General features: G+C 73.2%; 98 protein-coding genes and 1 tRNA gene (1 of these 99 running past the window's edge). 70 read left to right on the top strand and 29 right to left on the bottom strand.

Going from position 1 to position 115,343, the window contains the following annotated elements; translation table 11 throughout:
• The 5 genes in view from ABZ719_RS17555 to ABZ719_RS17535 are tightly spaced (at most 7 nt apart) and all read left to right on the top strand, a layout consistent with a single transcriptional unit that may run on beyond the window.
• Positions 1–1,577: the 3' portion of an ABC transporter substrate-binding protein gene (locus ABZ719_RS17555; protein ID WP_366726058.1), read on the top strand. 46 nt of this gene lie to the left of the window's left edge; the window shows 1,577 of its 1,623 coding nt (coding positions 47–1,623); its start codon lies beyond the left edge, outside the window; its stop codon occupies positions 1,575–1,577.
• A gap of 6 nt (positions 1,578–1,583) precedes the next feature.
• Entirely contained in the window at positions 1,584–2,507 is a 924-nt protein-coding gene (locus ABZ719_RS17550; RefSeq protein WP_366726057.1) for an ABC transporter permease, read from the top strand.
• Complete coding sequence (locus tag ABZ719_RS17545) at positions 2,500–3,498, top strand: ABC transporter permease (protein WP_366726056.1); 999 nt, start codon at positions 2,500–2,502, stop codon at positions 3,496–3,498. The genes ABZ719_RS17550 and ABZ719_RS17545 overlap by 8 nt, the downstream gene beginning before the upstream one ends.
• 7 nt (positions 3,499–3,505) lie before the next feature.
• A complete protein-coding gene (locus tag ABZ719_RS17540; protein ID WP_366726055.1) occupies positions 3,506–4,480 on the top strand; it encodes an ABC transporter ATP-binding protein in 975 nt (324 codons plus the stop codon).
• Positions 4,473–5,495 (top strand): dipeptide ABC transporter ATP-binding protein, encoded by a 1,023-nt coding sequence (locus tag ABZ719_RS17535; protein WP_366726054.1) that lies wholly within the window; start codon positions 4,473–4,475, stop codon positions 5,493–5,495. The genes ABZ719_RS17540 and ABZ719_RS17535 overlap by 8 nt, the downstream gene beginning before the upstream one ends.
• A 154-nt stretch (positions 5,496–5,649) precedes the next feature.
• Here ABZ719_RS17535 and ABZ719_RS17530 read toward each other — a convergent pair whose 3' ends face one another.
• Positions 5,650–7,785, bottom strand: a complete 2,136-nt coding sequence (locus ABZ719_RS17530; RefSeq protein WP_366726053.1) for a prolyl oligopeptidase family serine peptidase — start codon at positions 7,783–7,785, stop codon at positions 5,650–5,652.
• Between the two features lie 186 nt (positions 7,786–7,971).
• Here ABZ719_RS17530 and ABZ719_RS17525 point away from each other — a divergent pair, with 186 nt between their 5' ends.
• The 13 genes from ABZ719_RS17525 to ABZ719_RS17465 all read left to right on the top strand — a co-directional run bounded on the left by ABZ719_RS17525 (position 7,972) and on the right by ABZ719_RS17465 (position 21,690).
• Positions 7,972–8,166, top strand: a complete 195-nt coding sequence (locus ABZ719_RS17525; RefSeq protein ID WP_037852162.1) for a membrane protein — start codon at positions 7,972–7,974, stop codon at positions 8,164–8,166.
• 352 nt (positions 8,167–8,518) lie between these two features.
• Positions 8,519–8,932: a DUF6507 family protein gene (locus tag ABZ719_RS17520; protein WP_366726052.1), complete on the top strand. Its 414-nt coding sequence runs from the start codon at positions 8,519–8,521 to the stop codon at positions 8,930–8,932.
• On the top strand, positions 8,929–11,427 hold the full coding sequence (locus tag ABZ719_RS17515; RefSeq protein WP_366726051.1) for a hypothetical protein: 2,499 nt from the start codon (positions 8,929–8,931) through the stop codon (positions 11,425–11,427). The genes ABZ719_RS17520 and ABZ719_RS17515 overlap by 4 nt, the downstream gene beginning before the upstream one ends.
• Positions 11,424–12,287, top strand: a complete 864-nt coding sequence (locus tag ABZ719_RS17510; RefSeq protein ID WP_366726050.1) for an immunity 49 family protein — start codon at positions 11,424–11,426, stop codon at positions 12,285–12,287. The genes ABZ719_RS17515 and ABZ719_RS17510 overlap by 4 nt, the downstream gene beginning before the upstream one ends.
• A gap of 284 nt (positions 12,288–12,571) precedes the next feature.
• Positions 12,572–12,763, top strand: a complete 192-nt coding sequence (locus tag ABZ719_RS17505) for a hypothetical protein (RefSeq protein WP_366726049.1) — start codon at positions 12,572–12,574, stop codon at positions 12,761–12,763.
• Between the two features lie 69 nt (positions 12,764–12,832).
• Positions 12,833–13,834, top strand: a complete 1,002-nt coding sequence (locus ABZ719_RS17500; protein WP_366726048.1) for a hypothetical protein — start codon at positions 12,833–12,835, stop codon at positions 13,832–13,834.
• A 74-nt stretch (positions 13,835–13,908) separates the two neighbouring features.
• Positions 13,909–14,805 carry an N-acetyl-1-D-myo-inositol-2-amino-2-deoxy-alpha-D-glucopyranoside deacetylase gene (gene mshB, locus ABZ719_RS17495; RefSeq protein ID WP_366726047.1) on the top strand — a complete coding sequence of 299 codons (897 nt, stop codon included), beginning with the start codon at positions 13,909–13,911 and terminating at the stop codon, positions 14,803–14,805.
• The gene (locus ABZ719_RS17490; protein ID WP_366726046.1) at positions 14,802–15,242 is read left to right on the top strand and encodes a DUF6113 family protein; all 441 of its coding nucleotides are present in this window, start codon (positions 14,802–14,804) and stop codon (positions 15,240–15,242) included. The genes mshB and ABZ719_RS17490 overlap by 4 nt, the downstream gene beginning before the upstream one ends.
• A gap of 197 nt (positions 15,243–15,439) precedes the next feature.
• Entirely contained in the window at positions 15,440–17,902 is a 2,463-nt protein-coding gene (locus tag ABZ719_RS17485) for a hypothetical protein (RefSeq protein WP_366726045.1), read from the top strand.
• Between the two features lie 314 nt (positions 17,903–18,216).
• Positions 18,217–19,146, top strand: coding sequence for an ABC transporter ATP-binding protein (locus tag ABZ719_RS17480; RefSeq protein ID WP_366726044.1), 930 nt, complete (start codon positions 18,217–18,219; stop codon positions 19,144–19,146).
• Positions 19,143–19,883: an ABC transporter permease gene (locus ABZ719_RS17475; protein ID WP_037852146.1), complete on the top strand. Its 741-nt coding sequence runs from the start codon at positions 19,143–19,145 to the stop codon at positions 19,881–19,883. Before ABZ719_RS17480 ends, ABZ719_RS17475 begins: the two co-directional genes overlap by 4 nt.
• Before the next feature lie 5 nt (positions 19,884–19,888).
• Positions 19,889–21,079, top strand: a complete 1,191-nt coding sequence (locus ABZ719_RS17470) for a histidine kinase (protein ID WP_366726083.1) — start codon at positions 19,889–19,891, stop codon at positions 21,077–21,079.
• On the top strand, positions 21,076–21,690 hold the full coding sequence (locus ABZ719_RS17465; protein WP_366726043.1) for a response regulator transcription factor: 615 nt from the start codon (positions 21,076–21,078) through the stop codon (positions 21,688–21,690). Before ABZ719_RS17470 ends, ABZ719_RS17465 begins: the two co-directional genes overlap by 4 nt.
• A 198-nt stretch (positions 21,691–21,888) precedes the next feature.
• Here the strand turns inward: ABZ719_RS17465 and ABZ719_RS17460 are convergent, their stop codons facing one another.
• Both ABZ719_RS17460 and ABZ719_RS17455 read right to left on the bottom strand, forming a co-directional pair.
• Positions 21,889–22,740 (bottom strand): transglutaminase-like domain-containing protein, encoded by an 852-nt coding sequence (locus tag ABZ719_RS17460; protein ID WP_366726042.1) that lies wholly within the window; start codon positions 22,738–22,740, stop codon positions 21,889–21,891.
• 17 nt (positions 22,741–22,757) lie between these two features.
• Positions 22,758–23,810 carry a GNAT family N-acetyltransferase gene (locus tag ABZ719_RS17455; protein WP_366726041.1) on the bottom strand — a complete coding sequence of 351 codons (1,053 nt, stop codon included), beginning with the start codon at positions 23,808–23,810 and terminating at the stop codon, positions 22,758–22,760.
• A gap of 140 nt (positions 23,811–23,950) precedes the next feature.
• Here ABZ719_RS17455 and fdxA point away from each other — a divergent pair, with 140 nt between their 5' ends.
• Together fdxA and ABZ719_RS17445 are read left to right on the top strand one after the other, a co-directional pair.
• On the top strand, positions 23,951–24,271 hold the full coding sequence (gene fdxA / locus ABZ719_RS17450; RefSeq protein ID WP_037852134.1) for a ferredoxin: 321 nt from the start codon (positions 23,951–23,953) through the stop codon (positions 24,269–24,271).
• Positions 24,272–24,378: 107 nt separating this feature from the next.
• Positions 24,379–25,470, top strand: a complete 1,092-nt coding sequence (locus tag ABZ719_RS17445) for a bifunctional succinyldiaminopimelate transaminase/glutamate-prephenate aminotransferase (RefSeq protein WP_366726040.1) — start codon at positions 24,379–24,381, stop codon at positions 25,468–25,470.
• 63 nt (positions 25,471–25,533) lie between these two features.
• Here the strand turns inward: ABZ719_RS17445 and ABZ719_RS17440 are convergent, their stop codons facing one another.
• Together ABZ719_RS17440 and ABZ719_RS17435 are read right to left on the bottom strand one after the other, a co-directional pair.
• Positions 25,534–25,953, bottom strand: coding sequence for a hypothetical protein (locus ABZ719_RS17440; RefSeq protein WP_037852128.1), 420 nt, complete (start codon positions 25,951–25,953; stop codon positions 25,534–25,536).
• 332 nt (positions 25,954–26,285) lie between these two features.
• Positions 26,286–27,266: a heavy metal transporter gene (locus ABZ719_RS17435; protein WP_366726039.1), complete on the bottom strand. Its 981-nt coding sequence runs from the start codon at positions 27,264–27,266 to the stop codon at positions 26,286–26,288.
• A 201-nt stretch (positions 27,267–27,467) separates the two neighbouring features.
• Here ABZ719_RS17435 and dapE point away from each other — a divergent pair, with 201 nt between their 5' ends.
• Both dapE and ABZ719_RS17425 read left to right on the top strand, forming a co-directional pair.
• Positions 27,468–28,547, top strand: coding sequence for a succinyl-diaminopimelate desuccinylase (gene dapE / locus ABZ719_RS17430; protein WP_366726038.1), 1,080 nt, complete (start codon positions 27,468–27,470; stop codon positions 28,545–28,547).
• A 95-nt stretch (positions 28,548–28,642) separates the two neighbouring features.
• The gene (locus tag ABZ719_RS17425) at positions 28,643–29,401 is read left to right on the top strand and encodes a TIGR00730 family Rossman fold protein (protein ID WP_366726037.1); all 759 of its coding nucleotides are present in this window, start codon (positions 28,643–28,645) and stop codon (positions 29,399–29,401) included.
• Between the two features lie 221 nt (positions 29,402–29,622).
• Here the strand turns inward: ABZ719_RS17425 and folP are convergent, their stop codons facing one another.
• Complete coding sequence (folP, locus tag ABZ719_RS17420; protein WP_366726036.1) at positions 29,623–30,483, bottom strand: dihydropteroate synthase; 861 nt, start codon at positions 30,481–30,483, stop codon at positions 29,623–29,625.
• Between the two features lie 140 nt (positions 30,484–30,623).
• Between folP and ABZ719_RS17415 the strand changes: the two genes are divergently transcribed.
• Positions 30,624–30,983 (top strand): DivIVA domain-containing protein, encoded by a 360-nt coding sequence (locus ABZ719_RS17415; protein ID WP_366726035.1) that lies wholly within the window; start codon positions 30,624–30,626, stop codon positions 30,981–30,983.
• 41 nt (positions 30,984–31,024) lie between these two features.
• A complete protein-coding gene (locus ABZ719_RS17410; RefSeq protein ID WP_366726082.1) occupies positions 31,025–31,621 on the top strand; it encodes a DNA-3-methyladenine glycosylase I in 597 nt (198 codons plus the stop codon).
• A gap of 37 nt (positions 31,622–31,658) precedes the next feature.
• Here the strand turns inward: ABZ719_RS17410 and ABZ719_RS17405 are convergent, their stop codons facing one another.
• Positions 31,659–32,462, bottom strand: a complete 804-nt coding sequence (locus ABZ719_RS17405; protein ID WP_366726034.1) for an enoyl-CoA hydratase-related protein — start codon at positions 32,460–32,462, stop codon at positions 31,659–31,661.
• Between the two features lie 391 nt (positions 32,463–32,853).
• On the opposite strand from ABZ719_RS17405, the gene ABZ719_RS17400 reads away from it, so the two are divergent.
• Positions 32,854–33,021, top strand: a complete 168-nt coding sequence (locus tag ABZ719_RS17400) for a DUF3117 domain-containing protein (RefSeq protein WP_003966491.1) — start codon at positions 32,854–32,856, stop codon at positions 33,019–33,021.
• 226 nt (positions 33,022–33,247) lie between these two features.
• Here ABZ719_RS17400 and ABZ719_RS17395 read toward each other — a convergent pair whose 3' ends face one another.
• On the bottom strand, positions 33,248–33,943 hold the full coding sequence (locus ABZ719_RS17395; RefSeq protein WP_366726081.1) for an O-methyltransferase: 696 nt from the start codon (positions 33,941–33,943) through the stop codon (positions 33,248–33,250).
• Positions 33,944–34,191: 248 nt separating this feature from the next.
• Between ABZ719_RS17395 and sigE the strand changes: the two genes are divergently transcribed.
• The 5 genes from sigE (at position 34,192) to ABZ719_RS17370 (ending at position 40,324) form a co-directional block, all read left to right on the top strand.
• Positions 34,192–34,896 carry an RNA polymerase sigma factor SigE gene (sigE, locus tag ABZ719_RS17390; protein ID WP_078883779.1) on the top strand — a complete coding sequence of 235 codons (705 nt, stop codon included), beginning with the start codon at positions 34,192–34,194 and terminating at the stop codon, positions 34,894–34,896.
• Positions 34,893–35,906, top strand: a complete 1,014-nt coding sequence (locus tag ABZ719_RS17385) for a zf-HC2 domain-containing protein (RefSeq protein ID WP_366726033.1) — start codon at positions 34,893–34,895, stop codon at positions 35,904–35,906. The genes sigE and ABZ719_RS17385 overlap by 4 nt, the downstream gene beginning before the upstream one ends.
• 139 nt (positions 35,907–36,045) lie before the next feature.
• Positions 36,046–38,721 (top strand): trypsin-like peptidase domain-containing protein, encoded by a 2,676-nt coding sequence (locus ABZ719_RS17380; RefSeq protein WP_366726032.1) that lies wholly within the window; start codon positions 36,046–36,048, stop codon positions 38,719–38,721.
• 282 nt (positions 38,722–39,003) lie between these two features.
• A complete protein-coding gene (locus tag ABZ719_RS17375) occupies positions 39,004–39,486 on the top strand; it encodes a sec-independent translocase (RefSeq protein WP_366726031.1) in 483 nt (160 codons plus the stop codon).
• Positions 39,487–39,652: 166 nt separating this feature from the next.
• Entirely contained in the window at positions 39,653–40,324 is a 672-nt protein-coding gene (locus tag ABZ719_RS17370; RefSeq protein WP_366726030.1) for a hypothetical protein, read from the top strand.
• A 100-nt stretch (positions 40,325–40,424) separates the two neighbouring features.
• On the opposite strand, the gene ABZ719_RS17365 is transcribed toward ABZ719_RS17370, so the two are convergent.
• From ABZ719_RS17365 to ABZ719_RS17355, 3 genes are read right to left on the bottom strand one after another with little or no spacing between them, the layout of a single operon-like run.
• A complete protein-coding gene (locus tag ABZ719_RS17365; protein WP_366726029.1) occupies positions 40,425–41,558 on the bottom strand; it encodes an Mrp/NBP35 family ATP-binding protein in 1,134 nt (377 codons plus the stop codon).
• A 43-nt stretch (positions 41,559–41,601) separates the two neighbouring features.
• Positions 41,602–42,195, bottom strand: coding sequence for a DUF1003 domain-containing protein (locus tag ABZ719_RS17360; RefSeq protein WP_366726028.1), 594 nt, complete (start codon positions 42,193–42,195; stop codon positions 41,602–41,604).
• Positions 42,182–43,510, bottom strand: coding sequence for a CBS domain-containing protein (locus ABZ719_RS17355; RefSeq protein ID WP_366726027.1), 1,329 nt, complete (start codon positions 43,508–43,510; stop codon positions 42,182–42,184). Before ABZ719_RS17355 ends, ABZ719_RS17360 begins: the two co-directional genes overlap by 14 nt.
• A 323-nt stretch (positions 43,511–43,833) precedes the next feature.
• On the opposite strand from ABZ719_RS17355, the gene ABZ719_RS17350 reads away from it, so the two are divergent.
• A complete protein-coding gene (locus ABZ719_RS17350) occupies positions 43,834–44,595 on the top strand; it encodes a hypothetical protein (RefSeq protein ID WP_366726026.1) in 762 nt (253 codons plus the stop codon).
• Positions 44,596–44,659: 64 nt separating this feature from the next.
• On the opposite strand, the gene ABZ719_RS17345 is transcribed toward ABZ719_RS17350, so the two are convergent.
• Together ABZ719_RS17345 and ABZ719_RS17340 are read right to left on the bottom strand one after the other, a co-directional pair.
• A complete protein-coding gene (locus ABZ719_RS17345; RefSeq protein WP_366726025.1) occupies positions 44,660–45,172 on the bottom strand; it encodes a hypothetical protein in 513 nt (170 codons plus the stop codon).
• A gap of 41 nt (positions 45,173–45,213) precedes the next feature.
• On the bottom strand, positions 45,214–46,329 hold the full coding sequence (locus ABZ719_RS17340; protein ID WP_366726024.1) for a magnesium and cobalt transport protein CorA: 1,116 nt from the start codon (positions 46,327–46,329) through the stop codon (positions 45,214–45,216).
• A gap of 469 nt (positions 46,330–46,798) precedes the next feature.
• On the opposite strand from ABZ719_RS17340, the gene ABZ719_RS17335 reads away from it, so the two are divergent.
• Entirely contained in the window at positions 46,799–47,383 is a 585-nt protein-coding gene (locus ABZ719_RS17335; RefSeq protein ID WP_366726023.1) for a suppressor of fused domain protein, read from the top strand.
• 31 nt (positions 47,384–47,414) lie between these two features.
• Here ABZ719_RS17335 and ABZ719_RS17330 read toward each other — a convergent pair whose 3' ends face one another.
• Positions 47,415–48,644 (bottom strand): MFS transporter, encoded by a 1,230-nt coding sequence (locus ABZ719_RS17330; protein ID WP_366726022.1) that lies wholly within the window; start codon positions 48,642–48,644, stop codon positions 47,415–47,417.
• A gap of 199 nt (positions 48,645–48,843) precedes the next feature.
• Here ABZ719_RS17330 and ABZ719_RS17325 point away from each other — a divergent pair, with 199 nt between their 5' ends.
• From ABZ719_RS17325 to ABZ719_RS17315, 3 genes are all read left to right on the top strand, one after another.
• Complete coding sequence (locus tag ABZ719_RS17325; RefSeq protein WP_366726021.1) at positions 48,844–49,485, top strand: DUF6758 family protein; 642 nt, start codon at positions 48,844–48,846, stop codon at positions 49,483–49,485.
• Positions 49,486–49,807: 322 nt separating this feature from the next.
• On the top strand, positions 49,808–50,692 hold the full coding sequence (locus tag ABZ719_RS17320) for a PHP domain-containing protein (protein WP_366726020.1): 885 nt from the start codon (positions 49,808–49,810) through the stop codon (positions 50,690–50,692).
• Positions 50,693–50,799: 107 nt separating this feature from the next.
• Positions 50,800–51,405 (top strand): MarC family protein, encoded by a 606-nt coding sequence (locus ABZ719_RS17315; protein ID WP_366726019.1) that lies wholly within the window; start codon positions 50,800–50,802, stop codon positions 51,403–51,405.
• A gap of 113 nt (positions 51,406–51,518) precedes the next feature.
• On the opposite strand, the gene ABZ719_RS17310 is transcribed toward ABZ719_RS17315, so the two are convergent.
• Positions 51,519–51,695 carry a hypothetical protein gene (locus ABZ719_RS17310; RefSeq protein ID WP_366726085.1) on the bottom strand — a complete coding sequence of 59 codons (177 nt, stop codon included), beginning with the start codon at positions 51,693–51,695 and terminating at the stop codon, positions 51,519–51,521.
• Positions 51,696–51,900: 205 nt separating this feature from the next.
• Between ABZ719_RS17310 and ABZ719_RS17305 the strand changes: the two genes are divergently transcribed.
• Positions 51,901–52,809 carry an NYN domain-containing protein gene (locus ABZ719_RS17305; protein WP_366726080.1) on the top strand — a complete coding sequence of 303 codons (909 nt, stop codon included), beginning with the start codon at positions 51,901–51,903 and terminating at the stop codon, positions 52,807–52,809.
• A 194-nt stretch (positions 52,810–53,003) separates the two neighbouring features.
• On the opposite strand, the gene ABZ719_RS17300 is transcribed toward ABZ719_RS17305, so the two are convergent.
• Entirely contained in the window at positions 53,004–53,933 is a 930-nt protein-coding gene (locus ABZ719_RS17300; RefSeq protein WP_366726018.1) for an alpha/beta hydrolase, read from the bottom strand.
• A gap of 170 nt (positions 53,934–54,103) precedes the next feature.
• Complete coding sequence (locus ABZ719_RS17295) at positions 54,104–56,674, bottom strand: DEAD/DEAH box helicase (protein WP_366726017.1); 2,571 nt, start codon at positions 56,672–56,674, stop codon at positions 54,104–54,106.
• Positions 56,675–57,202: 528 nt separating this feature from the next.
• On the opposite strand from ABZ719_RS17295, the gene ABZ719_RS17290 reads away from it, so the two are divergent.
• Positions 57,203–57,949: a ferritin-like fold-containing protein gene (locus tag ABZ719_RS17290; protein ID WP_037852246.1), complete on the top strand. Its 747-nt coding sequence runs from the start codon at positions 57,203–57,205 to the stop codon at positions 57,947–57,949.
• 338 nt (positions 57,950–58,287) lie between these two features.
• Here the strand turns inward: ABZ719_RS17290 and ABZ719_RS17285 are convergent, their stop codons facing one another.
• The 4 genes from ABZ719_RS17285 to ABZ719_RS17270 form a co-directional block, all read right to left on the bottom strand.
• Entirely contained in the window at positions 58,288–58,557 is a 270-nt protein-coding gene (locus tag ABZ719_RS17285) for a hypothetical protein (protein WP_037852075.1), read from the bottom strand.
• A 391-nt stretch (positions 58,558–58,948) separates the two neighbouring features.
• Positions 58,949–59,176: a DUF3107 domain-containing protein gene (locus ABZ719_RS17280; RefSeq protein ID WP_037852073.1), complete on the bottom strand. Its 228-nt coding sequence runs from the start codon at positions 59,174–59,176 to the stop codon at positions 58,949–58,951.
• A 206-nt stretch (positions 59,177–59,382) separates the two neighbouring features.
• Complete coding sequence (locus ABZ719_RS17275) at positions 59,383–60,027, bottom strand: TetR/AcrR family transcriptional regulator (protein ID WP_366726016.1); 645 nt, start codon at positions 60,025–60,027, stop codon at positions 59,383–59,385.
• Between the two features lie 191 nt (positions 60,028–60,218).
• Positions 60,219–60,443 (bottom strand): hypothetical protein, encoded by a 225-nt coding sequence (locus tag ABZ719_RS17270; protein WP_366726015.1) that lies wholly within the window; start codon positions 60,441–60,443, stop codon positions 60,219–60,221.
• 256 nt (positions 60,444–60,699) lie between these two features.
• On the opposite strand from ABZ719_RS17270, the gene ABZ719_RS17265 reads away from it, so the two are divergent.
• From ABZ719_RS17265 to moeZ, 12 genes are all read left to right on the top strand, one after another.
• Positions 60,700–61,776: an alpha/beta hydrolase gene (locus tag ABZ719_RS17265; RefSeq protein ID WP_366726014.1), complete on the top strand. Its 1,077-nt coding sequence runs from the start codon at positions 60,700–60,702 to the stop codon at positions 61,774–61,776.
• An 8-nt stretch (positions 61,777–61,784) separates the two neighbouring features.
• The gene (locus ABZ719_RS17260) at positions 61,785–63,395 is read left to right on the top strand and encodes a DUF3152 domain-containing protein (protein WP_366726013.1); all 1,611 of its coding nucleotides are present in this window, start codon (positions 61,785–61,787) and stop codon (positions 63,393–63,395) included.
• Positions 63,396–63,464: 69 nt separating this feature from the next.
• Entirely contained in the window at positions 63,465–63,557 is a 93-nt protein-coding gene (locus ABZ719_RS17255; protein WP_324609556.1) for an Ms4533A family Cys-rich leader peptide, read from the top strand.
• A 251-nt stretch (positions 63,558–63,808) separates the two neighbouring features.
• Positions 63,809–65,527 carry an ABC transporter substrate-binding protein gene (locus tag ABZ719_RS17250; RefSeq protein WP_366726012.1) on the top strand — a complete coding sequence of 573 codons (1,719 nt, stop codon included), beginning with the start codon at positions 63,809–63,811 and terminating at the stop codon, positions 65,525–65,527.
• A gap of 4 nt (positions 65,528–65,531) precedes the next feature.
• Positions 65,532–66,593, top strand: a complete 1,062-nt coding sequence (locus ABZ719_RS17245; protein ID WP_366726011.1) for an ABC transporter permease — start codon at positions 65,532–65,534, stop codon at positions 66,591–66,593.
• Complete coding sequence (locus ABZ719_RS17240; RefSeq protein WP_366726010.1) at positions 66,590–67,597, top strand: ABC transporter permease; 1,008 nt, start codon at positions 66,590–66,592, stop codon at positions 67,595–67,597. Before ABZ719_RS17245 ends, ABZ719_RS17240 begins: the two co-directional genes overlap by 4 nt.
• Positions 67,598–67,602: 5 nt before the next feature.
• Entirely contained in the window at positions 67,603–69,501 is a 1,899-nt protein-coding gene (locus ABZ719_RS17235; RefSeq protein ID WP_366726079.1) for an ABC transporter ATP-binding protein, read from the top strand.
• A gap of 203 nt (positions 69,502–69,704) precedes the next feature.
• The gene (locus ABZ719_RS17230; protein WP_366726009.1) at positions 69,705–71,495 is read left to right on the top strand and encodes a DUF3492 domain-containing protein; all 1,791 of its coding nucleotides are present in this window, start codon (positions 69,705–69,707) and stop codon (positions 71,493–71,495) included.
• A gap of 467 nt (positions 71,496–71,962) precedes the next feature.
• Positions 71,963–73,189, top strand: a complete 1,227-nt coding sequence (locus ABZ719_RS17225) for a hypothetical protein (protein ID WP_366726008.1) — start codon at positions 71,963–71,965, stop codon at positions 73,187–73,189.
• A gap of 282 nt (positions 73,190–73,471) precedes the next feature.
• Positions 73,472–74,434: an NAD-dependent epimerase/dehydratase family protein gene (locus ABZ719_RS17220; RefSeq protein WP_366726007.1), complete on the top strand. Its 963-nt coding sequence runs from the start codon at positions 73,472–73,474 to the stop codon at positions 74,432–74,434.
• On the top strand, positions 74,422–75,171 hold the full coding sequence (locus ABZ719_RS17215) for a spherulation-specific family 4 protein (RefSeq protein ID WP_366726006.1): 750 nt from the start codon (positions 74,422–74,424) through the stop codon (positions 75,169–75,171). Before ABZ719_RS17220 ends, ABZ719_RS17215 begins: the two co-directional genes overlap by 13 nt.
• 63 nt (positions 75,172–75,234) lie before the next feature.
• Complete coding sequence (moeZ, locus tag ABZ719_RS17210; protein ID WP_366726005.1) at positions 75,235–76,413, top strand: adenylyltransferase/sulfurtransferase MoeZ; 1,179 nt, start codon at positions 75,235–75,237, stop codon at positions 76,411–76,413.
• Between the two features lie 95 nt (positions 76,414–76,508).
• Here moeZ and ABZ719_RS17205 read toward each other — a convergent pair whose 3' ends face one another.
• Entirely contained in the window at positions 76,509–78,059 is a 1,551-nt protein-coding gene (locus ABZ719_RS17205; protein ID WP_366726004.1) for an alpha/beta hydrolase, read from the bottom strand.
• Positions 78,060–78,168: 109 nt separating this feature from the next.
• On the bottom strand, positions 78,169–81,201 hold the full coding sequence (locus ABZ719_RS17200) for a lysylphosphatidylglycerol synthase domain-containing protein (RefSeq protein WP_366726003.1): 3,033 nt from the start codon (positions 81,199–81,201) through the stop codon (positions 78,169–78,171).
• A gap of 185 nt (positions 81,202–81,386) precedes the next feature.
• Between ABZ719_RS17200 and ABZ719_RS17195 the strand changes: the two genes are divergently transcribed.
• From ABZ719_RS17195 to nudC, 5 genes are all read left to right on the top strand, one after another.
• The gene (locus ABZ719_RS17195; RefSeq protein ID WP_366726002.1) at positions 81,387–81,779 is read left to right on the top strand and encodes an MGMT family protein; all 393 of its coding nucleotides are present in this window, start codon (positions 81,387–81,389) and stop codon (positions 81,777–81,779) included.
• Positions 81,780–82,111: 332 nt separating this feature from the next.
• A complete protein-coding gene (locus tag ABZ719_RS17190; RefSeq protein WP_366726001.1) occupies positions 82,112–85,555 on the top strand; it encodes an ATP-dependent DNA helicase in 3,444 nt (1,147 codons plus the stop codon).
• A 139-nt stretch (positions 85,556–85,694) separates the two neighbouring features.
• Positions 85,695–89,348 carry a UvrD-helicase domain-containing protein gene (locus tag ABZ719_RS17185; protein WP_366726000.1) on the top strand — a complete coding sequence of 1,218 codons (3,654 nt, stop codon included), beginning with the start codon at positions 85,695–85,697 and terminating at the stop codon, positions 89,346–89,348.
• Between the two features lie 10 nt (positions 89,349–89,358).
• A complete protein-coding gene (locus tag ABZ719_RS17180) occupies positions 89,359–90,762 on the top strand; it encodes a dipeptidase (protein WP_366725999.1) in 1,404 nt (467 codons plus the stop codon).
• Positions 90,763–90,913: 151 nt separating this feature from the next.
• The gene (nudC, locus tag ABZ719_RS17175) at positions 90,914–91,858 is read left to right on the top strand and encodes an NAD(+) diphosphatase (protein WP_366725998.1); all 945 of its coding nucleotides are present in this window, start codon (positions 90,914–90,916) and stop codon (positions 91,856–91,858) included.
• Between the two features lie 241 nt (positions 91,859–92,099).
• On the opposite strand, the gene ABZ719_RS17170 is transcribed toward nudC, so the two are convergent.
• Positions 92,100–92,342, bottom strand: a complete 243-nt coding sequence (locus tag ABZ719_RS17170) for a mycoredoxin (RefSeq protein ID WP_037852025.1) — start codon at positions 92,340–92,342, stop codon at positions 92,100–92,102.
• 87 nt (positions 92,343–92,429) lie between these two features.
• Here ABZ719_RS17170 and ABZ719_RS17165 point away from each other — a divergent pair, with 87 nt between their 5' ends.
• The 5 genes from ABZ719_RS17165 to ABZ719_RS17145 all read left to right on the top strand — a co-directional run bounded on the left by ABZ719_RS17165 (position 92,430) and on the right by ABZ719_RS17145 (position 96,466).
• A complete protein-coding gene (locus ABZ719_RS17165; RefSeq protein WP_366725997.1) occupies positions 92,430–94,754 on the top strand; it encodes an ATP-dependent DNA helicase UvrD2 in 2,325 nt (774 codons plus the stop codon).
• Positions 94,755–94,919: 165 nt separating this feature from the next.
• On the top strand, positions 94,920–95,240 hold the full coding sequence (locus tag ABZ719_RS17160) for a hypothetical protein (protein WP_366725996.1): 321 nt from the start codon (positions 94,920–94,922) through the stop codon (positions 95,238–95,240).
• 175 nt (positions 95,241–95,415) lie between these two features.
• The gene (locus ABZ719_RS17155; RefSeq protein ID WP_037852019.1) at positions 95,416–95,784 is read left to right on the top strand and encodes a WhiB family transcriptional regulator; all 369 of its coding nucleotides are present in this window, start codon (positions 95,416–95,418) and stop codon (positions 95,782–95,784) included.
• Complete coding sequence (locus tag ABZ719_RS17150; RefSeq protein ID WP_366725995.1) at positions 95,781–96,107, top strand: hypothetical protein; 327 nt, start codon at positions 95,781–95,783, stop codon at positions 96,105–96,107. The genes ABZ719_RS17155 and ABZ719_RS17150 overlap by 4 nt, the downstream gene beginning before the upstream one ends.
• A 131-nt stretch (positions 96,108–96,238) precedes the next feature.
• Positions 96,239–96,466 carry a hypothetical protein gene (locus ABZ719_RS17145; RefSeq protein ID WP_366726084.1) on the top strand — a complete coding sequence of 76 codons (228 nt, stop codon included), beginning with the start codon at positions 96,239–96,241 and terminating at the stop codon, positions 96,464–96,466.
• A 13-nt stretch (positions 96,467–96,479) separates the two neighbouring features.
• On the opposite strand, the gene ABZ719_RS17140 is transcribed toward ABZ719_RS17145, so the two are convergent.
• Together ABZ719_RS17140 and ABZ719_RS17135 are read right to left on the bottom strand one after the other, a co-directional pair.
• Positions 96,480–97,847: an AarF/ABC1/UbiB kinase family protein gene (locus ABZ719_RS17140; RefSeq protein ID WP_366725994.1), complete on the bottom strand. Its 1,368-nt coding sequence runs from the start codon at positions 97,845–97,847 to the stop codon at positions 96,480–96,482.
• The gene (locus tag ABZ719_RS17135; RefSeq protein WP_366725993.1) at positions 97,840–99,054 is read right to left on the bottom strand and encodes a TOMM precursor leader peptide-binding protein; all 1,215 of its coding nucleotides are present in this window, start codon (positions 99,052–99,054) and stop codon (positions 97,840–97,842) included. Before ABZ719_RS17135 ends, ABZ719_RS17140 begins: the two co-directional genes overlap by 8 nt.
• Positions 99,055–99,354: 300 nt before the next feature.
• On the opposite strand from ABZ719_RS17135, the gene ABZ719_RS17130 reads away from it, so the two are divergent.
• The 4 genes from ABZ719_RS17130 to ABZ719_RS17115 all read left to right on the top strand — a co-directional run bounded on the left by ABZ719_RS17130 (position 99,355) and on the right by ABZ719_RS17115 (position 103,294).
• A complete protein-coding gene (locus ABZ719_RS17130) occupies positions 99,355–99,951 on the top strand; it encodes a M48 family metallopeptidase (RefSeq protein WP_366725992.1) in 597 nt (198 codons plus the stop codon).
• Positions 99,952–100,111: 160 nt separating this feature from the next.
• Positions 100,112–101,827, top strand: a complete 1,716-nt coding sequence (locus tag ABZ719_RS17125; protein WP_366725991.1) for a TerD family protein — start codon at positions 100,112–100,114, stop codon at positions 101,825–101,827.
• Positions 101,828–101,838: 11 nt separating this feature from the next.
• A complete protein-coding gene (locus tag ABZ719_RS17120) occupies positions 101,839–102,519 on the top strand; it encodes an AIM24 family protein (RefSeq protein WP_366725990.1) in 681 nt (226 codons plus the stop codon).
• 19 nt (positions 102,520–102,538) lie between these two features.
• Positions 102,539–103,294, top strand: a complete 756-nt coding sequence (locus ABZ719_RS17115; RefSeq protein WP_366725989.1) for an AIM24 family protein — start codon at positions 102,539–102,541, stop codon at positions 103,292–103,294.
• A 139-nt stretch (positions 103,295–103,433) separates the two neighbouring features.
• Here ABZ719_RS17115 and ABZ719_RS17110 read toward each other — a convergent pair whose 3' ends face one another.
• Positions 103,434–103,949 (bottom strand): NUDIX hydrolase, encoded by a 516-nt coding sequence (locus ABZ719_RS17110; protein WP_366725988.1) that lies wholly within the window; start codon positions 103,947–103,949, stop codon positions 103,434–103,436.
• Positions 103,946–105,433: a zinc-dependent metalloprotease gene (locus ABZ719_RS17105; RefSeq protein WP_366725987.1), complete on the bottom strand. Its 1,488-nt coding sequence runs from the start codon at positions 105,431–105,433 to the stop codon at positions 103,946–103,948. Before ABZ719_RS17105 ends, ABZ719_RS17110 begins: the two co-directional genes overlap by 4 nt.
• Positions 105,434–105,625: 192 nt before the next feature.
• On the opposite strand from ABZ719_RS17105, the gene ABZ719_RS17100 reads away from it, so the two are divergent.
• The 4 genes from ABZ719_RS17100 (at position 105,626) to ABZ719_RS17085 (ending at position 108,871) form a co-directional block, all read left to right on the top strand.
• Positions 105,626–106,738, top strand: a complete 1,113-nt coding sequence (locus tag ABZ719_RS17100; RefSeq protein ID WP_366725986.1) for an SDR family oxidoreductase — start codon at positions 105,626–105,628, stop codon at positions 106,736–106,738.
• Between the two features lie 173 nt (positions 106,739–106,911).
• Positions 106,912–107,373, top strand: a complete 462-nt coding sequence (locus ABZ719_RS17095; RefSeq protein ID WP_366725985.1) for a molybdenum cofactor biosynthesis protein MoaE — start codon at positions 106,912–106,914, stop codon at positions 107,371–107,373.
• A gap of 172 nt (positions 107,374–107,545) precedes the next feature.
• Positions 107,546–107,710 carry a hypothetical protein gene (locus ABZ719_RS17090; RefSeq protein WP_199811499.1) on the top strand — a complete coding sequence of 55 codons (165 nt, stop codon included), beginning with the start codon at positions 107,546–107,548 and terminating at the stop codon, positions 107,708–107,710.
• 63 nt (positions 107,711–107,773) lie between these two features.
• Positions 107,774–108,871, top strand: a complete 1,098-nt coding sequence (locus ABZ719_RS17085) for a PDZ domain-containing protein (protein WP_366725984.1) — start codon at positions 107,774–107,776, stop codon at positions 108,869–108,871.
• Positions 108,872–109,103: 232 nt separating this feature from the next.
• On the opposite strand, the gene ABZ719_RS17080 is transcribed toward ABZ719_RS17085, so the two are convergent.
• On the bottom strand, positions 109,104–109,646 hold the full coding sequence (locus ABZ719_RS17080) for a PPA1309 family protein (RefSeq protein WP_366725983.1): 543 nt from the start codon (positions 109,644–109,646) through the stop codon (positions 109,104–109,106).
• A gap of 175 nt (positions 109,647–109,821) precedes the next feature.
• Between ABZ719_RS17080 and ABZ719_RS17075 the strand changes: the two genes are divergently transcribed.
• From ABZ719_RS17075 to ABZ719_RS17065, 3 genes are all read left to right on the top strand, one after another.
• Positions 109,822–112,812, top strand: a complete 2,991-nt coding sequence (locus tag ABZ719_RS17075; RefSeq protein WP_366726078.1) for a UPF0182 family protein — start codon at positions 109,822–109,824, stop codon at positions 112,810–112,812.
• A gap of 380 nt (positions 112,813–113,192) precedes the next feature.
• Complete coding sequence (locus ABZ719_RS17070) at positions 113,193–114,965, top strand: tetratricopeptide repeat protein (protein ID WP_366726077.1); 1,773 nt, start codon at positions 113,193–113,195, stop codon at positions 114,963–114,965.
• A 129-nt stretch (positions 114,966–115,094) separates the two neighbouring features.
• Positions 115,095–115,168: transfer RNA gene (locus tag ABZ719_RS17065), tRNA-Met, on the top strand.
• The last annotated feature ends 175 nt before the right edge of the window (positions 115,169–115,343 follow it).

The raw sequence follows: 115,343 nt of genomic DNA, 5'->3' as shown, positions 1-115,343 counted from the left end.
CGGCCGCGCTGCCGCTGGCCGCGGGGTGCGGCGGCGCGACGGGTGCCGGGGCCGGCGTCCTCAGCTCCTCCTGGGGCGACCCGCAGAACCCGCTGGAGCCCGCCAACACCAACGAGGTGCAGGGCGGCAAGGTCCTCGACATGGTCTTCCGCGGACTGAAGCGGTACAACCCGCGCACCGGCAAGGCCGAGAACATGCTCGCCGAGCGGATCGAGACGGCCGACTCGCAGAACTACACGATCACCGTCAGGCCCGGCTGGACGTTCAGCAACGGAGAGCCCGTCACCGCGCGGTCCTTCGTCGACGCCTGGAACTACGGCGCGAGCCTGAAGAACAACCAGAAGAACGCGTACTTCTTCGGCTACATCGACGGCTACGACAAGGTGCATCCGCAGAGCGGCACGCAGAGCGCCGACACGCTGAGCGGACTGAAGGTCACCGGCCCGCGGACCTTCACCGTCCGGCTGGGCCAGAAGTTCTCCACTTTCCCCGACACCCTCGGCTACGCCGCCTTCGCCCCGCTGCCGAGGACCTTCTTCACCGACCACAGGGCATGGCTGTCCAAGCCCGTCGGCAACGGACCGTACACCATCGCGTCCTACACCAAGGGCGCCCAGATGTACCTGAAGAAGTGGGACCGCTATCCGGGCCCGGACAAGGCGCTCAACGAGGGCGTGACCCTGCTCGTCTACACCGACAACAACACCGCCTACACCGACGTCCTGGCCGGCAACCTCGACCTGGTCGACGACATCCCCGCCAGCCAGCTCAAGAACGTCACCAAGGACCTGGACGGCCGCTACATCAACACCCCGGCCGGCATCATCCAGACCCTCGCCTTCCCGTTCTACGACAAGGCGTGGAACAGCGACGGCGCCCGCAAGGTCCGCACCGGTCTGTCCATGGCCATCAACCGGGCGCAGATCACCAAGACCCTCTTCCGCGGCACCCGCACCCCCGCCACCGACTGGACCTCACCGGTGCTCGGCAGGGACGGCGGCTTCCAGGCCGGACTGTGCGGCAAGGCCTGCGAGTACCACCCCGCCGAGGCGAAGCGGCTGGTCCAGGAGGGCGGGGGGCTGCCCGGCGGCCAGGTGCGGATCACGTACAACGCGGACACCGGCTCGCACAAGGAGTGGGTGGACGCGGTGTGCAACTCCATCAACAACACGCTCGGCAACGACCGCGCGTGCGTCGGCAACCCGGTCGGCACCTTCGCCGACTTCCGCAACCAGATCTCCCAGCACCGCATGCCGGGCCCCTTCCGGGCCGGCTGGCAGATGGACTACCCGCTCATCCAGAACTTCCTCCAGCCGCTGTACTACACCGACGCCTCCTCCAACGACGGCAAGTGGTCGAACGAGCGGTTCGACCGCCTCGTCGACCGGGCCAACGCCGAGACCGGCAAGGCGCAGGCCGTCCGGCTCTTCCAGCAGGCCGAGGGCGTCGTCCGCGACAACATGGCCGCCATCCCGCTCTGGTACCAGAACGGCAGCGCCGGCTACTCGGAGCGGCTGCACCACGTGGCCCTCAACCCGTTCAGCGTGCCCGTCTACAACGAGATCAAGGTCGGCTGACCCGCCATGGGACGCTACGTCGTCAGACGCCTGCTCCAGATGATCCCCGTCTTCATCGGGGCCACCCTGCTCATCTTCGTCATGGTCAACGTGATGGGCGACCCCGTCGCCGGACTGTGCGGCGAACGCGCCTGCGACACCGCCACCGCCGCCCAGCTCAAGCGCGAGTTCGGCCTCGACAAGCCGCTGTGGCGGCAGTACGCGACCTACATGGCCAACGTCTTCACCGGCGACTTCGGCACCGCCTTCAACGGCCAGCCCGTCACCGAACTGATGGGCGCCGCCTTCCCGGTGACCATCCGGCTCACCATCGTCGCGATCGTCCTGGAGATCGTCATCGGCGTCACCCTGGGCGTGGTGACCGGCCTGCGGCGCGGCCGGCCCGTGGACACCGGCGTCCTGCTGCTCACCCTCGTCGTCATCTCCGTGCCCACCTTCGTCACCGGTCTGCTGCTGCAACTGCTGCTGGGCGTCACCTGGGGCTGGATTCGGCCGTCCGTCCCGCCGGAGGCCTCCTTCGACGAACTGATCGTGCCCGGCCTGGTCCTCGCCTCCGTCTCCCTCGCCTACGTCACCCGGCTGACCCGCACCTCCATCGCCGAGAACCGGCGCGCCGACTACGTCCGCACCGCCGTCGCCAAGGGCCTGCCCCGCCGCCGCGTCGTCGTACGGCACCTGCTGCGCAACTCCCTCATCCCCGTGGTCACCTTCATCGGCACCGACATCGGCGCGCTGATGGGCGGCGCCATCGTCACCGAGCGCATCTTCAACATCCACGGCGTGGGCTACCAGCTCTACCAGGGCATCCTGCGGCAGAACACGCAGACCGTCGTCGGCTTCGTCACCGTCCTCGTGCTGGTCTTCCTCGTCGCCAACCTGCTCGTGGACCTGCTGTACGCCGTACTCGACCCGAGGATCCGCTATGCCTGAGCAGCCGCCGCCGCAGCCGCAGCCCTACGAGCCCGAGGGCGCCGTCGCGGGGACCGGGATGGGCGGCGGGATGGACCTCGCGGCGAGCGAGGCGACCACCCTGGCACCGGGGCCGGACGGCGGGGACGGCGCGGGCCCGCAGGAGCGGCCCCGCTCGCTGTGGTCCGACGCCTGGCGCGACCTGCGCCGCAACCCCGTCTTCCTGCTCTCCGCGCTGGTGATCTGCTTCCTGGTCGTCATCGCGATCCGGCCCTCCCTGATCGCCCCCGGCAACCCGCTGTCCTGCGACCTGGCCCGCGCGCAGGACGGCTCCTCGCCCGGCCACCCCTTCGGCTTCGACGGCCAGGGCTGCGACGTCTACACCCGCACCGTGCACGGCGCCCGCGCCTCCGTCACCGTCGGTGTCTGCGCCACCCTCGGCGTCGCCGTCCTCGGCTCCGTCCTCGGCGCCCTCGGCGGCTACTTCGGCGGGGCCTGGGACGCGGTCCTCTCCCGCGTCACCGACATCTTCTTCGCCATCCCCGTCGTCCTCGGCGGCCTGGTCCTGCTGTCCGTGGTCACCAGCAACACCGTCTGGCCCGTCGTCGGGTTCATCGTGCTGCTGGGCTGGCCGCAGATCTACCGCATCGCCCGCGGCTCCGTCATCACCGCCCGACAGCACGACTACGTGCAGGCCGCCCGCGCCCTCGGTGCCCCCGACAGCCGGATCCTGCTGCGCCACATCGCGCCCAACGCCGTCGCCCCCGTGATCGTGGTCGCCACCATCGCGCTCGGCACGTACATCGCCCTGGAGGCCACCCTGTCCTACCTGGGCGTCGGGCTGAAACCGCCGAGCGTCTCCTGGGGCATCCAGATCTCCGCCGCCTCGCCCTACGTCCGCAACGCCCCGCACGCGCTGCTGTGGCCCGCCGGCGCGCTGGCCGTCACCGTGCTGGCCTTCATCATGCTCGGCGACGCGGTCCGCGACGCCCTCGACCCGAAGCTGAGGTGACGGCGCGATGCTGCTCGAAGTCCGCGGCCTGCACGTGGAGTTCCGCACCCGCGACGGCGTCGCCCACGCCGTCAACGGCGTCACCTACGAGGTGGACGCGGGCCAGACCCTCGCCGTGCTCGGCGAGTCCGGCTCCGGCAAGTCCGTGACCGCGCAGGCGGTCATGGGCATCCTCGACATGCCGCCCGGCCGCATCACCGGCGGCGAGATCCTCTTCCGCGGCCGGGACCTGCTGAAGCTGCCGGAGGACGAGCGGCGGCGGATCCGGGGCGCCGGGATCGCGATGATCTTCCAGGACGCGCTGTCCGCCCTCAACCCGGTGCTCACCGTGGGCGACCAGCTCGGCGAGATGTTCACCGTGCACCGGGGCATGTCCCGCAAGGCCGCGCGGGCCAGGGCGGTCGAGCTGATGGACCGGGTGCGCATCCCGGCCGCCGCCCAGCGCGTGCGCGACTACCCGCACCAGTTCTCCGGCGGCATGCGCCAGCGCATCATGATCGCCATGGCGCTGGCCCTGGAGCCGGACCTGATCATCGCCGACGAGCCGACCACGGCCCTCGACGTGACGGTCCAGGCCCAGGTGATGGACCTGCTGGCCGAGTTGCGGCGCGAGTACGACATGGGGCTCGTCCTGATCACCCACGACCTGGGCGTGGTGGCCGACGTCGCGGACAGGATCGCGGTGATGTACGCGGGCCGCATCGTGGAGACCGCCCCCGTCCACGACCTCTACAAGGCACCCGCGCACCCGTACACGAAGGGCCTGCTGGACTCCATCCCGCGCCTGGACCACAAGGGCCGCGAGCTGTACGCCATCAAGGGCCTGCCGCCCAGCCTCACCCGCATCCCCTCCGGCTGTGCCTTCCACCCGCGCTGCCCGATGGCCCGCGACGTGTGCCGCACCGACGTACCGCCGCTGTACGACGTCGGCGAACAGCGCGGGTCCGCCTGCCACTTCTGGAGGGAGTGCCTGGATGGCTGAGCCGCTCCTGGAGGTCACCGGTCTCGTCAAGCACTACCCGCTCACCCGGGGCATCCTCTTCAGGAAGCAGATCGGCGCGGTCAGGGCGGTCGACGGCGTCGACTTCACCCTCGGCCGCGGCGAGACCCTGGGCATCGTGGGCGAGTCCGGCTGCGGCAAGTCCACGGTGGCCAAGCTGCTGTGCCATCTGGAACGGCCCACGGCCGGGCAGATCCGCTACCGAGGCCAGGACATCACCAAGCTGTCCGGGCGCGCGCTGAAGGCGGTCCGCCGCAACATCCAGATGGTGTTCCAGGACCCGTACACCTCGCTCAACCCGCGCATGACGGTGGGCGACATCATCGGCGAACCGTACGAGATCCACCCCGAGGTGGCCCCGAAGGGCGACCGGCGCCGCAAGGTGCAGGAGCTGCTGGACGTCGTCGGTCTCAACCCCGAGTACATCAACCGCTACCCGCACCAGTTCTCCGGCGGTCAGCGCCAGCGCATCGGCATCGCCCGCGGCCTCGCCCTGCGCCCGGAGGTCATCGTCGCCGACGAGCCGGTCTCCGCCCTCGACGTCTCCGTGCAGGCCCAGGTGATCAACCTGATGGAGCGGCTCCAGGCGGAGTTCGACCTCTCCTACGTCTTCATCGCGCACGACCTGTCGATCGTGCGGCACATCTCCGACCGGGTCGCCGTCATGTATCTGGGCCGGATCGTGGAGACGGGCACGGACGAGCAGATCTACGACCACGCGACGCACCCGTACACGCAGGCGCTGCTGTCGGCGGTTCCGGTGCCGGACCCGGAGGCCCGCGAGCGCCGCGAGCGGATCATCCTCACCGGTGACGTGCCGTCCCCGGCGGACATCCCCTCCGGCTGCCGTTTCCGCACCCGCTGCTTCAAGGCCCGCGAGCGCTGTGCGCGGGAGGTGCCGCTGCTGGCCGTCCCCGAGGAGTTCCGCCGCGCGGGCGGCCCGGCGGCCCACGACTCGGCGTGCCACTTCGCGGCGGAGCGGCAGACCGTGCGTTGACACGCGGGAAACCTCGGGGAAACGGTGCCGAGACGCACCGGCGGCAGGCTGGGACCGTACGGCCGTGCGGGTGCCGTTGACGGGCCGGGCGCGCTCTCCGCCCTTGCGGGGCGGGCGTGTCCGGCCCGTCGCCGTGTCCGGCCGTCGGGTCCGGTCAGCCGCCGAGGCCGAGCGACCGCTTGAGGAAGTCCACCTGGAGCAGCAGCAGGTTCTCCGCGACCTGTTCCTGCGGGGTCATGTGGGTGACTCCCGACAGCGGCAGCACCTCGTGCGGCCGGCCGGCGGCGAGCAGCGCGGAGGAGAGCCGCAGGGCGTGGGCGACCACCACGTTGTCGTCGGCCAGGCCGTGCACGATCATCAGCGGGCGGTGCGGCGCGGCGGGCGCGGACAGGGCGCCGTCCTCGGTGACGAGGGAGGACCGCTCGTACGGCCCCGGGTCCGCGGCCGGGTCGCCCAGGTACCGCTCGGTGTAGTGGGTGTCGTACAGGCGCCAGTCGGTGACCGGGGCGCCGGCGATGCCCGCGTGGAAGACGTCCGGGCGGCGCAGCACGGCGAGGGCGGAGAGGTAGCCGCCGTAGGACCAGCCGCGGATCGCCACCCGGCCGAGGTCGAGCGGATGGGTCTTGGCGAGGTCCTGGAGCGCCTCGATCTGGTCGTCCAGGGTGACGGTGAAGTCGTGGTGGACCGCCTTCTCCCAGGCGGGGGAGCGGCCCGGGGTGCCGCGGCCGTCGGCGACGACCACCGCGAAGCCCTGGTCGGCGAACCACTGGGAGGTGAGGTACGCGTTGTGCGCGGCCATCACCCGGGGACCGTGCGGGCCGCCGTAGGGGTCCAGGAGGACGGGCAGGGGGGCGGCCGTGGCTGTGTCACGGGGGTAGTCCGTAGGCATAAGCACGGCGCACGGAATTCGGCGTGCGCCCCCCTCGGTGAGGGTCACGCGCGGGGTGACGGCGGGCACCTCGGCGTGCGAGGCGATGAACGCCACCTCCTCGCCGGCCCGCAGCACCCGCACCCGGGAACCCGGCCGGTCCAGGGTCGCCGACACCAGCACGGTCACGTCGCCCGCGCGCACGGCCGTGTGCACGCCGGGCTCCTGGCTGACGCGCTCCACGCCCAGCTCGTTGACCCGGTACACGTGCGTCTCGCCGGTCTCCGCCGCGGTGGCCTCCTCGCCCGCGGAGGCGGAGACGAGGACATCGCCCTCGGCGACGTCGAGTACCGCCCGGACGTGCAACTGCGCGCCGGTCAGCGGGCGTTCGCCGACCGCCAGGACCCGCGCTCCCCCCTCGTCCGCCAGGCGCACGAGCTGCCCGGAGGGGCTCCAGCACGGCACACCGGGGAAAAGATCAAGCCAATCTAGATCTTCGTCCGCGTGCACCATGCGGGTCGCGCCCGAGTCCGCGTCCACGGCCAGGTACAGCTGGCTGCGCTGGTCCCGCGCCTGCACCAGGAGCAGCGGCGCACCCGCCGCTGACCAGTGCACACTCGCCAGGTACGGGTAGCGGGCCCGGTCCCAGGAGACCTCCGTGCGCGCCCCGTCCAGGCCGATCACGAACAACCGTACGTCGGCGTTGGGCGTTCCCGCGGCCGGGTACCGGACCTGGCGGGGTTCCCGCTCGGGCCGCGCCGGATCGGAGATCCACCACTGGTGCACCGGTGCCTCGTCCGCACGCGCCACGAGCAGCCGGTCCGACTGCGGCGCCCACCAAAAGCCCCGGTAGCGGTGCATCTCCTCGGCCGCGATGAACTCCGCGAGGCCGTAGGTGACGGTGCCGGACTCGGGCTCGGCGAGCGCCCGGTCGCCCTCGCCCTCGGCGCCGACCACCCGCAGCGCGCCGGCGGCGACGTAGGCGATGTGCCGCCCGTCCGGGGACGGGCGCGGGTCGATCACCGGCCCGGATACGGGCAGTTCACGTGCCGTGCCCGCCCGCAGCTCGGCCGTGAACAGCCGGCCCGACAAGGCGAAGGACGCCAACTCCACGGCGTTGTCGGTGGCATAGCCCACGATGCCCGCACCGCCCTCACGGGTGCGCTCGCGGCGCGCGCGTTCCTCGGGCGAGAGGTTCTCCAGGGCGCCACCGAGGAGGGTGCGCGGGTCCGCGGCCACGCGCTCCCGGCGTTCGGCCAGGTCCAGGACCCGCAGTGAACTGGCCCGGTCCGTACCGGAGTCGGAACGCAGGAACACGACGCGGGAGGCGTCGGGAGCGACGGTGAAGGCGCGCGGTGCGCCGAGCGTGAACCGCTGGGTGCGTGCGTGCTGCCGGGGGAAGGAGACAGGCTCGGTCGTCATACCAAGACCATATTGGCCATGCGCCCCCTTGTGCGGCCGTGCGCCGAGCGATGCGCGCGTGCGGATAGTTATGATCGTTAGCGCATAGTGGGTATGAACCTGCTGACCGTTGCGTGGATTTATCTGCCCCCATAGTCCGACCCCCCGACACCCCCCGCGTCCTGGGATCTTTGGAGGTGAGCCGCCGTGGCACTCTCGATTTCGGCGGTGGTGCTGCTGGCGATCATCGTCTTCTTGCTGATCAAGAAGTCGGGGCTGAAGGGAGGTCACGCGGTCGTGTGCGTCCTCCTCGGCTTCTACCTGGCCTCTTCGACGGTCGCTCCGACGATCAGCGAACTGACCAAGAACGTGGCGGGGATGATCGGCAGCCTGAAGTTCTGAGGCGCCCGAGCGGCTCCGGGCGGACTGAGCGGGCTCCGCCTGACCCCGGCGTCCCGCCGTCGTCTTCTCCCGGAACGGCGTCCCATAGCCGTCTTCTCCCGGAGCGGCGTCCCGCAGTCGTCTTCTCCCGGCGCGGCGAGGGGGCGGCGAGGCCGCAGGCTTCCCGCCCGGTCCCTGGCCATCCGGCGCGACGCGGACGGTCCGGCCTGATTCGGGTTGAGGCCGTCCGGGATCCCCTTGATACAAATGATCGATCGTTCCTTCCTTTCGCGCCCGGCGGCTCTGGCGCCGTACTGCGAGGCGGAGGAGCCGGCGAAACGTATCTGCGTGGGGCGTCGAGCGGGGGCTCAGGATGACGGGGTGGGACATCAGTCCCGTGGGCGTGCAGGCAGCGCTCACGATGACCGGTGAAGCGGGCGGCGACCTGGACAAGGCCGCCACCGCGGTGATGAACGACTTGATGCGCGCGGCGAGTTCGGCGGGCACCGCGGTGCCGGGCGGGCAGTTCAACGGGCCGCTGGTCGGCCCGGTCGCGCCGGGACAGTCACGGGTGCCCACCGGCCCGGTGGGGGCGGCGCTGGCGCAGTACCTCTCCGAACGGCAGAAGAAGCTGGCCTTCATGGCCCGCCGCACCGCCGAGTCCGTCCGGGGGGCCGCCGAGGCGACCCGCGCCTACGTCCACGGCGACTTGGAGATGGCCGCCGAGGCCCAGCGCAGCGCCCTGAAGGCACCGAAGCCCGACATGCCGAAGGGCGGCGGAGCGTGAGCGGACAGGCCCTGGACCCCGACGAGATACCCGAGTTCACCGGCAACCTGGATCAGCTGGACAAGGACGTGTCGGCCATCGGCACGGACGCGGCGGCCCTGTGGGACGCGGGCGCGCGCATCGACAGCACCTTCAACTCCCTGTCGGCGTACTACAAGGCCCCCGAGGCGGAGAAGCTGTTCGCCACGACGAAGCCGGTGGCCGCGGCGGGTGACGAACTCTGCGACGAGCTGGGGACCGTCGCGAGCGCCCTGGCCGCGTACGCGGACGAGGTACGGCCGCTGGTGGCCACACTGGACCGGCTGCGCCAGGAGGCCCGCGCCTTCCGTGCGTCGGTCGCGCACGACGACGACTGGCAGGAGGACGGCGACAAGGTCGAGGAGAACAACGACCGCCGCTCGCAGGTCGACGCCACCTGGGCCGCCTTCCAGGCCGCCGAACGCGACTGCCACGCCAAGATCGTCAAACTCGTCGGCGGCGATCCGCTGACGGTGGACGACGGTTCGCACAAGAAGGGCATGTACGGCTACCGGGCCGAGGACCTCGACCAGGCGCAGGGCCTGCCGTGGGGCGACCCGGTCGACGAGGAGACCCCCTGGTACCGGATCGACCAGCACGCCTGGAACTTCGTCAAGGGCTTCTTCGTCGACGGCGTCTGGGGCACCATCCGCGGCCTGGGCACCCTTGTGGGTGTGGACGGCTGGGACGCGGCCGGCCAGGCATGGAAGGGCCTGGGACAGCTGCTGACGGGCATCGCCCTGACGGTGGTCGCCCCGGCCGCGTACTGGACGGCCGACGACGACCAGCTCCCGACGTGGCTGCGTGAGTCCCGGCGTGCGGTCAAGGAGACGGGCAAGGCCCTGCTCGCCTGGGACGAGTGGGGCAAGAACCCGGCCCGCGCGGCCGGTGCGGTCACCTTCAACGTCGTGACGACGGTCCTCACGGGCGGGGCCGGCACGGCCGCGAAGACGGGGAGCATCGCGAAGGCCATCTCCCTCGCCGGCAAGGCGGGCCGTGTCGTCGACCCGATGACGTACGTGGCGAAGGCGGCGGGCCTCGGCCTGACCAAGGTCGGTGACGTGATGGCGAGCCTGCGGGGCGTCACGAAGGGCACCTACGTCGAACTGGCCGGCCGGACGTACGAGATCGTCGACCAGCCGCTGGCCAGGGAGGAGCTGCCCGCCGGACTCTCCCCCGAGAACTCCGTCCGCATGGAGCACGCCGGCCGGGTCGTCTACCTCGACACGCGGACGATGGTGCTCCGCAACGCGGACGGCACGGTCCGGCAGTCGCTGGACGACATGGCGCGGGAGGGCTCGGCGCGGGAACGGGCGGCCGAGGCGCACGACGGCTCGGCCGGTGTGCCGGAGCACCAGCCGGTCGGTGTGCACGGGGGAGAGGGCGGGCGTCCGCCGCACACCGGGACGGACGGCGCCGGTGGCAGCGGCCGGGACGTGCAGGGCGGACACGGCACCGGCGGCGCGTTGCCCGACCACGGTGGACCGTCGGGTCCGGACCAGATGCAGAACGTGCCCGGTCACGGCGACCGCAGCGGTGCCGCCGGCCCGCCGTCCGGGGGCCGGCGCCCGGACTTCATGCGCGAGGGAGCCCATCCCTACGGCCCCCGCGGAACGCTTACCCGGGAGCAGATCGAGGACATCCAGGTCTACCGGGCCAACCACGAGCCCGGCTATTTCGAGCACTACTACCGCAAGGACGGCACCCGCAAGAGCCTGTCCCTGTACGACGAGAGCGGGTACACGCCGCCTCAGCTCACGCGGTGGGGAGACGGTGCCCCGCTGATCCGGGCGAAGGACGTTCCCGAGCCGCCCGCCCCGCACTTTCTCGACGACGGCTACATCCGGGTCGGAGCGGACACGGTCACCGACCGTTCGAGACTCGACCTTCTGAGAAAGGCGGCACTGGATCGGCATCTGGCCATCCAGTGGGACAACCTGATTTCGGAATGGAAGGCCGAGACGGGCCGGGCCCATGAAATGCACGGCACGATCGATACGGCCGCCCAATGGGGCGAGGCCAAGGGAGCGTACAGGGAATCCCATACCGTGATGGGTGATGCGACCGAGGTGTTCGGGGAGCAGACGGCCGAATACCATTACATCGCCGAACGCTATCCGGATTTCGAGAAACAGCCGCTGCTCGGGCCGAAGAACGGCAACGACCAGTTCGACCAGGTGTGGACGCACGAGGACGGGCGCGTGGTCGTGGTGGAGGCGAAGAGCAGCACGGGGACGGAACTCGGGCGGCGGACGCTGGCGACGGGTAGGCAGGTTTCTCAGGGGAGCCGGGAGTATTTCGACGACATCATTCGTGTCATGAGGAAGCGTGGGGAGTTCGAGCTGGTGGCCGACATCAGGAGGGCGATGAAGGAAGGTAAGCTGGAGTATGTAGTGGTGAAGGGTGAGAAGAACGCTGGAATTTACAGCGGCTATCAATACCGACGGTTCGACATCAGCAAGGGGACTCTCTCGTGACCGTACATATTTCCCGGCACGGCCTGTCGGACGGGCCGGAGGCGGAGCGGTACTCGGAGCGTCTGAGCGGGCACTTGGCGGAGGAGGTCGAAGATCTTGAAAACTCCTCCGAGCTGATCGACTCGACGTTCAGCGCGAGTCTGCTGCTGCTGTCCGCCCGCTGTGTGACCGACCCGTCGGCGGCGGCGGTGGAGACGTGGGAAGCGGCGGTCACCGCCATGCAGCTGGGTTCCGCGCTGTTCGCGGTGACCGGGGCGAGCGAGGGGACGGTCGAGTGCCGGATCGACAGGAAGGTGCGGAGCCTTCCCGCCGTCGGTCCGCTGTCCACCGCGGACGCGGGCAACTGGCTCACCGCCTTCTGGCTGGCCGTCATCTGCCGTGAGCGGCAGCGGATGACGGAGTTGTGTGAGATCCCGTTGGAGCGGCTGCGGTCGCCCGAGGGGCAGTACGACGAGTACGTCTACCACTGGGTGGACACGTTGCAGACGTACTGGCTGCGGCGCCCCGGTCTGGTGGAGAAGCTGACCGCCACCTTCGAGGCGTCGGACCCGGCGGTGGCCACGATCGCTCCCCGCGACCTGCTCCAGGGCGTCCTGTATCCGCCGATCAACCTCTTCTACCACTTCGTCCGCAGGGACGAGGAGGGCTTCACGCCCGCTCTGGTGGACGCCCTCAAGCTGCACCAGATGTACTGGACGCTGAACGAGGACCGGGCCCGCGACATCGACGGCAGCATCGCTCTCGGTCCGCTGGCCATCGCCTCCCTGGCCTACGACGGCAAGATGCCCATCGGCGTCGAGTCCGAGTACCTGCCCAGGCACCTGCTCCAGCACGACTGGCTGGGGGAGTTCCCGACCTGACAGGCCGGCGCGTGCGGCTCGCCGGGTCCGCCGGGCGAGCCCCTCGCCGTCAGTGCACCTCGCAGCAAGTTCGGTTTGCCACTTCCGCATCCTGCTGTCCTCCACGTCGCCATGCGCCCGCCTCGCCCGACTGCTCGCGGCCGATCAGCTCCGTGAGCGGGGCATCGCCGGTACTCCTTGTGAGGCGGCGGCACGTCGCGGCGGAGCCGGCGGCGAACGCGGTCACACAGGGCCGCCTGCCCGGCCGCAGCTTCCGCCTCATCAGGCTCTGCTTCGTCGGGCGCATGCCGCGTGTCGAGGTGACCGACACGCGCGGTGACCGGCAGCCGGTGCTGCCCGATCCCGCGTCCGACCGGCATTCCGTGGCGGAGTCCGCCCGCGGCCTGCTGCTCGTCGCCCCCCTCGCCGACCGCTGGGGCGTCGCCGAGGAGCGCTTCCGGCGCAAGACGGTCTGGGCGGAACCGAGCGTGGCGTAACCAGAACGCCTGTTCTCACGTTACCGAGGTGACAAGAATCCCGTAGGGAAAGAACGAACAAGGAACCGCATGGTCAACTCGTCCCACGAGGCGATGCACCGCATCTTCCAGGAGTACCCCGGCTTGTTCGTGGGAGTTTCCAAGGTCCTGGGCCTTCCGTTCGTCCAGCCCACATCCATGGCGGTTCTGCCGAGCGATCTCACCGAGATCCAGCCCGTCGAACGCCGGGTCGACACCCTTTTGCGTTTCGACTCGGACGAAGACGAGTCGCTCCTGGTGGCCGTGGAGGCACAGCGTGGGAAGGATCCGGACAAGCCCGCCAGCTGGGCGTACTACCTGTCCTACCTCTACACGAAGTACAAGGTCCCGCCCTTGCTGCTCGTCGTCTGCCAGGACCGGGCCACAGCCGAGTGGGCCTCCCGGCCGGTGGCCATCGGGCCCCGGCAGTGGCCCGCCCTCACGCTGCACCCCCTGGTGGCCGGGCCCCACAACATGCCTGTGATCACCGACCCGGCCGAAGCCCGTGAGGACCTGGCACTGGCCACGCTGTCCGTCATCACCCACGCGAAGGAACCGGCCGTCGATGGGATACTGAAGGCCCTGTCCGCCGCTCTGCGGGGCGTGCCCGAAACGTTCGCCGGCCCGATCATCGAATTCACCGCACAAGGCCTGGGCAGCAGTCGCCGGGCCGCAGAGATCTGGAGGAACCTGGTGGCCGTGGACCTCTCCTTCTACAAGTCGTACCTCGCTGAGGAAGTCCGTGCGGAAGTCCGAGCGCAAGTCCAGGACGAAGTCCGCGCGCAGGTTCAGGACGAAGTCCGCGCGCAGGTTCAGGACGAAGTCCGCGCGCAGGTTCAGGACGAAGTCCGCGCGCAGGTTCAGGACGAAGTCCGCGCGGAAAGCCTTGTCCAGAAGGGCGCCGAGGACATCCTCCTCGTCCTGGAGACCCGCGGACTCGACGTGTCCGGTGCGGTCCGTGAGCGGGTCACCGCCTGTGACGATCCCGAGCTGCTGCGGCGCTGGCTCACTCGTGCCGTGACCGTGCCGGTCGCCGAACAGATCTTCGAGTAGTGGAGTCTCCGGGGGACCGGGACGCGGGGCGGGCCTGGGCCGGTGCCGCGTCCCGTGCCTCGTAGGGTGGAGGCATGACGGAACTGCCCGATCGGCGTCTGCTGCTGGTGCACGCGCACCCCGACGACGAGTCGATCAACAACGGCGCGACCATGGCACGCTACGCGGCCGAGGGCGCGCTGGTGACGCTGGTGACCTGCACGCTCGGGGAGCGGGGTGAGGTCATCCCGGACGGCCTGCGGCACCTGGGCGGGGCCGCGCTCGGCGCGCACCGGCGACAGGAGCTGGCCGCCGCCATGGGAGAACTCGGGGTCACGGACTTCCGGCTGCTCGGCGGCGCCGGACGGTACCAGGACTCCGGGATGATGGGCCTGGCCGACAACGAGGACCCGGACTGCTTCTGGCAGGCCGGTGTCGACGCGGCCGCCGAGCACCTCGTCGCCGTGATCCGCGAGGTCCGTCCGCAGGTCCTCGTCACCTACGACGACAACGGCGGCTACGGCCACCCCGACCACATCCAGGCCCACCGCGTCGCCATGCGCGCCCTCGACCTGGCCGCCGACCCCGCCGTCCGGCCCGACCTCGGCGCGCCCTGGCGGATCGCGAAGGCGTACTGGAACCGGGTGCCGCGTTCCGTCGCCGAGGCCGCCTTCGCGCGGCTCGGCCAGGAGCTGCCCGGCCTGCCCTTCGCCAAGGCCGCCACCCTCGACGACGTCCCCGGTGTCGTCGACGACGAGCGCATCACCGCGCGGATCGAGGGCGGCCCCGCCCATGCCGCCGCCAAGGCCGCCGCCATGCGCGCCCACGCCACCCAGATCGAGGTGGCCGAGCCGTACTTCGCGCTCTCCAACCAGCTCGCGCAGCCCCTGTTCACCACCGAGTACTACGAGCTGGTGCGCGGCGAGGCGGGCACCGGCGGTGTCGAGAGCGATCTGTTCGCGGGGACCGAGGAAGGGGCGGCAGCCCGATGAGCACGTCCGGACGCCGGCCCGCCCAGAGTGGCGGCGGCGGTTCCATGCTGGCGCAGCCCCTCAAGCCGCCCTCCGCCGGGCGGGCCGCCGCCTACCTGGGGCTCTTCGTCCTCGGCGCGGTGACCGGCATCGCCGGGGCGCTGGTCCAGGCCGCCTGGTTCCCCGGCGGGCTGCTCCTCGCCCTCGCCGGGTCCGCGGGCCTCTTCCTCGGCGGCGCGCGGGCCATGCGCGGCCGTGGCGGGGCCGTGGCGGGCGCGGCCGGCTGGCTGGTCGCCGTCATGCTGCTCACCGCCAGCCGCCCGGAAGGCGACTTCTTCTTCGCCGCGGGCGGCGGCTCCTACCTCTTCCTGCTCGGCGGCATGGCCGTGGCTGTGATCTGCGCCACCTGGGGCGGCGGGAGGCAACCGGAAGGCCGCGAAGCCCGACTTGGCGAGTGACGTACCACTTCTTTCCCAAGTCCCCGTGCGGGTCCGGTGTGGGTTTCCCCGGCGGTCCCGGGATGAGGGCCTGAAGTGGCCAGTATGGTGGTGCGCGCCGCCGAGCTTCCCCCAAACGCTCGACTGCGCTCGTGCAGGGGGGACCCCCACGCGAGTGAGGTCGTGACGGGCGGCGGAGCCAACCGGGAGAACCTGCCTTGAGTCGTGAAACTGACACTCCGTCCTCCGGGCCCAGCGGGCGCGGGGGAGCCGCCTACCCTTCGGGGACCCCGCCGTACGGTGTGCCGGCGCCCTCCGACGACGGTGCGGCCGCGGGCCGTTCGGCCACGCAGCCGGAGGAACGCAAGACCGAGACCACGCTGACGACCCGGATCCGGATCAACATCCCCGGATCCCGGCCGATTCCGCCGGTGGTCGTCCGCAAGACCGTCGCCGAGGGCGGCGAGGCCGAGCAGTCCGGCAGCGGGACCGGGACGGCCGAGAGGTCCGCGGGGACCGGTGACCGGCCGGCCGTCCACGGGGGCCGGCCGGGCGACGGCGGCGACGTGACCGGCCTGGCCGGGAGCGCCCGCGACGGCGGCCCCCGCCGTGACGACGCCCGCGGTGACGTACGGCCCGCGGGCGGCGCCCCGGCGCCCTCCGGCGGCGGCAGCGCACCGTCCGGCGCCGAATCCGCCGCCCCCGCCGAGGAGAAGGCGACCAGCGACTGGTTCGCGCCCCGCAAGTCCTCCGCCGGCAAGGGCGGTCAGGGCGGCGGCGCCACCAACGGGGCGGGCATCCCGGGCGGTTCGGAGGCGGGCGGCGCCTCCGTGAACGGTGCGGGCTCCTCCCGCGGCTCCGGTACCGGACCCTCCGCCTCCGGACCCTCCGGTGCGGCGTCCTCCGGCGTGAACGGTTCCGGCGGCACGAGGCCGGGTGCCGCCTCCCGCCCCGGCGGTGTCGTCGGCTCCATGCGGGCGCCCGGCGGAGCCTCCCGCCCCGGCGGCAAGGGCTCCGCCCTGCCCGGCGCCACCGGCGGCCCGGTCGCACCGGGGCACGGCGGCGGCACCGGTTCCTTCGACGTCACCGAGGCGCTGGCCGCGGGTCCGTTGTCCGGTGGCTCTCGTCCCGGCGGCGAACCGCGCCGCGACGACCTGCCCTTCTTCACCGGCAACGGCCAGAACGGCCAGGGCGGTCAGGGCGGACCCGAGGGCCCCGCCGGCCCCGGCGGGGCCGACGGCGCGGGCGTCCCCGGCGGGCCCGGCGGCCTGGGCGGTTCGCCCGGCCCGGCCGGACCGACCGGCGGCCCGGTGACCGGCGACGGCCCCCTGCTGCCCGACGGCGGCACCCCCGCGGGAGTCCCCCGCACGCCCGCGGCACCCGGCGCGCACACCGCGCACCCGGGCCCCGCGCACCCGGGCTCCGCCCTGCCCGGCGGCGGTCTGAGCGACGACACCGCGATCCTCACCCCGCAGAAGCCCGCTCCCGAGCCGGGCGCGGGCGGCCACGCCCACCGGCCGGACAACGTCTCCGGACACACCGTCACCAGCGGCATGCCCGTCGTGTCCCCCGGCAGCGGCAGCGGCAGCGGCGCGGGCGGCCAGGCCGACTCACCGTTCCGGCCGGTCGCGGGCGGCCCCCGTACGGGATCGTCCACGCCCCCCGCCTCGTCCGAGCCGGGCCGGCAGAGCACCGGTTCGCCGGGGAAGTCCGCCAAGGCGGCCAAGGCGCCCAAGAAGAAGGGCCGCAGCAAGGTCGCGCTGCTCGGCGGCCTGGTGGTCGTCGCCGCGGGCGTCGCCTACGGCGCCGGACTGCTGATGAACCACTCCGACGTGCCCAAGGGCACCACCGTGCTCGGCGTGGACATCGGCGGCGGCAGCCGCGACGACGCCGTCAAGAAGCTCGACGACGCCTTCGGCAAGTACGAGAAGCAGCCGCTGAAGCTGTCCGTCGACGGCAGGACCGTCAGTCTCCGGCCCGACCAGGCGGGCCTCCAGCTCGACACCCAGGCGACGGCGAGCGCGGCGGCGCGCAGCGACTACAACCCCGTCTCCGTGATCGGCTCCCTGTTCGGCAACCACCGGGTGGTCGAGCCGCAGATGCCGGTCGACGAGGAGAAGCTCCAGGCGGCCCTGCAGAGCGCCGCGGGCGGCGCCGGCTCGGCCACCGACGGCACCATCCGCTTCGAGCCGGGCAAGGCCGTCGCCGTGTACGGCAAGGCGGGCAAGGGCATCGACGCCGCCCGTTCCGTGCAGGCGGTCGAGCAGGCGTACCGCACCCAGGTGGAGACGGGCAGGGCCGCACCGGTCCAGGTCCCGACCACCACCCGGAAGCCGACGGTCTCCGACGCGGAGGTCGACCGGATGATGAAGCAGTTCGCCGAGCCGGCGATGTCGGCCAAGGTGACGGTGCGGGCCGACGCGGCGCACGGCCTGCCGATGAGCCCGCAGAAGTCGCTGTGGAAGTTCCTCGGGGTCAAGGCGGTCGACGGCAAGCTCGTCGAGTACTACGACCAGGAGAAGCTCAAGCAGCTCTACGGCGGCGTCTTCGACGGGGTGCTGATCACCCGGGGCAACGGGCAGAAGACGCCCGTCACGGTCCAGGACGTGATCGCCGCCCTGCGGCCCGCCCTGGTCAGCAAGACCAACCGGGTCGGCATCATCGACACCAATCCCGACTGACCGGCACCGGTCCCGGCAGTCGGACCGCCCGCCGACGGCGAAGGGACCTTCGGAGCGCATCCACGCACCGAAGGTCCCTCCGCCGTGGTGCCCCTTCGCCGTGGGGGCCTCCGCCGTGCGGGCGCTCCGCGGTGGGGGCCCCTCCGCTCTGCGGCCCCTTCGCCGCACCGCCCCTACGGGCCCCGTCTCCCCAAGCCCCCGCGCCCCACGGCCCCCGGCCCCGCCGTCACCCGTCCCGCACATGACATCTGTCATCCCGTCGTCAGGACCCCCGACACTGCCGCCCGCCCCGGCCGCCCGGCGACCATGGGGACATGACGACGACAGCGCAGACCGCCACCGCGACCGCGGTGGTGGCGTTCGACCAGGTGACCAAGAGCTACGGGAACGTACGGGCCGTGGACGGGCTGAGCCTCGCCCTGTACCCGGGGGAGACCGTGGCGCTGCTCGGCCCGAACGGCGCGGGCAAGTCGACCACCCTCGACCTGCTCCTCGGCCTCAAGAACCCCGACAGCGGATCCGTCGCCGTCTTCGGGACCGGCCCGCGCGAGGCCATCGTCGCCGGCCACGTGGGTGCCATGCTGCAGAGCGGCGGACTGATGGACGAGGTCACCGTCGCCGAGCTGGTGAAGCTCGCCTGCGCCCTGCACCCCAAGCCGTACAAGGCGGACGACGTGCTGGCCCGCGCGGGGATCACGCAGATCGCCGACCGCAAGGTCAACAAGCTCTCCGGCGGCCAGGCCCAGCGCGTCCGCTTCGCCCTCGCCACCGCCGGTGACAGCGACCTGATCGTGCTGGACGAGCCGACCACCGGCATGGACGTCTCCGCCCGCCAGGCCTTCTGGGCCACCATGCGCGAGCAGGCCGACCAGGGCCGTACGGTCCTGTTCGCCACCCACTACCTGGAAGAGGCCGACGCCATCGCCGACCGGGTGCTGGTGCTGCACCGGGGCAGGCTGCTGGCCGACGGCACCGCCGCCGAGATCAAGGCGAAGGCGGGCGCCCGGCGGATCGCCTTCGACCTGGAGGGTGCCATCGACGAGTCCGTCCTGCGCGGCCTGCCCTTCCTGACCTCCCTCGACGTCAGCGGCCAGACCGTCCGCATCCAGTCCTCCGACGCCGACGCGACCGTCCACGCCCTGTACGGGCTCGGTGTCTACCCCCGCAATCTCGAAGTCGCCGGGCTCGGTCTGGAGCAGGCGTTCGTCGCCATCACCGAGGCCGAGGAGGCCAAGCAGTCGTGAACAGCCTGATCAAACTGGAGATCGCCCGCTCCCTGCGCAACCGCAAGTTCCTGTTCTTCTCCGTGCTCTACCCCTCGATCCTGTTCCTGATCATCGCCGGCCAGGCCGACGGCGACGCCAGGATCGACGGCACCGCCCTGACTCTGCCGACGTACATGATGGTCTCCATGGCCTCCTTCGGCGCCCTGACCGCCGTGCTCATGGGCAACAGCGAGCGCATCGCCAAGGAGCGCGAGAGCGGCTGGGTGCGGCAGCTGCGGCTGACCACGCTGCCGGGGCGCGGCTACGTCTTCGCGAAGACCGCCAGCGCGGCCGTGGTGAGCCTGCCGTCCATCGTCGTCGTCTTCGTGGTCGCCGCCGTCGTCAAGCAGGTCCGCCTCGACGCCTGGCAGTGGCTCGCCCTCACCGGCGCGATCTGGGCCGGCAGTCTGGTCTTCGCCGCGCTCGGGGTCGCCATCGGCTACCTCGCCAGCGGCGACGCGGTCCGCCCGATCACCATGATCGTCTACTTCGGCCTGTCGCTGCTCGGCGGCCTGTGGATGCCCTCGACCACCTTCCCGCAGTGGCTCCAGGACATCGCGAAGTGGCTGCCCACGCACGCGTACGCTGCTCTGGGGCAGGCCATCGAACAGAGCCAGGCCCCGCACGCCAAGGACATCACCATCCTGGTCGTCTTCTTCGCCCTGTTCGCGGGCGGCGCGGCCTGGCTGTACCGGAAGGACACGCTGAAGGCGTGAGCGCCATGACGGACGACCGCATCGGGGAAGCCCGCCAGGACCGGCTGCTGCGCATGGGGGAGCCGCCCCGCGACCTGGGCGAGGCCTGGCGCAAGCTGGTGTGGATCCTGCCCTGGCTGATCTTCCTCAGCTCGCCGGTGCGCGACCTGGCCGCGGGCGCCCACACGCCGGGGGCCACCGCCGGTGGCTGGGCCGGTCTGGCCGCCTTCACCGGCACCTACCTGGCGCTGATCTTCCGCAACATGGGCCGGCCCTTCCCGCAGCGGGTCCTCGTCTGCCTGGTCGCCGTCCTCGGGGTCCTCGCGGTGGCGCTGAGCCTGACCCTCGGCAGCGCATGGGTCGGCCTGTTCGTGTACGTCGCGGTGGTGTGCGGCACGGCGTTCCCGCTGCGCGTCGCCTCCTGGACGATCCCGCTGACCACGGCGGTGATGCTGGCCGTCGGCCAGGTCGTCGGCGCGGGGGACATGTGGACGCTGGTCCTGCTGGTGCTGCTCGTCGGCTTCGCGATGAGCGGCGTACGGCAACTGGTGCGCACGACGGTCGAACTGCGCCAGGCCCGCGCCACCGTCGCCCAGCTCGCCGCCAACGAGGAGCGCCTGCGCCTCGCCCGTGACCTGCACGACCTGCTCGGCCACTCGCTCTCCCTGATCACGCTGAAGAGCGAGCTGGCCGGCCGGATGCTCCCCGCCCACCCGGACAAGGCCGCCCAGCAGGTCGCCGACATCGAGCAGGTCAGCCGGCAGGCCCTGGTCGACGTGCGCGAGGCCGTCACCGGCTACCGGCGGCCCCGCCTGACCGCCGAACTGGCCGGTGCCCAGGTCGCGTTGACGGCGGCCGGGGTGAGCCCCGCACTGCCCGCCGAGCCCGACCTCACCGGCGTCCCCGAGGAGAGCGAGGCCGCGCTCGCCTGGGCGCTGCGCGAGGCCGTCACCAACGTCGTACGGCACAGCGGCGCCCGGCGCTGCGCGGTCGAGGTCGTCCGCCGCCAGACCCTGGACGGGCCGATGCTCGAACTGTCCGTGGAGGACGACGGCACGGGCGGCCCGGGCAACGGGCCCGGCAACGGCCTGACCGGCCTCCAGGAGCGCCTGGAGAAGGCGGGCGGCATGCTGGAGGCGGGCCGGGCCGGGCGCGGGTTCCGGCTGGTCGCCCGGGTGCCGGCCGCCGCACCGGGGCACGTAGGATCCCCGGCATGAGCAGCACGATCAGGGTTCTCCTCGCCGAGGATCAGTCGATGGTCCGCGAGGCACTGGCCGCACTGCTCGGCCTGGAGGACGACATCGAGGTCGTCGCCCAGGTGGCGCGCGGGGACGAGGTCGTGGCCGCCGCGCACGCCCACGACATCGACGTGGCCCTGCTCGACATCGAGATGCCCGGCTGCACCGGCATCGAGGCGGCGGCCCGGCTCCACCAGGAACTGCCCGCCGTCCGGCTGGTCGTCCTCACCACCTTCGGCCGCCCCGGCTACCTGCGCAGCGCCATGGAGGCGGGCGCCGACGCCTTCCTCGTCAAGGACGCCCCGGCCGCCCAGCTCGCCGAGGCCGTGCGCAAGGTGCTCGCCGGTGAGCGGGTCATCGACCCCACGCTCGCCGCCGCGGCCCTCGCGGAGGGCGCCAACCCGCTGACCGACCGCGAACGCGAGGTCCTGCGCGCCGCCGCCGACGGTTCCACCAACGCCGAACTGGCCGCCGCCCTCCACCTCTCCCAGGGCACCGTCCGCAACTACCTCTCCACCGCGATCCAGAAACTGGCGGTCAGGAACCGGGCGGAGGCGGTCCGCATCGCGAGGGAGAAGGGCTGGCTCTGACCGGCCCCGCCCCTGCGGGCGCGCCGGCGTTCCGGTACGCGGCCTCGCCGCGCGGACCCGGCCGACCCCAGCGCACCCGCACCGGCCCGCCCGGGCACGCACCGGCCGCACCGGGGGCGGTCCTGTAGCAGTCACCGGGAACCCCGCAGCAGCCACCGCACCGGGGCGCCCCGCCGCAGCAGCCGCCGGCAGCCGCTCTCAGTTCAACCGGGCCCGCGCCGCGAGCGCCTCTCCGCGCACCCGCCGGCCGGCGCTCTCGTCCACCGCGCCCACCACGTCCGCGTAGGCCTCCAGCGCCTTCGCCCCCTCGACGAAGTCGCCCCGCTCGACCAGCAGCCGGGCCCGCTCGTACCGCAGCCGCGCCGGGTGCGAGGGCAGCAGCAGGGACAGCTCGACCGCCCACAGCGCCACGTCCGACCGTTCGGGCCGGGCGGCGGCCCACGCCCGGATGTTGTTCAGGATCCGCATGACGAGGTCCAGCGGCTCCGCGGGCACCAGCATCGACGGCTCCAGCGGCGCCCCCGTCGCCCCGGTGACCAGCAGCTCCGCGTCCGCCCCGGTCAGCACCCGGCCCCCGTCGAACGGGTCGGCGAGCACCTGCTGGCCGGCCGTGCCGAATCCGACCACGAAGTGCCCCGGCAGCGCCACCCCGTACACCGGTGCCCCCGCCCGCCGCGCGACCTCCATCCACACCACGGACAGCAGGATCGGCAGTCCGCGCCGCCGCCGCAGCACCGTGTGCAGCAGGGAGGAGTCCAGCCGCTCGTAGTCCGCGGCCGAGCCGCAAAACCCGTGCCGCTCGCCGAGCAGCTCGCCCAGCGCCCGCGCCCACGCGAGGGGGCCGCCGGGCCGGTAGGGCAGTTGCCCGGCCAGCCGGTCGAGTTCCAGCTGCGCCGCGTCCAGGCCGGCCTCGTCCAGCGTTCCGTCCCCCGCCGCGCCCACCAGCAGGCACAGCGCCGCCAGGTCGGGCCGCTCCGCGCGCGCCTGGTCGGCGAAGCGCCGGCGCAGCTCGGCCGACCGGCCGGGCGGTGGGGGACTGGGATGGCGCATGGCGGGCCCGTGTCCTTTCACGAGAGGCCGGGCGCGGACGGACCCGTCCCCGCCGCCGGTCCCGGCTCGCGGTAGTGGTGGTACGTGTGGTGCGCGGCGAAGCCCAGACCGGCGTACAGCGCCCGCGCCGCGGCGTTGTCCGTCTCCACCTGGAGCCAGGCGGCCGAGGCGCCCTCGTCGAGGGCCTGCCGGGCGAGCGCGGCCAGCACGGTGGAGGCCAGCCCCTGGCGCCGCCGCACCGGATCCACCTCGACGGCGGCGAACGAGGCCCAGCGGCCGTCCACGACGCACCGCCCGATCGCGGCCGGCGGCTGACCGGCCGCCGCGCCCGGGACGGACGCGAACCACACCGAGGGCCCTGCCGCCAGGACTCTCAGGGCCACCTCGCTCACCCCCTTGCGCTGGTACCGGGCGAGCCACGCCTCGTCGGCCGTGCGGGACAGCACGACCCCGGACGGCTCGCCGGAGCCGCCCTCCGCCCGGTCCGCGACCGGCGCGAGCGCACCGGTCCACAGCTCGGCGGTCACCTCACGGGTCCAGCCGCGCCGCTCCAGCTCCGCGCACAGCGTCTCCTGCGTGCCCTCGCCGCCGGTGGCGGTCTGGACGTACGCGGGCAGGCCGCGCTCCCCGTACCAGCGTCGTACGGTCTCCAGCGCCGCGTCGAGCGGGAGGCCGGGGTCGCCGAGAGGCAGGACGGAGTTGGCCCGGCGGGTGAAGCCGGCGGCCGCACGCAGCTCCCACTCGCCGAGCCGCTCGCTCTCCACCGGCTGCCAGGCGCGCGCGGCGACACGCGCGAGTTCGGGGTACGTGGCGGCGGGGCCCCGGCGGCGGGCCGGCGCGGCGGGCACGACCTTTCCGGCCACCAGTGCGGATTCCGCGATCCGGACGGTTTCGCCGTCCTTTCGTGTGATCAGCAGCACACCGTTGTCCCATGATGTGAGAACACCGACCGTGTCGGTGAACTTCTCACCCGTTCCCCGCGGTTCGTCCAAGCGCCGTACGGAGACCCGTTTGCCCACGTCAGAAGCGGTGATGCGGACCTCAAGCCGTCCTGCCGCCCAGATTTCCACAGGTCAGTTCACCCCTCCTGTATGGATCATGCCCCGGAACGGAGATACTAGGTGCGGGCATCGACGACGCCGCGCTCCCGCGCGCCAGGCGGCGGAGCCTGTGGAGGCCCGCCAGCGCCCTATCGAGGAGGAACGACAGCGTGACCTACGTCATCGCGCAGCCTTGTGTCGACGTCAAGGACAAGGCGTGCATCGAGGAGTGCCCGGTCGACTGCATCTACGAGGGCCAGCGGTCCTTGTACATCCACCCGGACGAATGCGTCGACTGTGGTGCCTGTGAGCCGGTCTGCCCGGTCGAGGCGATCTTCTACGAGGACGACGTGCCGGAGGAGTGGAAGGACTACTACAAGGCCAATGTGGAGTTCTTCGACGAGCTGGGCTCTCCCGGCGGCGCCAGCAAGCTCGGGCTGATCGAGCGCGACCACCCGGTCATCTCCGCGCTGCCGCCGCAGGGCGAGTAACCGTCCGGTGGCCCCGCCGCCTCGGTCCCGTACGGCCCGACCGCCCCGCGCGTCGGCAGCCGTACGGGACCGAGGCGTTTTCCGTACCAGAAAGTGAGCCAGAACCCGTGTCCGCAGTCTCCGAACGCCTCCCCACCTTCCCCTGGGACAAGCTGGAGCCGTACAAGAAGACGGCCGCAGCCCACCCGGGCGGCATCGTCGACCTCTCGGTCGGCACCCCCGTCGACCCGGTACCCGAGCTGATCCAGAAGGCGCTGGTCGCGGCGGCCGACTCGCCCGGCTACCCGACGGTCTGGGGCACGCCCGAGATGCGCGACGCGATCACCGGCTGGGTCGGGCGCCGGCTCGGGGCCCGCGGGGTCACCCACCGTCACGTCCTGCCGATCGTCGGTTCCAAGGAGCTGGTCGCCTGGCTCCCCACGCAGCTCGGCCTCGGCCCGGACGACACGGTCGCCTTCCCGCGCCTGGCCTACCCGACCTACGAGGTCGGCGCCCGGCTGGCGCGCGCGCAGTACGTGGCCTACGACGACCCCACCGAGCTGGACCCGGCGCGGCTGAAGCTGCTGTGGCTGAACTCGCCGTCCAACCCGACCGGCAGGGTCCTCGGCAAGGAGGAGCTGACCCGGATCGTCGCCTGGGCCCGCGAGCACGGCGTCCTGGTCGTCTCCGACGAGTGCTACCTCGAACTGGGCTGGGAGGCGGACCCGGTCTCCGTCCTGCACCCCGACGTGAACGGCGGCTCCTACGACGGGATCGTCGCCGTCCATTCGCTCTCCAAGCGCTCCAACCTGGCCGGCTACCGCGCCGCGTTCCTCGCCGGTGACCCGGCCGTCCTCGGCCCGCTGCTGGAGATCCGCAAGCACGGCGGCATGATGACCTCGGCGCCGACGCAGGCGGCGGTCGTGGCGGCGCTGGGCGACGACGCGCACGTCCGCGAGCAGCGCGGTCGCTACGCGGCCCGCCGCACCGCCCTGCGCCAGGCCCTGCTGGGCCACGGCTTCACCATCGAGCACAGCGAGGCCAGCCTCTACCTGTGGGCGACGCGCGGCGAGTCCTGCTGGGACACGGTGGCCCACCTGGCCGCCCTCGGCATCCTGGTCGCCCCCGGCGACTTCTACGGCCCGGCCGGCGACCGCTACGTCCGCGTCGCCTTCACGGCCACGGACGAACGCATCGCGGCGGCCGTGGCCCGGCTCTGACCGCACACGCGCCGACGGGGCCCGGGGAGATCCCCGGGCCCCGTCGCGTCGTACCGGCGGAGGTCAGCCGCCCAGCGGCAGGCCCTGGACCGGCAGGCCCTGCGTCGGCAGGCCGCCCTTCGTCGCCGTCTTCGCGGTGTCGCCGAGGAGACCGGCCGCGGTGCCCGCCGTGTCGCCCGCCGTCTTCTGCGCCACCGGCGTGGTCTGCTTCACCAGCTTGCCGCCGGTCTTGCCCGCGGCCGGCACGGCCTGCTTGAGCGCCTTGCTGCCGGTGTCGCCCGCGACCCCGGTGACGTGCTGCGCCGCACCGTCCGCGGTGTTGCCGACGCTCGCCGTGTCCAGGGCGGTCAGCCCGCCCAGGTTCGGGGTGGCCGGCAGCTGGGGCGCAGCACCGGCGGAGCCGGCCGCACCGACCCCGGCAGCCGCCCCGGCGGCGACGAGCAGCGCGGCACGGGCGATCCGGCGGGTCAGGGGGAGGGACATGTTGCTCCTTCGACGGGAGAGAACCTTGAAGTGTCCGACCGGGCCCGGTAGTTCACCGGAAGCCGTGGGGCCGTCGGTGGCCCGGCCCGGACGCAGTGACTACCGCTCGAAGCCCGCGAAGGTTGCGGCGGGGCAACGTAAAGAGTTGGCAATGCGTCGCATAATCTGCTGTGGATAAAAACGGGCAAAGGGCAACCGCGTGGAAAGCCTGCTGAATCCTTACAGCACTGCGATTCCAAGGGTTTTGGCGCACAGCCGGGTGACGGCGCGAAAACCTGCGCACACCGCCGCGCCCACCCGGCCCGCGCTACCCCGGCGGGTGAAGATCCGAACTAGTGCCCCGTCGTGATGCGGACCGCGCCGGACCCCGCGCCGGCCCCGTCGGCGTTCTTCCCGTCGGCCGCCCGCCACTCGCCCTCGGTGACCCCCGCGGTCCACTCCCGGCCGGCGTAGGACACCCGCTCGATGTGCAGCGCCGAGGCGTTGGCCACCGCCCAGTGCGCCAGCTGCCAGCCGCGCTCCGACAGGCTGCGCCCGCCGCGCGAGCCGGTGTCGTCCCGCACCGGCAGCGTCACCGTCCGCTCGTCCGCGCCCGCCCCGCCGCCCGGCGCGGCCGGCGGTGCGGCACCGCCCCGGCCGCCCACCTGCGCCCCGGCCTCCTGCACCACGTCCCGCCCGAAGTCCCGTACGAGAGCCGCCCGCACCGCCGCCGGACCGGTCGCGGCGCTGATCCCCGGACGGCCCTGGCAGGTCAGCGTGGCCGCGGCCCGCCCGGTCAGCGCGGCGGACAGCAGCGTGGCGTCCCGCTCGTGCCGGGCGTACGCCTCCGGGAAACCGCTGCGCTGCACCCGCTGCGCGGCCACCGTCAGCGGCAGCCGGGTGTAGTCGCGCACCTTGGTCAGGTGCTCGTAGAACATCCCCGCCGCGTACGCCGGGTCCATGATCTCCTTCGCCGTCCCCCAGCCCTGCGAGGGCCGCTGCTGGAACAGGCCCCGGGAGTCCCGGTCGCCGTGGTCGACGTTGCGCAGCCCCGACTCCTGCAGGGCGGTCGCCAGCGCGATCGTCACGGCCCGCTCGGGCATGCCGCGTCCGGTGCCGACGGCCGCGATCGTCGCCGCGTTCACCGCCTGCTCCGGCGTGAACTCGTACGCCCCGCCGTCCCGGCCGGCGGGGACGACCTCGCAGCCGGGACCCGTCCCGCCGGTCAGGTACTGCACCGTGAGGTAACCCGCGACCGCGAGCAGGACGACGAGGGCCGCCCCGATTCTGAGGAGGCGGCCACGACGCTTCGGAGTGGGGGACGGCTCTGGCACGCGTACAAGGTACTGGAGAGTGACCGCGCCGCCGCGCGCGGTAGGCGGAACGCGGCGGCGCGGGGCCGGTCCCGGCCGGCGGGCCGGTCCGGCGGGGAGCCCGGGCCCGAGCGCCGCAGGTGGGCGCAGGCGCGGACCGGCCGGGCGGCGGGGCCCGGCGCCGGTGGCACGACCCGCCGGGCAGGGCCTAGGGTCGGCGGCATGGCCGATACCCCGCTTGACCTCACGCTGGACGCCGCGCGGCTGACCGCGCAGCTCGTCGACTTCCCCTCGGAGAGCGGCACCGAGAAGCCGCTGGCCGACGCGATCGAGGCCGCGCTGCGCGCCCTGCCGCACCTGACGGTCGACCGCCTGGGCAACAACGTCGTCGCCCGCACGAACCTCGGGCACGACCAGCGCGTGATCCTGGCCGGCCACATCGACACCGTCCCCATCGCCGACAACGTGCCGTCCCGGCTGGACGACGACGGGGTCCTGTGGGGCTGCGGCACCTGCGACATGAAGTCCGGCGTGGCCGTGCAGTTGCGCATCGCCGCCACCGTCCCGGCCCCCAACCGCGACCTGACCTTCGTCTTCTACGACAACGAGGAGGTCGCCGCCGAGCTGAACGGCCTCAAGCACGTCGCCGAGGCCCGGCCGGACTGGCTCGCGGGCGACTTCGCGATCCTGCTCGAACCCTCCGACGGCCAGGTCGAGGGCGGCTGCCAGGGCACCCTGCGCGTGCTGCTGAGGACCAAGGGCGAGCGGGCCCACTCCGCGCGCGGCTGGATGGGCGCCAACGCCGTCCACGCCGCCGCGCCGATCCTGCGCAAACTTGCCGAGTACCAGCCCCGCTACCCCGTCATCGACGGCCTGGAGTACCGCGAGGGCCTCAACGCGGTCGGCATCTCCGGCGGAGTTGCGGGCAACGTCATCCCCGACGAGTGCGTCGTCACCGTCAACTTCCGCTACGCGCCCGACCGCAGCGAGGAGGAGGCGGTCGCCCATGTCCGCGAGGTCTTCGCGGACTGCGGCGTCGAGGAGTTCGTGATCGACGACCACAGCGGCGGCGCGCTGCCCGGCCTCGACCACCCGGCCGCCGCGGCCTTCATCGACGCGGTCGGCGGCACCCCGCTGCCCAAGTACGGCTGGACGGACGTCTCCCGCTTCTCCGCGCTCGGCGTCCCCGCCGTCAACTACGGCCCCGGCAACCCGCACTTGGCGCACAAGCGGGACGAGCGGGTGGAGACGGAGAAGATCCTCCTGGGAGAGGAGCGCCTGCGGGCGTGGCTGACGAGCTGACCCGGCGGCCACGAACCCGACCGGCCGAGGTCCCCCGCCGGTAACCCGCGGAGACCTACGCTGAGGTGGAACGACCGCACGTGGAGGGAGCGCACATGCCGACAGGCAACCCCGAGGGCAAGAAGGTGCCGCCGGAGGAGCAGCGCCTGGGACCGGTGCTCCGGCGCCGGGGCCAGGTCCAGGCCAGCACCACGGACCAGCGGCTGCTGGACGAGCGCGCCCCCACCGACTGGGTGCACACCGACCCGTGGCGGGTGCTGCGCATCCAGTCGGAGTTCATCGAGGGCTTCGGCACACTGGCCGAACTCCCGCCCGCCATCAGCGTGTTCGGCTCGGCGCGCACCCCGGTCGACTCCCCGGAGTACGAGGCAGGGGTGCGGCTCGGGCGGGGCCTGGTCGACGCGGGCTTCGCGGTGATCACGGGCGGCGGCCCGGGCGCGATGGAGGCGGCGAACAAGGGCGCCTGCGAGGCCGGGGGCATCTCGGTCGGCCTGGGCATCGAGCTGCCCTTCGAGCAGGGGCTGAACGCCTACGTCGACATCGGCCTCAACTTCCGTTACTTCTTCGTCCGCAAGATGATGTTCGTGAAGTACGCGCAGGGCTTCGTGGTCCTGCCCGGCGGCCTCGGCACCCTCGACGAGCTCTTCGAGGCGCTCACCCTGGTGCAGACCCAGAAGGTCACCCGCTTCCCGATCGTCCTGTTCGGCAGCGACTACTGGGGCGGCCTGGTCGACTGGCTGACCCACACCCTCATCGCCCAGGGCAAGGCGGCCGAGGCCGACCTGACCCTCTTCCACGTCACGGACGACGTGGAGGAGGCGGTGGCGCTGATGTCGAAGGAAGCGGGCAAGTAGGAGCGCCCCGACGGCGAAGAGGCGCGGGGCCGCATCGGTCCGCGGCTCCGCCGCGGGGCCCCCGCCGGGCGGTCGGCCGCGCACGGGGGCCCGGGGGCGGAGCCCAGGGTCCGGGACGGGAAGGGGCGGCGGGGGCGGAGCCCAGGGTCCGGGACGGGAAGGGGCGGCGGGGGCGGAGCCCAGGGTCCGGGACGGGAAGGGGCGGCGGGGGCGGAAACGCCCTACGCCAGCCCCCGCCGGGCCACCGCAGGCGCCCGGTGCCCCGCGATGGCCGCCACCATGTCCACCACCTGCCGCGTCTCGGCGACCTCGTGCACCCGGTACACCTGGGCCCCCAGCCACGCCGACACCGCGGTCGTCGCCAGCGTCCCCACCACCCGCTCCTTCACCGGCCGGTCCAGCGTCTCCCCCACGAAGTCCTTGTTGGACAGCGACACCAGCACCGGCCACCCCGTGGCGACCATCTCGTCCAGCCGCCGCGTCGCCTCCAGACTGTGCCGCGTGTTCTTCCCGAAGTCGTGCCCGGGATCGATCAGCACCGACTCCCGCGGCACCCCGAGCGCCACCGCCCGCTCGGCCAGCCCCACGGTGACCTTCAGGATGTCGGCCATGACGTCGTCGTACGTCACCCGGTGCGGCCGGGTCCGCGGCTCGGCGCCGCCCGCGTGCGTGCACACCAGCCCCACCCGGTACCGGGCGGCGACCTCGGCGAGGCGCGGGTCCACGCCGCCCCACGCGTCGTTCAGCAGATCCGCGCCGGCCTCGCACACCGCCTCGCCGACGTCCGCCCGCCAGGTGTCCACGCTGATGACGACGTCCGGGAAGCGCCGCCGCACCTCGGCGACGAAGCCGACCGTGCGCCGCGCCTCCTCCTCGGCCGTCACCTCGGCGCCGGGACCGGCTTTCACCCCGCCGATGTCGACGATCGCGGCCCCCTCGGCGACCGCCTGCTCCACCCGCGCGAGGGCGGGCTCGTCGCGGAACGTCGCCCCCTGGTCGTAGAAGGAGTCCGGGGTCCGGTTGACGATCGCCATGATCACCGGCTCGTGGGCGCCGAATTCACGCCTGCCCAGCCTGAGCATCCGCTGTGACCTCTTCTCCTGCGTTCCGGTCTTGGGCCGCCTGCGACCCTAACCGTCAGCGTCGCATGGCACGATCGGACCCTGACACATACGACAGACTCCGTAACTCCAGACTCCGTAACTCCGTGGGGACCTCAGCGATGGTGATGTTCTTGTTCCTGGTCGTCGCGCTCGCGGTCGTCGTCGCCGCGGTGACCCTCGCGGTCGTGGGCGGCGGGGGCGGCCCGCTGCCCGAAGCGGCGCCCGAGCGGCTGCACGACCCGCTGCCGCCGGACCGCCCGGTGGACCGCACCGACGTGGAGAGCCTGCGCTTCCCGCTCGCCGTCCGCGGCTACCGCATGGCCGACGTGGACGACGCCCTCGGCCGGCTCGGCGCCGAACTCGCCGAGCGCGACGCCCGGATCGCCGGCCTGGAGTCCGCGCTGGCCGGCGCCCGGTCCGCCGCGGCCCCCGTACGCCTGACCAAGCCGGACCAGCCGGGAGCGGAGGACCACCGGTGACGGACGCAGCGGCGACCGAGGACGCGGCGGCCCAGAGCCCGGTGACCGACACGGCGGCCGGGACCGCCCGCACGGGCCCGGACGGCGCCCGGCGCTGCCCCTGGGCGCTGTCGGCGCCCGAGTACGTGGCCTACCACGACGAGGAGTGGGGCCGCCCGGTCCACGGCGACGACGCCCTCTACGAACGGCTCAGTCTGGAGGCCTTCCAGTCGGGACTGTCCTGGATCACGATCCTGCGCCGCCGCCCCGGCTTCCGGGCCGCCTTCGCCGGCTTCCGCATCGCCGAGGTGGCCCGGTTCACCGACGCCGACCGCGCCCGTCTGCTCGCCGACACCGGGATCATCCGCAACCGCGCCAAGGTCGATGCCACCCTCGCCAACGCGCGCGTGCTCGCCGCGTGGTCCCCGGGCGAGCTGGACGACCTCATCTGGTCCCACGCCCCCGACCCGGCCACCCGGTCGGCCCCGCGGACCCTCGCGGACGTCCCCGCCGTCACCGAGCAGTCCACGGCCCTGTCCAAGGCCCTCAAGAAGCGCGGCCTGCGCTTCGTCGGCCCGACCACGGCGTACGCCCTGATGCAGGCGTGCGGGCTGGTCGACGACCACCTCGCGGACTGCGTGGCACGCCGCCGCCCCTGACCCGGCCCGCAGGGGCGGCGCGCCCGCGACCCGCGGGTCAGCGGCCCAGGTACTTCGGCTTCTCCTTGTCGACGAACGCCTGGACGGCGATGGCGTGGTCCTCGGAGCGCCCCGCCCGCGTCTGCAGCTCGTCCTCCTTGTCCAGGGTCTCCAGGAGGGAGTGCGTCAGGCCGTAGGCCACCGACTCCTTGAGCGCCGCGTACGCCAGCGTCGGGCCCGCGGCCAGCTTCCGCGCGGTCCTCTCGGCCTCGGCGCGCAGCTCGGCCGCCGGTACCACCCGGTCGGCGATCCCCAGCTCCAGGGCCTCCTGGGCGCTCACGGTGCGCGGGAAGAGCAGCAGATCGGTCGCGCGGCCGGGGCCGACCACCCGCGGCAGCGTCCAGGAGATGCCCGAGTCCGCGGTGAGCGCGACGCCCGCGAACGACGTGTTGAAGGACGCGGTGTCGGCGACGATCCGGTGGTCGGCGGCGAGCGCGAAGCCGAAGCCCGCCCCGGCGGCCACCCCGTTCACCGCGGCGACCACGGGCTTGGCCGCACCCGCCAGCGCCCGCACGATCGGGTTGTAGTGCTCCCGCACGGTGCTCATCGTCCGCCCCGACCCGCTCTCCCGGTCGGCGGCCAGCAGCCCGATGTGCTCCTTGAGGTCCTGGCCCACGCAGAACGCCCGGTCACCGGCGGCGGTCAGCAGGACCGCCCGTACGGCGGTGTCGGCCGCCGCGGATTCGGCCGCGTCCCGCAGCGCGACCTTGGCCGCGATGTTCAGCGCGTTCATCGCCTCCGGGCGGTTCAGCGTGATCGTCGCGAGCCCGTCGCTCACCTCGTAGAGCACGGTGTCGGCCATGGGGCATCCCCTCCGGTGTCGGCTCCGGCGTACCGGTCGGTACGTCCTGTGTCCGAGGGACAGCATGACGGAGATCACCGGCCCGGGCGCGGAGCGGGCGTGTGACCTGCGTCAAAGAAAACGGGTGGGCCGGGAGCCGGAAGGTGCGGCCGCGGGTGCGCAGTATCGCAGTCACATCCCCGAATTGAGTGGTTTTGCTCGCGCGCGTTGCCCAAGCGATGCCTACCGATGTTGGTCATCGGGTCCTGAGATGCGGGATAATGGCTGGGAAGCAATGTGTTCGATGCCGGTGTCGCGTGTCCTGGGCCGTTTTGCGGGTGGACCGCGCGCGTGCCCTTTCGGTACGCCGTCGGCTTTGACGATGAGCTGGGTTTCAGGAAGGGGAACGAGCATGGCGGCCATGAAGCCGCGGACGGGTGATGGCCCGCTCGAGGTGACCAAGGAGGGGCGGGGCATCGTCATGCGCGTTCCGCTCGAAGGCGGCGGTCGACTCGTCGTCGAGCTGACCCCTGACGAGGCCGACGCGCTCGGCGACGCCCTCAAGAAGGTCGTCGGCTGACGCGGAAGCGACCATACCCTTTCAGTGACCCCGGCACCGTGAGCGGTGCCGGGGTCACTGTTTTCCGGGCCCCGCCCGGCATTCCGGGCCGCCCCGGCCTCCTCACGCACGGCGGCGGGCACTGTCTTCCGCGCCTTCCGCCCGGCGGGCCGCGCAGCTCCCTGCCGGCGACGGCGCTCCGCGCGGGGCGGCGCGGCGCACGGGACGGCTCAGGCGTCGCGGCGGTTCAGCGCTTGACCGCGCACAGCAGGCCGTCGCCCACCGGGAGCAGCGAGGGCACCAGGTCGGGGCTCTCGCGCACCGTGCGCAGCAGCTCTCGCAGCCGCACGACCTCCGCGGGCTGCGGTCCGGAGTCGACCGTGCGGCCGTGCGCGAACACGCCTTCGAAGACGACCAGGCCACCGGGCCGCAGCAGACGCAGCGATTCCGCGAGATAGTCCGGGAACTCCTGCCGGTCGCCGTCGCAGAACACCAGGTCGTACCCGGCGTCCGCGAGGCGCGGCAGGACCTCCAGCGCGCGGCCGGGGATGAAGCGGGAGCGGTTGCTGGCGAAGCCGGCCGCCCTGAAGGCCTGCCGGGCGAACTGCTGGTGCTCCGGCTCGGGGTCGACGGTGGTCAGCACCCCGTCCGGGCGCATTCCGTGCAGGAGGTGGATGCCGGAGACGCCGGTGCCGGTCCCGATCTCCGCGACCGCCTTCGCGTCCACGGTGGCGGCGAGCAACCGCAGCGCCGCGCCCGCGGCGGGGGACACCGGACGCAGCCCTGCCTCGCCGGCCCGGTCCCGGGCCCAGCGCAGTGCGTCCTCCTCGGCGACATAGGCGTCGGCGAACGCCCAGCTCGTCTGCCGGTTGCCGGTAATGACCCTCTCCTGTCCCGTGGATGCCTCGGCGTGACTGTATCCGTTGGGGCCGGGAACCCGCAGATGGGACCGGGCGTTTGAAGGGGTGGGGGAGAGCCCGGCGAGGTGACCGGAGGCAGGACGGGGGGTATGGGATGGAACGGGACGACGAGCAAGTGCTGACGCAGCCGGATGAGGCGTGGCAGGGCGTGTCAAATTCAAGTAAAACCGCTTATCCGGAGCTAACGGGCGAGGTGGCTATGGTAGGGGCTCCACTGGACACCACCAGAGCCGACAGGGGAGGTGCGGCTTCGCCCGTGGATCGGGGAGGAGTGCTGCGGCGCTTTCTCGGATCGGCGAGCAGGCCGAAATCCGTGAACGACACCGCTGCTGACCCGACCCACGCCGAGGGCCCCGCCCAGACCGCGACCTTCTCCAGCGACGCGGACGGGCAGGCGTGGACTCCGCCCACCTGGGAGGAGATCGTCAGCACCCACAGCGGCCGCGTCTACCGCCTGGCCTACCGCCTCACCGGCAACCAGCACGACGCCGAGGACCTCACCCAGGAGGTCTTCGTCCGCGTCTTCCGCTCCCTGTCGACCTACACGCCCGGCACCTTCGAGGGCTGGCTGCACCGCATCACGACCAACCTGTTCCTGGACATGGTCCGCCGCAAGCAGCGCATCCGCTTCGACGCGCTCGGAGACGACGCGGCCGAGCGGCTGGCCAGCAAGGAGCCCACCCCCCAGCAGCTCTTCAACGACGCGCACTTCGACGCGGACGTCCAGCAGGCCCTGGACACCCTGGCGCCCGAGTTCCGCGCCGCGGTCGTCCTGTGCGACATCGAGGGGCTCTCCTACGAGGAGATCGCCGCCACCCTGGGCGTCAAGCTCGGCACGGTGCGCTCACGTATCCACCGCGGCCGTTCGCAGCTGCGCAAGGCCCTGGCGCACCGTTCGCCCGAGGCCCGGCAGGCCGAGCGGCGCCGCTTCGTGCCCCGCGTCGCCGCGCTGGGAGGAGGGGGCGCGACCGCGTGAGTGGATCCCGACCCGACCCCGCCGTGAGGGGCCTCGCGGAACAGCATCTGGGAGACCGGCTCTCCGCCCTGGTCGACGGAGAACTGGGTCATGAGACGCGTGAGCGCGTCCTGGCGCACGTGGCCACCTGCCCGAAGTGCAAGGCGGAGGTCGACGCGCAGCGCCGCCTGAAGAACGTCTTCGCCGAGACGGCGCCCCCGCCGCCCTCCGAGAGCTTCCTGGCCCGCCTGCAGGGGCTGCCGGGCGGCGACGGCGACGGCGGTTCGCCGCTGGGCGCGGGCGGATTTCCCGGCAGGCTCCCCGGGTTCCCCGGGCGCACGCAGGGCTCCGGGGACTCCGGGATGTTCGGCGCGCGGCGCGGCGAGCGGTTCCCCTTCGAGTACGCCGCGGCCGGACCGTACGCGTCCGAACCGGAGCCGGAGCAGCCGGAAGGCTTCCGGATCCACCCGGTGGGCCGCCCCGACGGTGAGCGGCCGGCCTCGCGCGGGCTGCGGTTCGCGTTCGTCGCGGCCGGCGCGGTGTCGCTGGCCGCGGTCGCCCTCGGCGGCGTCACCACCGGCGCGGCGGGCGACACGACCGCGGAGGCGCGCGGCGGTTCCGGCACGGGCAGCAATGTGACCCCCGCACGTCCGGCGGGCGCGGCAGCGGCGGGAACGGCCGAGGTCTCGCGGCGCCGTCAGCCGGCCACCGGGCCGCTGCCGGTGCAGCGGTCCACCGGCACGGCCCCCTACGCGCCGACGTCGCTGTCCGCGCCCCTGCTGCCCGGAGTGCCGACCCCGGCCGCCGCCGCGGCACCGGTGACGGACGCGGTGCACACCCTGACGGCGCCCATGAGCGCGGGGGCCGCGATCCTGTCCCCGCTGATACGTCCGCTCAGTGCCCGGCCGCCGATCGCCCTGACCGGGTGGTCCGCCGACCCGCAGCTCACAGCGCCCGGCCTGCTCACCGCACCGGCACCCGGACCGACGCCCCGTCCGCCGTCCCCCGCCACCGCGCACCTGGCGCCCTGACCGACGGCGGCAGGCTCCTGCGCGGTGGCCCGGGAACCTGGTTGAATCCAGGTGGTCGCGCCCATGACACCCGTCCGGGCGCGCAGTCGACGAAGCACGGCCACCGCCGACGAGCCGTGGCGGGCACCTTGGGGAGAGCATGAACGAGGGGAAGCCCCAGAAGTCCACCCGCCCGAAGTGGTGGACCCGCCCCCGACGGGCCCCGGACGCCTCGGACGCACCGGAGCCGCAGGACGCCCCGGATGCCTCGGAGTCTTCGGCGGCGGCCACGGCCGCCCCGCCCGCCGCCGTCCCGGAACCGACGGCGCCCGCCGCCGCCCCCGCGCACCACGAGGGCGACTACGAACTGGAACGCCCCGCGAAGGCAGGAGAAGGCACCCTGCCGGCGGCACCCGGCACGCCGGTGCCGTCCCAGGAGCCCGCACCGTCCGGCACAGCACCGACGCCGGACGGGCCGATGGCGTTCGACGAGTTGGCGGCGCCCGGGTCGTCGGCGGTGCCTGAGCCGACGGTGGCGCACGGCGCACCAGCGGCGCCCGGGCCGGTGACGGTGTCTGAGCCGTCGGTGGCCCTCGACAAGCCGACGCCGGACGGGCCGACGGCGTCCGACCGGCCGACGGCGCTCGACGAGTTGGCGGCGCCGGGGTCGTTGGCGGTGCCGGAGTCGTCGGTGGCCCTCGACAAGCCGGCGGCGCTCGACGGGCCGACGGCGTCCGACCGGCCGATGGCGCTCGACGAGATGGCGGCGCCCGGAGCGTTGACGGTGCCCGGCGCACCAGCGGCGTCCGGACCGGCGGTGGTGCCTGAACCGTCGGCGGCCTCCGGGCCGTTCGCAGTGCCCGGGGCGCCGGTGCCGGCCGAGCCCGCTGCTCAGCGCCCCAGGCCGCTGCACGACCCCGATCCCTACAGCACCCCGCCCTACGGAGAACCGGGCCCGTGGGCCCCCGCCCCGCCGGTGCAGCACCCGGCCGCGCTGACCCCGCCTCCGCCCGCAGGCCCGCCTGTGCCCGCCCCCGCGTCCCCGGCCGCCCCCGCGTCCCCGGCCGCCCCCGCGTCCGGGGTTGCCCCGGCGGGCATGCCCGCAGCCACGTCCGTGGCCGTGCCGCCCGCGGCGCCGATGTCAGGGCCGACGGCAGGGCCGCCCGTCCCTGCTCCGGACGTCCAAGGCGCCCCCGCCACCCCGCCCCAGGCACCGCCGTACGCACCGCCGTACGCGCCGCCGGTCGCGGACGCCTGGCCGCGGGGCGCCGCCGCCCCGTACGGCGCCCCTGGCCCGGCGGACGGCACGGGCCGGCCCGGTACGCCACCGGCTGCCCAGACGGCCCATGCCGCACCGGGCCGGCCCGGCGGCCCGGCCGTCCCCGTGCCCGCCGCGCACCCCGCCGTCCCGCCGGACCCCGCCGTCCTGCCCCGTCCCGCCGCCCCGGCCGACGTACCGCCTCCCGGCATGGCGTCAGCCGACGTACCGCCCCCGGGCACGGCCCCAGCCGACGTGCCGCCTCCGCCCGCCCCGGCGGCGGCGCCGACCGGTGGGGCCGTCCCCGCGACGGCGCCCCCCGGGGCCGGTGCTCCCGCACCGCACGAGGCCGCCGGTCCCGCCGGCGCCGTCGATCCGTGGCAGCGCTACGACCCCTGGGCGGTGCGGCCGGTGGCCGGGCCGTTGCTGGAGAGCGGGGCCGGGGCGGTGAGCGGGGAGCGGCGGCGCGGGCGGGTGCGGCGGTCCCTCGTGGGCGGGGCCGTCCTGCTGGCGCTGGTGGCCGGGGTGGCCGGCGGGGTGGCGGGGGCGTACCTGGAACGCAACGGCGGCTTCGGGACCGTGGAGCTGCCGCAGGCCGGCAAGGAGCCGGCCGGCCGCGCCCCGGACAGCGTGGCCGGGATCGCCGCCCGCGCCCTGCCCAGCGTCGTCACCCTGCACGTGTCCGGTTCCGGCGAGCAGGACACCGGCACCGGCTTCGTCCTCGACCGCCTCGGCCACATCCTCACCAACAACCACGTCGTCGGCCCCGCCGCCGCCGGCGGCGACATATCGGTGACCTTCAACGGCGGCCGGACCGCCCGGGGCACGATCGTCGGCCGCGACACCGGCTACGACCTCGCCGTCGTGCAGGTCCGCGGCGTGCGCGGGCTGACCCCGATGCCGCTGGGCAACTCCGACAACGTGCGGGTGGGCGACCCGGTCGTCGCCATCGGCGCCCCCTTCGACCTGGCCGACACCGTCACCTCCGGCATCATCAGCGCCAAGGAGCGGCCCATCACGGCCGGCGGCGAGAAGGGCGACGGCAGCGACCTGTCGTACGTCGACGCGCTCCAGACCGACGCGCCGATCAACCCGGGCAACTCCGGCGGCCCCCTCCTCGACTCCCGCGGCCGGGTCGTGGGCATCAACTCGGCCATCCGCTCCGCCGACACCGGCGCGGACGTGCAGACGGGCCAGGCGGGCTCCATCGGCCTCGGCTTCGCCATACCGGTCAACCAGGCCAAGCGGGTGGCGGAGGAGCTGATCAACACGGGCCGGGCCAGTCACCCGGTGATCGGGGTGACCCTCGACATGGCCTACCCGGGGGACGGCGCCAAGGTCGGGGACAAGGCGAAGGGCGGCGGGCCCCCGGTCACTGCGGGCGGGCCGGGCGCCAAGGCGGGCATCAGGGCCGGCGACGTGATCACCGCGGTGGACGGCGTGCCCGTCCACTCGGGCGAGGAACTGATCGTCAGGACCCGCGCCCACCGCCCCGGCGACCGCCTGGACCTGACCGTCGAACGCGGCGGCCGCAAACAGCGGGTCACCCTGGTGCTCGGCTCCTCGGACAGCGGCTGATGCGGCCCCCGCTCGCGGGTCCGCCCGCCCCGCGGCACCTGAGCGGCCCCGCCCGCCGCGGACCTTCCCCGGGCACGGCGCGGGCCCGCCGCCGGCACGGCGCGGACCTTCCGCGCGGCGGACGAGCCGGGAAACTGGTCGTGTACACGGACTCCGACACCTCGGGACGGTACCGGTCGGACACCTGGGGCGGGTACCGTGGATCCGGCCCGGACCACGGATAGACCCGCACAGACCGGACCGCCGAGGGCCGAGGACCACGGACATCGCAAGGAGCTTCAGGTGTTCAACGACATAGGACTGCCCGAGCTGGCGACGCTCATCGTCCTGGGCGTGCTCGTGTTCGGTCCGGACAAGCTCCCGAAGGTCATCCAGGACGTGGTGCGCACGATCCGGAAGATCCGTGAGTTCTCGGAGTCGGCCAAGCAGGACATCCGCCAGGAGCTGGGCCCGGAGTTCAAGGACTTCGAGTTCGAGGACCTCAACCCCAAGACGTTCATCCGCAAGCAGCTGGACAACGACGACCTGGGGCTGAAGGAGATCCGCAACGGCTTCGACCTGAAGAAGGAGATGGCCGAGGTCACGGACGCCGTGCGCAGCTACGACTCCGACTCCGCGCCGGCCTCGTCCTCCTCTTCCTCCTCGTCCGTCGCGTCCTCCTCGCCCGCCTCCCCCGCACCGGGGAGCGGCCGCGTCGACATGACCAAGAAGCCCGAGAGCCCCGGGCGGGACGACCGCCCGCCGTTCGACGCCGACGCCACCTGACCCACACGGCCGGAACCCGCCGCCTGCGCGGGCCACGCCCCGGGGCGCGTTCCCTGCGCTCCGGGGCGGGGTCGATATGCTGCCGAGTTGTTGTGCGGACCGGACGAGTACGCCCGATGGGGGGCGGGCGCGCCGGTCCGACGAGAGCGAGGAGGCGTCCGGGTTCATGGAGACGACAAGTAGGGCGGTCGCGCAGGCACCGGCCGAGGAGGGCGGACAACAGCCCTCCTCCGCCCGGCGCACGGTCGACGGCTACCTGCTGGCGCCCTTCCCGTGGTACGGCCTGGACGAGGCCTTCACGGGTCCGCGCCGGCTGATGCAGGTCGGCACCTCGGCCGACGGCCATGTGGAGCACGGTTCCCTCGGGCACGGCGACGAGCCCTCGGTGCGCAACGAGTTCGTGTCCGGCTCCCCGGACGACCCCAGGGAGAAGTTCACGGTCGTCGTCACCGTCGCGGCCAGTCCGGTCCGGCAGCTCGCCGACGGCACGGGCCGCCTGGAGGCGACCTCCGTCTCCTCGGCGGCCTGGCTGGCCGGGGTCGGGCTGCTGTCCGTCACCTGGCCCATGCAGATGGACCACGCCCTGCGCGACGACTGGCTGGAGCAGCAGACCGAGACGGCGTGGGTGCTGGCCGACGACCTGTCCGGCCCGGACTGGTCGACGCTCTCGCTGCCGGTGGACGGCGTCCCGACCCCCTTCCACTACCGGGAGTCCGAGTTCGGCTGGGTGCTCGCCGGGTCGACTTCGCAGGGGGTGCACGTGGGGGCGTACGGGCGGGGGATGAGCGCGTACGGGCTGGGCTTCGCCGTCGTCGAGGACATCACCGCCTACGCCTGACCCGCGCCGGGCAGGACGAGGAAGGGCGCCGTCCGCGCGGACGGCGCCCTTCCTCGTCGTACGACAGCAGTGGCCGCGCCCGGCGTCCGCGGCCCGGCCGCTAGAACTTGTTCTTCGGCGTGAGCCCCAGCGAGAGCCCCGACAGGCCCCGCTGCCGGCCGCCGAGCTTGCCCGCGATCCCGCGCAGCGCCGCGCCCGCCGGGGAGTCCGGGTCGGTCAGGACGACCGGCTTGCCCTCGTCGCCGCCCTCGCGCAGCCGGACGTCGATCGGGATGGAGCCGAGGACCGGGACCGAGGCGCCCGTGGTGCGGGTCAGGCCGTCGGCGACCAGCTGGCCGCCGCCCGTGCCGAACACGTCGACCATCTCGCCGCAGTGCGGGCACGGCAGACCGGACATGTTCTCGACCACGCCGACGATCTTCTGGTGGGTCTGCACGGCGATGGAGCCCGCCCGCTCGGCGACCTCGGCGGCCGCCTGCTGAGGCGTCGTCACCACCAGGATCTCCGCGTTCGGCACGAGCTGGGCGACGGAGATGGCGATGTCACCGGTGCCGGGCGGCAGGTCGAGCAGCAGGACGTCCAGGTCGCCCCAGTACACGTCCGCGAGGAACTGCTGGAGCGCGCGGTGCAGCATCGGGCCGCGCCAGACCACCGGCGCGTTGCCCGGGGTGAACATGCCGATGGAGATGACCTTCACGCCGTTCGCGGACGGCGGCATGATCATGTTCTCGACCTGGGTGGGACGGCCGTCCGCGCCCAGCATGCGCGGCACGCTGTGACCGTAGATGTCGGCGTCGACCACGCCCACCTTCAGGCCGTCGGCCGCCATCGCCGCCGCCAGGTTCACGGTCACCGAGGACTTGCCGACACCGCCCTTGCCGGAGGCGACGGCGTAGACCCGGGTCAGGCTGCCCGGCTTGGCGAAGGGGACCTCGCGCTCGGCCTGGCCGCCGCGCAGGGCACTGGCCAGCTCCTTGCGCTGCTCGTCGCTCATCACGTCCAGCGACACGTCGACCCGGGTGACGCCCTCGACCCGCGAGACCGCGTCGGTCACGCGCTGGGTGATCGTCTCGCGCATGGGGCAGCCGGAGACCGTCAGGTACACGGTGACCGCGACCGATCCGTCCGCGCCGATCTCCACCGATTTGACCATGCCCAGCTCGGTGATGGGTCGGTGGATCTCGGGGTCGTCAACCGTCGCCAGCGCTGCGCGCACCGCGTCTTCCGTAGCCATAAGGACGATGGTACGGCGCGCGGCGGCGGCCCCGGGACCCCCGTCAGCGGTCGTCCATGTCACGTCGCGGCGGACGTTCTGCCGGGAATACGGCATGTTCGCGGTGGCCGTCGTACCGCTCCTCCAGCTCCTTCATCATGTCCTGCAGCTCCGAGCGGATCCAGTCGCGGGTCGCCACCTCGCCCAGGCCCATGCGCAGCGCGGCGATCTCCCGGGTCAGGTACTCGGTGTCGGCGATCGACCGCTCGTTCTGCTTGCGGTCCTGCTCCAGGTTGACCCGGTCCCGGTCGTCCTGCCGGTTCTGCGCCAGCAGGATCAGCGGGGCGGCGTAGGAGGCCTGCAGGGACAGCGCGAGCGTCAGGAAGATGAACGGGTACTCGTCGAAGCGCAGGTGGCGCGGCGCGGCCACGTTCCAGATGATCCAGACGATGATCACCACCGTCATCCAGACGATGAACCGTCCGGTGCCCAGGAAGCGCGCGATCCGCTCGGACAGCCGCCCGAAGGCCTCCGGGTCCCACTCGGGCAGCAGCCTGCGCCGCAGCGGGCGCGGCTGGTCCAGCCGGGCGGTGCGGGGGCGGCCCGCGGCGGTGGCCCCGGCCGGGTGCCGCTCGCGCGTGCTCTCACGCTCCGCCATGCGCGCCCACCCCCTGTCCGTCTCCCGCCGTGCCGCCCGGTGCGCCGGCCGGCCCGTCGTCCAGGTGGAACTCCGTCTCGCGCCAGTCGTCCGGCAGCATGTGGTCCAGGACGTCGTCCACGGTGACCGCGCCCAGCAGCGCGCCGGCCTCGTCCACGACGGGCGCCGCGACCATGTCGTACGTGGCGAAGAACCCGGCGACCACCGGCAGCGTGGCGTCCGGCGCGAGCGGTTGCAGATCGTCGTCCAGGATCGAACTGACGAGCGTGTAGGGCGGGTCGCGCAGCAGCCGCTGGAAGTGGACCGTGCCCAGGTACTTGCCGGTCGGGGTCTCGTCGGGCGGCCGGCAGACGTAGACCTGGGCGGCGAGCGCGGGGGACAGGTCCCGGTTGCGGACCCGGGCGAGCGCGTCGGCGACGGTGGCGTCCGGGCGCAGGACGATCGGCTCGGTCGTCATCAGTCCGCCCGCCGTGTGCTCCTCGTACGACATCAGGCGGCGCATGTCGGCCGCGTCGGCGGGCTGCATCAGGCTCAGCAGCCGCTCCTGCTCCTCCTCGGGCAGCTCGGCGAGCAGGTCGGCGGCGTCGTCGGGGTCCATGGCCTCCAGCACGTCGGCCGCGCGCTCGCCCTTCAGTTTGCCGAGGATCTCGATCTGGTCGTCCTCGGGGAGTTCCTCGAGGACGTCCGCGAGCCGGTCGTCGTCCAGGGCGGCGGCGACCTCCGCGCGCCGCTTGGGGGACAGGTGGTGCAGCACGTTGGCGAGGTCGGCGGGGCGCAGCTGTTCGAAGGTGGCGAGCAGGCTCTCGGCGCCCTGTCCGTGCTCCTCCAGCGAGAAACCGGTGACGGCCGACCACTCCACGGTCAGCGTCTCGCCCTTGCTGCGGCGGAACGCGCCGGTCCGGCGCCCCTTCCTGACGAAGACGCGGTCGACCTCCCAGTCGCGGCGCGCCGGCAGCTGATGCACCGACACGTCCAGCACCGTCGCCTCCTCGCCGCTCTCCACGAGCGTGACCCGCCGGTCCAGCAGCTCGCCGAAGACGAGCCGCTCGGTGGGCCGCTGCTCGAACCGCCGCACGTTGAGCACACCGGTGGTGATGACCTGGCCCGACTCGATGCTGGTGACCCGGGTCATCGGCAGGAAGATGCGGCGCCGGGTGGACAGTTCGACGACCAGGCCGAGCAGGCGGGGCGGCCGGCGCCGGACGCGCAGCATGACGACCAGATCACGCACCCGCCCCACCTGGTCGCCCGTCGGGTCGAAGACGGCGACACCGGCGAGGTGCGAGACGAAGATCCGGGGGGCGCCCGCTGCCATGACCGCGCCTCCTTTGCGTGCTCTGTGACGTATGTGCTCGTGCTGCCCGGGCGTCCGGGATGCGGTGGGTTTCCGGGGCGTCCTTAGCCCCTGCCCGCTCAAGTGGGCTTCAGGCTAGCCCGTCCCGTTCGGATCCGCCCTGGTGAGCGGTGCGGACGGACTGGCTCCGCCGGGCCGTGCCGCCCCCGGTACGCTGCCGTACGCCGACAGGACCCCCGGGTCCCTCCCGTCGCGCGGTCTGCGTGCCGTGCACCCCGCGTACGCGCCGCAGCCCCGCCGCCGACCAGCCCCCGCCGAACGCGAGCAGAAAGGCAGTGCCGCCCGTGACTGCGATCCCCCCGTGCCGCCGTACCCGCCGTGCCGTGCTGGCGAGCGCGCTGTGCGCGCTGGCGGTCGTCACGGGCACGGGCCTGACGGGGTGCTCGGCGGACGATCCGGACGCCGGCACCAACGGCGTCGGCAAGCTCCCGGCCGACCGGATCCAGGCCAGGGCCGCGGCCGCCGCGGGGTCCGCCGCTGCCGTGCACCTGTCGGGGAACGTGGTCAGCAACGGGCGTACCTACCGGCTCGACATGCGGCTGAAGTCCGGCGGCGGCACCGGCTCGGTCACCTCGCAGGGGGTGACGTTCGGGCTGCTGCGGGTGGGCAGGCAGCTGTACCTGAAGGCGGACGCCCGGTTCTGGAACAACGCCGACGGCAAGGACGCGGGGAGCGGGAAGAGCGGCGCGGGGGACAAGCTCGGCGGCAAGTACGTGAAGGTGCCGCAGGGCGACCCCGCCTACCAGAGGTTCAGCGGCTTCACGGACAAGGACGTGCTCCTGGAGAGCCTGCTGACGCTGCACGGCGCGCTGGCGACGGACGGCCACCACGAGCAGTCCGGGGTGCGCACCGTCCGCGTCACCGGCGGCAAGGGCACCGGCGGCACCCTGGACGTCTCCCTGGAAGGCACCCCCTACCCGCTGCGGCTCGCCCGCGCCGGGGACGCGGGCACGCTCAGCTTCTCCGAGTGGGGCAAGGACTTCCCGCTGAGCGAGCCGGACGCGGACGAGACGGTCGACTACGGCAGACAACTGCCGGCGTCCTGACCGGCGCCCCCGGGCGCTTGGGCGCACCGGGGACACCACGGGCGGTCTCCCCCGCCGGGTGCGGTCACTTCCGCCGCCGCTTCCTCAGCAGCAACCGGGGCAGCCCCGCCGGGGCCGGCTGCCGGGTGGTCGCCGGGGTGGGCAGCGGCGCCTGGGCCAGCGAGCCGTCGGGCAGCGGCCCGACCGCCCCCGTCGGCTCCAGCCGCAGCACCCGGCACTCGCGGGCCCACCGGTCGGTCATGGCCTCGCCGTCGGGCGCGTTCAGGCGCTTGCCCTTCAGCTCGGCCACCGTCTCCTGCCACGCCGGCGAGCGGGGCGCCAGCTCCACGGTCCGCGCCGTCCAGGTGACCAGCCGGCCGCCCTTGTCCTTGCTGCGCACGGTGACCTCGGCGGTGGCCCCGTCGGCCAGGTGCGGCAGCGGCTGTTCGCCGGGACCGTCACCGACCAGGCACGCCGCGCCCTCGTGCCAGACGTGCCACAGCGCGCGCACCGGGCCGCCGGGGCCCTTGACCCAGATGAGGCCGGACTTCTTCGTGGCCTCCTCGACGAGGGCCCGGTCGAGGAACGCAGCAGTCATGGGAGCAGGGTAGCCAGGCGCGCCCGGCGCGGCGCCGGCGGTCACAGCCAGCCGTTGCGCTTGAGGGTGCGGTGGATGCCGAGACAGATCGCGGCGGTGACGGCCATGACCACCGGGTAGCCGTACTTCCAGTGCGTCTCGGGCATGTACTTGAAGTTCATGCCGTAGACCCCGCAGACCATCGTCGGTACGGCGATGATCGCGGCCCACGCGGTGATCTTCCGCATGTCCTCGTTCTGGGCGACGGACGCCTGGGCGAGGTTGGCCTGGAGGATGGAGTTGAGCAGTTCGTCGAAGCCGATGACCTGCTCCTGGACGCGGGCGAGGTGGTCGGCGACGTCCCGGAAGTACTTCTGGATGTCCGGGTCGATCAGCCGCATCGGCCGCTCGCTCAGCAGCTGCATGGGCCGCAGCAGCGGCGACACCGCGCGCTTGAACTCCATGACCTCGCGCTTGAGCTGGTAGATCCGCCCGGCGTCGGTGCCGCGCGGGGTGCGGCCGCGGCCCGGCGAGAACACCTCGGTCTCGACCTCGTCCACGTCGTCCTGGAGGGCGGAGGCGACCGCGATGTAGCCGTCGACGACGTGGTCGGCGATGGCGTGCAGCACCGCCGAGGGGCCCTTGGCCAGCAGCTCGGGGTCGTCCTGGAGCCGGTGGCGCAGGGCCCGCAGCGAGCCCTGTCCGCCGTGCCGGACGGTGATGAAGAAGTCCCGCCCGGTGAAGCACATCACCTCGCCGGTCTCGACCACTTCGCTGTTGGCGGTGAGCTGGTCGTGGTCGACGTAGTGGATGGTCTTGAAGACGGTGAACAGGGAGTCGTCGTAGCGCTCCAGCTTGGGCCGCTGGTGGGCCTGGACGGCGTCCTCGACGGCGAGGGGGTGCAGACCGAACTCCGAGGCGATGCCCGCGAATTCGGACTCGGTCGGCTCGTGCAGCCCGATCCACACGAAACCCCCGTCGCGCCGCACCTGGCGCATCGCCTCCTGCGGGGTGAGCGGCGCGGCGGTCTCCAGCCGGGCACCGTCGCGGTAGACGGCGCAGTCGACGACGGCCGAGGGGGTGGCCGGGTCGCGGGTGGTGTCGTACGTGCCGCTGTCCTTGCGCTGCGTGGGGCGGGACGGGCGGACCACGGCACGCAGGTCACGGATCATCGACATGGCGGGGCTCCTTCGTGACGAGCGACGAAGAGCGCCGACGACGGTCGGAACTGCCCGGAATGAGGACGTCCGGTGTGCGGATGTTTCGCACGTCCACAAAGCGGGGAGCACCGCACCGACGCGGTGACGGGCTTCGTCACTGATTCGATCGGTCAGATCGGGCGATCAGGCAAACGAAACGAAGTGCTCTTCCGTACGACGCGCGGGGGCACGAAGGCGAGAGGTGGCGGGTCAGCCGGAGCCGGAACAGCTACATCAGCGGCGGGAAGAGCGGGTGCTACTGCACGGTCGACTTCGATCCATGACAGCCCCACCTCCTCCGGCCGGTCCCTCGTAAGGGAGTCCCATCGGTGTCCGGAGCCTGATGGCGACGCTCTGCGTGCTGCCCCGAACCACGGGCAAGAGTATCAGCCGGCCGACGTGTCAAGGCGCCGCTTTGCCGGGTACTGACGAGTTCTATGCTCGCGGCATGGCAGATGTTCTTCCTCTGGTCGAGGCCCGGTTGCGCTCCGCGCTGGGCGAGCCGGACGCGCGCGCGGCGGTCACCTTCCTCGGCACGGACCGTATCGAGGTGCTGCGCTTCCTGGAGGGTGACATCGTCCGGTACGCCACCCTCGGCATGTCCGCCCACCCCATGGCGGATCCCACGGCGATGCTCGCCGACCCGGTCAAGGGACCGCGCGCCGAACTGGTGCTGAGTGTGCGCGCCGGGCTCGCCGACACCGACAAGGTGCTCCGCCCGCTCGCCGTGCTCGGCGCGTCCCCGCAGGTCGAGGGCGTGGTCGTGGCTCCCGGCGCCTCCCTCGACGTGGGGGACGCGCTGTGGCCGGGTGCGCCCTTCACCTCGGTCCTGGTGGCCGAGCCGGGCGGCCTGGTGGAGGACCTGGAACTGGATGCGCCGCTGGATCCCGTACGGTTCCTGCCGCTGCTGCCGATGACGCCGAACGAGGCCGCCTGGAAGCGGGTGCACGGCGCGCAGGCCCTCCAGGAGCGCTGGCTGAACAGCGGGACGGACCTGCGGGACCCTGCCCGCCGGTCCGCCCCGCTGGAGTGAGCGAACTCACCCAAGAGTCGGGTGGAGTGCGTCAGTTGGCGAAAACCGTGACCCCGTCCTCGGTCGCGTGGCGCGGTTCCAGCTCCTCCGCCTCGTGGGCGAGGGCCCGGCGCCGCACCAGGACCACCAGCGCGCCCACCACGGCGGTGGCGCCGGCGACCACGAACGGGACGTGGATGTCGGTCCACTCCTCGATCTTCGGCGCCAGGTACGGAGCCGCCGCCGCGGCGAACCAGCGGACGAAGTTGTAGCCCGCGCTCGCCACCGGGCGCGGCGCGTTGGAGACGCCGAGCGCCAGCTCGGTGTAGACGGTGTTGTTCACGCCGATGAACGCGCCGGACAGGATGGTGCAGACGATCGCCGTGGTGTGGCTGCCGTAGCCGAGGACGATCACGTCGGCGGCGAGCAGCACCAGGGAGCCGCCGAGCACCTTCAGCGACCCGAACCGCGCCTGCATGCGCGGGGCCACCAGCACCGAGAAGACCGCGAGCAGCAGGCCCCAGGCGAAGAACACCGCGCCCGACTTGTACGGGGTCATGTTCAGCACGAACGGCGTGAAGGCCAGCACGGTGAAGAACGTGTAGTTGTAGAAGAACGCCGAGACCGCCGCCGAGGCGAGACCGCCGTGGCCGAGCGCCTTGAGCGGGTCGAGCAGCGAGGTCTTGCGGGCCGGCTTGGGCTGCTCCTTGAGGAACGCCGTGATGCACAGGAAGCCGACGGCCATCAGGCACGCGGTGCCGAAGAACGGGTAGCGCCAGCTGGCGTTGCCCAGCAGGGCGCCCACCAGCGGGCCGCACGCCATGCCGAGGCCGAGCGCGGACTCGTAGAGCAGGATGGCCGCCGCGCTGCCGCCGGCCGCCGCGCCGACGATGACCGCGAGCGCGGTGGAGACGAAGAGGGCGTTGCCCAGGCCCCAGCCGGCCCGGAAGCCGACCAGCTGGCCGACCGAGCCGGAGGTGCCGGCGAGAGCGGCGAAGACCACGACGAAGGCGAGGCCGAGCAGCAGGGTCTTGCGGCCGCCGATGCGGCTGGAGACGAAGCCGGTCACCAGCATCGCCACGGCGGTGATCAGGAAGTAGGAGGTGAACAGCAGGGAGACCTGGCTGGCGGTGGCGTCCAGGCCCTTGGCGATGGAGGGCAGGATCGGGTCGACCAGACCGATGCCCATGAAGGCGACGACGGACGCGCCGGCCGTCGCCCAGACTGCCTTCGGCTGCCGCAGGATGCTGCCGGCACCCGCGTCGAAGGGGTCCGTGGCCATGAGTGCTCCAATCCGGACTGGAGGGAGGGGAAGGGTGGGGGATGAGGTGGTGGGGCGGCGAAATGGTTGGTGTATGCACATAGTAAATTAGCCGAGCTAATTAATGCAACATGCATCTAGTTGGTTCCGGCGGGACGGTCCCCTCCGGACGGGTGATCGTCCTTGACGCGGCGCGGTCCGGGTAGGAGCGTGGGGCCCTATGAGGGGCGAACCCAGTTGCCCGAAGTGCGGTGGCCGGGTCAGGGCTCCCGGACTCTTCAGCGACACCTGGCAGTGCGCTGTCCACGGGACGGTGTATCCGGTGCAGCCCGTGACCCCGCCCAGCGTCGAGGGGCTCGGCGTCGTCGTGCACCGCACCCAGGTGCCCGTGTGGATGCCGTGGCCGCTCCCCGTCGGCTGGCTCTTCACGGGCGTGGCCGGCGCGGGTGACGACCGCAGCGGCGGCCGCGCGAGCGCCGTGGCCTGCTCGGGCCCCGGCCCGCTCGGCGGCATGGGGGAGCTGATCCTGGTCGCCGAGGAACTCGGCGTCGGACTCGGCGCCCGCTACGCCGGCATCGAGGGCCCCGACCCCGGCCCCTGCCTGAACGTCGAGAAGCCGCCGGACGTGAAGGTGCTGGCCGCGGGCCGCCCGACCCCGCTGTGGCACGTCTCCGGTGTCCCGGTCGACCGCGCCGTCTTCGCGGGCGAGGCCCGCGGGCTGTGGCTGTGGGCGGTCGTCTGGCCCGAGCAGTCGGGCCTGCTGATGTACGACGAACTGGTCCTGGCCGACCTGCGGGACGCGGGCGCCGAGATCGACCTGGTGCCGTGCGGGGCCCTGTCGCCGCGACTGCTCCAGCCGTAGGCGGACGGTGCGCCGCGGCTGCCGCGGCCGTGAGCGTCCGCGGTGTGCGGCTGCCGCGGCGCCGTGGGCGGACCGCGCGCCGGAGCGCTGCGGCCGGAGGCGGCCCGAGCCGTGGGCGGACCCCCGTGGCCGCTCCAGCCGTGCGCGGACCGCGCTGCTCCGTACCCGCTTTCGGCCGCAGGCGGGCGGCCCTCCGCGGCTGCCGCCGCCCCCAAGGCCGGTCCTGTAGGGGGTGGAACGGGTCGGCGGGTGTGACAGGGCATCCCTTGTCTCCCGTTATCCTTGAGTGTCCCTTTCCGTCCCGTCGCCTGGAGTCCGTGTCGTGCGTATCGACCTGCACACCCACTCCACCGCCTCCGACGGCACGGACACCCCGGCCGAGCTGGTGCGGGGCGCCGCCGCGGCCGGACTGGACGTCGTCGCGCTGACCGACCACGACACCACGCGCGGGCACGCGGAGGCCGTCGCGGCGCTCCCCGAGGGGCTCACCCTGGTCACCGGCGCCGAGCTGTCGTGCCGTCTCGACGGCGTCAGCATGCACCTGCTGGCCTACCTCTTCGACCCCGAGGAGCCCGCCCTGCTCGCCGAGCGGGAGCTGGTCCGCGACGACCGGGTGCCCCGCGCCAAGGGCATGGTCGCCAAGCTGAACGCGCTGGGCGTCCCGGTCACCTGGGACCAGGTCGCGCGGATCGCCGGCGACGGCTCGGTCGGGCGGCCGCACGTCGCCTCCGCGCTCGTGGAGCTGGGCGTCGTGCCGACCGTGAGCGACGCCTTCACCGGCCAGTGGCTGGCCGACGGCGGCCGGGCCTGGGTCGCCAAGCACGAGACGGACCCGTTCGAGGCGATCCGCCTGGTCAAGGGCGCCGGCGGGGTCTGCGTCTTCGCCCACCCGGCCGCGGCCAAGCGCGGCCGCACGGTCCCGGAGTCCGCCATCGCCGAGCTGGCCGCCGCCGGTCTCGACGGCATCGAGGCCGACCACATGGACCACGACCCGGACACCCGGGCCCGGCTGCGCGGCCTGGCGAAGGAACTGGGCCTGCTGGTCACCGGCTCCAGCGACTACCACGGCAGCCGCAAGACCGTCTCCCTGGGCGAGTTCACCACCGACCCCGACGTGTACGGGGAGATCACGCGGCGGGCGACCGGCGCGTTCCCGGTGCCGGGCGCCGGCGGAAGCCGCACGGACGCGGGCGCGGGCGCGGCCTGACAGGCCCCTGCCCCCTCTGACCTCTCTTTGGCCCTCCGGGCGCTCCCGCACCCACCCCTGCCTTTTTCCTCCCCCCTCTCCGCACGTACGCAAGGCCTGTTCAGACGATGTTCGACGCTGCCGTCTTCGGCTCCCTGTTCCTCACCCTTTTCGTCATCATGGATCCCCCGGGGATCACCCCGATCTTCCTCGCGCTGACCGCCGGACGCCCCGCCAAGATCCAGAAGCGGATGGCCTTCCAGGCCGTCTGCGTGGCCGGCGGTGTCATCGCCGTGTTCGGTGTGCTCGGCCACCAGATCCTCGACTACCTGCACGTCTCCGTCCCCGCGCTGATGATCGCGGGCGGGCTGCTCCTGCTGCTGATCGCGCTGGACCTGCTCACCGGCAAGACCGACGAGCCCAAGGCGACCAAGGACGTCAACGTCGCCCTGGTCCCGCTGGGCATGCCGCTGCTGGCGGGCCCCGGCGCGATCGTGTCCGTCATCCTCGCCGTGCAGAAGGCCGACGGCGTCGGCAGCCAGATCTCGGTGTGGTCGGCGATCCTCGCCATCCACGTCGTGCTGTGGCTGGTCATGCGCTACTCGCTGCTGATCATCCGGGTGATCAAGGACGGCGGCGTGGTCCTGGTGACGCGGCTGGCGGGCATGATGCTCTCCGCGATCGCCGTCCAGCAGATCATCAACGGCATCACCCAGGTCGTCCGGGGCGCCTGACCGCCCGGCCCGCCCTGCTGCCGCGGCGGGCCGCACCGACGGACGGAGCCCCCGCCGCGGCATCGCTCACGCGTGCCGTGCGGGGGCTCCGAAGTGTGAAAACCGGCCCGGTGCTACGAAGCCGGGGTGTCGGCCGGGCGGATCCAGAGGCGCTGACCGATGGCCGCGGCCTGCTGAACGATCCGATTGACGGAGGCGGCGTCCACGACGGTGCTGTCCACGGTGGAGCCGTCGACCTCGTCGAGTCGCATGATCTCGAAGCGCACGGGCTTCTCCCTTCGTCTGGTCATCCTCCTGCGGAGAATTACTGTGAGATGGATGGTGCACGTGGCTACGGCGCCCCGTGCTCCGTATGTAGTCAACGAGTTCCCCGTGACGAACATTCCCTACGCTAAAGAAAATTTTCGACCGTCTAATTACTGACGCGTCAGGGACTGCGAACGACCGACCGGGACCGGTTGTGTTCGCAGCGTGACCACCAGGACAATGGACCCGATGAACGAGGCCATGAACGAGGACCGCGCGGCGCTCGCCGCCCGCATCGACCGCACGAACGAGCTGCTGGAACGCATGCTCGCCGAGGTGGCCAAGACACCCTCGACGCACGCGATCTTCGTCGACGCCGGGTATCTCTACGCCGCCGCGGGCCGCCTCGTGGCCGGCACCGAGGACCGCCGCGCCTTCGACCTGGACGCGGAGGGCCTCATCGACGCGCTGATCGACCGCGCCCGCACGGTCTTCGCCGACAGCCGGCTGCTGCGCGTGTACTGGTACGACGGCGCCCGGCGCCGCATCCACACCGCCGAGCAGCAGTCCATCGCCGAGCTGCCCGACGTCAAGGTCCGTCTGGGCAACCTCAACGCCAACAACCAGCAGAAGGGCGTCGACTCCCTCATCCGCTCGGACCTGGAGTCCCTGGCCCGGCACCGCGCCATCAGCGACGCCGCCCTGCTCGGCGGCGACGAGGACCTGGTGTCCGCCGTGGAGGCCGCCCAGGGCTACGGCGCGCGGGTCCACCTGTGGGGCATCGAGGCCCCCGAGGGCCGCAACCAGGCCGAGCCGCTGCTGTGGGAGGTCGACAGCCAGCGCACCCTCGACCTCGACTTCTTCAAGCCCTACGTCTCCCGGCGCACGGCGGTGACGTACGACCCCGCCGGCACCGCCCGGCCGAGCCGCGAGGACGTCCGCTTCGTCGGCGCGCAGATCGCCGCGAAGTGGCTCGGGGCCCGCGGCCGGGACAGCCTCGCCGAACTCCTCCCCGGCCACCCCTACCTGCCCGGCTCGGTGGACCAGGACCTGCTGGTCGAGGCCGAGGGCCTGCTCCAGTACTCGCTGCGCGGCCAGGCCGACCTGCGGCGCGCCCTGCGGGACGGCTTCTGGGACCACCTCCAGGCGCAGTACTGACGCCGGTCACAGCACCAGGGCGTGTCTCGGAAGTCCCGCCTGCCCCGCGGCGTCCGGCACGCACGCTCGCCGCGTTGTCGGGATCATCCATGTACACCCGGTACGAGGGCGGTCCTCCGCCCTGCGATCGCACGCACCGGCGGACGCCGCGCGGCCCGCCCTCCGGACGGGCGGCGCTGCTTTCGGAACACGCCCTACCGGCCCGTGCTGTCCCAGAAGTCGGCGAGCGCGCGGGCGGTGGCGAGCGGCCGGTCGCAGTTGGGGGAGTGCTCGGCGCCCTCGACGACCGTGCGCCGGGCCCCCAGCCGTACGGCCATGTCGTCCAGGAGCGGCACCGGCCAGGCGTCGTCCCGGGCGCCCGAGAGCACGTGGAACGGCAGCGCGACGGCGGCGAGAGCGGCGACCCGGTCCGGTTCCGTGCACAGCAGGCGGCCGGTGGCGAGGAGCTGCGCGGGCTTGGTGCCCAGCCAGCGACGGCGCAGGTCCTCCCGGTCGTCGGCGGCCGGGTCGAGGGCCGCCGCGAGGGAGCCGCGGCCCTCCCCGGGCGCCGCCGTGAGAGGCCCGTCCCCTTCGCCGGGCACCACCGCGGGACCCTCCATCGACCGGATGACCTCCCACACCTCGGCCATCGACATCACCGCGAGCGCGTCGTGCAGCAGCTTCACGCGCTGCTGCTGCGCGAGGGAGACCTGTGCCGGTCCGGACGACATGAGGGTGAGCGAGACGAACGGGGAGGGGTCGAGCAGCACGGCCGCGCGGGCGATCTGGCCGCCGAGGGAGTGCCCGACCAGGTGCAGCGGCGTACCGAGCGCGGCGGCCTGGGCGAGGACGTCCCGGGCGAGCTGCTCCTGCGCGTAGGCGGACTCGTCGTCCTCGGGCCCGTCCGACTCGAACTGCCCGCGCCCGTCCACGGCCACGGTCCGGTACCCGCGCGCGGCCAGCGGCGCGTGCAGCGGGTTGAAGTCCTCCTTGCTGCCGGTGAAGCCGGGCAGCAGCAGCGCCGTGCCCCTGGGCTCGGCACCGGCCGCCGCGGGCGCGTCGACGACGGCGAACTCACCGCGCGCGGTCCGCAGTCGGTAGCCGCGGGCACCGGGCGGCGGGACGAAAGTCGCAGGCCTGCTCATGCGGTGAGGTTATCGGGCGCGGGACGAGGCGGCCGGTCCGCCTCGTGCGGGGGCGTCCGGCCAGGCCCCCGTGCGGACCGGACCGGACGCCGGGAACGGCGACGGCCCGGCCCACACGAGGTGGACCGGGCCGTCGTCGAACCAGGGGCGGCTGCCGCACGCCCGTCGGCTCACGCCTCCGCGGACTCCACGGCCGCGGCCGTCTTGCGGGCCCGGCGGCGCGGAGCGGCCTCCGGCTCGCCCGTCGCCTGCGCCGGGATCTCCGCCCCGGCGGCGTCGGCGCTCCCGGCGGCCTTACGGGCACGGCGGCGCGGCTTGGCCTCCGCCTCGCCGGCCTCGGCGGTTTCCGGTGCCTGTGCGGTGGCCTTCTTGCGGGTGGTGCGCTTGGGCTTGGCCTCGGCCTCGGGGGCTTCCGCCGTGTCGGTGGCGGTCGCCTTGGGGGCGGCGGTCTTGCGGGTGCGCTTGGGCTTGGCTTCCGTGAGGGTGCCTTCGGCGGTGTCCGCGCCGGCCTCGGCGGTTTCCGGTGCGTGTGCGGTGGCCTTCTTGCGGGTGGCGCGCTTGGGCTTGGCCTCGGCCTCGGGGGCTTCCGCCGTGTCGGTGGCGGTCGCCTCGGGGGCGGCGGTCTTGCGGGTGCGCTTGGGCTTGGCCTCGGCGGGTGCCGCTTCGGCGGTGTCGGTCACCGTCTCGGCGGTCACCTCGGCGGTGGCGGCCTTCTTGCGCGGGGCGCGCTTGGGCTTGGCTTCCGTGAGGGTGCCTTCGGCGGTGTCCGCGCCGGCCTCGGCGGTTTCCGGTGCGTGTGCGGTGGCCTTCTTGCGGGTGGCGCGCTTGGGCTTGGCCTCGGCCTCGGGGGCTTCCGCCGTGTCGGTGGCGGTCGCCTCGGGGGCGGCGGTCTTGCGGGTGCGCTTGGGCTTGGCCTCGGCGGGTGCCGCTTCGGCGGTGTCGGTCACCGTCTCGGCGGTCACCTCGGCGGTGGCCGCCTTGCGGGTGCGGCGGCGGGGAGCCGGGGCGGCCGCCTCGGCACCGGCCTCGGGCACGGCCGTGACCGCCTCGGCGGGCGCGGACTCGGACGCGGTCACCGCCGTCGTCGCCGTGGGCTGCGCGGCCTTGCGGGTGCGGCGGCGGCGCGGCTTCTCCACGGCCTCGACCGCTTCCACGGCCGCAGCGGCCTGCGGAGTGTCCAGGGCGGGCGCCTCCGTCACCGGAGCCTCGGCGGGCTGCGTCGTGGCCGCGGACGAGGAGGTCACCGGCTCGGTGGCCGTCACCGCCGCGGGCGCCGCCTGCTGGGCGTGCGCACCGGCACGCGTGCGCCGTCGGCGGCGCGGGGTGCGGGGGCCGGCGGTCTCCTCCGCGGACGCGGGCTCGGCCGGGGCGGCCACGGCGGACGTACCGGCGACGGGCGCGGCCGGGTCGACCGGCGCGCCATTGCGCGTGCGGCGCCGGCGGCGCGGGGTGCGCTCCGGACGCTCGCGGTCACGCTCGGGCTCGCGGTCGGCGGACCGTCCCTCGGGGCGACCGCCCCGGCCGCCGCGCCCGCGGGCACCGCGACCACCGGTCTCGCCGAGGTCCTCCAGCTCCTCCGCGGCCAGTCCGGCGCGGGTGCGCTCCGAGCGCGGCAGGGTGCCCTTCGTGCCCTCGGGGATGCCGAGGTCGGAGAACAGGTGCGGGGAGCTCGAGTACGTCTCCACCGGGTCGTTGAAGTCCAGCTCCAGCGCCTTGTTGATCAGCTGCCAGCGCGGGATGTCGTCCCAGTCGACGAGCGTGATCGCCGTACCCTTGGCGCCCGCGCGGCCGGTACGGCCGACCCGGTGCAGGTACGTCTTCTCGTCCTCGGGGGACTGGTAGTTGATGACGTGGGTGACGCCCTCGACGTCGATGCCGCGCGCGGCGACGTCGGTGCAGACGAGGACGTCGACCTTGCCGTTGCGGAAGGCGCGCAGCGCCTGTTCGCGGGCGCCCTGGCCCAGGTCGCCGTGGACCGCGCCGGAGGCGAAACCGCGGCGCTGGAGCTGCTCGGCGATGTCGGCGGCCGTGCGCTTGGTCCGGCAGAAGATCATCGCCAGCCCGCGGCCCTCGGACTGCAGTATGCGGGCGACCATCTCCGGCTTGTCCATGTTGTGCGCGCGGTAGACGAACTGCTTGATGTTCGCGACCGTCACGCCCTCGTCGTCCGGCGCGGTGGCGCGGATGTGCGTGGGCCGGGACATGTAGCGGCGGGCCAGACCGATGACCGCGCCGGGCATGGTCGCCGAGAACAGCATGGTCTGCCGCTTGGCCGGCAGCATGCCGATGATCTTCTCGACGTCGGGCAGGAAGCCCAGGTCGAGCATCTCGTCGGCCTCGTCCAGGACGAGCGCCCTGACGTGCTTGAGGTCGAGCTTCTTCTGGCCGGCCAGGTCCAGCAGGCGGCCCGGGGTGCCGACGACCACGTCGACGCCCTTCTTCAGGGCCTCGACCTGGGGCTCGTAGGCCCGGCCGCCGTAGATCGCGAGGACCCGCACGTTGCGCACCTTGCCGGCGGTCAGCAGGTCGTTGGTGACCTGGACGCACAGCTCGCGCGTGGGGACGACGACGAGGGCCTGCGGGGCGTCGGTGAGGGCTTCGGGGGTGGCGCGTCCGGCCTCGACGTCGGCGGGGACGGTGACGCGCTCGAGGAGCGGGAGGCCGAAGCCCAGCGTCTTGCCGGTGCCGGTCTTGGCCTGGCCGATGACGTCCGTGCCCGACAGGGCCACGGGGAGCGTCATCTCCTGGATGGGGAAGGGGTTGATGATGCCGACGGCCTCCAGGGCCTCGGCGGTCTCGGGAAGGATTCCGAGCTCTCGGAACGTCGTAGTCAGGGTGCTGCCTCTTCTGTGTGTGCGGTGCGAGGCGAGCGCGGGGGTCGTGTCGGACCGTGCCGGGGACGTCGGCGGCCGTACGGGCGAACCGCTCGGGCCGGCCGTGGTGGCACGGGACCTCTGCCGACGCTCTGCGGACCTGTCCACGGGGCAGGTCCAGCGCTCGTACCGCTGAGGGTGTCCCTCCGATCGTCGTACGCACAGTGCCGTACGGTCAGGGAGGGCTGTCGGGTCGGAGCCGATCGGGCCACCGACCGGGCATCCTCATGCGTGCGGCCTGTCGGATGACGCCGGGAGACCCGGCGTGCCCAGCAGGCGCATTACCACCATACCCCGGAATCGCGCACACGCGATGGCCGATTTGGTCACGTAGTCGTCGTCACACTGATCGGCAAGGTCTCTCCGGGGCCCCGCGAGCGGGCTATTGTGCGCTTCATGACCAGCTCTGACAAGCCTGACCAGGCCTCCGACGCACCCGCCGAACGCACCGGGATCGCCGCCCAGGACTGGGCGACGGCCGCCGCCGACCCGCAGTACCGCGCCGCCGTCGTGGACCTGCTCGGCGCGCTCGCGTACGGGGAGCTAGCGGCGTTCGAACGGCTCGCGGAGGACGCCAAGCTGGCGCCCACCCTCGCGGACAAGGCAGAACTGGCGAAGATGGCCTCGGCCGAGTTCCACCACTTCGAGCGGCTGCGCGACCGGCTCACGGAGATCGGTGCGGAGCCCACCGCGGCGATGGACCCCTTCGTCGCCGCGCTCGACGGCTTCCACCGGCAGACGGCGCCCTCGGACTGGCTGGAAGGGCTCGTCAAGGCGTACGTGGGCGACTCGATCGCCAGTGACTTCTACCGGGAGGTCGCGGCGCGGCTGGACTCCGACACCCGCGAGCTGGTGCTGGCCGTCCTCGACGACACCGGGCACGCCGGTTTCGCCGTCGAGAAGGTGCGCGCGGCGATCGACGCGGACCCGCGCGTGGGCGGCAGGCTCGCGCTGTGGGCGCGGCGGCTGATGGGCGAGGCCCTGTCGCAGTCGCAGCGGGTCGTCGCCGACCGCGACGCGCTGTCCACGATGCTCGTCGGCGGTGTGGCGGACGGCTTCGACCTCGCCGAGGTCGGCCGGATGTTCACCCGCATCACCGAGGCGCACACCAAGCGGATGGCCGCGCTGGGTCTGGCCGCGTAGCCCATCCGGCCCGGGGCGGACGGGCGGCGGTTCGGGGGGCCTCGGCCGCCGGGCCGCCTCTTCGCAGGACCCGCAGGCTCGCGGATACGAGGGCGCCGGTCACGCGGCGGGGAGCGTTCTACGCGGTGAGAGCCGCCGCTTTGCTCGGCCAGGGGCGGGCGACGGGGCGGCCGTACTGCGTCGGGGGCCGGCTTGCGCGAACGCGGCCGGGGCCGGCCCACGGCGTCGGGGACCGGCTTACGGCGTCAGGGACCCGCTTACGCGGCGGCCCGAACCGCCGTACGGCGTCAGGGACCCGCTCGCGCGGCCGGAACCGCCGTACGGCCTCGGGGACCGGCTCATGCCGTCAGGGATCGTCGGCGCAGGCGGCCGGCCGGGCGCAGCAGCAGGGAGAGGGAGGCGGCCGAGACGACCGCGGCGCCGGCCAGGCTCGACACCACGGGGGCGGAGCCCAGCGCGCTGTGCGTGACGAAGTCTCCGAGGAGGGCGCCCCCGGCGCCCGTCGACAGCACCAGGAGGCGGGACGGCAGCCGGTGCGACAGACGGCGCAGGGCGGCCCAGCCGAGCAGCAGGCCGAGCGCGGCGGAGCCGAAGGCCTCCAAGAACATCACGGGTCCCTCCCACACGGTCGGCCGGTGCTGGCGGTCGTAGCCCCGTCATACCCCTGACCTGCGGAAGGCAACCCTCCCCTGTGGGCTGTTCGTGCGCGGCCTGTGAAGCCCCGCTCGGCGGCCCGGGAAGCCCCCGCGCGGCGCGTGCGGCGACGCGGGGACGGCCGGCGGACGCACGTGGGGCCCGGCGGTCGCCGACCGCCGGGCCCCACCTGTCATCCGTGCTTAGAGCTGCGAACAAAAGGGGCGCCCGGCTCGACGTCCGGCACGCACGCTCGCGGCGTTGCCGAAAGGCCCTGACAGCTCCGCTACAAGGACCTTCCGGCGCCTTGCGATCGCACGCACCGGACGCCGCGAGCTGATCGGACTCCCCTTTTGTTCGCAGCTCTTACAGGGCCCCGAAGCCCACCTTGCGCGGGGCCGGCTCGCCCAGCTCGACGTACGCGAGACGCTCGGCCGGGACCAGCACCTTGCGACCGTGCTCGTCCACGAGGGTCAGCAGCTGCGACTTGCCGGCCAGAGCCTCGGCCACCGCCCGCTCGACCTCCTCGGGGCTCTGACCGCTCTCCAGAACGATCTCGCGGGGCGCGTGCTGCACGCCGATCTTGACCTCCACGGCTATGTCCCTCCGACGGTCAGTGAAGTGCGCGGCCTTCCGCGCCGTACCCAGCACACATTAGCCCGGTGAGGGGAAGGACATGCTCCGCCGGAGAACGCCAGGAGCGAACAGCGGGCGGGAACAAACGACCGGCTCGGCGCTCCCGCGCGCTGCTCGGCGGTGCCGGCCGGCGATGCCCGCCCGGGCGCCGCCGGCCGCGGTGCTCAGTGGTGCTGTTCGATGCCGTGCAGCGGGAAGCCCGCGATGCCGCGCCAGGCCAGGGAGGTCAGCAGCTGGACCGCCTGGTCGCGCGGGACGCTGCGGTCGCTGTGCAGCCAGGAGCGGGCCACCACCTGCGCGAGGCCGCCCAGCCCGGAGGCGAGCAGCATCGACTCCGCGCGGGAGAGGCCGGTGTCCTCGGCGATGACGTCGCAGATCGCCTCGGCGCACTCGGTGGTGACCTTGTCGACGCGCTCGCGTACCGCGGGCTCGTTCGTCAGGTCCGACTCGAAGACCAGCCGGAAGGCGCCGCCGTCGTCCTCGACGTAGGCGAAGTAGGCGTCCATCGTCGCCCGCACACGCTGTTTGTTGTCGGTCGTCCACGCCAGCGCGCCGCGCACGGACTGGATCAGCGCCTCGCAGTGCTGGTCCAGCAGCGCCAGGTAGAGGTCGAGCTTGCCCGGGAAGTGCTGGTACAGCACCGGCTTGCTGACGCCCGCACGCTCGGCGATGTCGTCCATGGCGGCGGCGTGGTAGCCCTGTGCCACGAAGACTTCCTGGGCGGCGCCCAGCAGCTGGTTCCGCCGGGCACGGCGCGGCAGGCGCGTGCCTCGCGGGCGCGCCGCCTCTGTCTGCTCGATGGCTGTCACGCCGCCTCCCAAAGTCGTCCCTGTGCGGTGTGCGCCGCGCCGCCATCGTACTTTTCGGTAACCGTACTGTGCGCGGTGCGAGCGCAGAATTTCACGGACCGGACGGTGAAGAAACCGGCACAGAGGGTTTCCAACGGGTCGAGTCCGGGCATAGGAGGGCGCCGTCGCTGCTCAGCGGCGGTCCGGCACCGTCACCGGTAGTCGTCCTCGTCGAGGGAGACGACCCGTGCCTGTTCGGCGAGATCGGCTTCGTTCCCGCGGGCGGGGTCCACGCCCGTCAGGGGATCGTCGCGGTCCGGTGCGATGGTGGCCTTCTGCTCGGCGGCGTCGTCCTCGGGGGCCTCGACGTCGATCTCCGTGCCGTTCTCGGTGGCCTCGTCCTCGAACGTCTCGGGATCGGTGGGGTCGAATGCCATGGTGGGGCTCCCTTCCTGTGAACGTCCCTGCGAATGTCCTCGTGTGTCCCTGGAAGAAGCAGGGGCTACATGCGGGTGCCCTCTGTAAGAGCGTAGGAGACACCCGATCCGGATGCCATGCGGTGCGCGTCCGTGATGCGGTGCGGTGGGCGGGGCGTTCACCTGGTGTGCGGTGCGTGGGGTGGACGGGACGGCAGTGCTCTGCTGTGACGGCGAACACACGAATCGCGGCGTGATCGTCTCGTAACATTGCCGCATGTCTTCGACCGAGCTGCCCGCCGTGCCGCCCGCCAACGTACTTCCCAGGGTCGGGCCCGCCGGGGTCGAGGAGGGGGAACGGCTGCGCTCGGTCGAACTGCCGGGAATCACCCTGACGGTGCGCTCCCGGCCCCCCGCGCGCGAGGGCCTGCCGCGCGCCCTGTACGTCCACGGACTCGGCGGCTCCTCGCAGAACTGGTCGGCGCTGATGGCGCTCCTGGCCGGCGATGTCGACGGCGAGGCGCTCGACCTGCCGGGCTTCGGCGACTCCCCGCCCCCGGACGACGGCAACTACTCGGTCACCGCCCACGCGCGCGCGGTGATCCGCCACCTGGACGCCTCGGGCGGCGAGCCGGTCCACCTCCTCGGCAACTCGCTGGGCGGCGCCGTCTCGACGCGCGTCGCCGCGCTGCGCCCCGACCTCGTCCGTACGCTCACGCTGATCTCCCCCGCGCTGCCCGAACTGCGGGTCCAGCGCTCCGCCCTGCCGACCGGAATGCTCGCGCTGCCGGGCGTCACCGCGCTGTTCACCCGGCTCACCCGGGACTGGACGGCGGAGCAGCGGGTCCGCGGCGTCATGGCCCTGTGCTACGGCGACCCGGAGCGGGTCACCCCGGAGGGGTTCCGCAACGCGGTCGAGGAGATGGAGCGACGGCTACAACTGCCGTACTTCTGGGACGCGATGACACGTTCCGCGCGCGGTATCGTCGACGCGTACACCCTGGGCGGGCAGCACGGTCTGTGGCGCCAGGCCGAGCGGGTCCTCGCCCCCACGCTGCTGGTCTACGGCGGCCGGGACCAGCTGGTCGGCTACCGCATGGCACGGCGCGCGGCGCGGGCTTTCCGCGACTCCCGCCTGGTCACCCTGCCCGACGCCGGGCACGTGGCGATGATGGAGTACCCGGAGACGGTGGCGACCGCGTTCCGGGAACTGCTCGCGGACGCGGGAGGGCCGGGGGTGCCGGACAGGCCGGAGGAATCCGGCGCGGAAGCACCGGGTGCGCAGACATCCGGTACGGAAGACTGCGGTGCGGGGGCCGGCGAGGCCGCCCGCGACGCGGGCCTGGGAGGCTGACGGACCACGTGGGACGCCACAGCCGCCGCGGCCCTGCCCCGAAGGGCGACAGCGCGCGAACGACGGAGACGACGGACACAGCGGGAACAGCGGGGACGACAGGGGGAGCCCCGGGGGCGGCCCGGACCCCGGACGCGTGGGGGGCGACGCGGGCGGGCGCGGGCCGGGAGCGCCACGGCGGTCCGCCCGCGCAGGGCACCGCACCGGCACCCTCGGGGTACGGCAGCGGCCCCCGCTTCCCCGGCGGTACGCCCGCGCGCGGTGTGCCCCGGCTGCCGGACGGTACACCCGCGCGCGGTGTGCCCCGGCTGCCGGACGGCACTCCCGCCCACGGTGTGCCGCAGGCCCGTGGCGGTCATCCCGAGCAGCGGGAAAGCGGGGGCGGTTGGGGGGAGTTCAGGGCTCGGTCCGCGACGGCGGGCGGCGCGGGGCGGGGACGGCCGGAAGCCGCCGGCCCCGGCCGGCCGTCCGGTCACGACGGCCCGTCCGGTCACGACGCCCCGGCCCGTCCCGCGTCCGCACAAGGTGCCCCCGCTCCGGGCGGCACCGGCCCCACCGGCCCCACCGTGCCCATCCCGCGGCAGCGGCAGGCGCCGCCCGCCGGCGGTCCACGGCAGGACTACCTCGACGCGTTCGACGAGGGCGCGGACGCCTTCGTCCCGCGCTCCCGCCGCGCCGCGCACCCCTCGGCACCGTCGGCGACCGCGCCGGCCGGCCCGGCCGAGCGGGCCGGCCGCTCCGGCGAGGGTGCCGCTCCCGGTGACCGGGGCGGCGCCGCGCCGCCCGCGGGCCCCGGCACATCCGCCGGGGGCAGGAGCGCCCGGGGCCGTACCTTCACCGGTATCGCGGCCGCCGCCGTCACCACCGTGCTCGCCGTCATCGTGGCCGGACAGGTCGGCGACGACCGCTCCGGGACCGGGACGCGGACGCAGGCGGCCACCGGCGAGGACAGCGGCGCCCGTTCCGTCGCGGGCCCCGGCGGCCGGACGAGCCCGTCCCCCTCGCCCAGCGTGAAGACGCTGACGTACGAGCAGAAGATGAACCTGAAGTACGACCTGAGCCCCACTCTCAAGGGGCCGGGCAGGTTCGACGTGGTCCCGGGTTCCGCCAAGGCGCCGGGCCGGGGGCGGAAGTACACCTACCGGGTCGACGTGGAACAGGGCCTCGGCCTCGACGCCCGGCTCTTCGCCGACGCCGTGCAGAAGACCCTCAACGACGACCGCAGCTGGGCGCACGACGGGGCACGCACCTTCGAGCGCGTCTCCTCCGGCGCGAGCGACTTCGTGATCACGCTGGCCAGCCCCGGCACCACGGCCGCCTGGTGCGCCAAGTCGGGCCTGGACACCACGCAGGACAACGTCTCCTGCGACTCGGCGGCCACCCCGCGCGTGATGATCAACGCCTACCGGTGGGCACAGGGCGCGAAGACCTTCGGCGACCGGATGTACGCCTACCGGCAGATGCTGATCAACCACGAGGTCGGTCACCGCCTCGGCCACAACCACGTCAGCTGCCAGAAGGACGGCGAGCTGGCCCCGGTCATGCAGCAGCAGACCAAGTTCCTGGACCATGACGGAATCCACTGTCTGCCGAACTCCTGGCCGTATCCGAAGAGTTGACGCCGGACCGGGTGAGCGGCCCGCGGATCATGTTGACAATGCGCCGAACGGTCGTTCATATTTCTGCGCATGTGGTCCCGTCACGCTGCCTGCAGCGCCCCCATCGAGAGGGCGCTCCTCGGTGTGACCGCCCTCTGTGTGGCCGACATCCACTGTTGCTGACGCCCGCCCCCGGCGCGCGCGTCGCCCTGTTCCCCCCTTCGCCGTGAGGTCCCGCCCTTCCGTGCGCTCCCGCTGAGCGCCGCAGCGCGGTGCCGCGGCTCCTGGTGGTCCGACGACCCGCCGCCGCAGCAGACGTCTGTCTGATTTCGTCTCATCCCTCGTCCGACCGTCTCGCGATCCGAGACGGTCCCCGTACTCCGTGCTCCCCGGGCCCAGAACCGGGGCACTCCTCCCGAGAGGTCGTCACTGCGATGCGCCAACCGTCCGTCTCAGCCCGCCGCGTGGCCGCGGTATCCGTCAGCCTGGTCGTGGCAGCGGGCGCCGTCGCCTGCGGGCCGAAGGACAACGACGTCAAGGGCGCCGGCGGCGACTCGCAGCCCCACAAGGGCGGCACCCTGAACGTCCTGAACGCGCAGCCGCAGCAGGACTTCGACCCGGCCCGCCTGTACACCTCCGGCGGCGGCAACGTCCCCTCCCTCGTCTTCCGCACCCTCACCACCCGCAACCGGGAGAACGGCGCCGCCGGCGCCAAGGTCGTCCCGGACCTCGCCACCGACACCGGGCGTCCCAGCAAGGACGCGACCGTGTGGACGTACACCCTCAAGGAGGGCCTCAAGTACGAGGACGGGACCCCGATCACCTCCGCCGACATCAAGTACGGCATCGAGCGCTCCTTCGCCCCCGAACTCTCCGGCGGCGCCCCCTACCTGCGGGACTGGCTGGTCGGCGCGGCCGGCTACCAGGGCCCCTACAAGGACAAGAAGGGCCTGGCCGCGATCGAGACGCCGGACGCCCGGACGATCGTCTTCCACCTGAACAAGCCCGAGGGCGAGTTCCCCTTCCTGGCCACGCAGACGCAGTTCGCGCCGGTGCCCAAGGCCAAGGACACCGGCACCGCGTACGAGGAGCACCCGGTCTCCTCCGGCCCCTACAAGGTCGTCAAGAACGAGAACGACGGCGAGCACCTCGTCCTGGAGCGCAACCCGAACTGGTCGTCCGCCACCGACGCCGAGCGCAAGGCCTACCCGGACAAGATCGACGTACGCTCCGGGCTGGACTCGTCCGTGATCAACCAGCGGCTCTCCGCGTCCCAGGGACCGGACGCCGCCGCCGTCACCACGGACACCAACCTCGGCCCCGCCGAACTCGCCAAGGTCAGCGGCGACAAGGAACTCGCCGCGCGCGTGGGCACCGGCCACTTCGGCTACACGAACTACATAGCCTTCAACCCGAAGGTCAAGCCGTTCGACGACCCCAAGGTGCGCCAGGCCGTCTCCTACGCCATCGACCGCTCCTCGGTCGTCAACGCGGCCGGCGGCAGCGCGCTCGCCGAGCCCGCCACCACCTTCCTGCCGAACCAGAAGTCCTTCGGTTACACCCCCTACGACCTCTTCCCGGCGGGCGCCTCCGGCGACCCGGCCAAGGCCCGGCAGCTGCTGAAGGAGGCGGGCCACCCCGACGGGCTCACCGTCACGCTCACCCACTCCAACAGCAAGGACTTCGAGACCAGCCCGGAGATCGCCACCGCGGTCCAGGACGCGCTGAAGAAGGCCGGCATCACGGTCAGGCTCCAGGGGCTGGAGAAGAACGACTACTCGGACAAGACCCAGAACGTGAAGACCGAGCCGGGCTTCTTCCTGGCCCACTGGGGCGCCGACTGGCCCTCCGGCGGCCCCTTCCTGGCCCCGATCTTCGACGGACGCCAGATCGTGAAGGACGGCGCCAACTTCAACAGCGGCCAGCTGGACGACAAGTCCGTCGACGACGAGATCGACGCGATCAACAAGCTGACCGACCTGGACGCCGCCGCCGCACGCTGGGGCGCCCTGGACAAGAAGATCGGCGAGCAGGCGCTGACCGTGCCGCTGTTCCACCCCGTCTACAAGCGCCTGTACGGCAAGGACGTCAAGAACATCGTGATCAGCGACTGGACCGGTGTGCTGGACATCTCCCAGGTCGCGGTGAAGTGACGCCGTGAGCGAGGTACTTGCCGCCTCCCCGGCCGCCGGGACGGACACACCCGTCCCGGCGGCCTCGGGGGCCCGTCAGTTCTGGCGGCGGCTGCGTGCGCAGCGCGCCGCCCTCGTCGCGGCGGCCGTCGTCGCGCTGCTCGTCCTCGTGGCGCTCGCCGCGCCGCTGCTCACAGCGCTGGAGGGCCAGGACCCCACCACCTACCACCCGGACCTCGTCGACTCCGCGCGCGGCGGCGTGCCCATCGGTTCCTTCGGCGGGGCCGGCGCCCACCACTGGCTCGGGGTCGAACCGCAGACCGGACGCGACCTGTTCGCCCGTCTGGTCTACGGCGCCCGGGTCTCCCTGGGCGTGGCGCTCGCCGCCACCCTCATCCAGATCGCCATCGGGGTCGCGGTCGGTGTCACCGCCGCGCTCGGCAACCGCTGGGTCGACCAACTGCTCAGCCGGGCCACCGACATCATCGTCTCCATGCCGTTGATGATCATGGCGCTGGCGCTGCTGGCGGTCGTGCCGTCGAGTTTCCCGCGGCCGGTCCTGGTCACCCTCGTCATCGGCCTGATCGCCTGGGGCAACATCGCCAAGATCGTGCGCGCCCAGACCCTCACCCTCAAGGGCCTCGACCACGTCGCCGCCGCCCGGCTCAGCGGCTGGGGCACCGTGCGCATCGCCCGGCGCGAGCTGCTGCCGGGCCTCGCGGCCCCCGTCATCACCTACGCCGCCCTGCTCGTCCCCGCCAACATCTCCGTCGAGGCGGCCCTGTCCTTCCTCGGCGTCGGCGTGAAGCCGCCCACCCCGTCCTGGGGGCAGATGCTGACCGCCGCCGACGTCTGGTACCAGGCGGCGCCGCAGTACCTGATGCTCCCCGCGGGCGCCCTCTTCGTGACCGTGGTGGCCCTGACCGTCCTCGGCGACGGCGTCCGCACGGCCCTCGACCCGCGCGCCGCCTCCCGCCTGCGCATCGGCACCGGCCGCCGGCGCGAGAGCGGCACGGACGCCGGTCCGGGGCCCGGCGCACAGACCGCGACCCCGCCCGGGGAAGCACGCAAGGAGAGCACCGCATGAGCGCCTTCGGCGGACTCGGAGGATTCGTGCTGCGCCGCGCCCTCGGCGCGCTGATCACCCTCTTCGCCATCTCGGTGATCGTCTACGTCGTCTTCTACGTCACCCCCGGCAACGTCGCCCAGATCACCTGCGGGCCGCGCTGCTCGCCGGAACAGGTGCACCAGGTCGCCCAGCAACTGCGGCTGGACGACCCGCTCTCCCTGCGCTACTGGCACTTCCTCCAGGGGCTCGTCGCCGGCCAGGACTACTCGACCGGCACGTCCGTCGAGCACTGCTCGGCACCCTGCCTCGGTGTCTCCTACCAGACCGGCCGGCAGGTCCTGAGCATCATCCTGACCAAGCTGCCCGTGAGCCTGTCCCTCGTGTTCGGCGCGATGGTGCTGTGGCTCCTGCTGGGCGTGGGCACCGGCGTGCTCTCCGCCTGGCGGCGCGGCCGGCTCTCCGAACGGGTGCTCACCGCCGTCACGCTCGCGGGCACGGCCACACCCGTCTTCGTCATCGGCCTGATCCTGATGATCGTCGTCTGCGGCGAGTTCCAGTGGCTGCCCTTCCCGCAGTACGTGAACCTCACCGACGATCCCGAGCAGTGGGCGTGGAACCTGCTGCTGCCCTGGCTGTCGCTCGCCCTGATCGAGGCCGCGACCTTCGCCCGCATGACCCGGGCGTCGATGCTGGAGACCCTCGCCGAGGACCACATCCGCACCTTCCGGGCGTACGGCGTGGGCGAGCGGTCGATCGTGGGGCGGCACGCCCTGCGCGGCGCCCTGGCACCGGTCATCGCGCTGAACGCCAACAACGTCGGCTCGGCGGTCGGCGGCGCGGTGCTCACCGAGACTCTCTTCGGCCTGCCCGGCATCGGCCAGGAACTGGTGCACGCGGTGAACGTCGTCGACCTGCCGGTGGTCGTCGGCATGGTCCTGGTCATCGGCTTCTTCGTGGTCATCGCCAACGCCGTCGCGGACGTCCTGTTCGCGGTGGCCGACCGACGGGTGGTACTCGCATGAGCCCCATGAACCTGACCGGCGCCGCCGACCCCGCTGGCCCGGCCGCCGGGACGGCCCTCGTCGAGGTGACGGACCTGAGCGTCGACTTCGGGACGCTGCGGGCCGTGGACGGGCTCTCCTTCCGGCTGCCCCGGGGCGGTGCGCTGGCCCTGGTCGGCGAGTCCGGCTCGGGCAAGTCCACGGTGGCCTCCGCCCTGCTGGGGCTGCACCGCGGCACCGGGGCGCGGGTGGGCGGGTCGGTCCGGGTGGCCGGCACCGATGTGCGCTCCGCCTCCGAGGAGGAACTGCGGCGGCTGCGCGGCGGGAAGGCCGCCATGGTCTTCCAGGACCCGCTCTCCTCCCTGGACCCGTACTACGCCATCGGTGACCAGATCGCCGAGGTGTACCGCACGCACGCGCGTGCGTCACGGCGCGCGGCACGCGCGCGTGCCGTGGAGGTGCTGGACCGGGTCGGGATCCCCGACGCGGCGCGGCGGTCGCGTTCCCGTCCGCACGAGTTCAGCGGTGGCATGCGCCAGCGCGCCCTGATCGCGATGGCGCTGGCGTGCGCCCCCGAGCTGCTGATCGCGGACGAACCGACCACCGCGCTCGACGTGACCGTGCAGGCCCAGATCCTGGACCTGCTGCACACGCTGCGCGAGGAGACCGGGATGGGCCTGCTCCTCGTCACCCACGACGTGGGCGTCGCCGCCGAGAGCGTCGAGGACGTACTGGTCATGCGGCACGGGCGCGCCGTGGAGCACGGGCCGGTCGCCGGGGTCCTGGGCGCGCCGGCCGCCGAGTACACCAGGGAACTGCTGGCCGCGGTGCCGCGCCTGGACGGCGGGGGCGCGGGACACGGTGGCGCGGGCCGGGCGCGCGGAGAGGCGGGGGCGCGTGGCGAGGACGTACGGGTGTCCCCGGGTGCGTCCTCGGTGGCCGGGGCTGAGGTGACCGGGGCTGCGGGGGCCGCTGGGGCGGCCGGCGGTGAGGTGACCGGGGCGGCTGGGGCTTCTGGTGCTGAGGTGACCGGGGCTGCCGGGGCCGCAGGGGTCGGTGGCGGTGTCGCGGTTGGCGTCGTTGCGGTCGGGGCCGCTGCGAGTGGCGGTGCCGCTGAGGGTGCCTTGGCCGCCGAGGTCGTTCTGGAGGCGAGCGGGCTGCGGCGCGAGTTCGGGCGCGGCAGGCGGGCGTTCGCGGCCGTGGACGGCGTGTCCCTGACCGTGCGCCGGGGCGAGACCCTGGGCGTCGTGGGCGAGAGCGGAAGCGGCAAGACCACGCTGGGCCGCATGCTGGTCGGACTCCTGGAGCCGACGGCGGGCGAGGTCCGGTTCGAGGGCCGTGCCGGGGCCGGTGTGAACCCGGCCGTGCAGATGGTCTTCCAGGACCCCGTCTCCTCCCTCAACCCGCGCCGCAGCGTGGGCGAGTCCGTCGCGGACCCCCTGCGGGCGCGGGGGGAGCGGGACGAGCAGCGTATCCGGCGGCGCGTGGGCGAACTGCTGGAGCGCGTGGGGCTCGACGGGGCGCACCACGACCGCTACCCGCACGAGTTCAGCGGCGGACAGCGCCAGCGCGTCGGCATCGCGCGGGCGCTCGCGGCCGACCCGCGCGTGATCGTGTGCGACGAGCCCGTCTCCGCGCTCGACGTCACCACACAGGCACAGGTGGTCGCCCTGCTCGGCGAGTTGCAGCGGGACCTCGGGATCGCGCTGGTCTTCATCGCCCACGACCTCGCCGTGGTGCGCCAGGTCAGCGACCGGGTCGCGGTGATGCGCCGGGGCCGGATCGTCGAGGAGGGCCCGGCGGCAGAGGTCTACGACACCCCGCGGGACCCCTACACCCGGCAACTCCTGGCTGCCGTACCGGCGCTCGACCCCGGGGCCGCCGCCCGGCGCCGGGCCCAGCGGCGGGAGCTGGCCGCGGTCTGACGAAGCCTGCCCGGGTGATCTCCTGCTGATCTCCTAGCGCGGCGAAACGCCGTCCGCACGGGAAAGTCACGACCGTTCACCCCTTCTGGTGGCGCGATGGACAACCGTCCGTCGCGCCACCGGCATGTCCGCATACGTTCGTCCCGCTGCGAGCCGCCGGTGCGACGGCGGCTCTCCACACGGGAGAGAACGGGGGTGCACGCGTGCGCATCGGACTGGTGACGGAGGGTGGCTACCCGTATGTGGGCGGTGACGCCGGACTCTGGTGCGAACGGCTCGTGCGCGGGCTCGGGCAGCACGAGTTCGACCTCTACGCGCTCAGCCGGAGCCGCCGGCAGGAGGACGAGGGCTGGGTTCCGCTGCCCCGGCACGTCAGCCGGGTCCGTACGGCCCCCCTGTGGGCCGCGGAGGACGACGGCGTGCGGCTCGGGCGCCGTGCGCGCCGGCGCTTCGCCGAGTGCTACGGGGAACTGGCGGCCGTGCTGGGCGCGGCGAGCGGCCCCGGCCCCGGTGACCTGGGCTTCCCGGAGCGCCGGGACGGCGAGGCGGACCGTTTCGCCGGCGCGCTGTACGGGCTCGCGGAACTGGCCCGCGACACGGGCGGACTGGCGGGCGCGCTCCGCTCGGAGACCGCCGTCCGCGCGCTGGAGCACGCCTGCCGCGCACCCGGTGCCTCACGCGCCGCGCGTGAGGCGCGCGTACCCGATCTCCTCACCGTGGCCGCGCGCCTGGAGCACTCCCTGCGCCCCCTCTCGCTCGACTGGTACGACGACGACGGCCTGGGCGCCGCCGACCTCTGCCACTCCGCGGGCGGCGGTACCGCGGCCCTGCCCGGCCTGCTCGCGCGCCACTTCTGCGGCGTCCCTGTCCTGGTCACCGAGTACGGCGTACCGCTGCGCTCGCACTACCTGACCTCCGCCGCCGACGGAACCGCCCCGGCCGCCCGCGCCCTGCTCGCCGCCTTCCACGGCCGGCTCGTCACGGAGGTCTACCGGCAGGCCGCCCTCCTCACCCACGGCAACGCCCACACCCGCCGCTGGCAGGAGCGCTGCGGCGCCGATCCCGCCAGGCTGCGCACCGTCCACCCGGGCATGGACGCCACCGCGTTCGCCGAGGCCGGCGAGGGCGCGGAGACCGGAGGCGGTGCCCCGCCGCAGGCGGCCGCCGAGGACACGCTGGTGTGGGTCGGCCGCATCGAACCCGCCAAGGACCTGGTGTCCCTGCTGCACGCCTTCGCGGAGGTCCGCTGGGCACAGCCGCGGGCACGGCTGCGGATCGTGTGCACGGCCCCGCCCGGCGGTCCCGAGGCCGCCGCCTACCTGGGGCACTGCAAGGCGCTGGCCGCCCAGCTCTTCCCGGACGAGGCCGAGGGCCCGCACACCGTCGGCGAGAACCCGGTCTCCTTCGAGGAGGTCGGCGGCCCGGAGGCACCGACCCTCGCCGACGCCTACGCCCCGGGTGCCGTGATCGTCCTGTCCAGCGTCGTCGAGGGGTTCCCGGCCGGCCTGGTGGAGGCGATGTTCTCCGGGTGCGTGACGGTCTCCACGGACGTCGGCGCGGTCGTCGAGGTCGTCGGCGGCACCGGCCTGGTCGTGCCCCCGCGCAATCCGCGGGCGCTCGCCGAGGCGTGCGTGGCACTGCTGCGCGACCCGGAGCGCCGTGCGCGCCTGGGGGCCGCCGCCCGCGCCCGTGCCCTCGAACTGTTCACCGTCGAGCAGAACATCGCGGCATTTCACGGCATTTACCTGGAGATCGTCGCGCGGTGCCCGGTCCGGCGGGTCGTCCTGGACGACTCCGGTGAGCCCCTTCCGTTCGCCGCCCCCGCCGAGTCCCGCCTCCCCGGCCGCTGGACCGGTCCGGCCCCCACGGCCGCGACCGGCGCCGGGGCCGCGACCGCGGCCCCCTCACCGGGCCGGCACGGCGGCCCCGCCTGGGCCGTGGCCGCCGCCTCCCGCACCCAGCACCCCGCCCCGGCCCCGGAGGCCGCCCGATGACCACCCCGAGAGAACCCCACCCGCCGGCCATCCCGGCGAACCCCGGCGCCTGGAACGCCGAATCGCGGCAGTGGCTGCTGCGGCCCCCCGCGGCCCGGGCGCCGCGGCGCGGCACCGACGGCCGGCCGCCGGGGGAGGGGCCGGGCGCAGCGGCGGAGGAGCGGGCGCCCCACGACACCGGTCTCGACGGTCCCGCCCGCCCCGCCACCCCACCGGGCACTGCCCGCCCCGGGCACGCAGGCGGGGGCCGTGGCGGCCAGGGATGCGCTGCCGCGCTGGGAGATGGTGCCGCGCCGGAAGGCGGGGTCGGCCACGCGGGCGGCGCCGCGGTGGGAGGCGGTGTCGGCCAGGGCTGGGCTGCCGCGCTGGGAGACGGTGCCGCGCCGGAAGGCGGGGTCGGCCACGCGGCCGGCGCCGTGCCGGAAGACGGTGTGGGCCACGGAGACGGTGCCGGGCAGGGAGGCGCCGTGCCGGGAGGCCGTCGTGGTGACGTCGGCGGCTCGGCGGCGCACGGCGGGACGCGCGGACACGGGCGTGGCACGGTCCTGCACCGCGACCGGGCCCCCGCCGCGACCCCCACCCCCCGCCGTGGCGCCGCCGACCCGGTCAGGACCCTGCTGCACCGCCACCGCGAGCTGTGCGAACGCGCCGTCGACCCGCTGGAGATCGCCGCCGGACTCGAGGCGCACGGCGTCACCGACCGAACGGCCGCCCGCTTCCGCCACCGCGACGTCTTCTCCCTCGCCGAGGAGATGTACGCCCGCATCGCCCGCGGCACCGGGACACCGGCACCGTCTCGCCCCGAGCACCGCGACGAGCCCCGTGCGGGAGCCGGCTGGATCGTGCTCAGCCTGTTGCCCGGTGCCCTCGGCGCGGCGACGGTGGCCGGACTGCACCTGACGGCCGGCCGCATCCGTCCGGCGGTGGCCGCGATCGGCGCACTGTCCGTGGCCCTGGCCGTGCGCGCCCTGCTCCGCCGCGGCCCGCTCAGCTCCCGCGGCCCCGGCCGGACGACCGGTCTCCGGTCTCCCGGCGCCCGCGCCTGGACGTGCTGGCTGCTCGTCTACGCCGTCCTCGGCGACGGCCTGCTGGGCGCGGCCGTCGGGGGCGGCCCCGACGAACTGCCCGACGGCACCGCGACCGGCCCCTGGCCGCTGACCACCGTCCCCGTCCTGGCGCTCGCCCTCGCCTGCGCCCCGGCGTGCTGGGCGGCGCACCTCTTCGCGGTGCGCGCCCGGCGCAGACTGACGGTCAGCCGCGGCCTGGACGAGTTCGCCGCCTCCGTACGGCCTCTGCTCCTCGCGGTGTTCGCCGGGTTCCTGTGCGCTCTGGCCGTGCTGCTCGCGGTCTGCGGCAGGGTCCTGCACGAGCCCGCCGGCCTCGCCCAGACCCTCCCCCTGGGCGCCCTGCTGCTGCTCGCACGCCTCCTCACCACGCACGGCTTCACCCACGCCCCGGCCGTCGCCCTCGGCGCCGCCGCCTGGGCGGAGGTGACGGCCCAGGCGAGCGTCTTCGCCGGCCGTCTGCCGGGCTGTGACCCCCTCGCCGTCCCGGTCGACACCCTCCTGACCGCCTGGGGACCGGGCAGTGTCCCGGCGCTCGCCTGCGCAGCCGCGGCCACGGCCCTCCTGGTGCACGCGGCCCGCACCCTGACCAGGGCATCGGCCCACGCGCCCACCGGGACACAGCCGTGACGGGCGCCGGACCGGCCCCCGCCACCCGCGTCCGCCCGCGGCACACCCCCGGGCGCGCCCCGGCAGCCGCGCGCGCCTTGCACCCCCGGCGCACCCCCCCACGCGACCGCACCGGACCGGAGCCGCAGGCGGAACCGGCCGCGGGCGGACCACGGGCGCCCGGCCGCGCAGCCGGAGCCCACCGCACCACCCCCCTGAAGGAGAACACCAGATGACCACCGCCCGATCCGGAGCGTCCGGAGCATCCGGAGCCACCGGAGCGCACACCCCGGGAGCCGCCCGATGAGGGTTCTGCTGATCGGAGCAACCGGATACCTCGGCCGTTTCGTCGCCGACCGCCTGCTCGCCGACCCGGCCGTCCAGCTCACCGCGCTCGGCCGCGGTGACGACGCCGACGTCCGCTTCGACCTCGCCACGGGCAGTCCCGGAGCGCTCACCCGCTTCCTCGACGCCGTCCACCCCGGTGTCGTCATCAACTGCGCCGGCGCCACCCGCGGCGGCGCCCGCGAACTCACCCGGCACAACACCGTCGCCGTCGCCACCGTCTGCGAGGCACTGCGGCGCAGCGGATGCGGTGCCCGCCTGGTGCAGATCGGCTGCGGCGCCGAGTACGGCCCCAGCCAGCCCGGCTCCTCCACCGCGGAGGACGCGGTGCCCCGCCCCGGCGGCCCGTACGGGGTCAGCAAGCTCGCGGCGACCGAACTCGTCCTCGGCTCCGGACTCGACGCCGTCGTGCTCCGGGTCTTCTCGCCCGCCGGGCCCGGCACCCCGGCCGGTTCGCCGCTCGGCCGCCTCGCCGAAGCCATGCGGCGCGCCATGCAGTCCGGCGACGGCGACCTCAAACTCGGCGGTCTGGCCGCCCAGCGCGACTTCGTCGACGTCCGCGACGTGGCCCGTGCCGTGCACGCCGCCTCCCTCTCGGCCGCCCAGGGCGTCATCAACATCGGGTCGGGCCGCGCCGTCCGGCTGCGCGACGCCGCGTCCGTCCTGGCCCGGGTGGCCGGGTACGGCGGTGCCCTCCACGAACTCGACGGGCCGCCCGGCGGCCACCTCCGGCCCGTCATCGGCCACCCCCGCACCGACCCGGACCACGCGGCGCCCCTCGCGTACCCGTACCCCGACGGCTGCGGCGGCTGGCAGCAGGCCGACGTGCGCACCGCACGCGACCGGCTCGGCTGGCGCCCCCGTATCAGCCTCGAGGAATCCCTCGCCGACATCTGGATGGAGGCCGCATGCCGTATCTGACCGGCCTTCGGACCAGGACGTCCGGCACCGGAGTGCGCACCGGCCTCGGCGTCCCCGGATGCGCGCACCCCCTGCTCGCCCCGGCCGAGTGGAACGCGCTCACCCGGCCCGGCGCGCCCCTGCACTGGGCCGTCCTCGACGTCGCCGGCGGCCCCGGCGTACAGCCCGACCCCCACTGCCTCGACGCGGCCGGACGCCTGCGCAACGCGGGCGTCCGGGTCCTCGGGCGGATCGGCAGCGCCCAGGGCACCCGGCCCCGGACCGAACTGATCGCCGACGCGCACCGCTACCTCGAGTGGTACCAGGTCGACGGCTTCTTCCTGGACCGCTGCCCCGCCACCCGCGAAGGACTGCCCGAGACCCGCCGCACGATCACCTCCCTGCGCGCGCTGCGCGCCGACGCCCATGTGGTCCTCGGCCACGGCACCCACCCCCACCCGGGCTACGCCGAGACCGCCGACCAGTTGGTCACCTTCAGCGGGTCCTGGAGCGACTACCGTTTCTCGCAAGCCGCCGAATGGACCGCCGACCACCCGCCCGAGCGCTTCTGCCACTTCGTGCACGGGGTGCCGCGCGGTCACCTCGACGAGGCGCTGCGCGTGGCCCGCTGGCAGGGCGCGGCGACGATCTGGTTCACCGACCGCACGGACCACGGCGGCCGGAGCGACCCCTGGGAGACCCTGCCCGGCTACTGGGACGACATCGTCTCGCAGGTCGGAACGGGAGTCTCGGAATGAAGAAGGCCGTGGCAGTGTTACGGGGAGAACAACCGTAGTGATTGACCGACCAACGGAGTCCCCGTGTCGCTGCCACCCCTGGTCGAGCCAGCTGATGAGCTCACCGTAGACGAGGTCCGCAGGTACTCCCGCCACCTGATCATCCCCGATGTGGGGATGGACGGGCAGAAGCGGCTGAAGAACGCCAAGGTGCTCTGTGTGGGCGCCGGCGGCCTGGGCTCGCCGGCGCTGATGTACATGGCCGCCGCGGGCGTCGGCACGCTCGGCATCGTGGAGTTCGACGAGGTCGACGAGTCGAACCTGCAGCGCCAGGTCATCCACAGCCAGTCCGACATCGGCCGCTCCAAGGCCGAGTCCGCGCGTGACACCGTCAAGGGCATCAACCCGTACGTGAACGTGGTCCTTCACGAGGAGCGGCTCGAGGCCGACAACGTGATGGACATCTTCAGCCAGTACGACCTGATCGTCGACGGCACGGACAACTTCGCGACCCGCTACCTGGTCAACGACGCGTGCGTGCTGCTGAACAAGCCGTACGTGTGGGGTTCGATCTACCGCTTCGACGGCCAGGCCTCCGTGTTCTGGTCCGAGCACGGTCCCTGCTACCGCTGCCTCTACCCGGAGCCCCCGCCCCCCGGCATGGTTCCCTCCTGCGCCGAGGGCGGTGTCCTGGGCGTGCTCTGCGCGTCCATCGGCTCCATCCAGGTCAACGAGGCGATCAAGCTCCTCGCGGGCATCGGCGAGCCGCTCGTCGGCCGCCTGATGATCTACGACGCCCTGGAGATGCAGTACCGCCAGGTCAAGGTCCGCAAGGACCCGAACTGCGCGGTGTGCGGCGAGAACCCGACCGTCACGGAACTCATCGACTACGAGGCCTTCTGCGGCGTCGTCTCCGAGGAGGCCCAGGCGGCGGCGGCCGACTCCACGATCACTCCCAAGCAGCTCAAGGAGTGGATCGACGACGGCGAGAGCATCGAGATCATCGACGTCCGCGAGCCGAACGAGTTCGAGATCGTCTCCATCCCGGGCGCCCGCCTGATCCCGAAGAACGAGTTCCTGATGGGCACCGCCCTGGAGGGCCTCCCGCAGGACAAGAAGATCGTCTTGAACTGCAAGACGGGTGTCCGCAGTGCGGAAGTCCTCGCGGTGCTGAAGTCCGCCGGCTTCGCGGACGCCGTGCACGTCGGCGGTGGCGTGATCGGCTGGGTCAACCAGATCGAACCGCACAAGCCGGTCTACTGATCAAGGGTCTCGCCGACCAGCGAGACTGACGAAGCCCACGGCTCTGAACTGCTCAGATGCCGTGGGCTTCCGTCGTTGCCGGTCGGCACGGGCGGTTACGAGCACACTGTGCCCGCCGCCGGTACCTTCCCGTCGAGCAGGTAGCCGTTCACCGCGTTCTGCACGCATTTGTTCCCGCTGTTGTAGGCGCCGTGCCCCTGGCCCTTGTAGGTCAGTTCCACCGCGACACCCTGGCCCAGCGCGTCCACCATCTTCTTCGCGCCCTCGTACGGCGTGGCCGGGTCGCCGGTGTTGCCCACGACGAGGATCGGCGCCGAACCGTGCGCGCTCACGTCGGGGCGGTCGGCCGCACCGGGCACCGCCCAGTGCCTGCAGCTGAGCATGCCCCAGGCCAGGAAGTCCCCGAACAACGGGGAGGCGGCCCGGAACTGCGGCAGCTTCCGTTGCACGTACGCCGGGTCGTAACGCTGCTTCTCGTCGGCGCAGTTGATGGCCACGTTCGCCGCGGTGAGGTTGCTGTACTCGCCGTTCTGGCTGCGGCCGTTCATCGCGTCGGACAGCAGCATGAGGATCCGGCCGTCACCGGCGTAGGCCTGCTGCAGTCCCTCGGTGAGCGGTTCCCACAGGTCCTTGGAGTACAGGGCCTGGGCGATGCCGTTGGTCGCGGCCGTCTGGGTCAGCTGCCGGGGGAAGATACCGGGGATCGGAGCGGCGTCGAGCTTCTTGAGGAGTGCGGCGACGCGGTTCTCGACGTCCTGGGCCGAGCTGCCGAGGGGGCACGGGGAACTCTTCGAGACACAGTCGTGCGCGAAGTTGTCCATGGCCAGCTGGAAACCCCTGGCCTGTCCGAGCGAACTCTGCTCGGGCGTCTGCGTGGGATCGACGACGGCGTCGAGCACGGCGCGGCCCACGTGGCCGGGGAAGAGGTGGGCGTAGACGCCGCCCAGTTCCGTCCCGTACGAGATGCCGAAGTAGTGGAGCCGCGAGTCGCCGAGGACCTGCCGCATGAGGTCCATGTCCCGGGCCGCGTCGGTCGTGCGCACATGCGGCAGGATCCTCGCGGAGTTCTTCTCGCAGTCCGCGTTGAACTGCTCGGTGTTCTTCAGGTAGGCCGCCCGCTCGGCGGCGTCGTCGGGCGTCGCGTCCTGCTGGAAGTACTGGTCGAGCTGCGCGTCGCTCTCGCACCGCACGGCCGCGCTGCGCCCCACCCCGCGCGGATCGAAGCTGACCAGGTCGTAACGGGTGCGGAGCTTGGCGTAGTCCTGTGCGAAGGAGGGCAGCGTGCTCACGCCGGAGCCGCCCGGACCGCCGAAGTTGAAGATCAGCGAACCGATGCGCCGGCCGGGCCCGTCGGCCCTGGCCCGGATCAGTGCGATGCCGATCGTGTCGCCCCTGGGGCTGTTCCAGTCCAGCGGCGCCCTCATGGTGGCGCACTGCCAGCTGGCGCCGTCGGGCAGCGGGGTGGGGGCGGAGCCGCCGCCCTCGGCCGCGGACGGGGGCGGGCAGTCCCTCCAGTCCAGCTTCTGGGCCGCCAGGTTCCCGTGGGTGTTCTGGGAACCGTCGCCGCCGCAGCCCGCCGCCAGGGCGGCCAGCAGCACGGCGGTTGCGGTCAGGGCGGCTGCGCGCAGTCCGCGCGGGTTCTGCATGACTCCATCCTCACGCCGCGTACGCCCTCCCGCGCGGGACGCGGGCCGTCCGGGGGTATCCGAGGCCCGCGCGGTCAGGGGGAGCGGGGGCCAGGTGCCCCGGGCCCTCCTACAAGGAGCCCTTGCGCGTCAGATGGTTGAAGGCCAGCCACCCCGGCAGCACCGGCAGCCACAGCGTCAGCAGCCGGAACATCAGCACCGCGGGCGCCGCCACCTCCTTGGGCAGCCCCACGGCGATCAGGCCGACGGTCAGCGTGGCCTCGACCGCGCCCACGCCGCCCGGGGTCGGGGCGGCGGAGCCGAGCGCGTTGCCGGCGAGGAAGACCACGGCCACGCTCGCGATGCTCAGCGAGGTCGACTCGTCGCCGAACGCCCGGATGGAGGCGTCCAGGCACATCACGAAGCAGGCGGTCAGCAGCAGCATGCCGCCGATGCCGGTGACGAGCTTCTGCGGCCGCTGGAGCACGTCCAGCATGCGCGGCACCACTCCCGCGAACAGTGACCGCACGCGCGTGACCACGAACTTCCGCAGGAACGGCACCGAGGTGACCACCAGGACGAGCACCGCGACCGTCAGCAGTCCGGCGATGACCGTCCGGGACGGCGACAGCGACGGTGTCTTCTCCGTGCCCGTCAGGTAGCCGAAGGACAGCAGCATCAGGATGTGGCAGCCGAGCCCGAACAGCTGGGACGCCCCGACGCTCGCCACCGCGAGCCCAGGGCGCACGCCGGCCCGCTGCAGGAAGCGCGTGTTCAGGGCCACACCGCCGACCGCGGCCGGTGCCACGATCTTCACGAACGACCCGGCGACCTGGGCGGCCACCGTCCGCACGAACGGCACCCGCTCCGGCACGAACCCCAGCAGCGCCATCGCCGCCGCGACGTAGCTGAGCGCCGAGAACAGCACCGCCGCGGCCAGCCAGCCCCACTGGGCGTGGGCGAACAGCGTGTTGAACTCGATGTGCGTGAGCTGCGTCAGCAGGTAGTACGCGCCGATGGCACCGGCGATGAAGCTGATCAGCGTCCGCGGCCGTACGCGCTCCAGCCGGGCCGGTTCGACCGGGGCCTGCGGCCTGATCCGCAGCACCTGGTGGCGGATCTGCGTCAGCAGGTCCTCTTCGCGGGCCTCCTCCAGGGCCTCGTCGATGGCCCGTTTCTCCGCGCGCGCCTCGGCCCGCTCGGCCTTCTTGTCCTGCTTCCGGTCCGTCTTCTCCAGGACGACACCGGTCGGCGCCCCGGCCCCCTGGGCGGCGTGCTCCAGGCGTGCCTGCTTGGCCTGCCGGGACGCCTCCAGGACGGCGTCGCGCTCCCGCTGCGCCCGCTCCCGCGCCAGTCTGCGCAGGGTGGCGCGGGTGGAGCGGGTCAGGGCGATCGGCTGGAGCATGGGCAGACAGTCGGCGACCGCGTCCGGCCCCAGGACGTCGACCGCCGAGGCGACCGCGCGCTCGGCGCCCACCCGCAGGCCGAGCGTCGTGACCAACTGGGCGACGTCCATGCGCAGCAGCAGGTCGCCCGCGGCGATCTCGCCGCCGCGCAGGTCGGTCAGGATCACCTTGCCGGAACGATCCACCACGATCGCGTCACCCGCCAGCCTGCGGTGCGCGATGCGCCGGGACTGCAGCGCCCGCACCTGGTGCCAGGCGTGGCGCAGCAGTTCGTCGGTGATCTCCTCGTCCGCCAGCGAGTCGAGCGTGCGCCCGCCGGTGTGCTCGTAGACGAGCATCACGGCGTCGGGGCCCAGCTCGGAGGTCGCGATCAGCTTGGGCGCGTTGGCGCCGGCGGCGATGGCCGCGTAGGCGAGCAGGGCCTCCTGCTCCAGGGCCTGCCGCAACGACTGCAGGCTGCTGCGGGTGGCGAACCCGCGCAGCGTGATGTTGCGCCACAGCCGGTAGAAGAAGCCCTGTGCCTGCTGTTCGCGGTCGACGACCGTGACGTCCAGCGGCGGGCCGTCCTCCAGGGTGACGAAGTAGCGCCGGCCGCGGTCCCCGTTGTCGGCGGTCGTCTCGGCCGCCTCCTGGCGGGCCGCGCTCACCGGGCGGAAGCCGACGGTCTGCAGCCCCGCCATCAGGGTCCGGCCGGTGGGACGGACGTTCGGTGAGCCGACCGCGTACAGGGTGCCGTAGGCGATGGACCAGCCGATCAGGACCGTCAGGATGATCGAGAACGGTGTCGTGTACCCGGTGACCAGCATGGAGAACGCGTCGAGCAGCAGAACGATCCACAGCACCGAGCGCCAGCGAGGTCTGCGGGACATGCCGACGGCCGTCATGTACGCGATGACCGGGGCGAGGTAGCCGTGCACCGGGTCGGTCAGCGCGTGCAGGTTGCCGGGGGACGGCTGGGTGAGGGCGTCCTGGATGGAGCCCGGTGCCGCCTTGGCCACCCACAGGTCGGTGGCGAGGGTCACCCCGTGCGCGAGGACCGCCGCGAGGACGCCGTCGGCGATCCGCAGCCCGTCGCGTTTGATCAGCCGTTCGATCGCGAACGCCACCGGCACCAGCAGGATCGCGATGCTGGACACCAGTCCGGCGATCTTGATGAGGAAGTCGGGGGCCTGGCCCGTGCCCTTGTTGATGTCCTGTTCGAGGCCGGAGGTCGTGCCGTGCGCGAACGCGGCGACGGCGAGCAGGACGACCACGGCGAGCACGCCCACCAGCAGCCGCATCAGGTCGGAGGGACGGTGCACGCGCGCGGGGAGCAGCGGTTCGTCGCCCTCCACCTCGTCGATGTGCGCCACGTCGGCGCTCTCGCCGGGCTCCTGGTCCGCACCCCCGGCGGGCGGCTCGTCCACGGCGGGCAACTCGTCCGCCGCCCCACCGGGACGCCGGTCGGCCTTTCCGCCGGAACGCCCGCCCGAGTCGCCGGCGGGACGCCCGCCCGGGTCGTCGGCGGGCTGCTCGTCCGCCGCGGAGGGCTCCTCGCCGGGACCCCGGGGAGCCGGACGGCCCGCGCCGCCCGGGCCGCCAGAGCTGCCCGTGTCGTCGCCGCCGCGCGGGCCGCCCCCGCCGCGCGGGCCGTCGGCGCGGCTCGTGTCCGTGCCGCGGCCCGTTTCCTTCGCGCGGTCCGCGGCACCGGTGTCAGGGCGCGACGAGACCCCAGAGGTGCCCTCCGCGTCGTCGGGGTGCACACCCTGCTGCTTCATGGTCTCTTCTTGGTCTCGTATCACCGGTCACCGCCCCCGTGATGGTGGCATGCCCCACCGACACACGGGGGCATCAGGGTGCATATGCGGGTCCGACAGTCTGCCGGAACCGCCGCCCTGGAGCGAGGCTCACGGCGGGTGACGGCCCGGCCGCACTGTCGGTGGCATGGGGCAGGATGGGTGGGATGAGCGAAGTGAGCCTTGCGGACGACGGCAGCCCCGGCGCGCCCGGGGCGCTGCCCGAGTACGCCGAGCGGGTCCTGGAGGTCGCCGAGGGCATCCCCGCCGGCCGCGTCATGACGTACGGGGACGTCGCCGAGTGGCTGGAGGAGGGAGGGCCCCGCCAGGTGGGCCGCGTCATGGCGCTCTACGGCGGAGCCGTCCCCTGGTGGCGGGTCGTCCGCGCGGACGGCGTCCTGCTCCCGGGGCACGAACTGAGAGCGCTCGCCCACTACCGCTCCGAGGGCACGCCGCTGCGCCAGACGGGCAGGACGGCCGAGGGCCACCTTCCCCGGCTCGACATGCGGCGGGCCCGCTGGGACGGCGACGGCGGCGAACGTGCGCAGGGTCACACCTGACAGCTTCCGCCATCCGGCCCTCCGATGGGGAGCCCGGGACCCGTACGAGCGAATCCCGGCACGCCCGCGCAATGCCGTACGTTCGTGCATCGAGGGACCCATGCGACGGCGGCGCGCGCCGCGTCCGCCGGGGGCGGCCACGAGAGCGGCCCGGCCCGGGGGAAGCAGCGGAAGCCCCGCTTCCGCAGGGGGCGCGGGCGTAGCGTCGGCCGAGCGTGTCCCCCTCACCCCGAGGCCACCGCCCGCCGCGGCCGGCGGGCCTCCCCGGCGGCCACGGCGCTCGGCCTCGGCCGCGACCCAACCCAGCACACCCACCAGGACCGGCGAACCACGTGAGCTCCTCTTCCTCCACCAGGCACCTGCCGCACCCCGAGGTGCGGCAGGGGGACCGTGGCGCTTACCGACTGGTGCGTACCCCGCCGGCCCGGCCTGACCCCCCTCGACTGGACGCCGCCCAGCGTGCCGTGGTTGACCACCGGGCCGGTCCGCTGCTCGTCCTCGCGGGCCCCGGCACCGGCAAGACCACGACCCTGGTCGAGTCCGTGGCCGCACGGATCGCCCGGGGACAGGACCCCGAGCGGATCCTGGTGCTGACCTTCAGCCGCAAGGCCGCCATGGAACTGCGCGACCGCATGGCCCAGCGGGTCGGAGCGGCCCGTGCGCCCCGGGCGACCACCTTCCACTCCTTCTGCTACGCCCTCGTCCGCGCCCACCAGGACACCGGTCTGTTCGTGGAGCCGCTGCGGCTGCTGTCCGGACCCGAGCAGGACGTGACCGTCCGCGACCTCCTGGCCGGCCAGGTCGACCTGGAACGACTGGGCCTGGCCCATGTGCGCTGGCCCGACGAACTGCGCGCCTGCCTGACCACCCGCGGCTTCGCCGACGAGGTCCGCGCCGTCCTCGCCCGCAGCCGGGAACTGGGCCTGGGCCCCGACGCGCTCGCGGCGTTCGCGCGCCGCATCGGCCGCCCCGACTGGCAGGCCGCCGCCGCCTTCCTCGCCGAGTACCTCGACGTCCTCGACCTCCAGGGCGTCCTCGACTACGCCGAACTCGTGCACCGCGCGGTGCTCCTCGCCGGCCGCCCCGACGTCGCCGAGCGGCTCGCCGCGCAGTACGACGTCGTCTGCGTGGACGAGTACCAGGACACGGATCCGGCGCAGGTACGGCTGCTGCGCGCGATGGCGGGAGGCGGCAGGACCCTGCTCGCCTTCGGCGATCCAGACCAGTCGATCTACGCGTTCCGGGGCGCGGACGTCAACGGCATCCTCGACTTCCCGCAGACGTTCCCCCGCGCGGACGGCCGCCCCGCCCCCGTCGCCGTGCTGCGCACCTCCCGCCGCTCCGGCGGTGCGCTGCTGGCCGCCACCCGCCTGCTCACCCGGCGCATGCCCCTCACCCGGCTCCCGGCCGACAAGGTCCGCGCCCACCGGGAGCTGATCCCGGTGACGGACGGCGGGCGCGTCGAGGTCCACACGTACCCGACGGCGGGCACCGAGGTGGACAACATCGCCGACATCCTGCGCCGTGCCCACCTGGAGGACGGGGTCCCCTGGGGCGAGATGGCCGTACTGGTACGCGCGGGCGCCCGCACCATACCGACCCTGCGCCGCGCGCTGACGGCCGCCGGTGTGCCGCTGGACGTCGACGGCGACGACCTGCCGCTGCGCCACGAACCGGCGGTCACGCCGCTGCTGACCGCACTGCGCGCGGTGGCGACGGCCGAAGCGGCCCCGCGCGCCGTGACGGCGCCCGCCGAACAGTCCGTGGAACAGGGCCTCGAACAGTTTGAACAGGGCATCGAACAGCCCGCCGCCCCGGTGGCTGCCGCGCGACCCGGCCGCACCGGGGCGCGGGAGGCCCCGCGGACGGCCGCCGCCGGGACCGCCGCGCAGGCCGGCCCCTGCTGGCTGGACACCGAAACCGCGCTGGCCCTGCTGGCCTCGCCCCTCGCCGGCATGGACACCGCCGACCTGCGCCGCCTCGGCCGCGCGCTGCGCGAGGAGGAGCGCGCCGCGGGCAACCCCCTGCCCCCGTCCTCGAACGACCTGCTCGCACGGGCACTGGCGGAACCCGAACGCCTGGTGACCCACGACCCCGCGTACGCGCGCGGTGCCCAGCGTCTCGGCGCGCTGCTCAGGAAGGCCAGGGAGCGCCTGGCGGGCGGCGGTACCGCCGAGGAGGCGCTGTGGGACCTGTGGGAGGGCACTCCGTGGCCCGCGCGCCTGGAGCGTGCCACCCGGCGCGGCGGCGCCGCCGGCCGCAACGCCGACCGGGACCTGGACGCCGTGTGCGCGCTGTTCGCGACCGCCGCGCGTGCGGAGGAGCGCACCGGCGGCCGGGGCGCGCTGAACTTCCTGGAGGAGGTCGAAGCCCAGGACATCGCCGCCGACACGCTCACCCGGCGTGCCGTGCGCCCGGACGCGGTGCGCCTGATGACGGCGCACCGCTCCAAGGGTCTCCAGTGGCGCCTGGTCGTCGTCGCGGGCGTCCAGGAAGGGCTGTGGCCGGACCTGCGGCGCCGCGGCTCCCTGCTGGAGGCGGACCGCATCGGGCGCGACGGTCTCGCCGAGCCGCTCACCCCCGGCGCCCTGCTGGCCGAGGAGCGCCGGCTCTTCTACGTGGCCGCCACGCGCGCGCGTGAACGCCTGGTCGTGACCGCGGTGAAGGCGCCCGCGGACGACGGCGACCAGCCCTCACGCTTCCTGACCGAACTCGGTGTCGAACCCAGGGACGTCACCGGCCGCCCCCGCCGACCGCTGTCCGTCGCGGCCCTGGTCGCCGAGCTGCGCGCCACGACCGTGGACCCGCGCGTGTCCGACGCCCTGCGCGAGGCCGCCGCCCGCCGTCTGGCCCGGCTCGCCGCCCTCGCCGACGAGGAGGGCCGCCCGCTGGTCCCCTCGGCGCACCCCTACCGGTGGTGGGGCATGGCCGAACCGACCGAGAGCAAGGTTCCGCTGCGCGACCGCGACCAGCCGGTCGTGCTCTCCGGCAGCGCCCTCGACCAGCTCGCCCACACCTGCGCCCTGCAGTGGTTCCTGGGCCGCGAGGTCAAGGCGGACGCCCCGGCCAGCGCCGCCCAGGGCTTCGGCAACGTGGTGCACGTCCTGGCCGACGAGGTGGCCTCCGGCCGGACGCCCGCCGACCTCGCCGTCCTCATGGAGCGCCTGGAGACCGTCTGGAACGCCCTGGCCTTCGACGCGCCCTGGAAGTCGCGGCAGGAGCGGGACAACGCGCGCGTGGCGCTCGAACGCTTCCTGAAATGGCACGTCCTGGACCGTGCCGGCCGGACACCGGTGGCCAGCGAGCACGATTTCGACGTGACGCTGAGCGCGGGCGGCCACCAGGTGCGCATCCGCGGCTCCATGGACCGGGTGGAGGCCGACGGCGAGGGCCGTGCCTACGTCGTCGACTTCAAGACCGGCAGACAGGCACCCACCGGCGCCGAGGTGGCCCGCCATCCCCAGCTCGCCGTCTACCAGCTCGCCGTCCGCGAAGGCGCCGTCGACGACGCCTTCGACGGCAACCGGCCCGAGCCGGGCGGCGCCGAACTGGTCCAGCTGCGGCAGGGCGCGGCCAAGCGGGACGGCGGGGAGACCCTGCCGAAGGTGCAGGCCCAGGAGCCGCTGGAGGGGGAGTGGGTCGGTGACCTGCTGGCCACCGCCGCCGGGAAGGTGCTCGACGAGCGGTTCACGCCGACGGCGGGGCAGCACTGCACCCACTGCGCGTTCCGCGCCTCCTGCAGCGCACGGCCGGAAGGCCGCCAGGTCGTCGAGTGACCCGGGCCGGCCCGCCCGGTGGCGAGCGAGCCCGGTGGCCCGCGTGACGAACTGCACCACCTGGGCCGACCTGCGCTTCTCCGGTTGCGGCAGGTGAACCGGGCACCGGTTGTCAGTGCCCGCCGCTAGCCTCTTCGACGTGCCCGCCCGTATCACCGATCCCGAACAGCTCAAGGAACTGCTCGGGATCCCCTTCACCCCGGAGCAGACGGCCTGCATCACCGCGCCGCCCGCCCCGCAGGTGATCGTGGCCGGAGCCGGGTCGGGGAAGACGACCGTGATGGCGGCCCGCGTGGTCTGGCTGGTGGGCACCGGCCAGGTCGCCCCCGAGCAGGTCCTCGGCCTGACCTTCACCAACAAGGCGGCCGGTGAGCTGGCCGAGCGGGTCCGCACGGCACTGGTCCGGGCCGGCGTCACCGACCCCGACGCCATCGACCCCGACCATCCGCCCGGCGAGCCGGTGATCTCCACCTACCACGCCTTCGCCGGCCGTCTCCTGACCGACCACGGCCTGCGCATCGGCCTGGAGCCCACCACCCGCCTGCTCGCCGACGCCACCCGCTACCAGCTCGCCGCGCGCGTCCTGCGCGAGGCCCCCGGCCCGTACCCGGCACTGACCCGTTCCTTCCCGGACCTGGTCAGCGACCTCCTCGCCCTCGACGCCGAGCTGGCCGAGCACCTGGTGCGACCCGAGGACCTGCGCGCGTGGGACGCCGGGCTGCTGGACACCCTCCAGGGCGCCAAGCTCACCAACGCCGACCTGCGCAAGGTCCCCGAGACGGCCGCCGCCCGCCGGGACCTGGCGGAGCTGGTGCTGCGCTACCGGGCCGCCAAACGCGAGCGCGACCTGCTGGACTTCGGCGACCAGATCGCGCTCGCCGCACAGCTCGCCCGCCTCCCGGAGGTCGGCCGGGTGCTCCGCGACGAGTTCCGGGTGGTCCTCCTGGACGAGTACCAGGACACCTCGGTCGCCCAGCGCCTCCTGCTCGCGGGCCTGTTCGGCGACGGCACGGGCCACCCCGTCACCGCCGTCGGCGACCCCTGCCAGGCGATCTACGGCTGGCGAGGGGCCTCCGTCGCCAACCTCGACGACTTCCCCGAGCACTTCCCCCACGCCGACGGCGAGCCCGCCACCCGGCAGGCCCTCAGCGAGAACCGGCGCAGCGGCGGCCGGCTCCTCGACCTCGCCAACGGCCTCGCCGAGCCGCTGCGCGCCATGCACGCGGGCGTGGAGGCCCTCCGCCCCGCCCCCGGCGCCGAACGCGACGGACTGGTGCGCTGCGCGCTGCTGCGCACCCACGCCGAGGAGATCGAGTGGCTCGCCGACTCGATCGCCCACCTCGTACGCACCGGGAAGGCACCCGGTGAGATCGCCGTCCTGTGCCGCACGGCGACCGACTTCGCCGAGATCCAGGGCGCCCTGGTCGCCCGAGACGTCCCGGTCGAGGTGGTCGGCCTGTCCGGGCTGCTCCACCTGCCCGAGGTCGCCGACCTCGTCGCCGTGTGCGAGGTCCTGCAGGACCCCGGGGCCAACGCCTCCCTGGTGCGCCTGCTGACCGGCCCGCGGTGGCGGATCGGCCCCCGCGACCTGGCGCTCCTCGGACGCCGGGCGCGGCTGCTCGTCGCCCACGCGCGCGCGGACGGCGACGACGACCCGGACCGGCGGCTCGCCGAGGCGGTCGAAGGTGTCGACCCGGCCGAGGTGGTCTCCCTGGCCGACGCCCTCGACACGTTCCTGGAGACACCCCTGGACGGCCGGGGCGGCGACGACGGGCTGCCGTTCTCGCCGGACGCGCGCGTGCGCTTCGCGCGGCTCGCCGCCGAGCTGCGCGACCTGCGCCGCTCCCTGTCCGACCCGCTGATGGACGTCCTGCACCGGGTGCTGGCCGTCACCGGCCTGGAGGTGGAACTGTCGGCGTCCCCGCACGCCCTGGCCGCCCGCCGCCGTGAGACCCTGTCGAACTTCCTGGACGTCGCCGCCTCCTTCGCCGCCCACGAGAGCGAGGCGTCCCTGCTGGCCTTCCTCGCTTTCCTGCGCACTGCGGCCCAGTACGAGAAGGGCCTCGACAACGCGCTGCCCGGCGGCGAGAACACGGTCAAGGTGCTCACCGCCCACCGCTCCAAGGGCCTGGAGTGGGACGTCGTCGCCGTCCCCGGTCTGGTCACCGGTGCCTTCCCGAGCGGGCAGGGCCGGGAGAAGTGGACCAGCCAGGGCAAGGTCCTCCCGCACGCCCTGCGCGGCGACGCCGACACCCTGCCCGACGTCGGCATCTGGGACGCACGCGGCATGAAGGCCTTCCACGAGGCCATGAAGGACCACCAGCACACCGAGGAGCTGCGCCTCGGCTACGTCACCTTCACCCGCCCGCGCTCCCTGCTGCTCGGCTCCGGCCACTGGTGGGGACCGAACCAGAAGAAGCCTCGCGGCCCCTCCGACTTCCTGCTGGCGCTGCACGACCACTGCGCGGCCGGGTACGGCGAGACCGAGGTCTGGGCGGAGCGACCCGGCGAGGACGAGGAGAACCCGGTCCTGCACCGGGCCGAGGCCGACCAGGTCTGGCCCCTGCCGCTGGACGAGACGGCCCTGGCCCGCCGCCGCGCCGCCGCCGCGACGGTCCTGGCCCACCTCGACGACCTCGCCGCCCGCGCGGACACCCACGGCCTCCCGCCGGCCGCGCACACACCGGACTCCCACGACGACCCGGACTGGCCCCCGCCCCCGGAGGACGACGCGCCTTCTCACGACGAGGCACCCCCCTTCGACGACGCGCCGCCTTTCGACGACGTACCGCCTTTCGACGACGGCGTCCCCGCCGAGGACGATCCCGGTGACTGGGACTCCTGGAGCGCGGACCGCCCCGCCCCCGCGATCCCGCACCAGGCGGCCTCCGGTGAGGGACGCACCCCCCGAGCCCGCCGGCCACCCGCCCCGGAAGCCGCCCCCGATCAACACGGACGGGACCGCGCGCCGGGACATGAACCGGAACGCGCCCCGGAGCCCGAACCCGCGTACCTCACTCCGGAAGAGGCCCGCACCGTCGCCTCCTGGGACCGCGACCTCGACGCACTCACCGGAGAGCTTCGCCGTGCCCGGCAGAGCGTCGTCGACGTCCCCCTGCCGGCGACCCTGACCGCCTCCCAGCTGATGCGCCTGGCGGCCGACCCGGACGGCTTCGCACGGGAACTCGCGCGTCCCATGCCGCTCCCCCCGCAGCCGGCCGCCCGCCGTGGCACCCGTTTCCACGCCTGGGTCGAGACCCGCTTCGAAGCGCTCACCCTGCCCCTGCTGGAGCCCGAGGAGCTGCCCGGCTCCGACGCCGAGATCCTCGACGAGCAGGACCTCGAAGCCCTCAAGGCAGCCTTCGAACGCACCCCGTACGCCCGCCGCACCCCCCACCGCGTCGAGGCGCCCTTCCAGCTGGAGATCGCCGGCCGTGTCGTCCGCGGCCGGATCGACGCCGTCTACAAGGAGGGCGACGGCCCGGAGGTGACGTACGAGATCGTCGACTGGAAGACGCACCGCTCCCGCACGGCGGACCCGCTCCAGCTCGCCGTGTACCGGCTGGCCTGGGCCGAACGGCACGGGCTGCCCCTGGAGCGGGTCGCGGCAGCGTTCGTGTACGTACGCACCGGAGAGGTCGTACGCCCGGACCCGCTGCCGGACCGGGCCGCGCTGGAACGGCTGCTGCTGGACGAACCCCGGCCCGGCGCGCAGGAGGGCCCCCCGCCCCGGCCGCGGCCCGCTCCGCAGTGTGACGAACCGCCCGAACCGGATGTCCCCGCGGGCCGATAGGCTCGGGAGCATGAGCCAGACCCCGGACAGCGCCGTCCGCACGTACATCGAGCAGCACCGCGCCGCCTTCCTCGACGACCTCGCCGAGTGGCTGCGCATCCCTTCCGTGTCGGCCCAGCCCGACCACGCGCCCGACGTACGGCGCAGCGCCGACTGGCTCGCCGCCAAGCTCAGGGAGACCGGTTTCCCCACCGCCGAGGTCTGGCAGACCCCGGGCGCCCCGGCCGTCTACGCCGAGTGGCCCTCGGACGACCCCGGCGCCCCCACCGTCCTGGTCTACGGCCACCACGACGTGCAGCCCGCCGCCCGCGAGGACGGCTGGGACACCGAGCCCTTCGAACCGGTCGTCCGGGACAACCGGCTCCACGCGCGCGGGGCGGCCGACGACAAAGGCCAGGTGTTCTTCCACACACTCGGTGTCCGCGCCCACCTGGCCGCCACCGGGCGCACCACCCCGGCCGTCCACCTCAAGCTGCTGATCGAGGGCGAGGAGGAGTCGGGCTCCCCGCACTTCCGCGCGCTGGTCGACAGCCGCGCCGACCGGCTCGCCGCCGACGCGGTGATCGTCTCCGACACCGGTATGTGGTCCGAGGACACCCCCACGGTGTGCACCGGCATGCGCGGACTGGCCGAGTGCGAGATCCGGCTGTACGGCCCGGACCAGGACATCCACTCCGGCTCCTTCGGCGGCGCCGTGCCCAACCCGGCGACCGCCGCTGCCCGCCTCGTCGCCGCGCTGCACGACGAACACGCGCGCGTGGCCGTCCCCGGCTTCTACGACGGCGTTGTGGAGCTGACCGACCGCGAACGCGCCCTCTTCGCCGAACTGCCCTTCGACGAGGCGCAGTGGCTGCGCACCGCCAGGTCGTACGCCACGCACGGTGAGGCCGGTCACACCACCCTGGAGCGCATCTGGGCCCGCCCCACCGCCGAGGTCAACGGCATCGGAGGCGGTTACCAGGGCCCCGGCAGCAAGACGATCATCCCGTCCACGGCCATGGTGAAGCTGTCGTTCCGTCTGGTCGCGGGCCAGGACCCCGACCACGTCGAGAAGGCCGTCCGCGCCTGGATCGACGAACAGGTGCCCGACGGGATCCGGCACGAGACGGTGTTCGGCGCGGCCACCCGCCCGTGCCTGACCCCGCTGGACCACCCGGCGCTGCAGTCCGTGGTCCGTGCCATGAGCAGGGCCTTCCAGACCCCCGTCCGCTTCACCCGTGAGGGCGGCTCCGGACCGGCCGCCGACCTCCAGGAGGTGCTGGACGCTCCCGTGCTCTTCCTGGGCATCTCCGTCCCCTCCGACGGCTGGCACGCCCCGAACGAGAAGGTCGAGCTGGACCTGCTGCTCAAGGGCGTCGAGACCAGCGCGTACCTGTGGGGCGATCTCGCCGGGCACTGGCGCGATGCTCCCTGACCCACCGCCGTCCGGGACGCCGCCGCACGAGGGCACACTGGAGGGGCCGCCCCGCGCCCTTGCCGTCCCGCCGCACCCGGCCCCCTCCTGCCGTACGTCCCGCTGAACCGCCGCCGAATCAACCGTTGCACCGGGGGAGTTGGAAGCACCCGTGACCACCTGGACCGACCACACCGCAGACCGCCCCGTCTCGCTCACCGCGCCCAGCGGCATCGACCGGGCCGCCCACCACCGGCTCGACGAGGCCTGGCTCGCCGCGGCATGGAGCCACCCCACCACCCGCTGCTTCGTGGTCTCCGGCGGCCAGGCCCTCATCGACGAGACACCCGACGGCCGCACCGAACTCGTCATGACGCCGTCCTTCGAGGCCCCCCTCACCGAGGCGCACCGCTACTTCCTCGGCACCGACGACGAGGGCGTCAGCTACTTCGCGCTGCAGAAGGACTCGCTGCCCGGCCGGATGGACCAGTCCGCGCGCCCGGCGGGACTGCGCGAGGCCGGCCTGCTGCTGTCGCCCCGCGACGCCGGTCTGATGGTGCACGCGGTGGCCCTGGAGAACTGGCAGCGGCTGCACCGCTTCTGCTCCCGCTGCGGTGAGCGCACCGTGATCGCCGCGGCCGGCCACATCCGCCGCTGCCCGGCCTGCGGCGCCGAGCACTACCCGCGCACCGACCCCGCGGTGATCATGGCGGTCACCGACGACGAGGACCGCATCCTCCTGGGCCGCCAGATGCACTGGCCGGAGGGACGCTTCTCCACGCTCGCCGGTTTCGTCGAGCCGGGGGAGTCCATCGAGCAGTCGGTGCGCCGCGAGGTCCACGAGGAGGTCGGCATCGCCGTCGGCGAGGTCGAGTACGTCGCCAGCCAGCCCTGGCCGTTCCCCTCCAGCCTCATGCTCGGCTTCATGGCGCACGCCACCTCCACCGACATCGACGTCGACGGCGACGAGATCCACGAGGCCCGCTGGTTCTCCCGCGAGGAGCTGCGCGCGGCGTTCGAGTCCGGCGAGGTCCTGCCGCCCTACGGCATCTCCATCGCGGCCCGGCTCATCGAACTCTGGTACGGCAAGCCGCTGCCGACGAGGACCTTCGTCTGAGCCACGCCCAGGCCCAGGCTTCGTTCCAGGCCCAAGCTCAAGGCCCAGGCCCAGGCCCAGGCCCAGGCCCAGGCCGCGCCGGGCCCGCGCCGAGCGCGGCAGTCCGGCAGGAGAGAACGCCGAGCCCCACGGCCGCGGTCCCGCAGGCGCAAGAAGGCGGCCCCCGAGTGATCCAGTGATCACGGGGGCCGCCTTCCGCGCGTGCCCGAGCACGGTTCCCCGCCCGGGGCAGGGGACGGACTCAGACGCCGATCTTCTGCTTGACCTGCGCCAGCGACGGGTTCGTCAGCGTCGACCCGTCCTCGAACAGCACGGTCGGCACCGTCTGGTTGCCGCCGTTCGCCTTCTCGACGAAGGCCGCCGACTCCGGGTCCTGCTCGATGTTGATCTCGTTGTACGCGATGCCTTCGCGGTCCATCTGGCTCTTGAGCCGGCGGCAGTAGCCGCACCACGTGGTGCTGTACATCGTCACAGTGCCCGGCATGTCTCTCGCGCTCCTTCAGCGGGTCGGGGACGTAGTGGTCGCAGTCGATGAACGTACGTCACCGCCCCCGGCATTCCCACGGGGGGTATGGGCGCCCGGGTGAGGCGGGTGAGTCCCGTCGCATTAGTACGACCGCGAGGGGCCGCCTGTGGACAACCAGCTCACCCGTCTCCCGCGACCTGGCAGCATGGCTGTGTGACAGCAGCAACGCACTCCACCCTCTTCCCGCAGGTACCGGACTCTGCCGACGCGGTGCTCGAAGGGCTCGACCCCGAGCAGCGCGAGGTCGCCACCGCGCTGCACGGCCCGGTGTGCGTGCTGGCGGGAGCCGGGACGGGAAAGACCCGCGCGATCACCCACCGGATCGCCTACGGCGTGCGCGCCGGGATCCTCCAGCCCTCCAGCGTCCTCGCCGTCACGTTCACCAACCGCGCCGCGGGCGAGATGCGCGGCCGGCTGCGCCAGCTCGGTGCCACGGGCGTCCAGGCCCGCACCTTTCACTCCGCCGCCCTGCGTCAGCTCCAGTACTTCTGGCCGAAAGCGGTCGGTGGAACCATGCCCCGGCTCGTGGACCGCAAGATCCAGCTCGTGGCGGACGCGGCCGCGGCCTGCCGCATCCGGCTGGACCGCGGCGAGCTGCGGGACGTCACCGCTGAGATCGAGTGGGCCAAGGTCACCCAGACCGTCCCGGCCGACTACGCCCTCGCAGCAGCGAAGGCCGGCCGCGAAACCCCCCGTGACCCGGCCGAGGTCGCCCAGCTGTACTCGGTCTACGAAGACCTCAAGCGGGACCGCTCGGTCATCGACTTCGAGGACGTCCTGCTGCTGACCGTCGCCATCCTCCAGGACCGTCGCGACGTCGCCGAACAGGTCCGCGCCCAGTACCAGCACTTCGTGGTGGACGAGTACCAGGACGTCAGCCCCCTGCAGCAGCGCCTGCTGGAACTGTGGCTGGGGGAGCGGGACAGCGTCTGCGTCGTCGGTGACGCCAGCCAGACCATTTATTCGTTCACAGGAGCAACTCCGGACCACCTCCTCGACTTCCGCGTCCGGCACCCGCAAGCCACCGTCGTCAAACTGGTCCGCGACTACCGCTCCACTCCCCAGGTCGTCCGTCTCGCCAACGGGCTGCTCGCCCAGGCACGCGGCCGCGCTGCCGACCACCGGCTGGAACTGGTCTCGCAGCGCCCCGCGGGCCCGGAGCCGGACTACACCGAGTACGCGGACGAGCCCGCCGAGGCCGAGGGCGCGGCCCGCCGCATCCACGACCTCATCGCCTCCGGGGTCCCGGCGAGCGAGATCGCGGTCCTGTTCCGGACGAACGCCCAGTCCGAGATCTACGAGCAGGCCCTGGCGGACGCCGGGGTGCCCTACCAGCTGCGCGGCGCCGAGCGCTTCTTCGACCGGCCCGAGGTCCGCAAGGCGAGCGTCGCCCTGCGGGCCGCCGCCCGCTTCGGAGGCAACGACTCCCTCCTCGACGAGGCCGTCGACCTGCCCTCCCAGGTGCGTGCCGTGCTGTCGGGCGAGGGCTGGACCGCCCAGCCCCCGGCCGGCTCGGGTGCCGTCAGGGAGCGCTGGGAGTCGCTGGCCGCGCTGGTGAACCTCGCCCGGGACTTCGCCGCCGCCCGGGCGGGCGCCACCCTCGCCGACCTCGTGGCCGAACTCGACGAACGGGCGAACGCCCAGCACGCCCCCACCGTCCAGGGAGTCACCCTCGCCTCCCTGCACTCGGCCAAGGGCCTGGAATGGGACGTCGTCTTCCTCGTCGGCGTCGGCGAGGGCATGATCCCCATCACCTACGCCAGGACGGACGAACAGATCGAGGAGGAGCGCCGCCTGCTCTACGTCGGCGTCACCCGCGCCCGCGAGCGCCTGCACCTGTCCTGGTCCCTGACCCGCACGCCGGGCGGTCGGCCCAGCCGTCGCCCCAGCCGGTTCCTCGACGGACTGCGCCCCGGCTCGGCCGCCGCGGCCGGCCGGGGCGGCCGGGGCGCGGCCGGCGGGATCGAACGCGGGACCGCGCCGGCCGCGGGAGCGGCGGCCCGGGGGACGCAGGCCGCCCCCCGGCGGACGCAGCGGGTTCCGGCCCGGTGCCGGGTCTGCGGCCGCACCCTCACCGACGCCGGCGAGATGAAACTGATGCGCTGCGACGATTGCCCCTCCGACATGGACGAGGGCCTGTACGAGCGGCTGCGCGAGTGGCGGGAGGAGCAGGCGCGGCTCAGCGGGCAGCCCGCCTTCTGCGTCTTCACCGACAGGACCCTGATGGCGATCGCCGAGGCCGCCCCCGACGACGCCCGCGAGCTGGCGCGCATCCCCGGTGTGGGGACACGTAAGCTGCGCCGTCACGGAGCCGATGTTCTCGCCATCTGCACAGGTCAGGAGCGTACGGGCGAAGTGATCGACGGCTGATGCGAACTCGTCGGAAAAATAGTTTGCGCATGCCCGGGGAATCCCCATAGGTTCTTGGTCACGGGAACAGCGGTCTTCCTCGAGGCCCTGACTCCGTGTTGTACTTGCATATCCGTACGGACTGGTTCACCCCAGTCCCCCAGACGCCGAGAGGAGGCGAGTCCAGTGATCAGCATCAAGAGCAGCTTCTTCAGCACCGCCAAAATGACCGATCGCTCGGTCGCTTCCCTGTGCATGCTCGGCGTCTCGGACCAGGGCACCGGTGTGTCCGGCGTTCGCGCCGTGCGCTCCGAGTCCTCCCTGTCCATCGCGGGTCTTCCTGTCCGCGAGCGCAATGAGCGACCGACCGAGGCACTGGAAGCAGTAGCGGCACAGGCGCATGCCTATGCCTTTGCGGCGGCCGGTGCCGGTATCCGGAAGCAGACGACGCAGCACCACCTGATGTGGGCCTTCCGTGGGCCAGAACCCTGGAGTGATCCAGCCTGATCGTCGATCAGGCCGGCGCCTTCAGGGCCGCGGAACCCCATCCGGGATCCGCGGCCCTTCTGTTTTCCCCGAACGGGGACGACGGACCGAAGGGGCCTCGGGACAAGAAAAGAACCCGGTACCCAGCCGACACCCGGCCGACCCGGCCGGACCGACCAGACGAGGAAGACCACCCGTGCAACTCGAAGCGCACGCCCCGTCCGTACCGCCTTCCGACACGATCCCCAAGCCCGGTCTCACGGAGGACCCCGCCTTGATCCCGCTCACCGCGCTCACCGCGCTCGACGACGCCATCGAGAACCTCGGCGTGCCCGTCCCCTGCCGTTCCTACGACCCGGAGGTCTTCTTCGCCGAGTCGCCGGCGGACGTGGAGTACGCCAAGTCCCTGTGCCGCACCTGCCCGCTGATCGAGGCCTGCCTCGCCGGTGCCAAGGAGCGGCGCGAGCCCTGGGGCGTCTGGGGCGGCGAACTGTTCGTCCAGGGCGTTGTCGTCGCCCGGAAGCGGCCGCGTGGCCGCCCGCGCAAGAACCCGGTTGCGGCATGAACATCGCAGGAACCATCGATCGTCCCCTCACGCACGACCCCCAGAAGCAGGCCCCGATGAAGCCGTCCGCCCCCAGCGAGCCCGCAGGCTCCGCCACCGAAGACGTCACCACCACCGGCGCGAACGACTCGCGACAGAACAGGACCCGAGAGATGCAACTCATCCCAGAAGCCATGGCTCGTGCGCATATGCAGGAGCGGCTGCACGAGGTGGAGCGCGAACGCCTGGCCGTGCGCCTGGTGACCGCCCGCCGCATGCAGCGCCGCGCCGAGCGCGCCTCGCGGCGCGCCCGCCGCGCGCTCGCCATGGCGGTCATGCAGTAACCGCCACACCGCTCAGCGGTGGCCTCCCGGCCGGGAAGGCGCCTCTGCGTCCGCGGGGCCGGTCCGTTCACACGGACCGGCCCCGCGGTGCGTCACGCCCGCCGTCCCCGGCGCGGAGGTATCGTCACCCCGTGACGCGTCCCTGCGCAGACCCCGACGGAGAGCCCGGCACCCACGGCGCCGGCGGCGAGGCGCGGCGCCCGCCCGTGAGCTGCGCCCGCTGCGGCACCACGGCGCCGGAACCGCCCCCCACCTGGACCTGTTCCGTCGAGCACGGAGTCCACCGCTACTTCTGCGATGCCTGCTCCCGTGAACACCTGCGGTCGATCGAGGGGCGGCTCGACTCCGCCTGGTGGTGATCCCCCGTGCGGCTCACGCCTCGACGACGGCCTCTTCCTCCTCCTCAGCCCCGGTGACGAAGCCCGGCAGCCACTCCTCCAGCTCATCCCTCAGCCGCACCGTGGCGCCCAGCTGGCACAGGACACCGATCGTGCTGAGCGTCACACGATGGATCAGCAGGTACGACGGGGGCAGATTGAGCCGCTTGCCCAGCTGGTAGGCGGGGGAGCGGGGATCGGCGATGCGGGCCGCCTGGCTGCGCATCCAGCCCCGCGTGAACGTGAACTCCTCCACCTGGGCCGGTTCGATGATCGGCAGCAGGTAGTCGAGCACGGCGTCCGGGTCCAGCTCGATCGACTCCTTGACGAAGCCCTCCGCGCACAGCATGTCGTAGACCGCGTCGGCCTCGCCGTCCAGCGTCATCCGCAGGGACGCGCCGATCGGCTCCGGCAGGCCGCCGGGCAGCCGGTCGACGGTGCCGAAGTCCAGCACACCCAGACGCCAGTCGTCCTCACCCCCGGGGCCGCCGGGGAGCAGGCGGAAGTTGCCCGGGTGCGGGTCGGCGTGGAGCAGGCCGGTGCGGGCGGGGCCCGAGAACAGGAACCGGGCGAGGAGCTGGCCGGCGCGGTCGCGCTGCTCCTGGGTACCGTCCGCGATCACCTCCGCCAGCGGGACACCGTCGATCCACTCGGTGACCAGGACCTGCTCGCACTGGTGGACCACCGCCGGGACCAGGACGTCCGGGTCGTCCGCGAACTCCTCCGCGTGCGCCTGCTGCGCCTCCGCCTCCAGGCCGTAGTCCAGTTCCTCGGAGACCCGGTCCTTCAGCTCCGCGATGAGGGGCTTGATGTCCATGCCGGGGATCAGCGGCCCCAGCAGGCGGGCGAACCTGCTCAACTGCACCAGGTCGGACAGCAGGGCCTCACCGGCACCGGGGTACTGGACCTTGACCGCCACCTCACGGCCGTCGTGCCACACCGCCCGGTGCACCTGGCCGATGGAGGCCGCCGCGGCCGGTTTGTCCTCGAACTCCTCGAACAGCGCACGCCAGTCCGTCCCGAGCCGCTCCTCCAGCACGGCGTGCACGGTGCGCGTCGGCATGGGCGGTGCGGCTTCCTGGAGCTTGGTCAGGGCCGCCCGGTAGGGGCCGGCGACCTCCTCGGGCAGCGCCGACTCGAAGACGGACAGGGCCTGCCCGAACTTCATCGCGCCGCCCTTCAGCTCGCCGAGCACCTTGAAGAGCTGATCGGCCGTGCGCTGCTGCAGCTCCCGGCCGACGATCTCCGCTGACTCGCCGACGATCCGTTTGCCGAGGCCCCAGGTCGCTCTCCCGGCGAAGCCGAGCGGGAGCGCGGCGAGCTTGGCGGTCCGGGTGACCGCCTTCCGGGGAAGATCAGACATGCGCCCTCCAAGTCCCAGCAAGCCGTGTCGCGTCCGCCTGCGGGCGGGGCGTGGACGACGGCCGTTGCCCAGCCATTGTCGCGCGTGGACCGGCCTCCTTTGGGGTGTCTTCCGCCACGGAATCGCGCACCGCCCCGCAGGCGCAGTCCGGATGCGGCCACACCGGGCGCCCGTGCCAGTTCAGCGCGGGCGCCGAGACCTCCCACCGGGCGCCGGCGCTGGAGGGCGAGTCCCCGTCCAGGAAGGCCAGCGCGTGGGCCGCCGCCAGTCCCGCGACGGTCGTGGCGAGGGCCAGGTCGCAGGGACGTACGCGGGGCTGCCTGCCGGACCGCCACTGGGCCACCAGCCGCGGCCACGTCTCGTCCCGGTCCGCGCGCCCCCGGTGCAGACACTCCGCGCAGCTCGTCAGCCCGGGCAGCACCAGGGGCCCCACGACACCCGTGGCCTCCACCACCCCGGCGTACAGATGAGGGGTGCCCGACGCGATCAGCGGAGCCGCCGCGGCCGGATCGGGCGCGTACACCGAGACGTCGTCGCGCGGGGCGAGGACGACCAGTGAATGACCGGTCTCCTCCGCCCCGGACGGCGCCCCCCGGCCGTGGCGCACCGGACGGTCCGGGGCGGCCCGGCGCACGGCCCGGCGCGCCGCGGCGTCCCTGCGCTCACCCACGGCGTCGGCGGGCAGCCCTCCGGGGGCGACGTCCCACGGTTCCACGCAGCCGCCGTCCATCACCTCGACCTCGCCGACACCCGCGCCGGACAGCAGGGCGGCCAGCACCGCCCCCACCCGGCCCGCGCCGCGCACCTGCACCCGCATACCGCGCCGGGCGGCCAGCCGGTCGATCGCCTCACCCGGTTCACGGGACAGGACGGACAGGGCGGCGAGGTCGGGCCCCAGCCGGTCCATGACCTCCTTCCTCGCCCGCAGCTCACCGGCCTCCGCGCCGCCCCCGTGCGCGTCGTCCAGAAGACCGGCGCGGGCCAGTCGCTCCACGAGCAGGTCGACGTGCCCCTCGGGCAGGTCCATGCGGTGGCCCTGTTCCCGCAGCAGGGGCAGACCGCGTGTGCCGTTGAGCAGGTCGAGGAAGCTTCCCGTCGCGGTGTCGACGGGCCCCAGGGTCAGAGCGTGCGCGGGTGTCATCCCGAACTGCACGGTGTTGAGATCGCGCCAGCCGCGCCGCAGCGCGGGTTTCACCATCGGATGCATGAGCGGCCCCCGTAGCCGGATGGATGAGACAGCAGGAAGAGAAACGGATGCGACAGAAGGAAGAGGAGGGGAAAGAGAGGGCGGACGGGAAGGAGAGAGCTGGAAGAGAGGCACGGCCTGCCGGGGGAGCCGGTCATCGCTCCGCCGACGAGTGCCAGCATGCCCGCTGCCGCCGGACGGTGCCGAAAGTTGTCCACAGGCGGCGGGATTCGTCGTACGAATCGGACCGTCGGTGGGGGATCGGCGGGGAACCGTCCGGCAGCCGGGACTTCCACCACGTACACCCGGTAACGTCGGGGCGTGTCCGCCGACCCACTGCACCGCGCCGGAACGCCGCAACGCGGCAAGACGAGCCCGCCGCCGAGCGGCTCGGCGGCGAGTCCCATCGAGGTCCGCAGGAGTACCCGCCGCCGCAGGACGGTCTCCGCCTACCGCGACGGCGACCGCACCGTCGTGCTCATCCCCGCCCGGATGTCCGAGGCGGAGGAGCGGCGCTGGGTGAACGTCATGCTCGGCAAGCTGGCCGCCCAGGAGAGCCGCCGGTCGCCCGGTGACACGGAACTGGCCGCACGCGCCGCCCGGCTCTCGGCGCAGTACTACGACGGCAGGGCGCGGCCCGCCTCGGTCCGCTGGGTCACCAACCAGAACACCCGCTGGGGCTCGTGCACCCCGGCCGAGGGCAGCATCCGGCTCTCCCACCGTCTCCAGGGCATGCCCGAGTACGTCGTCGACTACGTACTCCTGCACGAACTGGCCCACCTGCTGGTGCCGGGTCACGGCCCCGGCTTCTGGCGGCTCCTGGAGGCCTACCCCCGCACCGAGCGGGCCCGCGGCTACCTGGAGGGGGTGGCCGCGGCGGCGCGGCTGCCGCATCCGCCCGCAGAACCGGGCGAGTGAGCGGCTCCTCCCTCCCGCGGCGCGCGGGCGCCCCGAGGGGCGTACGCCACGGCCGCGCGGGGATTGTGTACCGGGTCTGTACCGGCTCGGTCCGGTGTCGGACTTTGCCGTTAGCCTGACGCGACGCACTCGCACTCGGGATGGGGGACGGTCGTTACGCATGCCCAGGGAATTCCAACGCGGCCACAAGGCCAGGATCAGTTACCTGACCGCGGGCACGGATCTGTACGTGGGAGTACAGATCTCCGGCCCCGGACTGACCTTCGACATCAGCTGCTTCGGACTCGACGCCGGGGAACGGCTCTCCGACGACCGGTACTTCGTCTTCTTCAACCAGCCGAAGTCCCCGGAGGAGGCCATCCAGCTGCTGGGCGCGCAGGCCGGCGACACGGAGTCCTTCAGGGTCACGCTCGACCGGATCCCGCCGCAGATCCAGAAACTGTCGTTCACGGCGACCATCGACGGCGCGGGGCAGATGTCGCAGATCGCCTCCGGCTACCTGCGCATCGTCGCGGGCGGCGAGGAGGTGGCCCGGTACGCCTTCACCGGTGCGGAGTTCTCCACCGAGCGCGCCGTGATGCTGGGGGACATCTACCTCAAGGACGTCTGGCGGTTCGCTGCGGTCGGACAGGGGTTCGACGGCGGCCTCGAGGCCCTCCTGAAGAACTTCGGCGGCGAGGTGCTGGAAGAAGAGGCACCCGCCCCGGCAGCACCGCAGCAGGCGCAGTCGGGCGGGGCACCTGGCTTCGCCCCGCCCGCCCAGGCGGCCGCTCCCCCCGCCTTCGGCGCCCCCGCCGGCCCGCCGGCGCCCGCCTCCCCGCCCCCGCCGGCACCCGCTCCGGCCCCGCCGCAGCCCGCCGCCCAGGGCTACGCGCCGCCCCCCGGATCCACTCCGCAGCCCGGCCCGCCGGCCCCGGCGCCCGCCCCCTCCGTGCACGCCGCGCCGACCCTCATCGCGCCCGTGAACCCGCCCGGAGGCACCGTCCCGCCGCCGGCCCCGGCCCCGGCGCCCTACGGCCGGCCGGGTCATCAGCCGCCGTACGGCCGGCCGGCCCCCGGACCGGCGGCACCTCCGCCCCCGGGCTACGGCCAGCCCCCGGCCCCCCACGCCCCGACCGCACCGCCCGGTTACGGCCGGCAGCCGCAGTTCGGGCAGGTCCCCGGGCAGCCCGCCCCCTACGGGGCTCCCCAGGGCGGCGGTCACGCACCCCAGGGCGCCGGTGTGGCCGCCGCGTTCCAGCAGTTCAAGGAGACGCCCACCGGTCAGCGCTGGACGCTGCAGAACGGCAAGCTGATCCGCGCCGACCTCGGCACGGGCGGGCAGCCGGTCCTCGCCCGGCAGGGCAGCATGGTGCTCTACCAGGGCAAGGTCGACTTCAGCTACAAGGGCGCCGGCTTCGCGGGGCGCGTCGTCGGCAACGCCACCGGCCAGGAGATGCAGCTCATGCGCTGCACGGGCCAGGGCCAGGTGTTCTTCGCCGAGAACTCCGCCCACCTGCACCCGGTCGAACTGCAGGGCGACGCGATCTGCGTCTCGGCGGAGAACGTCCTCGCCTTCGACGAGAGCCTGCAGTACGAGGTCCGTCGCATCGAGGGGCACGGCATCCCCGGCGGCGCGCTGTTCACGATGCAGTTCCAGGGCACCGGCACCGTCGTCGTCAAGACGCACGGCACGCCCGTCGTCCTGCCGGTGACCCCGACGACGTTCGTCGACTCCAACGCCGTCGTCGCCTGGTCCGCCGCCGCTCAGGTGATCGTCTCCAGCCAGGTGCGCATGCGCCGCAACGCCTATCCGGGACACACCGGGGAGGGCGTCAACCTGCAGTTCCGGGCCGCGCCCGGCAACTTCGTCGTCGTCCAGCCCTACGAGGTCTGAGGGAGCCCGTCATGAACCAGCCGCTCGCGGGCTACGCCCCCGCACCCGTCACCGCCCGTATGGAGAACCACGGCAGCCACATGCTGAAGGTCGCCATGCAGACCGGGAACGACCTCTTCGCGCGCGTGGGGTCGATGGTCGCCTATGAGGGCTTCGTCCAGTACGAGCCCAACCCGCCGGCCGTGCGCCAGATCGCCCGGGACTGGATCACCGGGGAGGGCGCGCCGCTGATGAAGTGCACCGGCGACGGCCTGCTCTACCTCGCCGACTACGGTGCCGACGTCGTCGTCATCAACCTGGCCGGGGACGCCATCTCGGTCAACGCCACCAACCTGCTGGCCTTCGACGCGCACCTCCAGTGGGGTGTGGAGCGGGTCAAGGGACTGGCGAAGTTCGCCGGGCAGGGGCTGTGGAACACCAAGATCTCCGGCCAGGGGTGGGTCGCGCTGACCTCCCGCGGCAAGCCGATCGTCGTCGACTGCGGCGGCGGGGAGGACGAGACCTACGTCGACCCGGACGCGCTCGTCGCCTGGTCACCGAACCTGAAGGTGAAGGGCAAGCGCAGCTTCAAGGCGCAGTCCCTGATCGGGCGGGGCAGCGGCGAGGCCTACCAGATGGCGTTCTCCGGACAGGGCATCGTCGTCGTCCAGCCCAGCGAGGACAGCACCGACCGCCTCCGGATCCGGGGCTGAGGGGGAGAAGGACAGACACATGCAGAGCCCGCTTTTCGCCTTCAACGACGTCCAGAGCCAGGAGCGCTGGAGCCTGCAGAACAAGCAGCTGCTGCGCGTCGTCCTGGAGGGCCACGACGACATCCTCGCCCGCAAGGGGACGATGGTCGCCTACCAGGGCATGGTCGAGTTCGACGCCGAGTACCAGAACAACAGCCAGGGGCGCGCGCGTGCCTACACGGGTGAGGGCCTGGACCTGATGCGCTGCCACGGGCAGGGCACCGTCTTCCTCGCCAACCTCGCCCAGTACGTGCACGTCATGGACGTCGAGCAGGACGGCCTCACGGTCGACGGCAGCTACGTCCTGGCGATGGACTCCTCGCTGCACCACGAGGTCATCGCCGTCGACAGCATGTACGGCATCTCCGGCTCGGGGAAGTACCAGCTGAACATCACCGGGCGCGGCAAGGTGGCCCTGATGACCTCCGGGGCGCCGCTGATGATGCAGGTGACGCCCGACAAGTACGTCAACTGCGACGCGGACGCCATCGTCGCCTGGTCCACGGGGCTGCGAGTGCAGATGCAGGCCCAGACCCACTCCTCGGGGGTGTGGCGGCGCCGCGGCAGCACGGGGGAGGGCTGGGAGCTGAGCTTCATGGGCAGCGGCTACGCGCTCGTCCAGCCCAGTGAGCTGCTGCCGCCGCAGAACGCGGTGATCGGGCAGGGCCTCGCCGCGCAGTTCGGCATGGGCCAGCAGGGGGCCCGGGGGCAGAACCAGGGCAACGCCTGGAGCTGAGCGCAGGCCCTGGACCGAGCGGAAGGCCGGGGCCCGAGCCGGTGTAAGGGGCGACCGCCCAGGCGGGCGCCCCTTACAGCTGCGAACAAAAGGGGCGCCCGGTTCCCCTTTTGTCCGCAGCTCTTACACCGTCACCTCGTCAGAGCCTGGCGAGGGTGGCCCGCACCAGCCGGACGACCGAGTCGTCCGCGACGCCGCCGACCTCGTCGTAGGCGAACCAGCGCAGGTCGAGCGACTCGTCGCTGATGGCCTCCACGGCCCCCGGCGGGGCGATCGCCGCGTACTGGACGTCCAGGTGCCAGGCGCACGGCGTGAGGTGGCGGTCCAGACGGACCGGGCCGCCGGGCAGCAGGCCCAGTCCCGCGATGCCCGACTCCTCGGTCGCCTCGCGCAGGGCGGCGCCCGCCAGGGTGGCGTCCTCCGGCTCGCAGTGGCCGCCCATCTGCAGCCACATGCGCATCTTCTTGTGCAGGGTCAGCAGCACCCGGCCGCGCTCGGGGTCGATCACCAGGGCGCTCGCCGTGATGTGCCCGTCCGGGCAGGCCTTCCACATGCCGTCCGGGTGTGCGGCCAGGTGGTCCAGGTAGGCCTGGCGCAGCTCCGTCTGGTCCTCGTAGCCCTTCAGCACGAGGACCGTGTCGTCGAAGAGGCTCACTCGGCGCCGTCGCCCCGGCCGTCGGTGCCCCTGCCGTCGTCATCCTTGCCGTCGCCCTCGTCGTGCGCGGCCGTGTCCTTCTTGCGCAGGTCGGGCTTGCCGGACGCGCCGCTCGCGGCCTCGCCGAGCATCTTGTCCAGCTCGGAGAAGTCGAGCTGCTCGCGGTGCACGAAGCCGTCCGGGTCGTCCAGGTCGGCGGCGGTCGGAAGCATGTCCGGGTGGGCCCACAGGGCGTCCCGGCCCTCGACCCCGCGCGCGTCCGTGAGCGAGGCCCACAGGCGCGAGGCGTCGCGCAGCCGGCGCGGACGCAGCTCCAGGCCGATCAGCGTGGCGAACGTCTGCTCGGCCGGGCCGCCCGAGGCCCGGCGGCGGCGCAGCGTCTCCCGCAGCGCGTCGGCGGACGACAGACGGGGCTTCGCGGCGGCGTGCACCACCGCGTCCACCCAGCCCTCCACGAGCGCCAGGGCGGTCTCCAGACGCGCCAGGGCGGCCTTCTGCTCCGGGGTGTCCTCCGGCTGGAACATGCCCTGCTGGAGGGCGTCCTGCAGCTGCTCGGGGTTCTGCGGGTCGAACTGGCCGACCACGTCCTCCAGCTTGGCGGTGTCGACCTTGATCCCGCGCGCGTACCCGTCGACCGCGCCGAACAGGTGCGAACGCAGCCACGGCACGTGCGCGAACAGCCGCTGGTGGGCGGCCTCGCGCAGCGCCAGGTACAGCCGCACCTCCTCCTGGGGCACTCCCAGGTCCTTGCCGAACTTCTCCACGTTCACCGGGAGCAGCGCGGCCTTGCCGGCCGGGGCGAGCGGCAGGCCGATGTCGGTCGAGCCGACGACCTCGCCGGCCAGCACGCCCACGGCCTGCCCGATCTGCGTGCCGAACATGGCGCCGCCCATGGAGCGCATCATGCCGATGAGCGGGCCGGCCATGGCCTGCATCTCCTCGGGCAGTACGTCGCCCATGGCGTTGCCGACGCGCTCGGCGACCGGGTCGACCAGCTCCTGCCACGCCGGAAGGGTCGCCTCGACCCACTCCGCGCGCGACCACGCCACCGTCGAGGTGGCGCCCGAGGGCAGGGACGTCGCGTCGTCCAGCCACAGGTCGGCCAGGCGGACGGCCTCCTGGACGGCGGTGCGCTCGGCGGCGCCGACGCTGGCGTCCTTGGTGCCGTCGGAGGTGCCCTGGGAGACCGTCTGGCGGGCGATCTGCTTGGCCATGTCCCAGTTCACCGGGCCGCCCTCGTAGGAGAGCATCTGGCCGAGCTGCTGGAAGGCGGCGCCCAGGTCGGTGGGGTTCAGCGAGCCGAACATCGCTGCGAGCGGATTGTCGGCGCCGGGCCCGCCAAAGCCTCCGGCTCCGGGCAGCCCGAAACCGAACGGGTTGGCCGGCCCCTGCCCACCGCCGCTCTGCTGGTCCTTCTTCTTGCCCTCGTCGCCGTCGTCCGGCTCCTCCGGCGGAAGGCCGAATCCGAATGGGGTGTCACTCACGGGGTTCCTCGGCTGGTAAGGCCACCGGTTCTTTCCGGCGGCACGGCTGCCCGACAACACCACCCAGCGTAGACACCGTGAGCGGTTCGGGGCTCGGTGCTTCGCCGACAGGACGCCTGCGGCAGGATGGATGCCACCTGGTACGTACGCGTCATTCGCGCCCGTATGGAAGACAACCGCTGGAGACGCCCGGTGAGTTCCCCAGATCCACAGGTTCGCGCAGCGCGAAACCATGAAAGCACCCCCGCCGTCCGCGGGCCCGTCGTCGCGGTCACCGGAGCCGCGAGCGGGGTCGGTGCCCTGCTCACCGAGCGGCTGGCCGCGTCCGCCGAGGTCAGGCAGGTCATCGCGATCGACGAGCGGCGCGGGGAGTGCGCGGCGGCGCAGTGGCACGTCCTCGACGTGCGGGACCCGGCGATCGCCGACCGGCTGCGCGGCGCCGACGTCGTGGTCCACCTGGCGCTCGACCTCGACCTGGAGACCGACCCCGCCGCGCGCAGCGCCTACAACGTCCGGGGGACGCAGACCGTGCTGACCGCGGCAGCCGCGGCCGGCGTGCACCGGGTGGTGCTGTGCACCTCGGCGATGGTCTACGGGGCGCTGCCCGAGAACGAGCTGCCGCTGTCCGAGGACGCGGAGCTGCGGGCGACCGCGGAGGCGACCGGCGTCGGGGACCTGCTGGAGATCGAGCGGCTGGCGCGGCGCGCGCCGCGGGCGCACCCCGGCCTCAACGTCACCGTCGTCCGCCCCGCCGTCCTGGTCGGCGGCACCGACACCGCGCTGACCAGGTACTTCGAGTCGCCCCGGCTGCTGGTGGTGGCCGGGTCGCGGCCCGCCTGGCAGTTCTGCCACGTCGAGGACCTGTGCAGCGCGCTGGAGTACGCCGTGCTGGAGAAGGCGGAGGGGGAGCTGGCCGTCGGCTGCGACGGCTGGCTGGAGCAGGAGGAGGTCGAGGAGCTGAGCGGGATCCGGCGGATGGAGCTGCCGTCGGCGGTCGCGCTCGGCGCGGCGGCCCGGCTCCACCGGATCGGGCTGACCCCGTCCCCGGCCGGGGACCTCGCCTACACGATGTACCCGTGGGTGGTCAGCGGGAGCCGGCTGCACGACGCCGGGTGGCGGCCGAAGTGGACGAACGAGGAGGTCCTCGCGGAGCTGCTGGAGGAGGTCACCGGGCGGCACACCGTGGCCGGACGCCGGCTCGGACGCAAGGACGCGACGGCCGCGGGTGCGGCGGGTGCGACGGTCGCGCTGCTGGGCGCCGCCGCGGTGGTGCGCCGGGCCCGCAAGGCGCGACGCCGCATCTGACGGGCAGCCGCCCCGCCCGGCCGCCCCGTCTGACCGCCCGGCGTGGCTGCCGTAGCCGGGGGCTCCCGTCCGGCCGGGCCGCCCGGCGTCGTAGGAGGCTCCAAACCCGTACGCGCGGGTGCGGGGCGATCACGCTATTCCGTGTCCCCGCGCGCGTGCGGCACGATGGGGGCATGGCACCCATCCACGATCACCCGGGCGAGTACGCGGCCGGCGACCCCATCAAGCTCATCGGCATCCGCGAGACCGCGCTGTCCCTGGACGAGGTCTTCCGGGCCGTCGGGGACGACGCGGCCGGGGGGACGGCGCTGTTCGTGGGGACCGTGCGCAACCATGACGGGGGCGCCGACGTCGACGAGCTGGGGTACTCCTGCCACCCCAGCGCCGAGGCCGAGATGCGGCGGATCGCCGAGAAGGTCGTGGCCGAGTACCCGGTGCGGGCGCTCGCCGCCGTCCACCGGGTGGGGGATCTGAAGGTCGGCGATCTCGCTGTCGTCGTCGGCGTGTCGTGCCCGCACCGGGGCGAGGCCTTCGAGGCCTGCCGGAAGCTGATCGACGACCTCAAGCACGAGGTGCCGATCTGGAAGCACCAGAAGTTCTCCGACGGCACGCAGGAGTGGGTGGGGGCCTGCTGAGACGGGGCGGTGCCCGTGGGGCCGCGCCGGGTGACGTGGCCGCTCCGCGGTGCCGCTCCCGTGCCGCGTCCCCGGTTGCGTAACCGGCACCCTGGCCCGAGCGTTGTCAGTGCGGATGGTTAATCTGCTGATCAGTCACTCGCGGTCGCTCGATTGGGGTAGGGAGGTCGGCATGGCAGCGCTCGCCTGGTTGCTGATTCCACTCGTGGCCGGGATAGCCGCCGGTCTGTGGGGGAGCTGGGCCAACCGCACGCGCAGGATCCGCAGCGACGGCCCCGAACTGGACGGGTACAACCGCTTCCGCGAAGCCATGGAGAGGTCCACGTCCGGCACCTGAAGCGGGGACGTCGGACGGCCGCCCTGACGGTGCGCCGACAGGCCCGTCCCGTACTGTCGAGACATGCCACGCCGCACCGCGACGATGCTCGCCTCCACCCTGATGCTGATCGCGCTCCTGTGCGCGGGAGTCTTCCTCCCGGTGCCGTACTCGGAGATGTCCCCGGGACCCACGGTCAACACCCTCAGTGAGCACGACGGCGAGCCGGTGCTGCAGGTCAGCGGGCACAAGACCTATCCGACGGACGGCCATCTGAACATGACCACCGTCCGGGTCACCAGCCCCGACTACCGGATGAACCTCGTGGAGGCCGTCTACGGCTGGCTCGCCCACGACAACAAGATCGTCCCGCACGACACGCTCTACCCGGACGGCAAGACCGAGGAGCAGTCCACCCAGGAGAACGCCGAGGAGTTCAGCCAGTCCCAGGAGAGCGCGAAGGTCGCCGCGCTGAAGGAGCTGGGCATCCCAGTGCAGAGCTGGGTGATCGTCTCGACCGTGGTCAAGGGCACCCCGGCGCAGGGCAGGCTGCACGCCGGTGACGTCATCAAGGCCGTGGACGGCACCCCGGTCAAGGAGCCCGCCGACGTCGCCAAGCTGGTCACCAAGCACAAGCCGGGCCAGGACGTCGTCTTCACCATCGTCCCCGCCAAGGACCAGGCCGCCGCCGAGAAGGCGCACAGGACGGCGACGGCCACCAAGGACGTCACCCTCACGACGGCGCGGTCCGACGACGGCGGTCCCCAGCGGGCCGTCGTCGGGATCTCCGCGGGGACCGACCACACCTTCCCGTTCACGATCGACATCAAGCTGGCGGACGTCGGCGGTCCCAGCGCCGGCCTGATGTTCGCGCTGGGCCTCTACGACAAGCTCACCCCGGGCAGTCTGACCGGCGGCAAGTTCGTGGCCGGCACCGGGACGATCGACGACGACGGCAAGGTCGGGCCGATCGGCGGCATCGAGCTGAAGACCATCGGCGCACGCGACAAGGGCGCCCAGTACTTCCTGACGCCCGCCGACAACTGCGCGGCCGCCGCGAAGGACACGCCCTCCGGACTGACCCTGGTCAAGGTCGGCACCATCGGCGACGCGCTCGGCGCCCTCAAGGACATCCGCTCCGGCAGGACGGCCGACCTGCCGACCTGCACGGCCAAGGGCTGACCCGGCACCTGTCCCGAAGCGGCCGTGCGCGGCCGGAGCCCCATGGCCCCGGCCGCGCACGCTCACTGCCCCGCACAGCCCCCGCCGCGCTCACAGCCCTCCACGGGCCGCCCGTACAGCCCCCGGCGCCTCAGAGAGCGCCCCCAGCGCCCCAGCGCCCCCCGCCCCCTGGAAGCCCCGAGGCGCCCCGCGCTCGCGGAGCGCGCCCCCCCCCCGCAAGCCCCCCCGCGCCTCAGTCCTCGAACGTGGCCGCCAGAGCCTCCGCCAGGCCCGGTACCAGCCCGGAGCCGGTGAGGACCTCCGTGGCGGAGTCCTTCTCCCGCAGGCGCAGCGCCGAGTCCCGGGAGCCGTCGCGCAGCACGGCGACCGTCATGCGGACCTCCTGGCGCTCGGGGTGGCCTGCCACCCACTGGGTGAGCTTCGCCTCGTCCAGTCCCTGCGGGACCTGGGCCTCGGCGGACGGCGGCAGCATCAGGCGCTCCACGGTGAGCGCGCAGCCCGCGACCGCGTCGGGCCAGGCGATCGTGGCGAGGAACTCGTCGAGCGGGCGGTCCGCGGGGACCTCGTCCTGCTCGATCGGGGTGAGACCGGAGGTCTCCGGCTCGTCCTGGAGGCCGAGCTGGGCGGCGAGGGCGGGTTCCTCGGTCCGCAGCCGTGCGGTGTCGACGAGGGCGAAGAGGCGAGCGGGCTGGTCCCAGCCGAGGCCGGAGGCGTACTCGTCGATCTCGAGTACGGCCCGGGTGAGCGGGTTCGCTGCCATGGGAGTGTTGGACATGGTCACAATCCTGCCTCGTTCCCGGCCGGAATCGGGAACCGAATAAACGGTGAGTAAGTTGCATAGGTGTGCGCCCCCGATCGGAGGACGCACCGTACGGTCCGCGGACACGGGGGCCTGACGCAACGACAGCGAACCACCAGCGAACTTCGAGGTGCGCACCTTGGCTTTCCAGATGCCGGACCGCGGCGGAGGCCCGTCCGGGCCGCGGATCAGAGTCGGCCGCCCGTCCCGGCGAGCCCGGACCCTGCTGATGACACTGGGCGCCCTTGCCGCTCTCGGCATCGCGTTCACGATGTTCGCGGGTTTCTGGACGGACTGGCTGTGGTACCGGTCGGTGCACTACTCGTCCGTGTTCACCACCACACTGTGGACCAAGATCGGGCTGTTCCTCGTCTTCGGCCTGCTGATGGCGCTGGCCGTGGGGTTCAACGTCTGGCTCGCGCACCGGCTGCGGCCCCCGCTGAGCGCCATGTCGATGGAGCAGCAGAACCTCGACCGCTACCGGATGGGCATCGCGCCGTACAAGAAGTGGCTGCTGTGCGGGATCACGGCGGTGGTGGGCCTGATCGCGGGGGCCTCCGCCGCCGGCCAGTGGCGGACCTGGCTGCTGTGGGTCAACGGCGTGCCCTTCCACAAGACCGACCCGCAGTTCCACCTCGACGTCTCGTTCTACGCCTTCGACCTGCCCTGGTACCGCTTCCTGCTGGGCTTCGGCTTCGCCGCCGCGATCCTGTCCCTGATCGCCGCGGTGCTGACCCACTACCTGTACGGCGGACTGCGGGTCACAAGCCCCGGCGCGCGGGCCACGGCCGCGGCCACCGGGCACCTGTCGGTCCTGCTCGGTGTCTTCGTCGCGCTGAAGGCCGTCGCGTACTGGCTCGACCGGTACGGGCTCGCGGTCAAGTCCAGCGACTTCAAGGCCACCGACAACTGGACGGGCCTGCGATACGTCGACGCCAACGCCTACCTGCCGGCCAAGACGATCCTGTTCTGCATCGCCGTCATCTGCGCGCTGCTGTTCTTCGCCACGCTGTGGCGGCGCACCTGGCAGCTGCCGGTGATCGGCTTCGGTCTGATGGTGCTCTCGGCGATCCTCATCGGCGGTCTGTACCCGGCGATCGTCCAGAAGTTCCAGGTGCAGCCCAACGAGCAGGCCAAGGAAGCACCGTACGTCGCGAAGAACATCGAGGCGACGCGTGAGGCGTACGGCATCGACCACACCGAGGTGTCCGACTACGACGGCACGAGCAGCACCAAGGACAGGTCGGCGCTGCGCGACCAGGTGGACAAGACGGCGAGCGTCCGCATCCTCGATCCGAACATCGTCTCGCCCACCTTCCAGCAGATCCAGCAGATCCGCGGGTTCTACACCTTCCCGAACAACCTGGACGTGGACCGGTACCCCACCAAGGACGGCAAGGTCCAGGACACCGTCGTCGGCCTGCGCGAGCTGAACTTCGACGGCATCAAGAAGAACTGGATCAACAGCCACTTCCGTTACACCCACGGGTACGGCGTGGTCGCCGCCAAGGGCACCGAGGCCAGCAACGGCGAGCCGGTCTTCACCGAGAAGAACCTGCCGTCCTCCGGCGACCTCGGCTCGTACGAGCAGCGCGTCTACTACGGCGAGAAGACCACCACCTACTCGATCGTCGGCGGTCCCCAGAAGGAGATCGACTACTCGAACAACGACGGTGAGAAGACCACCAGTTACCGGGGCGAAAGCGGCGTCAGCCTGTTCAGCCCGGTCAACCGGGCCGCGTACGCGCTGGCGTTCGGCGAGCCGCAGATCCTGTACTCCGGGGCCATCGGGGACGGTTCGCGGATCCTGTACAACCGCACGCCCAAGGAGCGCGTCGAGGCGGTGGCGCCCTGGCTGACCATCGACGGTGACGCCTACCCGGCGGTGGTCAAGGGCCGCATCCAGTGGATCGTCGACGCCTACACGACGACCAACGGCTATCCGTACGCCTCCCGTACGACGCTGGGCGACACCACGGCCGACTCGCTGACGTACAACAACAACCAGCGTGCGGTGGTGGCCCAGCAGAACCAGGTCAACTACATCCGCAACTCGGTGAAGGCGACCGTCGACGCCTACACCGGTGAGGTCAAGCTGTACCAGTGGGACACCCAGGACCCGGTCCTGAAGACGTGGATGAAGGCCTTCCCCGACACGGTGCAGCCGAAGTCGGCCATCTCCTCCCAGCTGATGGAGCACCTGCGCTACCCGCAGGACCTGTTCAAGGTCCAGCGCGAGCTGCTCACCCGCTACCACGTGCAGGACGCGCAGACCTTCCTCAGCAGCAGCGAGGTGTGGCAGGTGCCCGACGACCCGACGAACAAGTCGGGCAACGCGGTGCCGCCGTACTACCTGACCATGAAGATGCCCGACCAGGCGTCCCAGGCGTTCTCGCTCACGACGACGTTCACGCCCAACGGCCGGGACAACCTCAGTGCGTTCATGGCGGTCGACTCGCAGGCGGGCACGTCCGACTACGGCAAGATCAGGATCCTGAAGCCGAGAAGCACGACGGTCGGCGGCCCGAAACAGGTGCAGAGCCAGTTCAACTCCAACTCCTCGCAGAACATCGCCGAGTTCGTGAAGCTCATCAGAGGCGGCGATTCGGAGATCGAGTACGGCAACCTGCTCACCATCCCGCTCGACGGCGGATTCCTCTACGTCGAACCGGTCTACGTGCGCGGCGGACAGCTCAAGTACCCGCTGATGCGCAAGGTCCTGGTGACCTACGGCGGGGCCACCGCGTTCGAGGACAGTCTCGGCCAGGCCCTCGACAAGGTCTTCGGGACCTCCGGTGCCGCGAACCCGCCGCCGGACACGGGGACCGGCACCGGCAACCCGCCGACGTCGAGCAGTCCGACGGTCCGGCAGGCACTGGAGGACGCCCAGAAGGCGTTCGACGAGGGCCAGACCGCGCTGAACAAGAAGCCGACCGACTGGCAGGCGTACGGCAAGGCGCAGCAGGAACTGCAGGACGCGCTCAAGCGGGCCGAGGACGCCCAGGCCGAGGCCCAGAAGCAGAGCAGCGGCAAGAACGGCGCTGCCAGGAACGGTGACGCCACAACCGGTGGCGCAAAAACCGGCGGTGCCGGGAATGGTGACGCCAAGAACGGAAATGACAAAAGCGGGAACGGAACCTGACCGTTCCTGACCGACTCGGAGGCCCGGATCCCGATGCGGATCCGGGCCTCCGCAATGTGCGAACGCATGTACCGACCCGCCGGACCGCCGTGCCGCCGAGGGGAGTTGGGCGATCTGTGTTTGACTTGTCTCTCTGTGGGCATGTCGACAAAACGCTGAAGTGACCTCAATGGCTGCGGTATACCAGGTGTACCCAGGTTGCAGGTGGTGCGACGATGGACGTTATGGGGGACAAGGTAACTCTGTTCGAGTCAGGGCGATTTGTGCAGACTTCCGATCGCGGGCCGGCCGAGGAGCCCGCGGGGGCCGGAAGCGCGCACCCGTACGCAACCGGTACACGTCACGCCGGCACGGACCGGACCGGTACGGTCCCGCTCGGCCTGGACGGGGCCGGTGCCGACGGGACCGGCAGCGACGAGACCGGCGCGGTCGCCGACGAGGTCGCCGAGCTGGCGCGCCGCCGGCTCGCCGCCGAGGCCGGTGACGTCGAGGCGATGAGCGTGCTCGGGGCCATGCTGCTGCGCCGCGGCGACCTCGACGGAGCCGAACCCCACCTGCGTGCCGCCACCGCGGCCGGTGACCGGGCGGCGGCCAACAACCTGGGAGTCCTCCTCCAGCAGCGCGGCTACGCCGACGAGGCGGCCGGCTGGTGGCGTATCGCCGCCGTCGCGGGCTCGGCCCCGGCCGCCCACGCGCTCGGACGCCACCACCGCGAGCGCGGCGACGAGCCCGCCGCCGAGTACTGGCTGCGCCAGTCCGCCGAGCAGGGCCATGTCCTGGGCGCCTACGCACTCGCCGACCTGCTCGAACACCGTGCCGACGCGGAGGCCGAGCGGTGGATGCGCGTCGCCGCCGAGCGGGGGCACCGGGAGGCCGCGTACCGCCTGGCGCGGGCACTGGACCGACGGGCCGGGGAGTCCACCGCGGACAGCGGCGCGGGCCCGCCGGCGGAGGCCGAGCAGTGGTACCGGCAGGCCGCCGCCCGCGGGCACCGGCGTGCCGCGCTCCACCTGGGCGCGATCCTGGAGAAGCGGGGCGAACTGAAGGAGGCCGGCCGCTGGTACCTGACGTCCGCCAAGGACGGCGAGGCGCGGGCGGCCTGCGCGCTCGGCTTCCTGCTGCGCGACGCCGGAGACACCGAGAGCGCCGCCGTGTGGTGGCTGCGCGCCGCCCAGGACGGCGACGGCAACGCGGCGAACGCGCTGGGCGCGCTGCACGCCGAGCGCGGCGAGACGCAGACCGCCGAGCGCTGGTACCGCGCGGCGATGGACGCCGGTGACGTCAACGGGGCGTACAACCTGGCGCTGCTCTGCGCCGAGCAGGGACGCACCCCCCAGGCCGAGCAGTGGTACCGGCACGCGGCCTACGCCGGTCACCGGGAGGCCGCGAACGCGCTGGCGGTCCTGCTGCTCCAGGGCGGGGACACGACCGGCGCGGAGCCGTGGTTCTCCAAGGCGGCCGAGGCCGGCAGCGTCGACGCCGCCTTCAACCTGGGCATCCTCTACGCGGGGCGCGGCCTGGAGGCCGAGGCGCTGCGCTGGTACGAGCGGGCGGCGGCGGCCGGACACACCGAGGCGGCCCTCCAGGTGGGGATGGCCCGGCTGCGCGGCGGCGACGAGCGGGAGGCCGAGCGGCACCTGCGGTGCGCGGCCGGCGGGGGGAGCGCGGAGGCCGCGTACCGGCTGGCGTCCCTGCTCGACGCGCGCCGTCCGCCGCCGCCCGCGCACGAACTCGGGGAGTCGGTGATCCACGAGAAGACCGAGTGCGAGGAGTGGTACGAGCGGGCGGCCTCCCAGGGCCACCGTCGCGCGCAGGTGCGGGTGGGCATGCTGGCCGCCGCGCGCGGGGACGTGGTCGAGGCGGCACGGTGGTACCGGGAGGCCGCGGAGGCCGGCTCCCGCAACGGCGCGTTCAACCTCGGGCTGCTGCTCGCCCGGGAGGGCAGCGAGCCGGAGGCGGTCCTGTGGTGGACCCGGGCCGCCGACGCCGGGCACGGGAGGGCGGCGCTGCGGCTGGCCCTCGTCTGCGCGCGGCGGGGTGAGCTGGCCCAGGGGCAGCGGTGGGCCGACCGGGCCGTGGCGCTGGGCCCGCGCGAGGTCGCCCAGCGGGCGGCACGGCTGCGGGACGCGCTGCGCGAGGAACTGTCGGCGTGAGGTCCGCGGGCCGCCGCGGCGTGACGCCCCGCGGTCCGCGGAGCGGCGCCCCGCGGTCCGCTGCCGGTGGGGGCCAGGAGAAGCGATTTGCTTCTTCTCCCGTCGGTCACGTAGTGTTCTATTCATCGACGCGGGGTGGAGCAGCTCGGTAGCTCGCTGGGCTCATAACCCAGAGGTCGCAGGTTCAAATCCTGTCCCCGCTACTGAAGGCCGAGGGCCGGAATCCGATCAGGATTCCGGCCCTCGGTGCGTTGTCCCGGCGGCCGGCCGGCCCCGCCCGTACCCCCCCGTTATCTTCTTCGCGGTCCTGCAAGAGGGCCGCTGGCCTCCGGGCCCGGTATGACTGTTGCCCCCTGTCGAGTGGATGACCTGGGGGGT

It is taken from the genome of Streptomyces sp. NPDC006743, from assembly GCF_040703815.1.
Taxonomy (GTDB): Bacteria; Actinomycetota; Actinomycetes; order Streptomycetales; family Streptomycetaceae; genus Streptomyces.
Note: the sequence above shows the minus strand (reverse complement) of the source record. Positions and strands in the feature narration are given on the sequence as shown.

Coding starts and splice junctions, on each gene's coding strand:
- ABZ719_RS17270 (WP_366726015.1), bottom strand. CDS start 60,443: ATGGCATTCGACCCCACCGATCCCGAGACGTTCGAGGACGAGGCCACC.
- ABZ719_RS17080 (WP_366725983.1), bottom strand. CDS start 109,646: ATGTCCAACACTCCCATGGCAGCGAACCCGCTCACCCGGGCCGTACTC.
- ABZ719_RS17550 (WP_366726057.1), top strand. CDS start 1,584: ATGGGACGCTACGTCGTCAGACGCCTGCTCCAGATGATCCCCGTCTTC.
- ABZ719_RS17345 (WP_366726025.1), bottom strand. CDS start 45,172: ATGACTGCTGCGTTCCTCGACCGGGCCCTCGTCGAGGAGGCCACGAAG.
- ABZ719_RS17355 (WP_366726027.1), bottom strand. CDS start 43,510: ATGGCAGCGGGCGCCCCCCGGATCTTCGTCTCGCACCTCGCCGGTGTC.
- ABZ719_RS17215 (WP_366726006.1), top strand. CDS start 74,422: ATGCCGTATCTGACCGGCCTTCGGACCAGGACGTCCGGCACCGGAGTG.
- ABZ719_RS17135 (WP_366725993.1), bottom strand. CDS start 99,054: ATGCATCCGATGGTGAAACCCGCGCTGCGGCGCGGCTGGCGCGATCTC.
- ABZ719_RS17295 (WP_366726017.1), bottom strand. CDS start 56,674: ATGACGCTCCCCGTGGCCCTGTCGGGCACGGACGTCATCGGCCAGGCC.
- ABZ719_RS17165 (WP_366725997.1), top strand. CDS start 92,430: ATGGGCGCCCGGGTGAGGCGGGTGAGTCCCGTCGCATTAGTACGACCG.
- ABZ719_RS17085 (WP_366725984.1), top strand. CDS start 107,774: ATGCCACGCCGCACCGCGACGATGCTCGCCTCCACCCTGATGCTGATC.
- folP (WP_366726036.1), bottom strand. CDS start 30,483: ATGCTCAGGCTGGGCAGGCGTGAATTCGGCGCCCACGAGCCGGTGATC.
- ABZ719_RS17170 (WP_037852025.1), bottom strand. CDS start 92,342: ATGCCGGGCACTGTGACGATGTACAGCACCACGTGGTGCGGCTACTGC.
- ABZ719_RS17545 (WP_366726056.1), top strand. CDS start 2,500: ATGCCTGAGCAGCCGCCGCCGCAGCCGCAGCCCTACGAGCCCGAGGGC.
- ABZ719_RS17465 (WP_366726043.1), top strand. CDS start 21,076: ATGAGCAGCACGATCAGGGTTCTCCTCGCCGAGGATCAGTCGATGGTC.
- ABZ719_RS17460 (WP_366726042.1), bottom strand. CDS start 22,740: ATGCGCCATCCCAGTCCCCCACCGCCCGGCCGGTCGGCCGAGCTGCGC.
- ABZ719_RS17255 (WP_324609556.1), top strand. CDS start 63,465: ATGTGGTCCCGTCACGCTGCCTGCAGCGCCCCCATCGAGAGGGCGCTC.
- ABZ719_RS17315 (WP_366726019.1), top strand. CDS start 50,800: ATGTTCGACGCTGCCGTCTTCGGCTCCCTGTTCCTCACCCTTTTCGTC.
- ABZ719_RS17540 (WP_366726055.1), top strand. CDS start 3,506: ATGCTGCTCGAAGTCCGCGGCCTGCACGTGGAGTTCCGCACCCGCGAC.
- ABZ719_RS17125 (WP_366725991.1), top strand. CDS start 100,112: ATGCCCAGGGAATTCCAACGCGGCCACAAGGCCAGGATCAGTTACCTG.
- ABZ719_RS17250 (WP_366726012.1), top strand. CDS start 63,809: ATGCGCCAACCGTCCGTCTCAGCCCGCCGCGTGGCCGCGGTATCCGTC.
- ABZ719_RS17500 (WP_366726048.1), top strand. CDS start 12,833: ATGGTCAACTCGTCCCACGAGGCGATGCACCGCATCTTCCAGGAGTAC.
- ABZ719_RS17310 (WP_366726085.1), bottom strand. CDS start 51,695: ATGACCAGACGAAGGGAGAAGCCCGTGCGCTTCGAGATCATGCGACTC.
- ABZ719_RS17075 (WP_366726078.1), top strand. CDS start 109,822: ATGCCGGACCGCGGCGGAGGCCCGTCCGGGCCGCGGATCAGAGTCGGC.
- dapE (WP_366726038.1), top strand. CDS start 27,468: ATGGCCGATACCCCGCTTGACCTCACGCTGGACGCCGCGCGGCTGACC.
- ABZ719_RS17405 (WP_366726034.1), bottom strand. CDS start 32,462: ATGGCCGACACCGTGCTCTACGAGGTGAGCGACGGGCTCGCGACGATC.
- ABZ719_RS17325 (WP_366726021.1), top strand. CDS start 48,844: ATGAGGGGCGAACCCAGTTGCCCGAAGTGCGGTGGCCGGGTCAGGGCT.
- ABZ719_RS17360 (WP_366726028.1), bottom strand. CDS start 42,195: ATGGCGGAGCGTGAGAGCACGCGCGAGCGGCACCCGGCCGGGGCCACC.
- ABZ719_RS17425 (WP_366726037.1), top strand. CDS start 28,643: ATGCCGACAGGCAACCCCGAGGGCAAGAAGGTGCCGCCGGAGGAGCAG.
- ABZ719_RS17480 (WP_366726044.1), top strand. CDS start 18,217: ATGACGACGACAGCGCAGACCGCCACCGCGACCGCGGTGGTGGCGTTC.
- ABZ719_RS17180 (WP_366725999.1), top strand. CDS start 89,359: ATGAGCCAGACCCCGGACAGCGCCGTCCGCACGTACATCGAGCAGCAC.
- ABZ719_RS17365 (WP_366726029.1), bottom strand. CDS start 41,558: ATGGCTACGGAAGACGCGGTGCGCGCAGCGCTGGCGACGGTTGACGAC.
- ABZ719_RS17530 (WP_366726053.1), bottom strand. CDS start 7,785: ATGACGACCGAGCCTGTCTCCTTCCCCCGGCAGCACGCACGCACCCAG.
- ABZ719_RS17200 (WP_366726003.1), bottom strand. CDS start 81,201: ATGAAGCAGCAGGGTGTGCACCCCGACGACGCGGAGGGCACCTCTGGG.
- ABZ719_RS17285 (WP_037852075.1), bottom strand. CDS start 58,557: ATGTTCTTGGAGGCCTTCGGCTCCGCCGCGCTCGGCCTGCTGCTCGGC.
- ABZ719_RS17205 (WP_366726004.1), bottom strand. CDS start 78,059: ATGCAGAACCCGCGCGGACTGCGCGCAGCCGCCCTGACCGCAACCGCC.
- ABZ719_RS17335 (WP_366726023.1), top strand. CDS start 46,799: ATGGCAGATGTTCTTCCTCTGGTCGAGGCCCGGTTGCGCTCCGCGCTG.
- ABZ719_RS17520 (WP_366726052.1), top strand. CDS start 8,519: ATGACGGGGTGGGACATCAGTCCCGTGGGCGTGCAGGCAGCGCTCACG.
- ABZ719_RS17220 (WP_366726007.1), top strand. CDS start 73,472: ATGAGGGTTCTGCTGATCGGAGCAACCGGATACCTCGGCCGTTTCGTC.
- ABZ719_RS17140 (WP_366725994.1), bottom strand. CDS start 97,847: ATGTCTGATCTTCCCCGGAAGGCGGTCACCCGGACCGCCAAGCTCGCC.
- ABZ719_RS17115 (WP_366725989.1), top strand. CDS start 102,539: ATGCAGAGCCCGCTTTTCGCCTTCAACGACGTCCAGAGCCAGGAGCGC.
- ABZ719_RS17340 (WP_366726024.1), bottom strand. CDS start 46,329: ATGTCGATGATCCGTGACCTGCGTGCCGTGGTCCGCCCGTCCCGCCCC.
- ABZ719_RS17415 (WP_366726035.1), top strand. CDS start 30,624: ATGGTGATGTTCTTGTTCCTGGTCGTCGCGCTCGCGGTCGTCGTCGCC.
- ABZ719_RS17240 (WP_366726010.1), top strand. CDS start 66,590: ATGAGCGCCTTCGGCGGACTCGGAGGATTCGTGCTGCGCCGCGCCCTC.
- ABZ719_RS17095 (WP_366725985.1), top strand. CDS start 106,912: ATGGCACCCATCCACGATCACCCGGGCGAGTACGCGGCCGGCGACCCC.
- ABZ719_RS17330 (WP_366726022.1), bottom strand. CDS start 48,644: ATGGCCACGGACCCCTTCGACGCGGGTGCCGGCAGCATCCTGCGGCAG.
- ABZ719_RS17090 (WP_199811499.1), top strand. CDS start 107,546: ATGGCAGCGCTCGCCTGGTTGCTGATTCCACTCGTGGCCGGGATAGCC.
- ABZ719_RS17380 (WP_366726032.1), top strand. CDS start 36,046: ATGAACGAGGGGAAGCCCCAGAAGTCCACCCGCCCGAAGTGGTGGACC.
- mshB (WP_366726047.1), top strand. CDS start 13,909: ATGACGGAACTGCCCGATCGGCGTCTGCTGCTGGTGCACGCGCACCCC.
- ABZ719_RS17120 (WP_366725990.1), top strand. CDS start 101,839: ATGAACCAGCCGCTCGCGGGCTACGCCCCCGCACCCGTCACCGCCCGT.
- ABZ719_RS17290 (WP_037852246.1), top strand. CDS start 57,203: ATGACCAGCTCTGACAAGCCTGACCAGGCCTCCGACGCACCCGCCGAA.
- ABZ719_RS17400 (WP_003966491.1), top strand. CDS start 32,854: ATGGCGGCCATGAAGCCGCGGACGGGTGATGGCCCGCTCGAGGTGACC.
- ABZ719_RS17470 (WP_366726083.1), top strand. CDS start 19,889: ATGACGGACGACCGCATCGGGGAAGCCCGCCAGGACCGGCTGCTGCGC.
- ABZ719_RS17440 (WP_037852128.1), bottom strand. CDS start 25,953: ATGTCCCTCCCCCTGACCCGCCGGATCGCCCGTGCCGCGCTGCTCGTC.
- ABZ719_RS17300 (WP_366726018.1), bottom strand. CDS start 53,933: ATGAGCAGGCCTGCGACTTTCGTCCCGCCGCCCGGTGCCCGCGGCTAC.
- ABZ719_RS17235 (WP_366726079.1), top strand. CDS start 67,603: ATGAACCTGACCGGCGCCGCCGACCCCGCTGGCCCGGCCGCCGGGACG.
- ABZ719_RS17490 (WP_366726046.1), top strand. CDS start 14,802: ATGAGCACGTCCGGACGCCGGCCCGCCCAGAGTGGCGGCGGCGGTTCC.
- ABZ719_RS17195 (WP_366726002.1), top strand. CDS start 81,387: ATGAGCGAAGTGAGCCTTGCGGACGACGGCAGCCCCGGCGCGCCCGGG.
- ABZ719_RS17505 (WP_366726049.1), top strand. CDS start 12,572: ATGCCGCGTGTCGAGGTGACCGACACGCGCGGTGACCGGCAGCCGGTG.
- ABZ719_RS17265 (WP_366726014.1), top strand. CDS start 60,700: ATGTCTTCGACCGAGCTGCCCGCCGTGCCGCCCGCCAACGTACTTCCC.
- ABZ719_RS17370 (WP_366726030.1), top strand. CDS start 39,653: ATGGAGACGACAAGTAGGGCGGTCGCGCAGGCACCGGCCGAGGAGGGC.
- ABZ719_RS17305 (WP_366726080.1), top strand. CDS start 51,901: ATGAACGAGGCCATGAACGAGGACCGCGCGGCGCTCGCCGCCCGCATC.
- ABZ719_RS17535 (WP_366726054.1), top strand. CDS start 4,473: ATGGCTGAGCCGCTCCTGGAGGTCACCGGTCTCGTCAAGCACTACCCG.
- ABZ719_RS17150 (WP_366725995.1), top strand. CDS start 95,781: ATGAACATCGCAGGAACCATCGATCGTCCCCTCACGCACGACCCCCAG.